99 protein-coding genes, 7 tRNA genes, 1 other RNA gene and 1 riboswitch (2 of these 108 cut by a window edge) are annotated in these 115,343 nt (G+C 56.0%); of the genes, 35 read left to right on the top strand and 72 right to left on the bottom strand.

Going from position 1 to position 115,343, the window contains the following annotated elements:
• Positions 1-662 carry the start of a phosphoenolpyruvate carboxykinase (GTP) gene (locus HMPREF1631_RS04565; RefSeq protein ID WP_034232967.1) on the bottom strand. It extends 1,198 nt beyond the left edge of the window, so the window shows 662 of its 1,860 coding nt (coding positions 1-662); it begins with the start codon at positions 660-662; its stop codon lies beyond the left edge, outside the window.
• A gap of 315 nt (positions 663-977) precedes the next feature.
• Between HMPREF1631_RS04565 and HMPREF1631_RS04570 the strand changes: the two genes are divergently transcribed.
• Positions 978-1,808, top strand: a complete 831-nt coding sequence (locus HMPREF1631_RS04570) for a hypothetical protein (RefSeq protein WP_034232968.1) — start codon at positions 978-980, stop codon at positions 1,806-1,808.
• A 25-nt stretch (positions 1,809-1,833) separates the two neighbouring features.
• On the opposite strand, the gene HMPREF1631_RS04575 is transcribed toward HMPREF1631_RS04570, so the two are convergent.
• Both HMPREF1631_RS04575 and fbaA read right to left on the bottom strand, forming a co-directional pair.
• A complete protein-coding gene (locus HMPREF1631_RS04575) occupies positions 1,834-3,114 on the bottom strand; it encodes an adenylosuccinate synthase (RefSeq protein ID WP_034233301.1) in 1,281 nt (426 codons plus the stop codon).
• A 368-nt stretch (positions 3,115-3,482) separates the two neighbouring features.
• Positions 3,483-4,508 carry a class II fructose-bisphosphate aldolase gene (fbaA, locus tag HMPREF1631_RS04580; RefSeq protein ID WP_034232970.1) on the bottom strand — a complete coding sequence of 342 codons (1,026 nt, stop codon included), beginning with the start codon at positions 4,506-4,508 and terminating at the stop codon, positions 3,483-3,485.
• A gap of 395 nt (positions 4,509-4,903) precedes the next feature.
• Here fbaA and HMPREF1631_RS04585 point away from each other — a divergent pair, with 395 nt between their 5' ends.
• The 6 genes from HMPREF1631_RS04585 (at position 4,904) to HMPREF1631_RS04610 (ending at position 10,610) form a co-directional block, all read left to right on the top strand.
• Positions 4,904-6,229, top strand: a complete 1,326-nt coding sequence (locus HMPREF1631_RS04585; RefSeq protein WP_034232972.1) for an ABC transporter substrate-binding protein — start codon at positions 4,904-4,906, stop codon at positions 6,227-6,229.
• A gap of 84 nt (positions 6,230-6,313) precedes the next feature.
• Positions 6,314-7,159: a carbohydrate ABC transporter permease gene (locus tag HMPREF1631_RS04590; protein ID WP_034232974.1), complete on the top strand. Its 846-nt coding sequence runs from the start codon at positions 6,314-6,316 to the stop codon at positions 7,157-7,159.
• 59 nt (positions 7,160-7,218) lie between these two features.
• The gene (locus HMPREF1631_RS04595) at positions 7,219-8,031 is read left to right on the top strand and encodes a carbohydrate ABC transporter permease (RefSeq protein ID WP_369794735.1); all 813 of its coding nucleotides are present in this window, start codon (positions 7,219-7,221) and stop codon (positions 8,029-8,031) included.
• Positions 8,032-8,191: 160 nt separating this feature from the next.
• On the top strand, positions 8,192-8,827 hold the full coding sequence (locus HMPREF1631_RS04600) for a YesL family protein (RefSeq protein WP_034232975.1): 636 nt from the start codon (positions 8,192-8,194) through the stop codon (positions 8,825-8,827).
• Positions 8,828-8,886: 59 nt separating this feature from the next.
• Positions 8,887-10,224 carry an FAD-dependent oxidoreductase gene (locus HMPREF1631_RS04605; protein ID WP_232215431.1) on the top strand — a complete coding sequence of 446 codons (1,338 nt, stop codon included), beginning with the start codon at positions 8,887-8,889 and terminating at the stop codon, positions 10,222-10,224.
• Positions 10,221-10,610, top strand: a complete 390-nt coding sequence (locus HMPREF1631_RS04610; protein WP_232215432.1) for a ferredoxin family protein — start codon at positions 10,221-10,223, stop codon at positions 10,608-10,610. Before HMPREF1631_RS04605 ends, HMPREF1631_RS04610 begins: the two co-directional genes overlap by 4 nt.
• A 13-nt stretch (positions 10,611-10,623) precedes the next feature.
• Here the strand turns inward: HMPREF1631_RS04610 and HMPREF1631_RS04615 are convergent, their stop codons facing one another.
• A complete protein-coding gene (locus HMPREF1631_RS04615) occupies positions 10,624-11,292 on the bottom strand; it encodes a TrmH family RNA methyltransferase (protein WP_084707451.1) in 669 nt (222 codons plus the stop codon).
• A complete protein-coding gene (locus tag HMPREF1631_RS04620) occupies positions 11,292-12,062 on the bottom strand; it encodes an SDR family oxidoreductase (RefSeq protein ID WP_034233309.1) in 771 nt (256 codons plus the stop codon). The genes HMPREF1631_RS04615 and HMPREF1631_RS04620 overlap by 1 nt, the downstream gene beginning before the upstream one ends.
• A gap of 101 nt (positions 12,063-12,163) precedes the next feature.
• Here HMPREF1631_RS04620 and HMPREF1631_RS04625 point away from each other — a divergent pair, with 101 nt between their 5' ends.
• Entirely contained in the window at positions 12,164-12,970 is an 807-nt protein-coding gene (locus tag HMPREF1631_RS04625; protein WP_034232977.1) for an exodeoxyribonuclease III, read from the top strand.
• A gap of 81 nt (positions 12,971-13,051) precedes the next feature.
• Here HMPREF1631_RS04625 and HMPREF1631_RS04630 read toward each other — a convergent pair whose 3' ends face one another.
• From HMPREF1631_RS04630 to HMPREF1631_RS04650, 4 genes are all read right to left on the bottom strand, one after another.
• On the bottom strand, positions 13,052-13,855 hold the full coding sequence (locus tag HMPREF1631_RS04630; RefSeq protein ID WP_034232979.1) for a serine hydrolase: 804 nt from the start codon (positions 13,853-13,855) through the stop codon (positions 13,052-13,054).
• 503 nt (positions 13,856-14,358) lie between these two features.
• On the bottom strand, positions 14,359-16,998 hold the full coding sequence (clpB, locus tag HMPREF1631_RS04640; RefSeq protein WP_084707453.1) for an ATP-dependent chaperone ClpB: 2,640 nt from the start codon (positions 16,996-16,998) through the stop codon (positions 14,359-14,361).
• 124 nt (positions 16,999-17,122) lie between these two features.
• Complete coding sequence (gene gluQRS, locus HMPREF1631_RS04645) at positions 17,123-18,100, bottom strand: tRNA glutamyl-Q(34) synthetase GluQRS (RefSeq protein ID WP_084707455.1); 978 nt, start codon at positions 18,098-18,100, stop codon at positions 17,123-17,125.
• Positions 18,076-18,552, bottom strand: a complete 477-nt coding sequence (locus tag HMPREF1631_RS04650; RefSeq protein ID WP_034232983.1) for a hypothetical protein — start codon at positions 18,550-18,552, stop codon at positions 18,076-18,078. Before HMPREF1631_RS04650 ends, gluQRS begins: the two co-directional genes overlap by 25 nt.
• Positions 18,553-18,630: 78 nt before the next feature.
• Between HMPREF1631_RS04650 and ybaK the strand changes: the two genes are divergently transcribed.
• Positions 18,631-19,137 carry a Cys-tRNA(Pro) deacylase gene (gene ybaK / locus HMPREF1631_RS04655; RefSeq protein ID WP_034232984.1) on the top strand — a complete coding sequence of 169 codons (507 nt, stop codon included), beginning with the start codon at positions 18,631-18,633 and terminating at the stop codon, positions 19,135-19,137.
• Here the strand turns inward: ybaK and HMPREF1631_RS04660 are convergent.
• The 10 genes from HMPREF1631_RS04660 to HMPREF1631_RS04710 form a co-directional block, all read right to left on the bottom strand.
• On the bottom strand, positions 19,115-19,615 hold the full coding sequence (locus HMPREF1631_RS04660) for a heat shock protein transcriptional repressor HspR (RefSeq protein ID WP_034232986.1): 501 nt from the start codon (positions 19,613-19,615) through the stop codon (positions 19,115-19,117). The genes ybaK and HMPREF1631_RS04660 overlap by 23 nt on opposite strands.
• A 1-nt stretch (position 19,616) precedes the next feature.
• A complete protein-coding gene (locus tag HMPREF1631_RS04665) occupies positions 19,617-20,597 on the bottom strand; it encodes a DnaJ C-terminal domain-containing protein (RefSeq protein WP_034232988.1) in 981 nt (326 codons plus the stop codon).
• A 76-nt stretch (positions 20,598-20,673) separates the two neighbouring features.
• Positions 20,674-21,267, bottom strand: coding sequence for a nucleotide exchange factor GrpE (locus HMPREF1631_RS06830; RefSeq protein WP_198017374.1), 594 nt, complete (start codon positions 21,265-21,267; stop codon positions 20,674-20,676).
• 141 nt (positions 21,268-21,408) lie between these two features.
• Positions 21,409-23,271: a molecular chaperone DnaK gene (gene dnaK / locus HMPREF1631_RS04675; RefSeq protein ID WP_034232990.1), complete on the bottom strand. Its 1,863-nt coding sequence runs from the start codon at positions 23,269-23,271 to the stop codon at positions 21,409-21,411.
• A 404-nt stretch (positions 23,272-23,675) separates the two neighbouring features.
• On the bottom strand, positions 23,676-25,355 hold the full coding sequence (locus HMPREF1631_RS04685; protein WP_156956234.1) for a CTP synthase: 1,680 nt from the start codon (positions 25,353-25,355) through the stop codon (positions 23,676-23,678).
• Between the two features lie 307 nt (positions 25,356-25,662).
• On the bottom strand, positions 25,663-25,875 hold the full coding sequence (locus HMPREF1631_RS04690) for a FeoA family protein (protein WP_034232996.1): 213 nt from the start codon (positions 25,873-25,875) through the stop codon (positions 25,663-25,665).
• Positions 25,876-25,882: 7 nt separating this feature from the next.
• Entirely contained in the window at positions 25,883-26,173 is a 291-nt protein-coding gene (locus HMPREF1631_RS04695) for a hypothetical protein (RefSeq protein WP_034232997.1), read from the bottom strand.
• A gap of 2 nt (positions 26,174-26,175) precedes the next feature.
• A complete protein-coding gene (locus HMPREF1631_RS04700; protein ID WP_034232999.1) occupies positions 26,176-28,197 on the bottom strand; it encodes a ferrous iron transporter B in 2,022 nt (673 codons plus the stop codon).
• A 411-nt stretch (positions 28,198-28,608) separates the two neighbouring features.
• Complete coding sequence (locus HMPREF1631_RS04705) at positions 28,609-29,037, bottom strand: cupin domain-containing protein (protein WP_034233001.1); 429 nt, start codon at positions 29,035-29,037, stop codon at positions 28,609-28,611.
• 301 nt (positions 29,038-29,338) lie between these two features.
• A complete protein-coding gene (locus tag HMPREF1631_RS04710) occupies positions 29,339-30,616 on the bottom strand; it encodes an MFS transporter (RefSeq protein WP_156956235.1) in 1,278 nt (425 codons plus the stop codon).
• Between the two features lie 156 nt (positions 30,617-30,772).
• On the opposite strand from HMPREF1631_RS04710, the gene HMPREF1631_RS04715 reads away from it, so the two are divergent.
• Complete coding sequence (locus HMPREF1631_RS04715; RefSeq protein WP_034233004.1) at positions 30,773-32,101, top strand: DUF4921 family protein; 1,329 nt, start codon at positions 30,773-30,775, stop codon at positions 32,099-32,101.
• Between the two features lie 27 nt (positions 32,102-32,128).
• On the opposite strand, the gene HMPREF1631_RS04720 is transcribed toward HMPREF1631_RS04715, so the two are convergent.
• From HMPREF1631_RS04720 to dcd, 5 genes are all read right to left on the bottom strand, one after another.
• Entirely contained in the window at positions 32,129-32,785 is a 657-nt protein-coding gene (locus HMPREF1631_RS04720; RefSeq protein WP_034233013.1) for an ABC transporter ATP-binding protein, read from the bottom strand.
• Entirely contained in the window at positions 32,782-34,431 is a 1,650-nt protein-coding gene (locus tag HMPREF1631_RS04725; RefSeq protein WP_198017375.1) for an iron ABC transporter permease, read from the bottom strand. The genes HMPREF1631_RS04720 and HMPREF1631_RS04725 overlap by 4 nt, the downstream gene beginning before the upstream one ends.
• Positions 34,432-34,473: 42 nt before the next feature.
• Positions 34,474-35,502: a thiamine ABC transporter substrate binding subunit gene (locus tag HMPREF1631_RS04730; RefSeq protein WP_052047107.1), complete on the bottom strand. Its 1,029-nt coding sequence runs from the start codon at positions 35,500-35,502 to the stop codon at positions 34,474-34,476.
• Between the two features lie 86 nt (positions 35,503-35,588).
• Positions 35,589-35,688: riboswitch (TPP riboswitch) on the bottom strand.
• Between the two features lie 103 nt (positions 35,689-35,791).
• Positions 35,792-36,091: a hypothetical protein gene (locus HMPREF1631_RS04735; RefSeq protein WP_156956236.1), complete on the bottom strand. Its 300-nt coding sequence runs from the start codon at positions 36,089-36,091 to the stop codon at positions 35,792-35,794.
• A gap of 70 nt (positions 36,092-36,161) precedes the next feature.
• Positions 36,162-36,749 (bottom strand): dCTP deaminase, encoded by a 588-nt coding sequence (gene dcd, locus HMPREF1631_RS04740; protein ID WP_034233017.1) that lies wholly within the window; start codon positions 36,747-36,749, stop codon positions 36,162-36,164.
• 235 nt (positions 36,750-36,984) lie between these two features.
• Between dcd and HMPREF1631_RS04750 the strand changes: the two genes are divergently transcribed.
• Positions 36,985-37,055 (top strand) — tRNA-Gly (locus tag HMPREF1631_RS04750).
• A gap of 91 nt (positions 37,056-37,146) precedes the next feature.
• On the opposite strand, the gene HMPREF1631_RS04755 is transcribed toward HMPREF1631_RS04750, so the two are convergent.
• The 9 genes from HMPREF1631_RS04755 to HMPREF1631_RS06835 all read right to left on the bottom strand — a co-directional run bounded on the left by HMPREF1631_RS04755 (position 37,147) and on the right by HMPREF1631_RS06835 (position 43,815).
• A complete protein-coding gene (locus HMPREF1631_RS04755; RefSeq protein WP_034233021.1) occupies positions 37,147-37,926 on the bottom strand; it encodes a hypothetical protein in 780 nt (259 codons plus the stop codon).
• Complete coding sequence (locus HMPREF1631_RS04760; protein ID WP_034233023.1) at positions 37,923-38,756, bottom strand: ABC transporter ATP-binding protein; 834 nt, start codon at positions 38,754-38,756, stop codon at positions 37,923-37,925. Before HMPREF1631_RS04760 ends, HMPREF1631_RS04755 begins: the two co-directional genes overlap by 4 nt.
• Positions 38,757-38,758: 2 nt before the next feature.
• Complete coding sequence (locus HMPREF1631_RS04765) at positions 38,759-39,085, bottom strand: PLD nuclease N-terminal domain-containing protein (RefSeq protein WP_034233025.1); 327 nt, start codon at positions 39,083-39,085, stop codon at positions 38,759-38,761.
• Entirely contained in the window at positions 39,085-39,777 is a 693-nt protein-coding gene (locus HMPREF1631_RS04770; RefSeq protein ID WP_034233027.1) for a DUF5808 domain-containing protein, read from the bottom strand. Before HMPREF1631_RS04770 ends, HMPREF1631_RS04765 begins: the two co-directional genes overlap by 1 nt.
• Positions 39,777-40,124, bottom strand: a complete 348-nt coding sequence (locus HMPREF1631_RS04775) for a PadR family transcriptional regulator (RefSeq protein WP_232215434.1) — start codon at positions 40,122-40,124, stop codon at positions 39,777-39,779. The genes HMPREF1631_RS04770 and HMPREF1631_RS04775 overlap by 1 nt, the downstream gene beginning before the upstream one ends.
• A 390-nt stretch (positions 40,125-40,514) precedes the next feature.
• Positions 40,515-40,940: a hypothetical protein gene (locus HMPREF1631_RS04780; protein ID WP_034233029.1), complete on the bottom strand. Its 426-nt coding sequence runs from the start codon at positions 40,938-40,940 to the stop codon at positions 40,515-40,517.
• Positions 40,941-41,154: 214 nt separating this feature from the next.
• Positions 41,155-41,227: transfer RNA gene (locus HMPREF1631_RS04785), tRNA-Thr, on the bottom strand.
• A 139-nt stretch (positions 41,228-41,366) separates the two neighbouring features.
• Positions 41,367-42,176: a thioredoxin domain-containing protein gene (locus tag HMPREF1631_RS04790; protein ID WP_034233031.1), complete on the bottom strand. Its 810-nt coding sequence runs from the start codon at positions 42,174-42,176 to the stop codon at positions 41,367-41,369.
• 19 nt (positions 42,177-42,195) lie between these two features.
• The gene (locus tag HMPREF1631_RS06835) at positions 42,196-43,815 is read right to left on the bottom strand and encodes a serine/threonine-protein kinase (protein ID WP_052047109.1); all 1,620 of its coding nucleotides are present in this window, start codon (positions 43,813-43,815) and stop codon (positions 42,196-42,198) included.
• Positions 43,816-44,045: 230 nt separating this feature from the next.
• Between HMPREF1631_RS06835 and HMPREF1631_RS04800 the strand changes: the two genes are divergently transcribed.
• Both HMPREF1631_RS04800 and HMPREF1631_RS04805 read left to right on the top strand, forming a co-directional pair.
• Positions 44,046-45,164 (top strand): ABC transporter ATP-binding protein, encoded by a 1,119-nt coding sequence (locus tag HMPREF1631_RS04800; RefSeq protein ID WP_034233039.1) that lies wholly within the window; start codon positions 44,046-44,048, stop codon positions 45,162-45,164.
• A 127-nt stretch (positions 45,165-45,291) separates the two neighbouring features.
• A complete protein-coding gene (locus HMPREF1631_RS04805) occupies positions 45,292-46,560 on the top strand; it encodes a DUF4032 domain-containing protein (RefSeq protein WP_052047168.1) in 1,269 nt (422 codons plus the stop codon).
• A gap of 88 nt (positions 46,561-46,648) precedes the next feature.
• Here HMPREF1631_RS04805 and recR read toward each other — a convergent pair whose 3' ends face one another.
• From recR to ffs, 4 genes are all read right to left on the bottom strand, one after another.
• Complete coding sequence (gene recR / locus HMPREF1631_RS04810; protein ID WP_232215435.1) at positions 46,649-47,263, bottom strand: recombination mediator RecR; 615 nt, start codon at positions 47,261-47,263, stop codon at positions 46,649-46,651.
• A complete protein-coding gene (locus HMPREF1631_RS04815; protein ID WP_034233325.1) occupies positions 47,263-49,413 on the bottom strand; it encodes a DNA polymerase III subunit gamma and tau in 2,151 nt (716 codons plus the stop codon). The genes recR and HMPREF1631_RS04815 overlap by 1 nt, the downstream gene beginning before the upstream one ends.
• Positions 49,414-49,515: 102 nt before the next feature.
• Positions 49,516-50,559 carry a tRNA (adenosine(37)-N6)-threonylcarbamoyltransferase complex transferase subunit TsaD gene (tsaD, locus tag HMPREF1631_RS04820; RefSeq protein WP_034233041.1) on the bottom strand — a complete coding sequence of 348 codons (1,044 nt, stop codon included), beginning with the start codon at positions 50,557-50,559 and terminating at the stop codon, positions 49,516-49,518.
• Positions 50,560-50,659: 100 nt separating this feature from the next.
• Positions 50,660-50,755, bottom strand: an RNA gene (gene ffs, locus HMPREF1631_RS06995) — signal recognition particle sRNA small type.
• A gap of 151 nt (positions 50,756-50,906) precedes the next feature.
• On the opposite strand from ffs, the gene HMPREF1631_RS04825 reads away from it, so the two are divergent.
• Positions 50,907-50,991, top strand: a tRNA-Ser gene (locus tag HMPREF1631_RS04825).
• A gap of 63 nt (positions 50,992-51,054) precedes the next feature.
• Here HMPREF1631_RS04825 and HMPREF1631_RS04830 read toward each other — a convergent pair.
• Positions 51,055-52,209 (bottom strand): YafY family protein, encoded by a 1,155-nt coding sequence (locus HMPREF1631_RS04830; protein WP_034233043.1) that lies wholly within the window; start codon positions 52,207-52,209, stop codon positions 51,055-51,057.
• A 93-nt stretch (positions 52,210-52,302) separates the two neighbouring features.
• Between HMPREF1631_RS04830 and HMPREF1631_RS06840 the strand changes: the two genes are divergently transcribed.
• Both HMPREF1631_RS06840 and HMPREF1631_RS04840 read left to right on the top strand, forming a co-directional pair.
• Positions 52,303-55,188 carry an AAA family ATPase gene (locus HMPREF1631_RS06840; protein WP_084707461.1) on the top strand — a complete coding sequence of 962 codons (2,886 nt, stop codon included), beginning with the start codon at positions 52,303-52,305 and terminating at the stop codon, positions 55,186-55,188.
• A 57-nt stretch (positions 55,189-55,245) separates the two neighbouring features.
• Entirely contained in the window at positions 55,246-56,118 is an 873-nt protein-coding gene (locus tag HMPREF1631_RS04840; RefSeq protein ID WP_034233045.1) for a hypothetical protein, read from the top strand.
• A 69-nt stretch (positions 56,119-56,187) separates the two neighbouring features.
• On the opposite strand, the gene HMPREF1631_RS04845 is transcribed toward HMPREF1631_RS04840, so the two are convergent.
• The 12 genes from HMPREF1631_RS04845 to HMPREF1631_RS06845 form a co-directional block, all read right to left on the bottom strand.
• A tRNA-Thr gene (locus HMPREF1631_RS04845) sits at positions 56,188-56,260 on the bottom strand.
• A gap of 190 nt (positions 56,261-56,450) precedes the next feature.
• The gene (locus tag HMPREF1631_RS04850) at positions 56,451-57,986 is read right to left on the bottom strand and encodes an alpha/beta hydrolase (RefSeq protein ID WP_052047115.1); all 1,536 of its coding nucleotides are present in this window, start codon (positions 57,984-57,986) and stop codon (positions 56,451-56,453) included.
• 57 nt (positions 57,987-58,043) lie between these two features.
• Positions 58,044-59,258 (bottom strand): DNA polymerase III subunit delta', encoded by a 1,215-nt coding sequence (locus tag HMPREF1631_RS04855; RefSeq protein WP_052047119.1) that lies wholly within the window; start codon positions 59,256-59,258, stop codon positions 58,044-58,046.
• Positions 59,259-59,303: 45 nt separating this feature from the next.
• Positions 59,304-59,930: a dTMP kinase gene (gene tmk, locus HMPREF1631_RS04860; protein WP_034233337.1), complete on the bottom strand. Its 627-nt coding sequence runs from the start codon at positions 59,928-59,930 to the stop codon at positions 59,304-59,306.
• A gap of 71 nt (positions 59,931-60,001) precedes the next feature.
• Positions 60,002-62,686 carry a type I DNA topoisomerase gene (topA, locus tag HMPREF1631_RS04865; protein ID WP_034233047.1) on the bottom strand — a complete coding sequence of 895 codons (2,685 nt, stop codon included), beginning with the start codon at positions 62,684-62,686 and terminating at the stop codon, positions 60,002-60,004.
• 101 nt (positions 62,687-62,787) lie between these two features.
• Positions 62,788-63,150 (bottom strand): hypothetical protein, encoded by a 363-nt coding sequence (locus tag HMPREF1631_RS04870; RefSeq protein ID WP_034233048.1) that lies wholly within the window; start codon positions 63,148-63,150, stop codon positions 62,788-62,790.
• Entirely contained in the window at positions 63,147-63,515 is a 369-nt protein-coding gene (locus HMPREF1631_RS04875; RefSeq protein WP_034233050.1) for a TadE family protein, read from the bottom strand. The genes HMPREF1631_RS04870 and HMPREF1631_RS04875 overlap by 4 nt, the downstream gene beginning before the upstream one ends.
• A 72-nt stretch (positions 63,516-63,587) precedes the next feature.
• The gene (locus tag HMPREF1631_RS04880) at positions 63,588-63,776 is read right to left on the bottom strand and encodes a DUF4244 domain-containing protein (RefSeq protein ID WP_052047169.1); all 189 of its coding nucleotides are present in this window, start codon (positions 63,774-63,776) and stop codon (positions 63,588-63,590) included.
• A 236-nt stretch (positions 63,777-64,012) separates the two neighbouring features.
• Positions 64,013-64,546, bottom strand: a complete 534-nt coding sequence (locus HMPREF1631_RS04885; protein ID WP_052047120.1) for a type II secretion system F family protein — start codon at positions 64,544-64,546, stop codon at positions 64,013-64,015.
• 2 nt (positions 64,547-64,548) lie between these two features.
• Complete coding sequence (locus tag HMPREF1631_RS04890) at positions 64,549-65,226, bottom strand: type II secretion system F family protein (RefSeq protein WP_034233052.1); 678 nt, start codon at positions 65,224-65,226, stop codon at positions 64,549-64,551.
• Positions 65,227-65,233: 7 nt separating this feature from the next.
• A complete protein-coding gene (locus tag HMPREF1631_RS04895) occupies positions 65,234-66,457 on the bottom strand; it encodes a TadA family conjugal transfer-associated ATPase (protein ID WP_052047122.1) in 1,224 nt (407 codons plus the stop codon).
• The gene (locus HMPREF1631_RS06845) at positions 66,458-67,474 is read right to left on the bottom strand and encodes a hypothetical protein (RefSeq protein WP_156956237.1); all 1,017 of its coding nucleotides are present in this window, start codon (positions 67,472-67,474) and stop codon (positions 66,458-66,460) included.
• A 185-nt stretch (positions 67,475-67,659) separates the two neighbouring features.
• Here HMPREF1631_RS06845 and HMPREF1631_RS04905 point away from each other — a divergent pair, with 185 nt between their 5' ends.
• Both HMPREF1631_RS04905 and HMPREF1631_RS04910 read left to right on the top strand, forming a co-directional pair.
• Positions 67,660-69,120, top strand: coding sequence for a hypothetical protein (locus HMPREF1631_RS04905; protein WP_034233054.1), 1,461 nt, complete (start codon positions 67,660-67,662; stop codon positions 69,118-69,120).
• Positions 69,121-69,122: 2 nt separating this feature from the next.
• Complete coding sequence (locus HMPREF1631_RS04910) at positions 69,123-70,031, top strand: alpha/beta fold hydrolase (protein ID WP_034233055.1); 909 nt, start codon at positions 69,123-69,125, stop codon at positions 70,029-70,031.
• Between the two features lie 4 nt (positions 70,032-70,035).
• On the opposite strand, the gene nth is transcribed toward HMPREF1631_RS04910, so the two are convergent.
• Positions 70,036-70,734 (bottom strand): endonuclease III, encoded by a 699-nt coding sequence (gene nth / locus HMPREF1631_RS04915; RefSeq protein ID WP_034233058.1) that lies wholly within the window; start codon positions 70,732-70,734, stop codon positions 70,036-70,038.
• Between the two features lie 166 nt (positions 70,735-70,900).
• Here nth and HMPREF1631_RS04920 point away from each other — a divergent pair, with 166 nt between their 5' ends.
• Positions 70,901-71,578, top strand: coding sequence for a Crp/Fnr family transcriptional regulator (locus tag HMPREF1631_RS04920; protein WP_034233060.1), 678 nt, complete (start codon positions 70,901-70,903; stop codon positions 71,576-71,578).
• Positions 71,579-71,691: 113 nt separating this feature from the next.
• On the opposite strand, the gene HMPREF1631_RS04925 is transcribed toward HMPREF1631_RS04920, so the two are convergent.
• The 3 genes from HMPREF1631_RS04925 to HMPREF1631_RS04930 form a co-directional block, all read right to left on the bottom strand.
• Positions 71,692-75,075, bottom strand: coding sequence for a hypothetical protein (locus HMPREF1631_RS04925; protein ID WP_052047125.1), 3,384 nt, complete (start codon positions 75,073-75,075; stop codon positions 71,692-71,694).
• 116 nt (positions 75,076-75,191) lie between these two features.
• The gene (locus HMPREF1631_RS07105; RefSeq protein ID WP_156956238.1) at positions 75,192-75,350 is read right to left on the bottom strand and encodes a DUF4177 domain-containing protein; all 159 of its coding nucleotides are present in this window, start codon (positions 75,348-75,350) and stop codon (positions 75,192-75,194) included.
• Positions 75,351-75,487: 137 nt separating this feature from the next.
• Positions 75,488-75,805, bottom strand: a complete 318-nt coding sequence (locus HMPREF1631_RS04930; RefSeq protein WP_034233062.1) for a WhiB family transcriptional regulator — start codon at positions 75,803-75,805, stop codon at positions 75,488-75,490.
• 199 nt (positions 75,806-76,004) lie between these two features.
• Between HMPREF1631_RS04930 and HMPREF1631_RS04935 the strand changes: the two genes are divergently transcribed.
• The 5 genes from HMPREF1631_RS04935 to HMPREF1631_RS04955 all read left to right on the top strand — a co-directional run bounded on the left by HMPREF1631_RS04935 (position 76,005) and on the right by HMPREF1631_RS04955 (position 81,454).
• Positions 76,005-78,413: a transglycosylase domain-containing protein gene (locus tag HMPREF1631_RS04935; RefSeq protein WP_198017377.1), complete on the top strand. Its 2,409-nt coding sequence runs from the start codon at positions 76,005-76,007 to the stop codon at positions 78,411-78,413.
• 25 nt (positions 78,414-78,438) lie between these two features.
• Positions 78,439-79,464, top strand: coding sequence for a metallophosphoesterase (locus HMPREF1631_RS04940; RefSeq protein ID WP_034233064.1), 1,026 nt, complete (start codon positions 78,439-78,441; stop codon positions 79,462-79,464).
• 138 nt (positions 79,465-79,602) lie between these two features.
• Positions 79,603-79,679: transfer RNA gene (locus tag HMPREF1631_RS04945), tRNA-Pro, on the top strand.
• A 78-nt stretch (positions 79,680-79,757) separates the two neighbouring features.
• Complete coding sequence (locus tag HMPREF1631_RS04950) at positions 79,758-80,585, top strand: hypothetical protein (RefSeq protein WP_084707465.1); 828 nt, start codon at positions 79,758-79,760, stop codon at positions 80,583-80,585.
• Entirely contained in the window at positions 80,582-81,454 is an 873-nt protein-coding gene (locus tag HMPREF1631_RS04955; protein ID WP_052047128.1) for an electron transfer flavoprotein subunit alpha/FixB family protein, read from the top strand. Before HMPREF1631_RS04950 ends, HMPREF1631_RS04955 begins: the two co-directional genes overlap by 4 nt.
• A 340-nt stretch (positions 81,455-81,794) precedes the next feature.
• On the opposite strand, the gene HMPREF1631_RS04960 is transcribed toward HMPREF1631_RS04955, so the two are convergent.
• Together HMPREF1631_RS04960 and HMPREF1631_RS04965 are read right to left on the bottom strand one after the other, a co-directional pair.
• Complete coding sequence (locus HMPREF1631_RS04960) at positions 81,795-84,230, bottom strand: HAD-IC family P-type ATPase (protein WP_084707517.1); 2,436 nt, start codon at positions 84,228-84,230, stop codon at positions 81,795-81,797.
• A 193-nt stretch (positions 84,231-84,423) separates the two neighbouring features.
• Positions 84,424-84,511 (bottom strand) — tRNA-Ser (locus tag HMPREF1631_RS04965).
• 143 nt (positions 84,512-84,654) lie between these two features.
• Between HMPREF1631_RS04965 and HMPREF1631_RS04970 the strand changes: the two genes are divergently transcribed.
• Entirely contained in the window at positions 84,655-86,970 is a 2,316-nt protein-coding gene (locus HMPREF1631_RS04970; RefSeq protein ID WP_034233068.1) for a hypothetical protein, read from the top strand.
• On the opposite strand, the gene HMPREF1631_RS04975 is transcribed toward HMPREF1631_RS04970, so the two are convergent.
• Both HMPREF1631_RS04975 and serS read right to left on the bottom strand, forming a co-directional pair.
• Complete coding sequence (locus tag HMPREF1631_RS04975; RefSeq protein WP_052047130.1) at positions 86,947-87,843, bottom strand: HAD family hydrolase; 897 nt, start codon at positions 87,841-87,843, stop codon at positions 86,947-86,949. The genes HMPREF1631_RS04970 and HMPREF1631_RS04975 overlap by 24 nt on opposite strands.
• A gap of 8 nt (positions 87,844-87,851) precedes the next feature.
• Positions 87,852-89,135, bottom strand: coding sequence for a serine--tRNA ligase (gene serS, locus HMPREF1631_RS04980; protein WP_034233355.1), 1,284 nt, complete (start codon positions 89,133-89,135; stop codon positions 87,852-87,854).
• A gap of 98 nt (positions 89,136-89,233) precedes the next feature.
• Here serS and HMPREF1631_RS04985 point away from each other — a divergent pair, with 98 nt between their 5' ends.
• Both HMPREF1631_RS04985 and HMPREF1631_RS04990 read left to right on the top strand, forming a co-directional pair.
• A complete protein-coding gene (locus tag HMPREF1631_RS04985) occupies positions 89,234-90,379 on the top strand; it encodes a diacylglycerol kinase family protein (RefSeq protein ID WP_052047131.1) in 1,146 nt (381 codons plus the stop codon).
• Between the two features lie 96 nt (positions 90,380-90,475).
• Positions 90,476-92,770 carry a hypothetical protein gene (locus HMPREF1631_RS04990; protein ID WP_034233070.1) on the top strand — a complete coding sequence of 765 codons (2,295 nt, stop codon included), beginning with the start codon at positions 90,476-90,478 and terminating at the stop codon, positions 92,768-92,770.
• On the opposite strand, the gene HMPREF1631_RS04995 is transcribed toward HMPREF1631_RS04990, so the two are convergent.
• The 3 genes from HMPREF1631_RS04995 to upp all read right to left on the bottom strand — a co-directional run bounded on the left by HMPREF1631_RS04995 (position 92,771) and on the right by upp (position 95,155).
• Positions 92,771-93,547, bottom strand: coding sequence for a glycosyltransferase family 2 protein (locus tag HMPREF1631_RS04995; RefSeq protein WP_034233072.1), 777 nt, complete (start codon positions 93,545-93,547; stop codon positions 92,771-92,773). It abuts the gene before it with no gap.
• A gap of 49 nt (positions 93,548-93,596) precedes the next feature.
• A complete protein-coding gene (locus HMPREF1631_RS05000; RefSeq protein WP_034233074.1) occupies positions 93,597-94,448 on the bottom strand; it encodes a DUF5926 family protein in 852 nt (283 codons plus the stop codon).
• Between the two features lie 68 nt (positions 94,449-94,516).
• The gene (upp, locus tag HMPREF1631_RS05005; protein WP_034233076.1) at positions 94,517-95,155 is read right to left on the bottom strand and encodes a uracil phosphoribosyltransferase; all 639 of its coding nucleotides are present in this window, start codon (positions 95,153-95,155) and stop codon (positions 94,517-94,519) included.
• An 85-nt stretch (positions 95,156-95,240) separates the two neighbouring features.
• On the opposite strand from upp, the gene HMPREF1631_RS05010 reads away from it, so the two are divergent.
• Positions 95,241-95,753, top strand: coding sequence for a nucleoside deaminase (locus HMPREF1631_RS05010; RefSeq protein ID WP_232215436.1), 513 nt, complete (start codon positions 95,241-95,243; stop codon positions 95,751-95,753).
• A 19-nt stretch (positions 95,754-95,772) separates the two neighbouring features.
• Positions 95,773-95,858, top strand: a tRNA-Ser gene (locus HMPREF1631_RS05015).
• Between the two features lie 314 nt (positions 95,859-96,172).
• Here the strand turns inward: HMPREF1631_RS05015 and HMPREF1631_RS05020 are convergent.
• Positions 96,173-96,841: an adenylate cyclase gene (locus HMPREF1631_RS05020; protein ID WP_034233078.1), complete on the bottom strand. Its 669-nt coding sequence runs from the start codon at positions 96,839-96,841 to the stop codon at positions 96,173-96,175.
• Positions 96,842-96,914: 73 nt separating this feature from the next.
• Between HMPREF1631_RS05020 and HMPREF1631_RS05025 the strand changes: the two genes are divergently transcribed.
• From HMPREF1631_RS05025 to HMPREF1631_RS06850, 5 genes are all read left to right on the top strand, one after another.
• Positions 96,915-97,712, top strand: a complete 798-nt coding sequence (locus HMPREF1631_RS05025; protein ID WP_052047134.1) for a thioredoxin domain-containing protein — start codon at positions 96,915-96,917, stop codon at positions 97,710-97,712.
• An 85-nt stretch (positions 97,713-97,797) separates the two neighbouring features.
• Complete coding sequence (locus HMPREF1631_RS05030; protein WP_034233080.1) at positions 97,798-98,409, top strand: 1-acyl-sn-glycerol-3-phosphate acyltransferase; 612 nt, start codon at positions 97,798-97,800, stop codon at positions 98,407-98,409.
• Positions 98,410-98,414: 5 nt separating this feature from the next.
• The gene (locus tag HMPREF1631_RS05035; protein ID WP_052047136.1) at positions 98,415-99,806 is read left to right on the top strand and encodes an alpha/beta fold hydrolase; all 1,392 of its coding nucleotides are present in this window, start codon (positions 98,415-98,417) and stop codon (positions 99,804-99,806) included.
• A 178-nt stretch (positions 99,807-99,984) separates the two neighbouring features.
• Positions 99,985-100,821, top strand: coding sequence for a bifunctional hydroxymethylpyrimidine kinase/phosphomethylpyrimidine kinase (gene thiD, locus HMPREF1631_RS05040; protein WP_034233082.1), 837 nt, complete (start codon positions 99,985-99,987; stop codon positions 100,819-100,821).
• A gap of 7 nt (positions 100,822-100,828) precedes the next feature.
• Positions 100,829-101,524 carry an HD domain-containing protein gene (locus tag HMPREF1631_RS06850; protein ID WP_052047137.1) on the top strand — a complete coding sequence of 232 codons (696 nt, stop codon included), beginning with the start codon at positions 100,829-100,831 and terminating at the stop codon, positions 101,522-101,524.
• A 101-nt stretch (positions 101,525-101,625) separates the two neighbouring features.
• Here HMPREF1631_RS06850 and dnaB read toward each other — a convergent pair whose 3' ends face one another.
• Entirely contained in the window at positions 101,626-102,987 is a 1,362-nt protein-coding gene (dnaB, locus tag HMPREF1631_RS05050) for a replicative DNA helicase (protein WP_034233083.1), read from the bottom strand.
• A gap of 398 nt (positions 102,988-103,385) precedes the next feature.
• Between dnaB and HMPREF1631_RS05060 the strand changes: the two genes are divergently transcribed.
• Complete coding sequence (locus HMPREF1631_RS05060) at positions 103,386-104,732, top strand: MATE family efflux transporter (RefSeq protein WP_034233087.1); 1,347 nt, start codon at positions 103,386-103,388, stop codon at positions 104,730-104,732.
• Between the two features lie 16 nt (positions 104,733-104,748).
• Here HMPREF1631_RS05060 and HMPREF1631_RS05065 read toward each other — a convergent pair whose 3' ends face one another.
• The 9 genes from HMPREF1631_RS05065 to HMPREF1631_RS05105 all read right to left on the bottom strand — a co-directional run.
• Positions 104,749-107,373, bottom strand: coding sequence for a choice-of-anchor M domain-containing protein (locus tag HMPREF1631_RS05065; protein ID WP_034233089.1), 2,625 nt, complete (start codon positions 107,371-107,373; stop codon positions 104,749-104,751).
• Positions 107,374-107,552: 179 nt separating this feature from the next.
• Complete coding sequence (gene rplI, locus HMPREF1631_RS05070) at positions 107,553-108,002, bottom strand: 50S ribosomal protein L9 (protein ID WP_034233091.1); 450 nt, start codon at positions 108,000-108,002, stop codon at positions 107,553-107,555.
• Between the two features lie 14 nt (positions 108,003-108,016).
• Positions 108,017-108,253, bottom strand: coding sequence for a 30S ribosomal protein S18 (gene rpsR / locus HMPREF1631_RS05075; RefSeq protein ID WP_034233093.1), 237 nt, complete (start codon positions 108,251-108,253; stop codon positions 108,017-108,019).
• A 67-nt stretch (positions 108,254-108,320) separates the two neighbouring features.
• Positions 108,321-108,833 (bottom strand): single-stranded DNA-binding protein, encoded by a 513-nt coding sequence (locus HMPREF1631_RS05080; protein WP_034233094.1) that lies wholly within the window; start codon positions 108,831-108,833, stop codon positions 108,321-108,323.
• Positions 108,834-108,851: 18 nt separating this feature from the next.
• Complete coding sequence (rpsF, locus tag HMPREF1631_RS05085; protein ID WP_034233096.1) at positions 108,852-109,160, bottom strand: 30S ribosomal protein S6; 309 nt, start codon at positions 109,158-109,160, stop codon at positions 108,852-108,854.
• A gap of 163 nt (positions 109,161-109,323) precedes the next feature.
• Positions 109,324-111,444, bottom strand: coding sequence for a transglycosylase domain-containing protein (locus HMPREF1631_RS05090; RefSeq protein WP_052047139.1), 2,121 nt, complete (start codon positions 111,442-111,444; stop codon positions 109,324-109,326).
• 44 nt (positions 111,445-111,488) lie between these two features.
• Positions 111,489-112,799, bottom strand: a complete 1,311-nt coding sequence (locus tag HMPREF1631_RS05095) for an AI-2E family transporter (protein WP_052047140.1) — start codon at positions 112,797-112,799, stop codon at positions 111,489-111,491.
• A 33-nt stretch (positions 112,800-112,832) separates the two neighbouring features.
• Positions 112,833-114,146 (bottom strand): MFS transporter, encoded by a 1,314-nt coding sequence (locus HMPREF1631_RS05100; RefSeq protein WP_052047141.1) that lies wholly within the window; start codon positions 114,144-114,146, stop codon positions 112,833-112,835.
• On the bottom strand, positions 114,139-115,343 hold the 3' portion of the coding sequence (locus HMPREF1631_RS05105; protein WP_052047142.1) for a CCA tRNA nucleotidyltransferase. 292 nt of this gene lie beyond the right edge of the window; 1,205 of the gene's 1,497 nt are visible here — the last part of the coding sequence; its start codon lies beyond the right edge, outside the window — the gene reads right to left on this strand; the stop codon is at positions 114,139-114,141. Before HMPREF1631_RS05105 ends, HMPREF1631_RS05100 begins: the two co-directional genes overlap by 8 nt.

The following is a 115,343-nucleotide window of genomic DNA, read 5'->3' on the forward strand; positions in this document are numbered from 1 at the left end:
CAGATTTCGTTCGTCTCGGGGAAGTGGGTAATGTACTTTTCGTCGTTGCAAGGCCACGCAACGTCTTTCTCGCCGTCGGCAAGCGGAGCGCCCACGGAGTGAACGGCGGGAACCCAAGGCTTGCCTGCCGCAATCAGCTTCAGTGCGCCTTCGCCCATGCGGGTCATAATGCGCATATTCAGCACAACATAGGGAGAATCGGTCAGCTCAATGCCCAGCTGGGAAATCGGGCCGCCCAGCGGACCCATGGAGAAGGGCACCACATACATTGTGCGGCCGCGCATTGCCCCGCGGAAGACGCCCTTTTCGCCAATCAGCGTTTCTTTCATTTCCTTCGGATCCGCCCAGTGGTTTGTCGGGCCGGCGTCCTCTTCCTTCTCGGAGCAGATGAAAGTACGCGATTCCACACGTGCCACGTCGGAGGGAAGCGAGCGGGCGAGGAACGAATTCGGACGCTTTTCCGGATTCAGACGGATCAGCGTGCCCGCCTTCACCATTTCTTCCGAAAGGCGGTCCCATTCTTCCTTGGAACCGTCTGCCCACTGAATATCTTTCGGCGTGGTCAGGTTAGCGATCTTCGTAACCCATTCCACCAGTTCCGCAGGGGCGGATGCCGGAGCTCCCGCACGTACTTCTTCGACTGTATATGTCTTTTCGGTCATCGCATTTCCTCCTAGAAAGTAGGCGATGTTTAAGATGGATGTTTTCCATTTACATTATCTACCGCAACACCCTTTTAATGCTGGGACTATCGGCTGTAGGACTTCTGGCTCCACTCCTCGGCCACGGCAGGAAATCCCCGCAAGTGCTTACGTTTCCATTATTCCACGGACCCGGGGAAAATACAGTCCGAAAAGAAAATCCCCGCTGTTTTCCGCTGTGGATTTTTACTGTGGATTTTCCGCAATACGGTTTAAACTGAAAAGGCAGCGGCAGACATTTCAGTCCTGCCGCCGGCGGAAAAATTGGAGAATTTTATGAAACATACCCGCAAACTTGCATTGCTCGCCGTTGTGCCTCTTGCACTCACGCTCTCGGCGTGCAAATCGCAAAACACGGTTGCAATCGGCACCGACGGATCAATGACGGTGACTATGGACATCAGAGACGACAAAGGCCTGCTGAAAATGGGCGGTGTTGACTCGTGCGACGTTTTCGGACAAAAAATAGACGAGTCGGTAGGGTCCCTGAAGCAGCGGCAGACAGACACGAAAATCGAAGACCTGAGCAAAAACGGGGTGATGGAGTGCCGGTTCACCGCCTACCGAAATGCCGCCGCGGACGGGAAAGTGCTCACGGAAACCGCAAACAGCTATATTTTCCGGGTCAGCCCCGGGCAGAGCGGGACAGCCACGGCACAGAGTGCGCAGACACTGAAAAACCTCGGTCTGGATTTCACGCTTACGGTACAGATGCCGGGAAAGATACTGCGCGCGCAGGGAGCGGAAATCAAAGGCAACACCGCCACTTTTAATTCTCTTGATATTTTCACCAAAAAGACCGTGGTAGAAGGAGAAAAGAAACCGACCGGCGGGGAAAAAGCCGTCCCCGCGCAGAAAAAGGCGGACGCGGGGGAAACCTCTCCCGGGCATAACGCGGCGTATATGTGGCTGACCGGCGGGATAGCGGTTCTTGCCGTTTTCCTGGCAGCCGTCTTCTTCTTTGGCCGGAAAAAGAAAAACAGAATGCAGGACTACCGCGCTTTCTCCCGTCCGCAGGCAGGGGAAAATGCACAGCCGGCCGACTTCTTCGACAGCTTTTCGCCGCAAAATGCCGATACGCGGCGCGCAGGGGAAGAAACCGAATAAATGAAATCGGCCGGCGGAGCGGGTCTCAGACCAAAGGCGTACGCACTATTGTCTGCTCCCGCTCCGGTCCGACGCCGACTGCGGAAATGCGGCAGCCGGAGAGTTCTTCCAGGGCGAGAATATAGTTTTGTGCGTTCCGGGGCAGATCCGTGAAATTCCGGCACCCGGAGATATCTTCTTCCCATCCGGGCAAATACTCGTAAACCGGCCGGACGCGGTGCATTTCGGACTGCAGGGCAGGCATATCTTCCATTCTTTTCCCGTCCGCTTCGTAAGCCGTGCATACGGGAATTCTGTCTTTGCCCGTGAGCACGTCCAGCTTCGTAATTACCATGTCCGTCAGAGAATTCACCATCGTCGCGTAACGCGCCACAACAGCGTCGTACCAGCCGCAGCGTCTGGGACGCCCGGTCGTCACGCCGTATTCCCTGCCCGCTTCGCGCAGCCAATCCCCTTCGCCGTCCGTCAGTTCCGTGGGGAAAGGTCCTTCTCCCACGCGCGTCAGATACGCTTTTGACACTCCGACCACGCGGTCGATCCGGCGCGGGCCCACGCCGGAACCGGTGCACGCTCCTGCCGCCGAACAGGACGATGAAGTCACGAACGGATAAGTGCCGTGGTCAATGTCGAGCATTACTGCCTGCCCGGCCTCAAATACGACCGTTTTCCCGCAGTCGAGGGCATGATTGAGCTCCGCGGTTGTGTTCATCAGCATCGGACGCAGGCGGTCGGCGAAAGACAGCAGTTCCTCGGCGGATTCGGCAGGATCGCAGGTCTGCCCGGTGAAGCGTTCCAAAATCGGATTTTTCCTCGCAAGCGCGGCTTCCGTTTTCTGCCGCAGCGTAGGCGGATCAAACAGATCCTGCACCCGGATGCCGATTCTGTCCATTTTGTCGGCGTATGTCGGACCGATTCCGCGCCCGGTTGTGCCGATTTTGTTTTTTCCGAGCATCCGTTCATTTGCCGCATCCATTTTCCGGTTGTAGTCGGTAATTATGTGTGCGTTGGGAGAAATGCGCAGTTTTGACGTGTCAATTCCGCGGGCGGTGAGGTCTTCGATCTCCGCAAAAAGAACCTGCGGATCCACAACCACGCCGTTACCGATAACGGGCGTGCAGTTTGGGGTGAGAATCCCGGCGGGCAGCAGGTGAAGGGCGAATTTTTCGCCGTTTACCACGACTGTGTGTCCCGCATTGTTCCCGCCGTTGAATTTTACGACGTAATCAACTTTTGTTCCGAGCTGATCTGTTGCTTTTCCTTTACCTTCATCGCCCCACTGTGCGCCCACGACAATTATTGCCGGCATACCATTCACGCCCTCTGCATTAAGCTTTCCGTCTGCGGAAAATTTTTGTGTTTCTGTTATTCGGTAAAACGGACGCAGCCGCCGTGTCTGTGCGGGCCGCACGTGACGCCTTACTTCGTAAGCGTACTGTGATTCCGCACATCAGGCAATAACATCCGTATTATAAGAGAATTTTTTCCAATATACGGACAGGCGAATTGTCTGAGAGCGCGGACAGCCATGCAAACGCAGACAAAGCGGAAACAGGCAGACGGGGACGCCGGGGCGGGAGGCGCGGAATACAGACCGCGGCGAAGAGAAAGGAAAAGTAAAGCGGCCCCGGACATAACACCGTCCGAAGCCGCCCATATCTGCGGAAAAGCAGAAATTTACTTCATCTTCGTTCCCACGGAACCGAGACGCTCGCACGCCTCCACCACGCGGGCAGCCATGCCGGCTTCGGCGGCCTTGCCCCACGAACGCGGATCGTACTGCTTCTTCACGCCCACTTCGCCGTCAACCTTCAGCACACCGTCATAATTACGGAGCATCCAGTCCGCAACCGGACGGGTGAAAGCATACTGGGTATCGGTGTCCACATTCATCTTAATTACACCGTTGGCCACGGCAGTTGCGATTTCTTCCGCGGTTGATCCCGATCCGCCGTGCATTACCAGATCAAACGGACGGTTGCCCGCATTGAACTTGGCGCCTACCGCCTCCTGGATCTCGCCCAAAATCTCCGGACGCAGCTTCACTGCCCCGGGCTTGTATGATCCGTGCACATTACCGAAAGTCAGCGCGGTGATGTAGCGGCCCTTTTCTCCGAGTCCGAGGGCTTCGGCCGTCTTAATTCCGTCTGCCGGTGTGGTGAACAGCTTCTCGTTGATTTCGGCGCGCACACCGTCTTCTTCGCCGCCGACAACGCCGATCTCAATTTCCAAAATGGTATTCGACTTCTGGGACAGAGCCAGAAGCTCCTGTGCGATCACAAGATTTTCGTCGAGCGGAACGGCCGAGCCGTCCCACATATGCGACTGGAAGAAGGGGTCGCGGCCTGCCCGGACTTCCTCCGCTTCCAATTCCATCAGCGGACGGATCCAGGAATCGATGTTCTGCTTTGCGCAGTGGTCGGTGTGCAAGGCCACGGTCACGGGGTAGTTCTTTGCCACCTCGCGGGCGTAAGCCGCCATTGCCAGAGAGCCGGCCACACGGTCTTTCACCGTCGAGCCTGCCCAGTATTCGGCACCGCCGACGGAAACCTGAATGATACCGTCGGATTCGGCCTCCGCAAAACCCTGCAGGGCCGCGGTAAGCGTCTGGGATGAAGTTACATTGATTGCGGGATATGCAAACTTGCCGTCTTTCGCACGGTCAAGCATATGGGCATAAACTTCCGGTGTTGCAATAGCCACGAAATACTCCTTCTTTCGAGATTGACACTTTCATTATCGCACTAATTCCGTATTTGCTCTAGGTAAATGGACCCGCAAATTATTTCAGCGCAACGGGCTCCGTGAAACATTTCCCAAGACGTCCGGAAATACGTCACCCGTAAATCATTTCTCCCCGGACACCCAAAATATCTCCGGACGCTGGGACAATATAAAAATACGGACACCCGGGCACACATAAGTTGTCAATTAACGTGGCATTAGACACATAAAAATGTAATAATTAGACCACCGGCAGCAGACGAAGGCGGCGCAAATCCCGCCGTACGGACGCTGCCAACTACCACGTGCAACGGATTTTCACTGCTTGCACTTACATTGGGGAAAGAAATTGACCCGACATTCAAGGAGGAATAATGTCGAAGTTTAAGCGCTTCGCAGGGCTCACGCTCGCTGCCGCACTCACAATGGGCACAGTTGCTGCTTGCGGCAGTTCAGACTCCGCCAAAGGCGGCAAAGGAAAAGTTTACTATCTGAACTTTAAGCCCGAACAGGAAGAGGCATGGAAGAAGGTAGCCCAGGCCTACGAAAAGGAGAAGGGCACAAAGGTCAAGATCGTTACGGCCGCGTCCGGCACATACGAAAAGACTCTGAAGACCGAAATTGAAAAGGAAGACGCCCCCACGCTCTTCAACATTAACGGTCCGGTCGGCTACCAGAACTGGAAGAAGTACACCGCGGATCTGAAGGATTCAAAGATTTACAAGGAGCTCTCCGACCAGTCTCTCGCCGTGAAAGACGGTGACGGCGTGTTCGGCGTTCCTTTCGTGGTTGAAGGCTACGGCATCATCTACAACGACGCCATTTTGCAGAAGTATTTCGCACTGCCCGGCGCAAAGGCAAAGTCCGTAAAGGAAATCAACAATTTCGACAAGCTCAAGGCAGTTGCCGAAGATATGCAGGCGCAGAAAGACAAGCTCGGCATCAAGGGCGCATTTGCCTCCACTTCGTTTGCCCCCGGCGAAGACTGGCGCTGGCAGACCCACCTTGCAAACTACCCCGTCTACTACGAGCTGAAAGACAAGAAAGTGTCCGACAGCAAGAAGCTCGACTTCAAGTATGACAAGGAATACAAGAACATTCTTGACCTCTACACCAAGAATTCCACCGTCGACCCCGCGCAGACTTCCGCAAAGACCGTAACCGACTCCCTCGCGGAGTTCGCTCTCGGCCAGGCGGCGTTCATCCAGAACGGAAACTGGGCATGGGGCCAGATTTCCGGCGTTGACGGCAACACCGTTAAGGAAGGCGACATCCACTTTATGCCGATCTACACGGGCGTAAAGGGTGAGGAAAAGAACGGTCTGGCAATCGGTACCGAAAACTTCATGTCGGTAAACGCCAAGGCTTCCGAAGCCGACCAGAAGGCATCCCTTGATTTCCTTGAGTGGCTCTTCACCTCCGACAACGGCAAGAAGATGGTGGCCGAAGACCTCGGCTTCATCGCTCCGTTTAAGTCCTTCGGCGAAAAGGAAACCCCGAAGGATCCCCTCGGCAAGGAAGTTGCGAAGTACCTGAACGACAAGGATCTCACCACGATTCCATGGGTCTTCACAATCTTCCCCTCCCAGGAATTCAAAGACGGCCTCGGCCAGCAGCTCGGACAGTATGTTGCGGGCAAGAACAGCTGGGACAACGTGAAGAAGTATTTCGTAACCGAATGGGCCGCACAGAAGAAGTAATCGCCGTTTCGGCAATTAACTCTTAAGAGTCAGAGTGGGTGACGCAGCACGGCTGCGTCACCCACTGTGAAGGGGGGAGGAATTATGACTCAAACACTGAAAAAATACTTCCCGGTGTTTGCCGGACCGACGCTTATCGCATTTCTGATTGCGTTTTTGGCGCCGTTCTTTATCGGCCTGTATCTTTCATTTACGGAATTTACCGCAATTTCCGATGCGACATGGGTTGGATTTGCGAATTATCTTGAAGTATTCACCGCACGTCAGGGTTTCATCACCGCTCTTCTGTTTACGGCACTGGTTTCGGTAGTTTCGATCATTACCGTAAACGTGGGCGCTTTTGCTCTGGCATACCTGCTCACGCGCAAGCTGAGGGGCACGAACTTTTTCCGCACGATTTTCTTCATGCCAAATCTGATTGGCGGAATCGTACTGGGCTACACCTGGCAGGTAATGCTGAATTCAATCCTTTCCAAATGGGGACTGACTCTCCTTGTGGACTGGAAATTCGGTTTCATCGGTCTGATTTTGCTTACCAACTGGCAGCTCATGGGGTACATGATGATTATTTATATTGCCGGTCTGCAAAATGTACCTCCCGAACTGACCGAGGCGGCTACCATCGACGGTGCCGGCAAAGGGCAGATTTTACGTCACGTAACGTTGCCGATGGTTGCTCCCTCCATCACTATCTGCCTTTTCCTTACGCTCGCCAATACATTCAAGATCTACGACCAGAACCTGGCACTCACTGCCGGTAATCCGCTGGGGCAAACCGAAATGGCCGCCCTGAACATTGTGAAAACAATGTACGACAAGTTCAATCAGCAGGGTATCGGGCAGGCGAAAGCCGTTGTGTTCTTCCTGATTGTGGGTCTGATTGCATTCATTCAGCTACGCTTTACCCGCTCCAAGGAGGTCGACCGGTGAGCAACGACATCGCAAAAGTTAAGAACACCGAAAATACAGGGCGAAAAGTCGGCAGAGGGATTCTGTTTATTCTGCTCACCGTTTTGGCAATACTTTTCCTGGTGCCGATCATCTTTATTTTCATCAATTCCTTCAAAGGAAAGTTCTACATCTCCGACTCCCCGTTCTCGATTCCGATGGGGAAGAATTTCACGGGACTTGAGAATTTCCGGACAGGTCTGGAATTGTCCGGATTTTCCTCCGCGATCTTCTGGTCTTTCTTCATCACCATTCTTTCGGTGGTGGCAATCGTGTTCTTTACGGCAATGACCGCCTACTACATAACCCGCGTCAAAAACAGGTGGACTTCGGCAATCTACTATATGTTTGCCTTCTCCATGATCGTGCCGTTCCAGATGGTGATGTTCCCAACCGTGAAGCTCGCGGATATGCTCTCGCTGAACAGCCCCTGGGGAATGGTTGTGCTGTATCTGGGATTCGGCGCCGGTTTGGCAGTATTCCTTTACTCGGGATTCGTAAAGTCCATTCCGCTGGAAATCGAAGAAGCCGCACTGATCGACGGCTGCTCGCCGCTGAAGAACTACTTCAAAGTAGTTTTCCCGCTGCTGAAACCGACTGCGATCACCGTGGCGATTCTGGAAGCAATGTGGGTCTGGAACGACTACCTGCTTCCCTATCTGGTGATCGGCGTATCCACCAAATACAAGACGATTCCCGTCGTGATTCAGATGCTCGTCGGATCCAACGGAAACCGCGACATGGGCGCGCTGATGGCAATGCTCGTGCTGGCAATTTTCCCGATTATCATCTTCTATCTTCTCTCGCAGAAATACATCATCGAAGGTGTGGCTGCCGGTGCGGTAAAGGGATAATCGCGTAAAAGAACAGTCGGCAGACGGGCACCGGCGCAGATACCGCGCAAACACGATTCCTGTTTTGCCGCGATACACCAAAACAAACGGTAAAGGGGTGGGATGAACCGAATTCCCGGTTCATCCCACCCCTTTACCGTGCCTAAGTTATAATCAGAACATGGCAGGTTTGCTCTCTCCCGATTCCCGTGTGTATCAAAGCTGGTCACTCGCCGCAGATCTCGTGATTCTGAACTGGCTCACCATCATCGGCAGTATTCCCCTCTTCACCGCAGGGGCGTCCCTCGCGGCAACAACGCGCGTTACGGCGGAAATGGTACGCGAAGAGGAAACATACGTTGTGCGCTCGTGGTGGAAATACTACAGAGAAAACTTTCGCCAGGCGGAAACGGTCTGGATTCCCGCCTTTGTGCTTTACCTCGGATTCTGGCTGGAACAAAGATACCTGAAAGACATCCCGGCCGTAAAAGCCGCTTCCGCACTGACCGGGCTGGTCTTCGCCGGCGCTCTTTTACTCACCGCGTTTTTAATCTGGTATTTTCCGCTGATTACACATTTTTCCAACACTATACCCAACCACTGCGCAAATGCCGCGCGGCTTGCGTTTCTCTGCCTGCCCCGAACTGCGGCCGCGCTGCTGATTTTCATTTTGCCGTTTGCGCTGCCGGTTTTTTTCCCCGGTATGGTCAATGCGGTAGGGTGTTTCATGGTGGCAGTGGGGATCTCATTTTTCATCTACCTGACCGCACTGCTGCAAAAATCCGTGCTTGCAAAACTCGGTAAAAACAAAGCCTAAGCCGGCAAAACACGAACCGGCCGCGCGAAATGCGCCCGGAAGAAACAGAAGGAAGTATTTTGAACACAGTTTCCGCTTCAGATACGGCCAAACCGTCTGCCGTGGATTTTGACGTGATTATCGTCGGCGCGGGTGTAGCCGGCTGCGTAGCCGCCATCGAACTGGCAAGAGCCGGAAAAGATGTGGCCGTGATCGAACGCGGCGTCCAGCCCGGGGCAAAAAATCTTTCGGGCGGAATCTTTTATTCGCGCATAATGGAAGAAATACTGCCCAATTTCCTTTCCGAGGCACCGGTGGAACGCAAAATAACACGCAATGTGCTCTCTTTTCTCAACGAAAATTCACATGTAAACATCGACTACTGGGACCGGCGTCTGGCATCCCCGGTAAACGCCGTATCGGTGCTGCGCGGAAAACTTGACCTGTGGCTTTCCGAGCAGGCAGAAGAAGCCGGGGCGATGATTATGCCGGGAGTGATGGCAGACCGTCTGCTGCGCGGGGAAAACGGAAACATATTCGGAATCGGTGCCGGGGACGAGCAGATCACCGCCCATCTCGTGCTTGCCGCGGACGGAGTAAATTCCTTCCTCGCCCGGGACGCCGGGATCAGGAAAAAAGCTCCCAACAAACAGCTTGCCGTGGGAATAAAAACGGTAATCGCTCTGCCCCGAAACACCATAGAACAGCGCTTTGGCCTCAACAGAGACGAAAACGACGGCTGCGCGTTTGCGATGGTTGGAGATGCCACACAGGGCGTTGCCGGAGGCGGGTTTCTCTACACAAATACCGATTCGGTCTCTGCCGGCGTTGTTCTGCGCCTGGACGACCTGCAGCGCAGCGGACTTTCCGCGGCCGGGATCCACGACCGTTTTCTTGCGCATCCCGCAGTCGCTCCCTATCTGGCAGACGGAAAAGTGCTTGAATACGGCTGCCATCTGACCATTGAAGACGGTCCGGCGCTTTCCCGACAGCCTCTGACGGCACCGGGATTAATGCTGATCGGAGACGCGGCGGGCTTCACTCTCAACACGGGAATGACGATCCGCGGAATGGATTTGGCTGCCGAATCGGCACGTCTGGCTGCCCGGACAGCCGTCGAAGCCCTTGCCGCAGAGGATTTCTCGGAAGAATTTCTTTCCTCGTATCCCCAAAAAATCAATGCCTCCCCGATGGGAAAAGACCTGCGGCTGTATTCGCGGACCCCGGCGTTTTTGGACAGTCCGCGGCTGTATGGGAAATACGGAAACATGGCTGCGGATATATTCTATGAGCTTTACAATATCGACCTGCGTCCGCGGAAAAAACTTTCTAAAATTGTTATGCGGGCGCTGCGGCGCAGCGGGATCGGAATTACGGAGGGAATCCGCGATGCATACAATGCACTTCGGGCACTGTGAACCGAACGGCACCCCCGGCCTTTCGCCCGCTCTTCTTTTCGCCGCCGGCGGCGGGCACGGGCAGCGGGAAGATGGCAGATACGCTGACGGCAGGCGGGAAAGTTACGGCACGAACAATGTATGAACGACTTGCACACACACATTTTGAAACAGACGATGTCTGCCATATAACGATAGATGCAGAGCGGATCCGCGAAGCGGGGATTGCCGCCACACTGGTCAAAATCTGCCCGGCGCAGGTATATTCGCAAAACGAGGCAGGCGATCTGGAAGCGGAATTTGCCGCCTGCCTGGAATGCGGAACATGCCGGCAGATAGCGCCGCAAAACGCTTTGCAGTGGCATTACCCGCGCGGAGGATTCGGCGTGGAATACCGGCAGGGCTAGCCTGCGTAAACTGTTACATCTGATGCCGGTATGCCCACCAGTGGATGGCAATCGCCGCCGCAGCCGCCACATTCATGGAACGCGTCGAGCCAAACTGCGGGATATACACCGCTTTTTCACACCGGGCCAGCAGACCGGGAGAAATCCCTTTCGACTCCTGGCCAAATACCAGCACACACTTTTCCGGCAGCTGTGTATGCTCCATCTGCACGGAACCGTCCATGTTGTCCACAGCTACGGGCGTATAGCCGTTTTCATGTGCCCAACGCACAAAATCCTCGGGCCCGGGATGATGGTACACGTGCATATAACGGTCCGTGACCATCGCTCCGCGCCGATTCCATTTATGACGCCCCACAATGTGCGCGCCGCCCACATTAAAGGCATTTCCCGTGCGCACAATAGACCCGATATTCAGATCGTGTTCCAGATTCTCGATTGCGATATGCAGCGCGGAGCGGCTCAGATCCAAATCCGCTTTAATCGCCTCCACCGTCCAATAGCGGTATTTGTCTACCACGTTGCGCCTGTCTCCCTCACGCAGCAACTGCCGGTCGTAACGCGCGTCCCGGGGAAGTTCGCCCTCCCACGGACCGACTCCGGGAGACTGTGTGCGGTAATCCGGATCGTTTTGATCCAATATCCGCTTCTTTCCGTTTTCGGCTTCTGCCCCGAATTCCATTACCGCCCCCGTCCGGACATTTTCGGCCCGGCTATTTTTCGCACGAGCACCCGGGGCGAAAACTTCAGCGCCCCGTAAGCAACTTTATATATCGGCGAGGGAACGGCAAGCACCCTGCCCCGCCGCGCGGCGTTAAGGGCACTTTCCGCAACCCGGCGCAAATCCAGAAACATCCATTCTTTCCACTGTGTGGCGTCCACTTTTGCCCGTCGGTGAAAATCGGTATGCATCAGCCCGGGCAGCACTGCGGTAACTCTCACGCCCGTTCCTTTCAGATCCGCCGCAAGCCCCTCGGTGAATACTTTTACCCATGCTTTATGCGCCGAATAGGTACCCTGCACCGTCATGGAGCTGATCGAAGCCACGTTGATAATGCTTCCCCTGCCCCGTTTCACCATCTCGTTCACAGCCGCATGCGTCAGCACAAGTACAGCCGTAACCATCACGTTCAGCGCCTCGGTTTCCCGCCGGCGCGAACCGCCGACGAAATCCTGCCCAAGTCCCATTCCCGCATTGTTGATCAGCAGCGTAACCGGGTTTTCCCGGGAGCGCAGGCGGCGCACAACCCGTTCTCTGTCATCCGGTTTCGTCAAATCTGCAGGCAGGACTTCCACTCTTACGTTGTCTGCCTTCTGTGTTTCGCGGGCAATCGCGTTCAGGCGCTCTTCGTTGCGCGCCACAAGCACCAAATTGTTTCCTTCGGCAGCCAAAATCCGGGCAAATTCTTTTCCCAAGCCGGATCCCGCACCCGTAATTAACGCTGTTCCCATAGGTTTAGGGTAACGCCGCACCGCGGAAATGTACATTTGCGCCCCCACTTCCTCCATTCTCTCTGTTGCCCGGGCGGCACGCGGCGGGTAGGCTGGTGGCGATGAAACTTGCAACATGGAATATCAACTCCGCGCGCGCCCGCTTCGAAAGAATTTTGGATGTGCTTAAACGCCACGATTTGGATATTTTGGCACTGCAGGAAACAAAATGCAGCGCTGCGCAGTTTCCGCGCGCACAGTTCACACAAGCGGGATATTACGTGACCGCGCACGGCTTCGACCAATGGAACGGAGTCGCCGTCATTTCGCGTTATCCGCAGACGAATATCCGTTTTTCTTTTCCCGGGCAGCCCGGTTTCACAAAAGGCGAGGCCCGCGCGGGCGGGTTTCTGCCCGGAGAGCCGGAGGCACGGGCCCTGGGCGTGAACGTCGGGGGAATCGACGTATGGAGTCTGTATGTGCCAAACGGCAGAGCCGTAACGGATCCGCACTATTTTTACAAACTGGCTTTTTTGCAGGCACTGCATGGATATATGGAAGAGCGGCTGGGCGAAGATCCGAAAGAGCAGATTGCGCTTGCCGGAGACTGGAACATTATTCCCGGGGACGACGACGTGTGGGATCCGTGGGAGATGCCCGACGGTTTATATCTGACCGCGCAGGAACGCGATGCGTTTTTCTCTTTCCAAGATCTCGGCTTTTCCGAAGTGAGCAGAGGATTCGTAACGGGTTACACCTACTGGGATTATCAGCGGCTACGGTTTGCAAAGAATCACGGAATGCGTATCGATTACGTCTATGCTTCCCCGTCTCTGGCAAAGAAAGCAATAGGCGCGGAAATTGACCGCGACGAGCGGAAAGGAAAAGGAGCCTCCGACCATGTGCCGGTAATCGTGGATTTTGCCTGAAATCCGTCCGCGGTGCTTTGGGATTCTTTTTTCTGTACGCCCGGATGCACTTTCGGTGCCGCGGCCAAAATACAGTGCCGCTCAGCCCGAACGCATCATGTTTGTCAGCGCAGGCCAGAAAGCGATATGCTCCCGGGAAAAATTCCGCGCCCCCAGAAACACTCCTGCCCGCTTCACCTGCGGATCCACCCAGATAAACGAGCCGGAACGGCCAAAATGCCCAAATGTATCCGCGCTGAAAAGGCTTCCGAGCCAATGCGGATGTTTCGTGCCGCGAATCGAAAAACCCAGACCCCACGCATTGTCTTTCTGTTTTCCGTACCCCGGGAGAATCCCCGAAATTCCCGCAAACTGCACCGAAGCCGCAGCTTTGAGCGCGGCGGGCGGGATCAGTGTGGGAGAAAGAAGTTCGGCGGCAAAACGCATCAGAGAATCGAGGGTGGCGTAGCCGCCGAAAGCGGCAGAGCCGCGAATCGTGCAGGTGTCCATTTTCAGCGGAAGAAAAAGGTTCTTTTCAATATACGCGGCGGCGGGCATACCGCTTTTTTCCGCGATATACTCCGCTATCAGGTCGTATCCGAAATTGGAATAAATACGCCTGGTGCCGGGGGCGGCGAGCGCGCCGCCCCGTTCGGGAGGCAGACCCGAAGCATGCGCAAGCAGATGGCGCAATGTGGATCCCGGCGGGCCGGCGGTATCTTCCGCGCGAAAAATACCGCGTTCGATGCCGATCAGAACGGCATAGGCCACAAGCGGTTTCGTCACCGAAGCGAGCGGAAAAACGACGTCTGGATCTCCCGCAAGAAGCCTGATTCCCGCCCTATCGAGGACGGCATAGGCGTGCGGAAAAGAAAATCCGTCTGCGCTCGGGGAAGAAAAATCCATATCCCAAGAGTATCCGCATTTTCCGGATTATCACACGTTAAAGACGCAAAATCCGCCGATATTGATGTGAAATAGGTTTCTTTTCATTTTTAGGGTAAACTAAGTGATATGGAATACAATTTTTCAGCGTCGCAAAATTCGATATTTACATCGGCACCCGATCCGCTGCTCGATCTGCACACAAAGCCGTGTGCGCCGGATCTCTATGCCCCGCAGACATTTCACAGGTCGGCGGGCAATGCGGGCAGACCGTGCCGGGAGTGCATCTATGCCGCCAACCCCGCATTTCAGTCATCATGGAATGCGCATCCCTCGCAACTCTCCCGTCGGGGGGCCGGGCAGGTTCCCTCCTCCGCGTACACACCGGAAGACAGTGGCGAAAAAAATATTCTCAATACCATTTTCGACACATTGTTTAGGTGGTAAACGCCTACATTCGAAATTTGCGCAAAAACGGGTGGGCGTGAAAACTCTTTCACGCCCACCCGTTGCCTTACGCACAGTTATTTCACAGTGATCCGCAGACGGCAGCCCGCCGGCGCATCCGGATCGCTTTCTGTGCTGCCGGCCGGTCCGTCTTCCGGGCCCGCGGCATCCACGCTCAGCGTATCGCCGTCATGCACTTTCCCTGCAAGCAGCATCTTTGCCAGCCGATCCCCGATTTCTCTTTGAATCAGCCGTTTCAGCGGACGCGCTCCGTACACCGGATCATATCCGTCCACCGTAAGCACATCCTTCGCCGCCTCGGTCAGTTCCAGCGTAATCCGCCTGTCTGCCAGACGCTTCAGGATCTGCGCAACCTGCAAATCCACAATCTTCGCCATCTGTTCCATCGTCAGCGGCTCAAACATGATAATGTCGTCCAGACGGTTGAGGAACTCCGGCTTAAAGTGCGCACGCACGGCCGCCATTACGCCCTCATTCTTTTCCTTCGCGTCCAGCTGCGGATTGCTCAGGAACTGCGAGCCGAGATTGGACGTAAGAATCAGAATCGTATTGCGGAAATCAACCGTCCGTCCCTGACCGTCCGTCAGACGCCCGTCGTCAAGCACCTGCAGCAGAATGTCAAATACTTCCGGGTGTGCCTTTTCCACTTCGTCCAGCAGAACCACACCGTAGGGGCGCCGGCGCACGGCTTCCGTAAGCTGTCCGCCCTCTTCGTAGCCCACATACCCCGGAGGCGCTCCGACCAGCCGCGAAACGGAATGTTTCTCCGAATACTCCGACATATCGATCCGCACCATTGCCCGCTCGTCGTCAAAGAGAAAATCGGCAAGCGTTTTCGCCAGTTCCGTCTTTCCCACTCCCGTAGGCCCGAGGAAAAGGAACGAGCCGGTTGGGCGGTTCGGATCGGAAATCCCTGCGCGGGAACGGCGGACCGCATCCGATACGGAACGCACGGCACGCTCCTGCCCGATCAGACGCTTTCCGAGACAGCTTTCCATCTCAAGCAGTTTCTCGGTTTCACCCTGCATCAGACGTCCCATGGGAACGCCCGTCCAGGAAGAAACCACCTCGGCAATTTCGTCCGCATCTACCTTTTCGGCAATCATCGGAGCGGTTTCGCTCTGTTTGCCCTCGGCAGCCTCACTCTTGGCAATCTGCGCTTCCACCTGCGGAATATCGCCGTTTTGAATCCTGCCGGCATCCTCATAGCGTCCCTCGCGAATTGCTTTCTCCAACTGTGTGCGCAGCTCGTCCAGACGCACGCGCAGATCACCGACTTTGTTCCGGCCTGCTTTTTCCGCTTCCCAGCGGGCATTTAAAGCACTCAGCTCCTCGCTTTTGTCCGCAAGTTCGGCTTCCAGCTTCTCTCTGCGGTCTGCCGCGGCAGGATCGTCGCTGCCCGTCTCCTCCAAATAGGCTTTCTCCATTTTCAGCCTATTCACCTGGCGCGTAAGCACATCGATTTCCTCCGGCGAAGAATCCAGTTCCATGCGCAGACGCGAAGCGGCTTCATCGACCAGATCAATTGCCTTGTCGGGAAGCTGCCGGCCCGAAATGTAACGGTCGGAAAGAGTGGCTGCCGCCACCAGTGCACCGTCGGAAATCGTTACCTTATGGTGTGCCTCGTATTTTGGCGCGATCCCGCGCAGAATGGCGATTGTGTCCTCAACGGACGGCTCGCCTACGTAGACCTGCTGAAAACGGCGTTCGAGGGCCGGATCTTTCTCCACATATTCACGGTATTCGTCAAGCGTGGTCGCCCCCACAAGCCGCAGTTCGCCGCGGGCAAGCATGGGCTTGAGCATATTGCCGGCATCCATAGAACCGTCGCTTCCTCCGCCCGCGCCCACAACCGTGTGCAATTCGTCGATGAACGTTACGACTTCGCCGTTTGAATCCTTGATTTCACGCAGCACCGCCTTCAGCCGCTCTTCAAATTCGCCGCGGTATTTCGCTCCCGCAACCATCGCGGAAATGTCGAGCGCAATCAGTCTCTTTCCGCGCAGGGACTGCGGCACGTCGCCGTCCACGATCCGCTGGGCGAGCCCCTCGACCACTGCGGTTTTTCCCACACCGGGTTCGCCGATCAGCACGGGGTTGTTCTTCGTCCTTCGGGAAAGGACCTGCACCACGCGGCGAATTTCCGCATCGCGCCCGATCACCGGATCCAGTTTTCCGTCTCTTGCTTCCTGCGTCAGATCCGTACCGTACTTTTCCAGCGCCTTAAACGTTCCCTCCGGATCGGGGGAAGTGACTTTTGCCGAACCGCGCACGTTTGGCAGAGCGGCAAGAAGGGCTTCGCGCGTGGCACCTGCGGCGCGCAGAATCTCCCCTGCCGAATGCCGGCTCCCGGCCAGGGCAAGCAGCAGATGTTCGGTGGAAATATATGCGTCCCCGAGAGCGGTTGCCTCCTTGCCCGCTGTCTGCAGCGCAAGCGAAAAATTGCGCGAGGGCGAGGGCTGCGCCACATTTTCCCCGCTTGCACCGGGAAGTGCGGCAAGGGAAGCGGATGTACGCGAAGCCACGTCGTTTATCTGTACGCCCACTGCCTGCAGCAGCGCAGCGGCAATTCCCTCAGGCCGGGCAAGCAGAGCGGCCAGCAGATGCGTCGGCTCGAGATGCGGATTACCCGCACTCACCGCCATATCCAGGGCAGCCGAAAGAGCCTCCTGGGATTTAGTAGTCAGTTTGTCCATTGTTCCTCCAAAATCGGGGATACAGGCACATGCCGCATCCCGTAAGTCTTTTCACTATCTGTAACGCACAAAAACTTGAGTCTATTCCACTCAAGTTTATTTTGCGGCACCCTGCGCCGGCGGCTCACAGAAACATATCGGCGGAAAACATCCACGGGCGCAGCACGGCCTGCTCCGGGGAAAACACCGACAGAAATTCTTCGGCACTGCCCACGGGCGGAAACCCGAGGGAAACAGACATTTTCTCCAGCAAATCGGGCACACCGACGCCCAAATCCCGCAGACGGCCCAGCGTTACCGCACCGTCACGCTTTGCCAGACGGACCCCGCGCGAATTGAGCACCAGCGGCACATGGGCATATTCCGGCTGCCCATAGCCCAAAATCCGCTGCAGATAAATCTGCCTGGGCGTGGAGGGCAGCAAATCGTCTCCGCGCACAATCTGCGTTATTCCCATCAGGGCATCGTCGACAATGGCCGTAAAATTATAGGAAAACACGCCGTCACCGCGGCACAGCACAAGGTCGTCCACCGCCCCCGTATAATCTCCGCAAAAACGGTCGTGCAGCGAAATCGCCGGTGTATCGGTTTTCAGCCGCAACGCGGGCCCTCTGTGCTCCAGTTTCGCCAAACGCACTGCGCGTTCTTCCGCGGTTAAATTTCGGCACGTCCCCGGATATGAGCCCGGCGGACGGTGCGGCGCGGAAGCAACCTGTGCCAAATCCCGGCGCGTGCAGTAACATTCATAAAGCAGACCCCGCCTGCGCAGTCCGTCGAGAATGCCGGTGTATATATCAAGACGCCGGGACTGCCGGATAATTTCCCCGTCCCAGTCAATGCCCAGCAGCTCCAGATCACGCAGCTGCACGGCCTCGTAAGCAGCACGGGAACGCTCATCAAGATCTTCAATCCGCAGCCGAAATTCCAGACCGTCGTGACGGGCGAGCGCCCACGCCAGCAAAGCGGTACGCAGATTTCCCACATGCAGTTCACCGGAAGGAGACGGAGCGTAGCGTCCCGCTCCGCGTTTCGCTTCTCCCGGGGACGCAGAGTGCCCGGGCTGTGATTTTCCGGCCGTCACCTGATCCGGATTTCCATACATTCTTCTTCCCCCAGACCGCGTTTTTCATTTTCGCACCGCGGGGGAAAAGACGCACCGGCGCAGAGAGAAAAACCCAGAGCGTCCAATGCTTCCCCGATCTGCCGCGCAAAACCAGTCCGCGGAGAGAAACAGGCCAGCGCGGGCATATCTCCCAGAGAACGGCGCAGAAGTATTCGCAGCACCTGCGCGGCATCGAAACCGCTTTCCCGCAGATCGGACAGCGCAATCCATTCCGCTCCGATCAGGCGCACGGCCCCCGCACCGAGAGCTCTTGCACGCAGACAGCCCAAAATTTTGCCGTCCTTCTCCGCCAGCCAATACGTGCAGTCCCGGGAAAAGGAAATTTCCTCCGCCAGCCGGGCTCCCGATCCTTTGAAATAGGCATCCGTCAGAGGCAGCATCGCCTGCGCATCCGATGCCAAAGCCTGCCGAACCGTAAACTTAAACGCCATAACACCATTTTATGCATGTAACGGCAAAAACGGGAAACGCGGGTTTCCCATTTTCCGCGCGCGTACTATCCTAAAAACATGGCGAAAAAACATCGGCAAGCAGGCACGCCCGTACTCCGGGCCCTGCAGGCGGCAGGCATAAAATACAGGCTTTACGAATACGAACATTCTTCCGTGATGGAACACGGATACGCTCTCGACACCGCCGACGTACTCGGATTGGATCCCGCCCTTATTTACAAAACGCTCCTGATAGAGGACGAAAAAGAAAATCCCGCCGTGGCCGTCGTGCCCGCCACACAGAAGCTGAGTCTGAAACTGATGGCAAAAGCCCTCGGCGTTAAAAGCGTAAAAATGCCCGAGCCTGCCAAAGCCGAACGGATCACCGGATACGTAACGGGGGGAATCTCGCCGATAGGGCAAAAACGGGCACTGCGCACCGTAATCGACTCCGATGCCGAAAAACTTCCGCAGATGCTGGTCTCCGGCGGGAAGCGTTCACTGTCTGTCGGAATTTCCCCCGCGGATCTGATTCGGCTCACAGGGGCAAAAGTTGCCCCGATTACCGCCAATAAGGATGGATAAGATCGCGCGGCTGCCACAGCACCATGTCGCGGGAGTCGCGTTCCTCACGCAGAATTTTGCGCAGGGTACCCAAACGGTCGGCCATCGTCACGCTCCCGATGGAATCGGCGGCAAAAACACGTTTTTCGCGTTCTGTGCGCCGCAGCAGCTCATTGTGCAGAAATTCGGCTGCGGCCGTCACTTTTTCCAGTTTTGCGGAAAGCTTCTCCCCGCGTTCGCGAAGTTTGGCCACCTCATCCATCAGTTCCATGATTCGGGCGATACCTGCCAGATTCACTCCCCCGTCCTGCGAAAGATGCTGAATCTCCAGCAGTTTGTCTACGTCGTTGAGTGAATAGCGGCGTCCGCCGCCGCGCGTCCTGTGCGCCACAACGAGCCCCAGACGGTCGTACTGACGCACAGTCTGCGGATGCATTCCCGCCAGTTCGGCGGCTACGGACACCGTAAGCAGCGGCGCGGAACGGGATATCTGTGCCATCTCACACCTGCGCCATCTTCATGAACTCGGCGCGCGGATCGGCGTCCTGCGTAGATTTGCGGAAAGCCTCAACCGCCGCACGGGTTTCGTCGGACATCTTCTTGGGCACAACCACCTTCAGCCGTGCATACAGATCGCCCGCTTTCCCCTGCGCGCCGGAAATTCCCTGTCCGCGCACACGCAGCAGTTTGTCGGAAGAAGACCCCGCGGGGATCTTCACTTTCACCGTCGATCCGTTCAGAGTCGGAATCTCCGCCTCTGCGCCCAAGGCCGCCTCGGCAAACGACACCGGCACATTCACATATACATCTCTGCCTTTCAGCTCGTACACGGGATGCGGTTCAACGTTTACCTCAAGCAGGATGTCTCCCGGGGCGCCGCCGTTTCTTCCCGGGGCGCCTTTCCCGGCAATCCTTACTTTCCGGCCGTTGCCGATTCCTGCCGGAATACGCGCGGCAATGCTGCGGCCCTCCACGGAGATATGCAGTGTCGTCCCCTTTGCCGCTTCACGCAGCGGAATGGAAACCTTGGCCCGCACATCCTCTCCGCGCTGCGGACGCCGGGCAAACCCTCCGAAACCGCCGAAACTGCTGCCGCGTGCGCCCCGGGAGCCGAACATTCCCGAAAGAACATCCTCAAACCCTGCCGAACCGCCTTTGGTCTGAAAACGGACGTTGCCGCCGTTAAACATCGAATACACGTCTTCGAAACCGCCGTTGCCGCCGGGAGCAAAACGCGCACCGCCGCCGCCCATGGCGCGCAAAGCGTCGTACTGCCTGCGGTCCTGCTCATTGGACAGCACCTGATAGGCTTCGGAAATCTGCTTGAATTTCTCTTCGGCCGCCTTGTCTCCCGGATTCTGATCCGGGTGGTACCTGCGCGCCAGCTTTCGGTAAGCCTTTTTCACCTGCTCAGCCGTTGCCGTTTTTTCCACTCCAAGAACTTTGTAAAAATCTTTTTGCATCCAATCCTGGCTTGCCATCACGCATCACCTCCGATTTTGTTCCATATATCCGCGATAGGCATTTTGTTGTTTTTTCCGGGCATTAATTCAGACATCATTGCGGGGAGACCACGCCGACCCGCGCCGGACGCAGAATCTTCTCCCCCTGCCTGTATCCCAGCTGAATCAGCTGTGCCACCTGTTCCGATTCCACATCGGAAGATGTTTGGTGCATCAGTGCCTCATGCAGCTGCGGATCAAATTTATCTCCGACGGCCCCGAAACGCTCCAAATTAAAATTCGTGCGCAGAGTCTGCTCCAGCTCATCTACGACTTTGCCCGCACCGCCGGTCAGATCTCCGTGTTCGCGGGCCAAATGCGCATTGTCCAGCACGCCCAAAAGCGCTTCCAGAACCCTGCCGATACCCTGCTCGCGGGCGTTCGTCTGCTCCTGCTTTGCCCGCTTCACGTAATTGCCGTATTCTTGGCGCAGGTTGTAAAGATCGGCATTGCACCGCGCAAGACTGTCTTCCAGCTCGGTAATTTTCAGCAAAGCCTTATCCAGGGGCGAAAGCTCTTCGGCTGCGGCGTCCGTTCCGCTTTCCGTCTCCCGGTCCTCACCGTGCGGCTCCGGTTTCTCCTGCGACGGACCGCCGTGAATACCCGAAACTTCGTCTTCCTGCGGTGTCGGCTTCTCTTCGTTGTTCAATTCTTCCCCCTTTGGCTGTCTGTCTTTTCGCTGCGGCAGAGTGTCCGACAGACCTGCCGGACAAAATCCGCAGCCCGAAATCCTCGTATTTTCGGGTGGGCGCCCGCAGGCGCCCACCCGAAGAATGGGAACATTTAACGGTTACTTCTGCTCCCCGTCGTCGTCCACAATCTCCGCATCCACAACATCATCGGCATTCGGAGTTTCCGCTGCGGCGTCTCCGGCCGCATTCTGCGTTCCCTCCGCCTGCGTCTGCGCATACAGAGCCTCGCCGATCTTCTGCGACTTCTCGTTCAGCGTTTCCTGTGCCTTCTTGATGGCCTCGGTATCCTCGCCTTCCAGAGCCTTACGCAAGGCGTCGTTCGCTTCCTTAACTTCCGTCACCACAGAGTCGTCCAGCTTTTCCGCATTGTCTTTCAGCAGCTTGTCAATCGCATACACCTGCTGCTCCGCCGCGTTGCGCACATCGGCTTCTTCCCTGCGCTTTTCGTCTTCGGCAGCATGCTCTTCGGCTTCCTTCACCATCCGGTCGATGTCTTCTTTCGACAGTGCCGAACCGCCGGTAATCGTAACCGACTGCTCCTTGCCCGTGCCACGGTCTTTTGCCGAAACATGGACGATACCGTTGGCGTCGATGTCGAAAGTAACTTCGATCTGCGGCATTCCGCGCGGAGCCGGGGCAATCCCGGTCAGCTCGAAGGTGCCGAGGAGCTTGTTGTCACGGGCAAACGAACGCTCGCCCTGGTAGACCTGAATCAGCACGGAAGGCTGATTGTCTTCCGCAGTGGAGAACACTTCGCTGCGCTTGGTCGGAATAGCGGTGTTGCGCTCGATGAGCTTGGTCATCACGCCGCCCTTGGTTTCAATGCCGAGAGAAAGCGGAGTGACATCGATCAGCAGTACATCCGTACGGTCTCCCGAAATCACACCTGCCTGCAGAGCGGCACCCACGGCAACTACCTCATCGGGGTTTACGCCCTTGTTCGGTTCGCGCCCGCCGGTCAGCTCCTTCACAACCTCGGTTACCGCCGGCATTCTTGTGGAACCGCCGACGAGAACCACATGGTCGATCTGCGACAGCTTGATTCCTGCGTCCTCAATCACCTTCCTGAACGGTACCTTCGTCCGCTCCAGCAGATCTTTCGTCATCTCTTCAAACTTTGCCCGGGTGAGCTTTTCATCCAAATGGATCGGCCCGTTCTCCGTCATCGAAAGATACTGCAGAGTGATATTGGTGGACGTGGCGGAAGAAAGCTCCTTCTTTGCCTGCTCCGCCGCTTCCTTCAGACGCTGCAGTGCGATCTTGTCTTTCGACAGGTCGGCTCCGTAATTCGTCTTTACCCGGTCTACCAGCCAGTCAACAATCCGCTGATCCCAGTCGTCGCCGCCGAGACGGTTGTCGCCGGAAGTTGCGCGGACCTGAATAGTGGAGAAATCGTCGTCGTCCTTACCGACTTCCAGCAGGGACACATCGAACGTTCCGCCGCCCAGGTCGAACACAAGAATCAGTTCGTCTTCCTTCCCCTTTTCCAGGCCATAGGCCAAAGCGGCCGCAGTAGGTTCGTTTACGATTCGCTTTACATTCAGACCGGCAATCTGACCTGCGTCCTTGGTTGCCTGACGCTGCGCGTCGTTAAAGTATGCCGGGACGGTGATCACCGCGTCGGTCACGCTTTCGCCAAGGTAGGCCTCGGCGTCCTTCTTCAGTTTTTGCAGAATAAAAGCCGAAATCTGCTGCGGAGTATAGGTCTTGCCGTCTATTTCAACCTTCCAGCTGTTGTCGCCCATATGACGCTTCACGGAAGAAATTGTGCGGTCCACGTTTGTAACCGCCTGACGTTTTGCGATTTCACCCACAAGGATCTCTCCCGTCTTGGAGAATCCTACTACAGACGGGGTTGTGCGCTGCCCTTCCGCATTTGCAATGACGGTCGGCTCGCCGCCTTCCAGTACGGTAACTACCGAATTTGTGGTTCCAAGATCAATGCCTACTGCACGGGCCATAATTATCGTCTCCTTTTAAGTTTCAACGGCTTTGGCCGGCTCTGCGCCGCCCGCCGCCTTTACAGCTAATGGATCAAGTTTGCCCAAGTGAGCTGACTTTCGTCAAACCCACTTAATCATTCTTGAGTCTACTATACTCAACTTCAAAAGATCCAATTTTATTCCCGTGTTGTGAAATAAGATATTTCCGCCGCTTTCGACCCGCAGTTTTACCGCGCCGCCCGGCCGTCCTCTATCACCCCTGCAAAACTGCCGTCTTCGCGCACAGACCCGGCCGGGCGGAAACATTTCGGGCAATGCAGCGGGCAGATGTTCTCCCATAGGAGGGTATCTGCCCGCTGCATTGCCCGAAATAGACACAAATCCGTTTTCCCCGCCGCACGGCGGGGAAAACGGGCAGTCGGTCACACGCCGCGGCGCCTGATCGCCGCACCAATAAGGGCGGCAAACAGCGGATGCGGGCGGGTAGGACGGGATTTAAATTCAGGATGTGCCTGGCACCCCACATAGAAGGGATGCAGATCCCGGTCCAACTCCACATATTCCGCCAAAGCTCCGTCCGGCGAAACACCGCTCACGTGCAGACCGGCCTCGTCCAGCACATCACGGTAAGCGGCATTGAACTCATAGCGGTGGCGGTGGCGTTCCTGCACCTCCGACTCCCCGTAGGCTTCCTCCACAACCGATCCCGGCGAAAGAAATGCGCGGTAACTGCCCAGACGCATGCTTCCGCCCATATCGCCGTCGCCGTACAAAATTGCGTGCTGTTCTTCCATTGTGGAAATAACAGGATTTGGCGTATCGCGGTCAAATTCGGTTGACGAGGCATCCAGACCGAGAATGTTTCGTGCCGCCTCAATCACCATTGCCTGCATTCCCAGGCAGATTCCCAGTGTCGGCACTTTGTGTTCGCGGGCATAGCGCAGAGCTTCCAGCTTTCCTTCGATACCGCGGATACCAAACCCTCCGGGCACCAAAATCGCGTCCACGTTCCTCAGACGCGATTCCGTCTGCTCCGGATTGGCACACTCATCGGAACCGACCCAGTCTATTTCCACTTTCACCTGATGGTAAAAACCACCCGCGCGAAGAGCTTCCGCCACCGAAAGATAGGCGTCGTGAAGATCTATATATTTGCCTACCAGGGCCACGCGGATTTCTTCTTTCGGATGGTGCACGCGCTCCAGCAGACTGTCCCACGCGCTCCAGTCCACCTTGTGGGCCACCAGACGCAGACGGTTTATCGCCAGCTCGTCCAGACCCTGGTTATGGAGCACTTTCGGAATTTCATAGATGGAGGAACGGTCTTCGCACTGAATCACGCCCCTGCGCTCAATGCCGCACATCAGTGCCACTTTGTTTTTCACTTCATCGGGCAGGTCCCGGTCGCAGCGTAAAACAACGGCATCCGGCATAATTCCGATCGCCCGCAGCTGCGCCACGGAATGCTGGGTTGGCTTTGTTTTCAGTTCACCGCCGGCGGCAAGATAGGGAATCAGCGAAACGTGAATAAAAAACACGTTTTCCCGTCCGAGTTTCTGCGCAATCTGCCGCGCCGCTTCCAAAAACGGCTGCGACTCGATATCACCCACAGTGCCGCCGATCTCGGTAATTACCACATCGGGGACGCTGCCGTCCGCATCCGGGGCGGTCTGAGCCCTCATCCGGTCCATGATTTCCCCCGTGATGTGCGGAATCACCTGCACACATTCACCCAGGTACTCCCCTGCGCGTTCGCGCGCAAGAACGGTCGAATATACCTGGCCGGTCGTACTGTTGGCATCCCCTGTCAGGTTTTTGTCCAGGAAACGTTCATAGTGACCGATATCCAAATCGGTCTCCGCTCCGTCTTCCGTCACAAACACTTCACCGTGCTGGAAGGGGTTCATCGTACCCGGATCAACATTGATATACGGATCGAGTTTCTGCATTACCACCCGCAGACCGCGCTCAGTGAGCAGGCGGCCGAGAGATGAGGCTGTAAGTCCCTTTCCCAGGGAAGAGGCAACACCGCCGGTAACAAAAATCTGGCGGGTCGGCTGCGGAACGGAAGCGTGATTCTGCGATTCTGAGTTATCGCCCATGTTTTCTATCATGGAACTTCATTCTAGCAACGATCGTCGATTCTTGGCGGGAAAAACGCTGCGCAATGAAAGACGCCACACTGTTGGCGCTCCACGGAGGGACGCGCCGAATTTCCCCACAAAATCCCGGCTGATTTCCCACCCGGTTTCCCGGTCGAAAGCCGCAGGGAAACGCCCGCTAAATATCCCGAAAACTCCCTCCGGGGCAGGAGGCGGATCTGCGGACAATACGGATTTGGGGCCGCAGGGCACGCGCCCCCACAGCCCCAAACCGCCCGCAACTGAGAGCAGAGCTAATAAAACAACACTAAATGATAATCGATTCCGCGATTAAGCTGTCGATTCCGTACCGCGCGTTTTTGATCACGACGATACAGCTCTTCCGCTTCTTGGACATCAACGTAATCGGCTCACCGGCGTAAGCCCCCAGATGGAAAAGAAACGAATTCATTTCCTCGTCTTCCGTATCAATCCTTTTAATCTCGTAGGTTTTTCCAACCTCGGCATCAAGTAGAGTCATTTTCCCCTCAGTTACAGTGGCAGCGGCACGGTTTTTCTCCGTTTACCGCTTTGCTTTTGGACGAAGCACCGGAACGGACGCCGTTTCCTCCAACGGGCATGAGGGGGAAAGACGTGCGTGAGGCACAGTCGGACGCCAACCCCGGCCGCACTGTCCCGTTCTGCCGCAAAGCGCAGCTTTCTTCCACAGGGCAGCCGATACATTTCGCACCGGAACGGCGCTGGCGCACAATGTAGCGGATCGCGAAAAATGCTGCACCTACGGTAAACAGGGCGGCCAGCAGTGTGGGAATATCCATTGTTACCGCGCTCCCACAGTTCCCGCCTGCAGATGCAGGGCATACTTCTTCGCAAATCCCGCACGGATCTTAAACGAAATTGCGGTAATCACGGCCGCCATCACGATAATCGCGATCAGCCCCGGCAGGAACGCCTGCCCGAGATGTCCTTCGAAAATCAGCGTACCGATCTGGTAGGTAAAGAACGCAACCGTATACCCGGTGGAGAACTGCAGTCCGATTGCGCACCACAGCCATCCTTTGCTCTGCAATTCCGAATTCATGGCTCCGATGGCCGCAAAGCACGGAGGCGTGTACAGATTAAAGAAGAGATATGCCAGCGCCGTAACGGAAGTAAGGCCCATGGTAGCGGCGATATGGTTTGAACCGCCCACAATTGCCAGTTCGTCGGGATCGATGAACTTCGTCAGCGCGTACACCGAAGCAAGCGTACCGACCACATTTTCTTTCGCGATGAACCCCGTTACCGCGGCGGCGGCCAGCTGCCATGCACCGAATCCCAGAGGAATCATCAGCACGGCGAACGGCGAGGCAATGGAAGCAAGAATCGAAGTGTTTTCCATCCCCTCTTCCACTTCTTCAAAGTGCCAGTTGTAAGACTGCATCAGAGTGACCACCAGGTTGCAGACCAAAATAATCGTTGCGGCCTTGATAATATAGGCTTTTGCCCGCTCCAGCATCGACATTACCGCGCCCAACACGTTGGGCACCTTGTAATGCGGAAGTTCCATAATGAAGAAAGACTTGCGGAATTTATATCCCGTCACCGTTTTCACCAGCAGTGCGCCGAAGAAGATCAGCACCAGGCCAAGGAAATAGCACACCCAGCTTACCCAGCCCGAACCGGAGAAAAATGCTCCCGTAAAGAGCGCGATCACCGGGATCTTTGCGCCACAGGGGACGAAAGACGAAAGCATGGCCGTGGCTCTGCGCTCGCGTTCGTTACGGATTGTACGCGCGCTCATAATGCCGGGGATTGCGCAGCCTGTTGAAATTACGATCGGAATCACCGATTTTCCGGAGAGGCCGACGCGCTTGAAAATCGGATCCATGACCGCACTGACACGTGCCATGTAGCCGCAGTCTTCCAGCAGCGCAAGCAGGAAGTACATCACCATTACCAGGGGAAGGAAGCCGATCACGGCACCGACGCCGCCGATAATTCCATCGCAGACCACGGTGGTGAGCACAGCCGGACTGTTCTCCATTTTTCCGTTTACCCATTCCTGGAAATTATCGATCTGGCCGGTAAGCCAGTCGGCAATCGTCGGGCCGAGATATGTTTGCGCAATTGTGAAAATCGCCCACATCACAGCGGCGAAAATCGCGATTCCCGCGAATTTGTTCGTCACAACCAGGTCCAGCCTGTCCTGCCAGGTGACTTTGTGGGAATGCACTTCGCGCACTTCCACTTCGGAGACGATACCGTTTACGAAATCAAATCTCCTGCGGTCTTCGGCGTCCACTTCCTCTTTGTTCTGCAAATCAATTTCTGCCTGCAGATAAGGGGCTTTCTGTCCACCGCCGGCATTCTTCAGCGCCGCGGCAACAACTTCCCGCAGATCGCTGTGGTCCGAGTCGATGGAAACGGTCTTAATCACCGGGCAGTTCAGTTTTGCACCGAGCTTTTCGGCGTCGATTCCCGTATGCTCCCTGGCGTTTATATCGCTCTTGTTTAATGCCACAACTACGGGAATCCCCAGCTCCAGCAGCTGCGTGGTAAAAAACAGACTGCGCGAAAGATTGGTGGCGTCAATGATATTTACGATCACATCGGGCTGCGCTTTGCGCACATATTCGCTGGTGATACCTTCTTCGGGCGTGAACGGGGACATAGAATATGCCCCGGGCAGATCAACGGCGGTCACATCCGTGTCTGCGTGCGTGAACTCTTCTTTTAACGTGCCTTCTTTTCTTCCTACGGTAACGCCGCCCCAGTTCCCGACTTTTCCGCTGAGACCTGTGAGTGCGTTAAACATAGTGGTTTTTCCACTGTTAGGATTTCCGGCGAATGCAATCCTCATATTTCAATCCTTATTAATAACTGTCTCCTCCGCGGAGTTGGAGCATCCCGCGAAGGAGCGGACAACACTTTTGTTATAGGTTATGCTTGCCTTAAACATAGGGTCTCCATTATCTTGCCCGGCAAAAATGTTTTTTGGCAACACTATATTGATTCTCAGTTGCTATACCGCCGTTTTGCGCGGGTATTACACTCAGGCGCAATCTCGGTTCAAACCGCCCTTATTTTCGTTTTTACGAAAATTTATGTGCAGGGGCACGAATTATAAAATTGAAAAAAGTGTGATGTAAATCAAATAAAAATGTGTGTCGGAGATAATATAATATGCGGATACAGCGGCGGGTCCCGGCCTGAATAAAACCGGGACCCGCCGCTGTATCCGCATCGGAATGCCGTATTTTCCGAAATTCGGTTACTCCTCGTTCGGATCCAATTCCGCGTCTTTTGCCGTCGGATGCACCGTGCCCGCCACGTGATCCGGATCGGCGTAAAGCGTGTACAGTCTGAGCGGCACATCGCCGATATTCTTTACGTTGTGCCATTTGTCTGCCGGCACGAGAATCGCGTCGTCGTCCTTCACTTCTTTTTCAAACGTCAGGCTGTCTGCGGCGTCTCCCATCTGGCACAGACCTTTACCCTGCTCAATGCGCAGGAACTGATCGATTCCGTGATGCTGTTCAAGACCGATTTCCCCGCCTACGGGAATCGACATTACCGTCAGCTGGAGTTTCTTTCCCGTCCAGAGCGTGGTGCGGAAATTGGAGTTTTCCAAAGTTGTCTTTTCAATATCGACAACCCAGGGCTGCCGGCCTTTGTCGTCATACTGATGTGCGTATTCCATTTTGTTCTCCGTCTCTTCTTTTCGCCCAAATCCCGGCAGGCGCGCACCGCGCAGCCGGATATATTTTGGAACTGTTCAATTTACATTTTTATTATCCGTCTTTTTCGGGCGTTTGTCACCCATGGTTACCCTAAGAAGAAATTTGAATCAAGCCAAAAAAGCCTTTATTTACCTTGTATTTAGCCAAATGAAGCTCTCAGCGAAAAGAATGTATCTGCTATTTCACAAAGCAGTTCGGTATATACGGGATAAATAACGACGCCGTTTCGGCATAGATTTTCCCTTTTATCGCACAAGCGGGTCAGGAACGCCGTCTGCGGCGGTCACACAGAAGCCAGATCAAAGCGACAGCCAGCAGAATACCGGCCGAAGCATCATACGTGACCGCAAAACCGCCGTGGTCGATCAGCAGACCGGCCACCACCGGACCCAAAATCTGCCCGAAATCCCCCGCCTGCTGAAAAGTGGACACAACGGTTTCGCCCGCTCTGCCCCCGATGATATCCGCCACCGCGCCCTGCTGCGCAGGCTGAAGCAAACCGGTGCCGTAACCGGCGGCCAGACTCATTCCGAGCAAAATCCACGAATTGGTAACATTGCCCATTCCGACGGTAAAAATACCCGAAATAAACAGACCCCAGAGAATCAGTGGCCGCCTGCCGTAAATATCGGACCATTTCCCGCAGATCAGAAGCGCAATCCCGTTGCCGACCGCAAATGTGGCCAGCAGACCGCCCGCAAGCCACCCCGGAGCGTTTACGATCGAAGCCGCCAGCAGCGGGGCAACGGCCACGCGCACACCCATATTCGTCCAGCCGTGCGCAAAAGACACGATCAGAATCAGGCGGAAATAAAGCATCCGCAGCGCCTCGCGCACGGTGAAAATTTCACGCCCGGCAGCGGAAGATTCTTTTTCGCCCGCCCGGTGCGGCTTTTCGGACTTCTCCGCCCCGGCCGGCGGCGCATCCTCCGTATGGGAATCCGAATCCCGCGCCTCCCCCGATTTTTCAAAATCCGGGTGGCGGGGAATATTAAATTTCACGATAGACGCCGCACACAGCAAAAACACCCCGTATATCGCAAACGGCGGACGGAATCCCAAAGGAGCCAAAAACGCGCCGATTACCGGACCGATAATATGGCCGAGCAGAAAACCCGATCCGTACACCGCAGAGGCACGGCCGCGCGCGCCGGCAGGTGCCCAGCGGAAAATCAGCGACATCGCCGCCACCGAAAACGTGACCGAACCGATCCCGCCCATACCGCGGTAAACAAGAAGATGATAATAGTCGGTGGCAAAAAACGAAGAAAAGGAAGAAAGCGAAACAAGCAGAATACCGGTCATAAACATATTGCGTTCGCCGAACCGGCGCGACATCCATCCGGAAACCGGCGCAAAACTGAGACGCATAAACGCAAAAGCAGACACCACCAGCGTGGCGGCAAAATTTGAAACATCGAAGCTCTTTGCGAACTGCGGAATTACGGGAGCGACGATTCCGTATCCCAGCGCGATCGAAAACGCGGCACAGACCATCACCCAAATTTCACGGGGAAGCGACTCAGAATTCTTCTTCACAGATAATTTTTATCAGGATAAGCAGGCAAGAGAAAGGCAGTCTCAGAGAATAGGGCGAAAAGTAACCAATCAGACTGCCGGGGCGTACGCTGCGGGGAACAAAACCCGGCAGCACGAATACTATGGTGATGCGCGTTACAGAGATATAATGTGTACATGAGCATTCTTTACCGCGCCCCGCTCACCAGAATGGCGGACGGCACGCTGAAACAGATCAATCCGTTCTCCGACACCGAAGTCTGGACCGTCCCCGGACGGGCAAACCGCCCCCTGGAAGTGGACATCCCCAATCCCCGGCCCATAGATCCGCACGATTTGGGGCATCACTGCCCGTTTTGCACACAGCGCGTGCTGGAAACCCCGCCGGAAAAATCCCGGATCGTAAAGAAACACGACCGCGACGACGCGGTCATATACCATTCAACCGGTGTCGATATGCTCACCCGGGAATGGGAATTCCGCAGAATCCCGAATCTGTTTGAAATCGTTTCCTTTGAATACTGGGAAAAAAACTACGGATACACACTTTCCCGCGAGGCGCGCGCCCGAATGGACTCCTATCTCGCAGACCCGGCGGGCAAGGCGCACGTGTGGGGTGTGCTCTGCCAAAAATTCAAATCGTCCATGAGCCCCGGGCAGTGGGACGCACTTGGGGACGGCGAACGCGCCCGTCTGGCCCCCGGCCTGTTCGGATCGGGGCATGATCTGATCGTGGCCCGACGCCATTTCACAGACGGCGCGCAGGACACCTCACAGCTGGCATCTTCCGGCACACTCACGCCCCAGGAGCACGAATGGTATATCCGCCTCACGGTAGAGGCAATGCGCGACCTTTACCAAACCAACAGATACGCAAAATATGTGCAGGTGTTTCAAAACTGGCTCAAACCGGCAGGAGCCTCCTTTGACCATCTGCACAAACAGCTTGTGGCAATCGACCAGCGCTCGGTAGGCGGCAGACTGGAAGTAAAAAAGGTCCGTGAAAACCCGAATCTGTATAACGAAGCGGGAGTGGACTACGCCGGCTTCCACAATCTGACGGTAGCGGAAAACAAATACGCCGTGGCGATCGCCGGTTTTGGGCACCGGTATCCCACGCTCGAAGTCTGGTCGCGCTCGGCACACTGCCAGCCCTGGGAGCATACCCCGGAAGAGCTGCGGGGAATGTCGGACCTGGTTCACGCCATGCACGCCGCCACGGGTCCGCTCGTACCGTGCAACGAGGAATGGTACTGCAAACCGATCGACGCCGACGTCAATATGCCCTGGAAAGTCCTGCTCAAATGGCGCGTCTCCACACTTGCCGGATTCGAGGGGGGCACAAAGATATATGTGAACACCATCGACCCCTGGATGCTGCGCGACAGAGTAGTCCCCAAGCTTCTGGAGCTGCGCGCTGAGGGACGCATCGCCCAAAATATCAACATCGCCACGGAATGCTCGTGCAAAGTCAATTCGCTGAAATACAACCGCGCCCTGCAGTAGATGCGCGCCGCGGCAGGCAGGCGGCACTCACAGCGGCGAAATGACGCCGTTTTTCATCGTTACCGTTCTGTCGGCGACGGTATGCGCCTCTTCTTCGTCGTGCGTTACAAAAATCGCGGTGGTATGCGTGTTTTTAATAATTTTCCGCAGATCGACGGCGAGCGTTTCGCGCAGCCTGCGGTCCAGCGCCGAAAGCGGCTCGTCCAGCAGCAGAATCTGCGGCTCGGGAGCCAAAGAACGCGCAAGGGCAACCCGCTGCGCCTGACCGCCGGAAAGCGTGGATGGGGAGCGGTCGGCATAGTCCCCCAACTGCACCAATTCCAGGAGAGACAGCACCCGTGCGCGTATTTCGGCGCGCGGCATATGCCGCATTTCCAGGCCGTAGCTTACGTTGCGAAACACATTCCGGTGGGGAAAGAGCTGTCCGTCCTGAAAAACCATACCGATATTGCGCTTATGCACGGGCACATCCGTAACGTCTTTTCCCGAAACAAGGATTACACCCGCCGTAACACGCTCCAGGCCCGCAACAGCACGCAGCAGCGTAGATTTTCCGCACCCGGAAGGACCGAGAAGAGCCACCGTTTCGCCCGTACGCACCTTCAGGCAGGCGCCGCGCACGGCACGGAATCCGTTCGGATAAGTGACATCGACATTGTTTACTTCCAGCTTTAATTCCGTCATCGGCTTCTCTTTTCTTTTGCGTCACGCGCCGAGCACATTTCGGCAAGCATCATCGTTCCCGCCGTCACAACGGCAAGCACCACCGCGCCTGCCAAAGCCATTCCGTAGTTGTGTTTTCCCGGATGCGCCAGCAGTTTTACGATTGTAACCGGAAGTGTCTGATACGCCGGATTTGCCAGGAACGACGTGGCGCCGAATTCGCCGAGCGAAACCGCAAAGGCGAAACCCGTTGCCAGGCCCAGGCCGCGAAACATGAACGGCAGATCCACCGTGCGGACAATCTGTCCGGAAGAGGCCCCCAAAGTGGCGGCCGCTTCGCGCATCCGCGGATCAATGGCACGCAGCAGGGGAACCAGGGCACGGATAAACAGCGGCAGCGCCACAACCGACTGGGCGAGCGGAACAAACATCGGAGAGTCCCCCACGGCCGTGCCCGCGAAAGTAAGCAGAAAACCAAAGCCCACAGTCACGGTGGACACACCGGCCGGAAGAAGAACCAATCCGTCGAGAATCTTTTGACAGCGCGCCAAAACACCCGTAACCCGATGCGAAAGAACCAAAGTGAGAGGCACTCCCACCAGCAGTGTTACGCAGGTGGCATCGAGGGCGATCTTCACCGAATGGACGAGGGCTTCCGCCACCGGAGTACCGGCCACAAAATCTTTGGTTGTCTGACCCAAAGAACGGTAATAATACAGACTCCACTGCCCGTTTTCCCGCAGCGAGCGCAAAACAAGCGTGGCGAGCGGAAGAGCCACAAAAACCACAGTGAGCAGGGTGAGAAACATGGCCGGGCAGTCCTGCCTGCGCACGCTGCGGTAGGGACGGCGGCGCACCTTCAGCGCCGTCTCGGTCCGCTCCGAAAGGGAAGTGGTCACAACCAGTGTGCAAAACACCAGCACGAACTGCAGCAGACTGAAAATTGCCGCCCGGTCCAAATTAAAATATGCCACCGTCTGCGTATAGATTTCGGTTTCCAGTGTGCCGTACCCGGGATTTCCCAGAGTGGTCACAATTCCGTAGGCTGTGGAACAGTAAAGAAAAACAAGACCCGCGCCGGCTGCGGCAGCCGGCATGAGCTGTGGCAGCGTCACCGTGAAAAAAGCGCGCGCGGGCGAAGCGCCGAGAGTGCGGGCGGCAAGAGACGGACGCGGATCCAGATTTGCCCACATTGTGCCGACCGTGCGGGCAATCACGGAAAAGTTAAAAAACACCATTGCGACCACAATCGCCCGGGTGGTTCCGGCCAGACCGAGGAAAGCAAAGGGTCCGTCAAAAAGAGCACGGAAAGCGATGCCGACCACCACAGTGGGAAGCACAAACGGAACGGTGATAATTCCCCGCAAAAGCTGCCTTCCCGGAAAATCCAGGCAATAAAGCGTGTATGCCCCGGGAATACCGAGAATCACGGAGAAAACCGTTCCGGCCAGGGCCATTCGCAGCGTCTGCAGAATAATCTGCCATGTGTTTTTATCGCCCAGCACATCGGCCACGCCGCCGAGAAAGGAATCTTCGGAAGCGCCTACGCCGGTGACCGTAATTCCCTTAACAAGCATCGAGCCGATCGGAAAAAGAAAAAAATACGCAAGGAAGGCCAGGGGCAGCGCAACCGCCGCACCCCAGCCTACCCTGTGTATGATTTTCACTGCTTTGATTCTTGACCCTGTAAACGCACTGTCTTAATACGTTTACTTTGCCGCGCCCTTATAGATTTCGGACCACGCCTTCAGCCACGCTTCGCGGTTTTCGGCGGCTTTCTTCATGTCTACGGGGACTGTCTTTTCCGGAAGAGGCGCATATTTCGCCCAATCCTCGGGGAGCTTTACGTCCTTCAGGATCGGATAGACATACATCTGGTCCGGAATGGTTTTCTGCACATCTTTGGACACAAGGAAGTCAATAAACTTCTTCGCGCCTTCGGCGTTCTTCGCACCCTTCACCACACCGGCGTATTCAATCTGCGTTACACAGGTAGAATTGACGGAGTTGGTTGCGCCTTTCGCGTAAGCCGGCGAAGAGGAATAGCTCAGCACAACCGGATATGCCCCTTTTCCGTCTCCAGCGGAGAAATCCACATTATAGGCATTTTCCCAGCCGTCATCGACTTTTGCGCCGTTGGCAAGGAGATCCTTCCAGTATTTCTGCCAGCCGTCGTCGCCGAATTTAGCCACCGTGGCAGCCAGGAAAGCGAAGCCCGGGGTAGACGTTTTCGGATCGGTGAGCACGGTGGTACCTTTGTACTCGGGCTTCAGGAGATCCTCAAACCCGGCCGGTTCGGCAAGCCCTTTCTTCTTAAACCATGCTTTGTCGGTGTTCAGGCAGACATCGCCGCGGTCAATCGGTGTGAGCTTTTTGTCTACGATAAATTCGGACTCAAACCCGGCAGGCACATATTCGGATGCCAGATTTTCTTTGATAACGTCCGCCGCCTGGAAAGAATCAATTCCGAAGAAAGCGTCTGCCGTGGGGTGATCCTTGTTCAGACGCAGATTGTTGATTACCGTTCCGTCGCCGGCCGGCACGGTTTTCACTTTAAGACCGGTTTTTTCGGTAAAACGCTTCAGATCGGCTTTGTCCACGTGGAACGAGTCATGCGTGACGACGGTAACGGTGCCGCCCGCAGCCGAATCGGCTTTCTTCTGATCTGCCGCCGAGCAGCCGGCCAGCAGCAGTGCAGCCACGGATGCGACGGCAAGTGTCTTGTGCAAAATTTTCACAATACCTCCAAGTTGAAATGTTTGGAGGGGGTGTACACAGTATTGTGTGGCAAATACTGCCTGTATCTGCCACACAATAACAGCACACGGAGAGAAACTCGACTCCCTTCGCCGGCATTGTCCGGAGCAGGTTCGAGGGTCTGCGTAATGCACTCTCAGCGCCGAAGCGCTCCCCTGTCGGTACTCAAATTATACACATCACACGGTCCGTTTTAACAAATCTGTTTGCTACTGGTGGTTGCATATATTTTCACACCTGTTTTCCGAAAGGAAATATTTTCCGCAGAACTTATTTTCCGCAGGTCTTCCCGCACCCCAAAGACTTCCCGCGCCGGCGTCCTCCGGCGGGCGCGAACCGGGAAAAAGCCGCTTTTCGCTGCACACATCCGGATACCGCGCCGTTGAGCAGAACTGTCAGGACGCCGAAAACAACCGTCCGGAGAACACGGCTCTGCCCGCCCTCTGCGGCGCGCACCGCAGATTTTCCGCTGCCCGGAAACGCACGGCAAAACAGTTCGGTGAGCTGCCGCGCTGCCAGTCCCACGGCCGCGCTGAGCATAAGCCTGCCAATCTTTCGAAACAGAAACATTTTCCCTCCCGTCCGTATGCGCGGACACAGATTTTAATTCCGCCTTATCTGCCGCGGCGAAGCGCAGACGTCAGAGTTTGCGCGAAGTGTCCACGCGGTGAAAATTCAGATGCGAACGCGATGCGGTAGGCCCGCGCTGCCCCTGATAACGCGAATGTGTTGCCCCTTTGCCGTACGGACGCTCCGCAGGCGAGGAAAGCCCGAAGAAACAGAACTGCCCCACTTTCATTCCCGCATAGAGTTTAATCGGCAGTGTGGACGTGTTCGACAGCTCCAACGTGACGTGCCCGGAAAAACCGGGGTCGATAAACCCGGCCGTGGAGTGCGTCAGCAGACCCAAACGCCCCAGTGAGCTCTTGCCTTCCAGCCGGGCGGCAACATCGTCGCCCAGAGTAATCAGCTCGAACGTGGAACCCAGTACAAACTCCCCCGGGTGCAGCACAAACGCGCCGTCCGCCGGGATTTCCGTCAGCACGGTGAGATCATCCTGCGCGAGCGCGGGGTCAATAACTTCATATTTATGATTATTGAACAGACGAAAATAACGGTCGAGATGAATATCCACCGAGGAAGGCTGGACCATCTGCGGATCCCACGGATCGATCCGGATCTTTCCCGCAGCAACAAATTCGCAAATATCGCGGTCTGAAAGTAACACGCTATTATTCTTTCACGTTTTCCGCCCGCTGCCAATTTTACGCAGATGCCCGGATCCCCGTGTGCCGATTTCCGCAAATGCGTAGGCGGCAGCCGGATGCGCCTGCGGCGGACGGCAAAGCGGGACGCGGCAAATGAGTGCAGCGGCCCGTGTGTTTGGCGAAACGAAAAATAATGCGTACAATAGGAGTCTGTAAAGCCGGTTGCGGCGTGTGCCGCGCTGCCGGCGCAGCCCTGCGGGTGTAGTTCATCGGTAGAATGGCAGCTTCCCAAGCTGCAGAGGCGGGTTCGACTCCCGTCACCCGCTCCGCTTAGACTTCGATTTGATAAGTACCCTTTTGCGTTAGCGAGTATCGCTTAGGGGCGTGAAAAATAGTTTGCGTTAACGGGTTTGGGTTTTAGTCAAGTTCTACTCTGTTGTATACGTAGGTGGCGGTGAAAAGCAGCGTAATGATTAGCAATAGGCTGCTGGTGATTGGCCAGACCCAAGGCGCCTCGAGTGTGTCTTGAGCGAGGTTGTTGATTATGGGGGAGAGGCCAAGGGGAGTTTTGTTGCCCTCCTGGATAAATATCGCTGACATCGTTATTAGTAGGTAGGCTCCGAATCCAGCCGCAAGGGGCATGCCGATGCCTGGTTTAAAAGTGGCTGCGACCGTTTGTATAGCGTGAATGAGAATGATTTGTAGCGCCCATACCAAACTAGCCAATATTATCGGGGCGGGATTAGCGCCTGGGAATAACAGTGATGTTCCAGCCCAAGCCAGGGCAGCGCTGAAGACGGCAAGGAATAGGGTAGATAGCCAGCTGCTGACAGCAAAGCTGATGAGGTAGTGTGAGCGCTGCACGCTACCAGGGAAAATAAAAGGAATGTCACCATTGCCGGTAAGCACGCTGCAACGAAAAGAGTTCATTGCAACAAGGATTACGGTAAGAATTTGGGTAAGGTTCTTTATCCATCCCGCGTAGGCTTGCTGCCAGGAAGGTTCCGGTAGTGACTGTATTAGCGTGGTTACTTCTGATCCGGCCAGAAATCTGATGATTCGCGGCGTGTATTGGGTAAACAATCCTTGGGTGAGAGCAAGGATAACGAATACCCCGCCTATAATCCATGTGCCATAGGAGCGTAGGAGCCAGACAGCTTGATAGCGCCAGATCAATCTGAAACTCGAGGTATTCACGATTTTTTACCGCCGTCCTTAGTTAGTTTGGTGAAAAGTTCATCTAAGCCGCTAAAGGTGGGGTGAATCTTTGCGGCAGAATCGAGGCTATAGATAGCCTTAGCCACGGCGGTGGCAACGTCTGCACGCACCGTGACATCAAGGGTAACGTGTTTAGTTTGCTGATTGACCAGCTCGCCTAACTGTCCTTGAGCTAGCAGGCTACCGCGATGCAAGATCCCCACGTGGGTAGAGACTTTAGCGACATCGCTGAGGATGTGGGAGGAAAATACTATCGTTACCTGCCCGGTTAACTCGCGTAGTAGCGCCAGAACATCTGCTCGCCCGATCGGGTCAAGAGCGCTGGTTGGTTCGTCTATCAGTAGTAGTTTCGGGGCAGTAACGAGTGCTGCTGCTATTCCCATCCGTTGCTTCATGCCTCTAGAAAAGGAGCCGATTCTTCCGGGGGCTTTGTCGAGGTTAACCAGATTGAGTAGTTCGTCGCTTCTTTCGGCTGCCAGGTCTGGGGAGATTCCACCAAGGCGGGCGAGAGTGATGAGCGCATCCTTGGCTCTAAGCCAGGGGCTAATCTGGGGGACATCAGTCAGGTAAGACACGCCAGGGATCGGTTTGACCGGAAGTTTGCCCCGGCTAACTCCCAGCACGGTGGCGCTGCCACTACTGGCTCCGGCCAGTCCTGCAAGGATCCTCATGGTGGTGGTTTTGCCAGCTCCGTTCGCTCCCACAAACCCATAACAGGAGCCGGTAGGAACTCGAAGGTTTATGTTGGTTAGTACTTGGTGTTTACCGAAGGTTTTGGATAAATCTTTAGTGCAGACTGCTAAATCCATGTTCATTCCTTCGGATATAGCTTGCTTACCACTGAACTCGCATCAACCCGGTGATGCTTGGCTGTAGCTTTCTGTTCATATTCACGCTGTACCTTAAACTGTCTTTGTTCGTTAAAGTACATAACCAAAAAGACGATTGGCCCAATCACTTGGCCAAAGAGGATAACCAAGAGCCACACTAGGCGATTTAAACCGGCAATGTGAGTTCGCTTATCGCGCAGCAAGCAAATCAAAGACCAGACCACCGCTATCAGTTGCACTCCTATAAGGATGCAAACTCCTATTAATGCCGGGGTCGGCAAATCCAACAGTTTATCTATAGGGTTCATTACTTGTCTCCTGAATTGTGTAGCCGGGTTTTTACCCTGGCTAACGCGGTTTTCACATAAGCGAGTTGGCAAGCGCCAGCAACGAGGGGCCATAAAGCAACAATGGGCACCATCAACCGGCGGTTCATTTCCTGCTTGTCGCCAGCCCGGCGCATTGCTGCAAGCCAGGCTATGGACATGGCTTCAACGCCCATCAGATCCGCCTGATTGGCCAAACGCACGGCATCTTCGGATTCTGGGTCATCGCGTCGAAAGACCTGTGGCGCTAGTGCGGCAACGGTCGTTAAAACCACTGGAGCTAGCGCAGCCTGTCTGCCGGTAATAAATCTTTGGGATCCTCCGCGTGTTGAGCGCTGGAGGAGAACCTGCTCCTTGCGGCTGAGCAGTACCGCCAAGAACGCAACCCCAATCCCACCGGCGATAGTGGTGAGCTTAATGCCGCGCTTTAGACGCGTGGGGACATAGCTAGCCAAGTCCGGTAGAGAATCATCGGGCCGAATTAGCCCTAAACGCACACCAACAGCACCCAGATTAATGTCCCAACCCAGTCCGTATTTTCGAGGAATGAACAAGCGCGGATTCTCTGGTTCAAAACCATCCAACGCAGCATCAGAGCGCCCCAACCACAGCCCGGAGACAGGTATCCCCAAAACTCGCGCCTGCCCCTCTGCGTCCTTACCGAACCACTTCATTACCGTATTCCTTTCTGTGTTGTTCGCTTCACAGCACAATCAAGCGCCTCCCACTCGCGGCGCATCTGCAATAAGCGATTCTTCCCAGGGTTTGCGAGCTTATAAATCTTCCTCGGTGGCCCTACCGGAGACTCCTGCCAAGCCGTAACTACCAACCCTGATTTACGTAGTCGCGCGAGCAGCGGATATAACGTACCCGTAGAAATCTCCAATCCCGCTTCCTCGCGAAAACGCTCTACAAGCTGCCCCCCGTAAGAAGGACGAGACGAAAGTAATCCAAGGACAATCAGTTCAACCGCACCCTTGCGTAACTGTGACTCAGACACAACCCCTCCTTGCTTAACCATGTTCCTTGCATAACATACTACCGCGTACCCAAAGATCAAGCAACTACTATTTGCTAGGATGTCAGGTCTGATAAGTACCCTTTTGAGCCGGCGGTATCGCTTAGGGGTGTGAAAAATAGTTTGCGTTAGCGGTGCCGGTTTAAGTCCGGTGTTCAGGGCGTTCCATCGGCAGGCCCGGAAGTGTTCGGGAGTTTGCCAACCCGGTTGGGAGTATGAACAACTTTACCTTTCGTGATTTTCCGGAAAACCTTGTTGCCCCCGGACCGTAAGGCATGTGACACACCTGAGACACTATATGGCGCCGTGTTTCAATACTGTTCAGATATGCCATAAAAACGGTATACTCCCCTTTTTAAAACACAATCCGATAAATTCGTTTGCTTTGTCGTATCAGCTTTGCCGGCGTGAGTACTGCCATAGTGTGATTCCCATACACAAAACTATAGACAGGATACTAAGTGCGAAATTGATTTCCCGTCCCGGCCAAAACAGGTAGCTAACCATCACAATGCCGAGAAAATCCGCCGCAATCGTTTCTCCGAAGAATGCAAATGACAACGCCGTAACAGACATCAACAGGCAACACGGGAAAACCAAAGCCCGCTGCTTAAGTCCGACCTTCCTCATAAGCGTGAAAGCCATGACTATCAGGGGAAGCACTCCGCCGTAAAGCAACAGCAGAATCGCTAATATGCCGGGATCGGACTGTTTAGACCGGCCATATGCAAGAGCAATAATTCCTGAGACACTTAACGTGGCGATGATCCACAGTTGGATTTTGGGCAAGCGGCACGCAATGCCATTATCTCCGCGCACGATAACTCTCCTTTCCCTTATCGCCGGAATCCGGCCAACCTACGCCTATTTTTTATCGATGCTGCCATTACTGTTCCCGGAAGAATATTTCCCTATTGCCGGATGTCCATAAGCACACCTGAGCACAGAGTGCCCCCATTTTACACTATCGAACCAAAATCACACGACATAAAAACAGGACGCCCACTTTGCATCAAAATGAGCGTCCCACCGGAGCCCCCTGTCAGACTCGAACTGACGACCTTCGCTTTACAAGAGCGGCGCTCTACCAACTGAGCTAAGGAGGCATTGCCTGCCGGTAACGGCCGAAACTGCTATCGGCGAGTTCAATCATGCCGGATAAGCGACTGCACGGCAAATTTTTGCGATACCGCGAAAATCAGGCACGTGTGCTTCGTCTTCACGGCCGCCTACCGGGAGAGCCGCTTACTTTGCCTTAGCCGCCAATTCATCCAGATACCCGGAGAATCCGTTTTTTCCGTAATCTTTTACTTCTTTTCCGTTCAGAGTCACTGTGGGCGTACCCTCGAAGCCCGCGGCCGTAAAACTGTCGGTGGCTTTCTTCACCACGTCCGCCCACTGCCCGGAGCCGACCGAAGCCGGCAGATCGTTTACCACATCCTGCGGCACACCGGCTTCTTTTGCGATTTTCGCAATATCGGCGGCTGTCGGGGGCCTGCCTGTTCTGTCTTCCAGGAACTGCTTCGTTTTCGCAAACAGCCCCTGCTGGAATTTTTGATACTGTTTCGGCGCATACGTGGCCACATAGAACGAAGCCGCGGCACCCATAATCGAGCTTTCGTGGCCCATAATTGCCACGGGGTAGTTGATAAACTGCACTGTGCCCTCATGCGTATGACGGACGATGGCGTCCTTCGACGAATTCTCGAGCTCCGCACAGTGAATACACATATAATCCGTGTACATCGCAAGCTGCGGAATATTCTCGCGCACCGAAGCGGTCGCCGCGCCCTGCGCGTCTACCGCAATACCGTATTTCGGGGAAACGTTTTGCAGCCGTGCACTGCGCACACTTCCTCCGGATGCGCCCTGCTTTCCCGCAGACGAAGAAAGCGTCACAAACAGTGCAAACCCGGCTACGGCCAGCACGAACAGCACACATACGGCAATCAGAATTTTATTTCGGCGTGCCCGTCTCTCCTGCTCTTTACGCAGCATTCTTGCTTTCTCGCGCACTGCCTCGCGATGGCTTTTCCCACTCTGTTTCCCGTTCATGCTTTCCTTCCGCCGTCCTCTAATAATTTAGCACGCCGATATTAAAATTTCCCGCATTCAGTGCCCGGATGCCCACCGCGCACACACCGGTCAGCACAAGCGCCCACAGCAGTCTGTACCGGATTCCGGGGGCAAGCGTACGGATCAGCACGCGCACGCCGGTACGCATCTTTTTGGCAAAAGGACTTCCCCACTGGACGGACACAAAAACAAGTGCCCCCAAAAGAGCCGCCTGCCGCGATTCGAAACCGGCCATATCCCGAAAACGCAGGCGCGTCTCCGGAAGAGAAAGTGCGTAAAGAGCCGCATACCCGCAACACAGGGCAAAAACTGAATTGACTGCGGTCCGGAGCACGGAGCCGAGAAAAATATAAGGGGATTTCAGGAGCGAAAACACCGCACCGAGGCGGCCCTGATTTCCGCCGCGCAGCCGGCGCACCTGCATATCCAGCCACAGAGATCCCAGAAAATCAAAAAACAGTGCCACGGCCGCACACAGACCGATACCGGCCGCAAAATTTGTCTTTCCGCCCAGAACGCAGGCAAAAACCGCCAAAGTAAGCGCACAGAGAAAAATGAGCACGGGAAAACGGCGGAGCGTCTTTATCTCCCGTTCCCCTGCCGGGAAATCGGATGCGGGCAAATCCGCTGCCGGAAAATCGCCGGCATCGGACAAATCGGCGGCGGCATTTTCCGGCCACGAAGACTGCGGCCACGAAGTTTCTGCCGCATCGGATCCCCGCGCCGGATCGCCGCGAAACGGAACCGGCTGCGTGAATTCGGGCAGTATCTGCGTCCTTTCCCCGGAAACGGGAATTATCCGCGTCGCGGGAATCTCCGGATTGCGGATTATCTCCGTAAGGGCGGCGAAAGACAGCCGTTCTTCCAACCGGGGAGAAAGAGCGCGCCTGAATGCTTCGTCCAAAGTGCTGTTTCCCGTTTCCCCCTGCACCAAACCGGCAAGCACCCGATTCAGCACAACCTGCGGATCGCCTGTGCCGAAAGGCGGCGAACCCGTTGCGGCATACGCCAAAACGGCCGTCAGCGCCCACCTGTCGGCCGCCTCGTCGGGGGCAGCGCCGCGAATCACGCGCGGATCGCAGTAACCCGGAGTCTGCGCCACAAACCCGGTGCGGGTCAGTCTGGAATCATCTCCCAACTGCGCAATTCCAAAATCAATCAGCACGGGACGGTTATTGCGCATCATCACGTTTGCCGGTTTCAGATCGCGGTGCAGCACGCCGGCGCGGTGAATGGATCTCAGAGCCGCATCCAGCTGCCCGCCCAGAGAAGCGAGATCTTCCTCGGTGAAACGCCCGTTTTCGCGTACATCCTGTTCCAGGGTGATCCCCTCGATCAGCTCCGTCACCAGAAAAATCTCATCCGCATCGAATTCCGCATCGATGATTTCGGCCGCGTATTCACTTTTAATCCGCTGCATTGCCGCCACTTCGCGGCGCAGTCTGGCACGCGCTTGCCCGTCTGCGGAAACACCCGGGTGAAGGAGTTTCAGCGCCACATGCACGCCGGCGCCGTCCACGGCTTCATAAACCGCGGACATTCCTCCCGCACCGATTCTGCGCAAAAGCGTATATCCGCCTATTTCTTTCCGCAAAAGACCCTCACACTGCCGGGGCACAGTCCGATATGCCCGTTTAGCAACATTTTACACACACACTCTCCCCGTTTTGCACGCCCCGCTTTCTGCTGCGAAAAGTAATCCCACTCACATTAAAATCGGCACTGGAAAAATACCGGATAATCATGTGATAATTATTTTCAGTGGTACACCGACGTGCCACCGTGCTTTATATAAGCACCTTTCACAACGGATCGTCCGACACGTACCTGTCGGTGAAGGGAAGAGTAATGGCTACCGTTACTTTTGACGGCGCTACCCGCGTCTATCCGGGCTCGGAAAAGCCTGCTGTTGATTCATTAAATCTGGAAATCCGGGACGGAGAGTTTCTCGTTCTCGTCGGCCCCTCCGGCTGCGGCAAATCGACATCGCTGCGAATGCTCGCCGGCCTTGAGGATGTAAACAGCGGACGAATTCTAATCGGAGACCGCGACGTCACCAACGTCACTCCGAAAGAACGCGATATCGCCATGGTGTTCCAGAACTACGCACTCTATCCGCATATGACCGTAGCGGACAATATGGGCTTCGCCCTGAAAATCGCAGGCGTGGACAAGGCGGAAATCCGCAGGCGCGTGGAAGAGGCCGCGCGTATTTTGGATCTGACCCAGTATCTCGACCGGAAACCGAAAGCACTTTCCGGCGGACAGCGTCAGCGTGTGGCGATGGGCCGCGCGATTGTGCGCAAGCCGCAGGTGTTCCTGATGGACGAACCGCTTTCCAATCTGGACGCAAAGCTCCGTGTGCAGACCCGCACACAGATCGCCTCTCTGCAGCGCGAACTCGGCGTAACCACCGTTTATGTGACGCACGACCAGACCGAGGCCCTGACGATGGGCGACAGGATCGCCGTCCTGAAAGACGGAATTCTGCAGCAGGTGGCTTCGCCGGATGAGATGTTCTCCAGGCCGGCAAACGCCTTCGTGGCAGGATTCATCGGCTCGCCGGCAATGAATCTCGGCGACTGGCGCGTTGAGGGCGACAGCGCCAAGTTTGGCGAAGCAACCGTAATGCTGCCCGAATCCGTGAAGAGCGCGATCGGATCGGAAGATAAAGTTACGATCGGCATCCGTCCGGAAGGGTTTGAGATTGCCGAACCGGGTATCGACACGATCCCGCTGAAAGTTACTTTCGTCGAACATCTCGGTTCAGATTCCTATGTGTACGGCACAATCGCCGGAGAGGAAAACGAAGAATCCCGTTTCGGCTCGGGAGACAACTCCGAAACGATGGTTGTTCGCGTACCCCCGGAGCGGAAAGTCGCGCAGGACCAGGTGATTAATCTGCGTCCGCGCCCCGGACACATCCACTTCTTCTCTGCCGTTTCCGGAAAGCGTCTGGGAGACTGACATTCCGTATTGCGCAGAGAAATAACCCGTGATGCGGGAGGAACTGCAGTGTGCAGTTCCTCCCGCGTTTTTCATGCCACACCCAAAAGCCGCAAAAACAGAAAATCTTTCCTTTAGAATGGAAAATATGAACCACATTCTCAACATTACCGCCGCCGACGTTGAACCGCGTCTGCTGGATCTGCCGTGGAATCTGCCGCTGCGCGAATGGCCGGACGACGTGATCATCGCCCTGCCGCGCGGTATTTCCCGCCACGTAGTGCGTTTTGCCAATCTGAACGGGAAAACGGTGGCGGTAAAGGAAATCAGCGAAGACCTCGCCCGCCACGAATATTCCACCCTGCGCAGCCTCTACCGCCTCTCGGGCTCGTGCGTAGAACCCGTGGCAATCGTAAACAACCGTTTTACCGCCGACGGACAGCCGCTGAATGCCGCGCTGGTCACCCGGCACCTGCCGTTTTCCCTTCCCTACCGTGCGGTATTCGGCCAGTCGGGAATGCGCGGGGAAACGGTCAACAGACTGATGGACGCACTGAGCGTGCTGATCGTCCGGCTGCACCTGATCGGTTTTTACTGGGGAGACATTTCGCTGTCAAACACACTTTTCCGCCGCGACGCCGGGGAATACGCCGCATATCTGGTAGATGCGGAAACCGGGGAGCTCTTCCCGCACATTTCGGACGGAAAACGCGAATACGATGTGGAAACGGCGCATCTGAACATTATCGGGGAATTGATGGATTTGCAGGCGGGCGGAATCCTGATGCAGGAATACGACGCCATTGAAATCGGAAACCGTTTTCTGGACCGCTACCACAAACTCTGGGACGAACTGACCGGCGAGGAATCTTTCTCAATTAACGACAAATGGCGTGTGGACCAGCGAATTCAGCGCCTTAACGAACTGGGCTTCGACGTCGCGGAGCTGAAGATGACTGCCGACATTAACGGCACAACCATGTCGATCCGCCCCCGGGTGGTGGACGCCGGACATTATTCGAGACGGCTCATGCGCCTGACCGGCCTGGATGTGGAAGAAGCGCAGGCCCGCAGAATGATAAACGATATGAAACAGTATCGTGTGCTCAGCGGAAACCAGGATACAAATTTGGCGATTGTGGCCCACGAATGGATGCAGAATGTATATGAGCCGACTATCCGTGCGATCCCCCGGGAACTGCGCGGAAAACTGGAACCGGCACAGATTTTCCATGAGGTCCTCGAACACCGCTGGTATATTTCGGAAAAAGCAGGCCACGACGTAAGCATGCAGGAAGCGATAGACTCATATATTAATCAGATTCTGAAAAACAGACCGGATGAGGCGGCGCTGCTCGGGCAAAGCGTGGGCGAAAAACCCGAACCGGACGAAGACTGGTCCGGATATCTTGCCTAAACCGAATCCCTGCCAAGGCCCCAAACTGCCGGCCGGCAAAACCGCCGGCCCCGCATTTGCCGAAACCTGATCCGGTTTCGGGTAGATCCTACTCCGATGTGCTGATTCGCCGGCGGCCCTCCAGAGCGCGCGAAAGAGTAATTTCGTCTGCGTATTCCAAATCCCCGCCGACGGGAAGCCCGGAAGCCAGACGCGATACGTCCACTCCCATGCCGGAAAGATTCACCGCCAAATAGGTGGCTGTTGCCTCTCCTTCCACGTTGGGGTTCATTGCCAGAATCACTTCCTGCACTTTTCCGTCTGCCAGACGCGCATACAGTTCGCGAATCCGCAGCTGCTGCGGTCCGATTCCCCCAATCGGGTCTATCGCCCCGCCAAGCACATGGTATTTTCCGCGGTATTCCCGGGTGCGTTCGATAGCCACAATATCGCGCGATTCTTCAACCACGCAAAGCACGGAATCCAGGCGACGCGGATCGGAACATATTTTGCATATCTCCTCTTCCGTAACGCTTCCGCACACGCTGCAGAAACGAACTCTCGTTTTCACCGCTTCCAGAGCCGCAATAAGCGCTTTTACTTCCGCATCTTCCGCTTCCAGGAGATGAAAGGCAATTCTTTGCGCGCTCTTCGGACCCACACCGGGAAGCCGTCCAAGTTCGTCGATCAGTTCCTGTACTGCGCCGTCATATATTCCTGCCACTATTCACCCTCTTTGTTTGGTATTTCCTCAATCACCGTGCCGTCCAGCTCTTTGAGCACCACATTCACCCCTGCATACTCGGAGCGCGAAATACTCGGATCGTCCGGGGAAACCTCTTCCCATTCGGATTCCGTTTCCTCTTCCCGGTTGGGTTGCACACCCGTTTCTCCGTTGTACTGCCCGGGATCTTCGCCCGGCGAAACCACGCCGGGATTCAGGGGCATCCGCGACGGGGGAAAATTTCGCGGCTGTTCTTTGGCAGTTTCCGGCGAAGATGCAGAACCCGTGGAGGCGGAAGGCTCAAAATGAACGGTGGGCAGATCGGGAATGTCGGTGAAGAAGAACGTATCTTCTTCCGGCGGAGGAGTAAATTTAAAATTGTTTTCCGGCTGCGGAGCCTGCGAAGCCGGCTGCGAATTATCCCGCTGCCGGCCCGGCACTTTTGGGTGCTGCCCACCGATCTGCGCCCCGGGTGGGGTTTGCCCGGCGGGAAAATCCGGTCCGGCGGGAGAATCCTGCGCAGCCGAAGATACCTGCACGGCCTGCACTCTGGTCTTCAGCCCGGTAATTTCATAAACCGTAAATGCCACCGTGTCCAATACGGGAATTGTGCGGTTAAATGTTTTCACCCAATGCGCATTACCGAAAGCAACGCTCAGTATGCCGTTTTCATATTTTGCCACGCCCTGCGCATTTTTCAGCAGTCCGGCCGCGGCGGCGGATTTTTTGCCCGCGACTTCCAAGATCTTCTCCCAGCTGCCGCTAATCAGGGAATAATCTCCGTTCTGCGCTGCCGATCGGGACTGCCCCTGCCGCGCAGATTCTTCTTTCTCCGCCGCCGGGTGGGTGTGCGCAGCGGCGGGACGCTCAGGACGCGGGGATAGGGAAGAGGCAGATTCTTCGGCAGAAACAGAGTTTTGCGTTGCCGCTTTTGCCGCCGTTAAAGCAGCCGCGGCACCTGCGGAATTTTTAGCCGCATTCTCCACCGGCGTATTAAAGGAACCTCCCGCCGAAGGGAAAGCAGAGCGGAGGCCTGCAGCTCCCTGCTCCCGGCTAAGCATAATTAGCCGCGCGCACAGCAATTCGAGCTGCAGACGCGGAGCGGTGGCTCCGGCCATCGTGCCCAACGCCTCATTTACCAAATCGGCCGCACCCGAAGCCAGTTTTGCCCCCACGGCCTGCGACTGTGCGGTCATGATCCGATACCTGTCTTCCGGCACGGAGACGAACACATTACGCACACTTTCGTCCGCCAGAGCAATAATCACCAAATCCCGCAAACGCCGCAGCAAATCTTCCGCAAAACGCCGCGGATCGTGCCCGGAGTTCACAATTTTTTCCACAACCCCGAAAACGGCAGCGCCGTCACTGCGGGCCAATGCATCCACCGCTTCGTCGAGAAGATCTGCCGATGTGTATCCGAGCAGGGCAACGGCACGGTTATAATCCAGGGTATTTCCCTCGCTCCCGCCAATAATCTGATCGAGAACGGAAAGAGTGTCGCGCACGGAACCCGTTCCGGCCCGAACCACAAGGGAAAGCACTTCGTTTGGTGCGGTGATTCCCTCTTTTTCGCATACGCTGCGCAGATAATCCGTCAGAATCTGCGGCGGCACAAGGCGAAATGGGTAATGATGCGTGCGGGAGCGGATTGTTCCGATCACTTTTTCGGGTTCTGTGGTGGCAAAAATAAACTTCACGTGCGGCGGAGGTTCTTCCACCAATTTCAGCAAAGCGTTGAACCCCTGATTCGTCACCATATGCGCTTCGTCGATAATGAAAATTTTAAACCGATCCCGAACCGGGGCAAATCCTGCCTGTTCACGCAGTTCACGCGCGTCGTCAACTCCCCCGTGCGAAGCGGCGTCCAGCTCTGCGACGTCCAGCGAACCGGATCCGCCGCGCGAGAGTTCCACACAGGACTCGCATTTGCCGCACGGTACGGCCGTCGGATATTCCGCACAGTTCAGACAGCGCGCCAAAATCCGCGCAGAAGTGGTTTTTCCGCAGCCGCGCGGACCGGAAAACAGGTAAGCATGGGTGGTCCGCCCCGCTTCGAGCGCAGCCGTCAAAGGCTTGGTCACGTGCTCCTGACCGATCACTTCTTCAAAATTTTCAGGCCGGTAACGGCGATACAACGCAATGCTCACAACGTGTATTTTACAGAACTTTACGCCAAGCACTCCACCCGGCCGGCTGATTGTGGATAACCTCCCGGGAGAATTTCCGCGCAAAACGCGCAGACGCCCAAATTAACGCAAAATTACGGTGTCACGCGCCATCGAGGTATCCACGGAAATACCCAGACCCGAAGGCTCCACTCCGTTGCGCACCATCTCCCAACCCAAAGTCGCAATCATCGCGCCGTTGTCGGTGCAGTAACGGATCGGGGGAATCCTCACGTTCAGTCCGCTGCGCCGGGCCTCTTCCTGTGCCAGTTCACGCAGCCGCGAATTGGCGGAGAAACCGCCCCCGACCACCAGTGTGTCACAGCCGTTTGCACGGACCGCGGCAATGGCTTTTTCCACCAGTGCCCCGGATACAGCTTCCTGGAATCCGGCGGCAATATCGGCTTTCGGAATCTCTTCCCCGCGTTCCCGCAGCCCCTCGATATGCCGTGCAACCGCGGTTTTCAGTCCCGAAAACGAATAATCGTATTTATGCAGCTCCAGGTTCTTTCCCGACTGCAGCGCGCGCGGAAAACGAATCTTTGTCGCATCTCCCTCCCGCGCCAGCCTGTCTACGTGCGGACCGCCGGGATACGGCAAACCGAGCAAACGTCCCACTTTGTCGAAAGCCTCTCCGGCCGCATCATCCAAAGTGCCGCCCAGTTCAACTACGTCCGTGGCTATATTGCGCACAAGCATCAAATGCGAATGTCCGCCGCTGACTGCCAGACCGACAAATTTTTCGGGAAAATCCCCGTGAACCAGACGGTCCACCGCAAGATGCGCAATAATGTGGTTTACGCCGTAAAACGGTTTTCCCAATGCCAGAGCCAGCGCTTTCGCCGCCGAAACACCCACTATCAGCGAACCGATCAGTCCGGGGCCGGCGGTGGCCGCCACGGCGTCAACTTCGTCAAGCGTAACACCCGCCTTCTCCAGGGCAGCGTGCAGCGTCGGCACAAAAGATTCCAGATGCGCACGCGAAGCAATTTCGGGGATGATTCCGCCAAAACGCGCATATTCGTCCATGGATGTGGCCGTTACGTCGGCAAGCAGTTCCCCGTCGCGCACGAGAGCCACTCCGGTTTCGTCACAGGAGGTTTCAACCCCAAGAATCAGTTCACTCATACTGTCAATTGTAATGCCCGGGAGACGCTTTACGCAGTTCCGGCGAAGACTGTAAGCGAATATATAAGAAATTCAGCGCAACGGCTTTATGTATGCCAAAATAAAGGACTTCCCACGCACCCGCCGGAGCTCCCGTGCCCTTGCTGCGATCAGGCCCTGGGGGATTCCGGAAGACGGCGCCGCGTGGGAAGTCGGGTTTATTTTACCAATTTCAAAAAAGAACGGCAAAAGAGGGCAGATGAGATGAAAAACACCCCGCAGACATATATTTCGTTTTGTATTCGGGCCTATGGGATATAGAATTAATCTTTGTTGAGACGTGTTTTGTTCTGCGTCCCGACAGATCCGGAGGTATCGCCTAGCGGCCTATGGCGCACGCTTGGAAAGCGTGTTGGGTGCAAGCCCTCGGGGGTTCGAATCCCCCTACCTCCGCAACTGCCCGCGCCCGGCGCGGGTTTTCCCTTATTTTAGGCACTTTTACCTGTGGGGACGGTCTTACCCGCGGGGAGGGCCGGCCTTTCGGGCAACTTTCGAATTTTCGCCGGATATTTTTGCGTATCTGCGGGCGGCAGTGTCGATAACGGTTTTAACTTTCCGCACAAGTTCCGGAGGTCTGCGAACCGCCATTGAGTCCGAGTACTGCAAAATCCACCAGGTCATAGCAGTCAGTTCCGCACGCACCCGCACCAGATAGATGTCTTTTTCTTTCTTCGGTATGCGCACGGCCCGGGCATTGGGAAAGGTGCTGAAGACGCTGTCCAGATGCCCTTCCGTAATGAACTCGACATCCTTTGCCTCACCGCTGTGCATATAGGGCCGTTCCAAAGAGTATTTCATAAAGTCGAAGCCGCTGCCGCTTCCGGAAATTTCATCTTCGGGAACTTCGCCGATACGGATATTTGAAATGCGTTCGACAACCAGACTCAGTATGTTCTTTTCCGTGGCCCGGGGTTTGCTGTTTGTCAGAAAATAGTAAATTCCTTTTTTAAAAATAAGCCCATGCGGATACATATTCGTGTAGGACTGCACGTTATCCCAGTCGTAACCGCCTCTGACGTTGAAGTGGCTGTAATCAAAACTAACGGTTTTATGCTCCGCAATAGCCTGCTCCAGAATTTCCACGGTTCGGCGCACACCGGGAAGCAGACGGTCCTCTATGTGATTCACATAGCCCCGGGAAAATCTTTTCGGATCCGTATTTGCCATTAACGCCAGATTGGCGCGAACTTCTTCCAGATCCTCGGGGTTCACCCGGGTTGCCGACAGTGCATCTGCCAGGAAACGCATATCCCCGGCAGTGAGAGGCATTTGCGCAAACCATTTGGTATCTTTCACCCCTTCGGGACGCAATTCCTTTTCCAGATCTCCAAATTGTCTGACAGTCACCCCAAAAGGAAGGGAATTTCCCAGACTGCGTAAAATACGCAGATGCGCCAGAGCGGTTTTTTCGGTCAGTTTCCGCGGCTTCAGCCAGTCTATCCCGTATCTCCAAGGTTCGCGGAACGCAGATCCGACATCTTTCGCGCTTACCCCGCAATCGGTGCCGGTATTTTCCAGCAGGTAGCGAAAGATAAGGAAACCTATACCGCGTCGGGGTCCGGCCGTGTCCCGGAGAGTACGGCGGCCGGAAGTTGTTTTATTTTCACTCATGATATTTCTCTTCGCCGACAGTAGTTTTCTACTGTATTATTTTAGGCTTTTTTACAATTTAATTTGTTTTCAGACAAACCAAAAGGGAGAACGATGAGATACTTCAAAATCTGCTGCGCCGGCCTGTCACTGCGGGACGAGTCTCCATGGAAGCCTGTCGGATCAGATTGGCCTGTAATGCTGAGTGTTTCGGAATATCCCGCCCGGTTCATTTTAAACGGCGAGATGAAAAGCGGGGGTATTCTCGGCGCTTTTGTCAGGGATCATCGGCTTACACCCGCGGATATAGAGAATTACGTCCGGGAATTCATGCGGGAAAGAATGGGGGAAAAGTTCGTTGAAGACATTCCGCAGAACTGCCCCCTCAGTGTGGAGGAAGTTTCGGCGGAAAATCTCCTTCGCCATATATACGTGCGCAGAGATGCGCACCGGGCAAACCTTTCGGAGATGTACAACCTGTTTTTTCCGGCTGTGGGAAAAAACACCCTGCTTTTTTGTGATTTGGCAACTGAGAATCCGCGGGATTGGGACGTTTTGGGCAAAGAAGCAGAGAAAACTCCCTACAGCCTGGATTTGGGTGGGGAAATATCACGCATAAAAGCGTCGCAAAACAGACAGGGAACAGAAAGCGGCTTTCCCGACACCACCGAAAAAGGCGAAAACTGGCAGGCGGCGTTTGAATATGCCATTGAAGTCGAATCCATCGCCGAGGCGAACTCCGCCGGGGATCTGCTTTTGGAAGCACTGAACCGGGCGGGACGCCTCGGCAACCGCAATGTTTTTACTTTGGATCTTTACGGACAGCCGGAAGACTTTACCGAATACGAAAAAATCTCTGATGAAATTAACGCAAACCTGTTTCGCAGCCTTGAAAAATCAACTCTGGTAATTGACTATTCGCGGCAGAAAGAAGGCACCGACAGCGAGCTGCGCGCCGCGGCGGTGCTGCGGAAAATTCTTGACTGTGCCAATAAATATCCGCGCCGGATACAGCTGATTTTCCTTATCGGAGCCGCAGAACGCAATATCGCCGCACGTTTGGAGCATACCCTGAACGTGCCGTTGGTTACTTTGCGCCGCAACCCGGCACAAAAGTTTGCCGTAACCGAACTCCGCCGGGCACGGGCGCAGACGGCACATCGTTTACGCAGATGCGGCTTCGTTATGGATAAGCGCGCCATGCGGAGTTTGGACGCGGTGATTGAAGCGGCTGCGGCGGACAAATCTTCCCGGAAAGACCCGCAGACTCTTGCCAACCGGTGGATCACAAAACACAATCTGGAAACGGACTTTGCCGAATACAGGGCAGTGGTCGGCGAACCCGGCGGCATGAGGGACAAAACCGACGCGATGGAAGAACTGAATAAGCTCATTGGGCTGGAAGAAGTAAAAAAGGAAATTCGGATGGTGCTGGATTCGTTTCGGATAGGACAAATCGCCCGCCGGGCGGGACTTGCGGATTCCGACATAGCATTGCACTCTGTATTTGCAGGTTCTCCGGGGACGGGGAAAACGGAGGTGGCGCAGCTGTACGGCCGGATCCTGAAGGAAATGGGCGTACTGAGTGAGGGCCGCGTATTCCGTGTGTCGGGGACACATCTGGGTACCGGCACTCCGGGAGAAACCAACAGAATCGACAGGCTCTTCGCCCACGCCAAAGGCTCGGTTATCTTTATTGACGAAGCCTACACGCTGTCCGGCCGCAGCGATACGGTTGCCGAACTAATCGCGCAGATGGAAAATCACCGACGGGACACGGTAGTTATTTTTGCCGGCTATCAAAAGGCGATGGAACAGCTCCTGAACACCAACCCGGGATTCCGCTCACGTATCGGCTCGATTATTAAATTCCCGGATTACACACCCGAAGAACTCGGTAAAATTTTCGATTTTATGCTGGAAAAGCAGGGCCTGAAAATAACTCAGTGCGCGCGCAGAGCTGTCCGTGACCGGCTGGCGGCAGCGGGTATGAAACCGGAGCAGGGCAACGCCCGTTTTGTGCGTAACCTGGTGGCAGACATTCAGCGAAACCAGCGGGTGCGCCTGGCACAGGGGGAAAATGACAGTGCGCTGACGAAAACACAGCTCACAACCTTAATAAAGAAGGATGTGCCGCACTGCGAATCGGACACTCTGCCGTCGGGGACGCTACGTCTGTCGCGCTTAATCGGATTGAAATCGGTAAAGAACGAAGTGATGAGACAGCTGTATTTTGCGCAAAACCGGAAAATGCGGCATGATGCGGGGCTAAGCACCCATTTTGTGCCGATGCACATGGTCTTTGCCGGCAATCCGGGTACCGGCAAAACCGAGGTGGCGCGCCTGGTGGGGCAAATCGCGCGCGAGCGCGAACTTTTGGCAATCGGAAATTTTTTCGAGGTATCGCGCCGGGATCTGATCGGAAATCCGATGGTTTCCACTGCCGCTTTGGTGGAGTCCGTGTTTCAAAAGGCCCGCGGATCGGTGCTGTTTATTGACGAAGCCTACACTCTCAACGATGACGGCGAAGGCCGCGTCGCCATTGACGCGATGGTGAAACACATGGAAGACATGCGTGAGGAAATAATCGTTATTATGGCAGGTTACACCGCGGAAATGAAACTGATGCTGCAGGCCAACCCAGGTTTTGCATCACGGGTACGGACGACTGTAGATTTTCCGGATTATTCCCGCTTCGAGCTGTTTGAGATCCTGATGAGCCACGCCAAGGCAAAGAAATACCGCTTCACCGACGCGGCACGGCGTAAAGCACGGGAACTGTTGGAAAAAGCGGAAATCGGGCCGAACTCGGGTAACGGCCGTTTAGCACGGCAAATGCTGGAAGAGTGCATCCTGGAACAGGCCGTACGCCTGCAAAAACGCGCCGCACACGGTTTAAAACCAACAGTTCGCGAGCTGGAAACCCTGCGTCCGGCCGACGTTGTCCTGAACACCGGACATTTGGGGTTACCGCCCCGGATTGGCTTTCGGGTAGATTAAACGAAACGAAACCAAACACGCATCGTCCGCAACAACCGCAAAAGGAGAAACAGAACCATGGGAGACATAAATTCAACAAATGCCGTTTTGGAAGCTGTCTTTGACACTTTTCGCAGAGAAAAGACCTCCGGGGGAGAAGAAGGATATACGCCCCGGATTAACGGCAATAATCCGGTGCTGAACCTGATGCACTATTTTCTGGTGTATAAGCATATGGAACTTATCGATAAAAATAATGACAGAAGACGGCTGAAATACGACGGCGACTCGCGGGCATTTCGGCTGCGCGAATACGGCGACAGAGAAGTGTGGCGCGAGCCGGGAAAATCCGGGAAAGACAAAGACCGTCTTTTGCACGCGGATGTCACGGTAAGTTTTTGGACACCGTTCAAAGAACTGGCCAATAGGGAATATGCCAATTCCGTCAGAGTAAAATCCGGAGAAGAACTCGGGTTTATAATCAGTGTTTTGGAGCCCGGTCCCGATTCGCTGCCGAGTGACGGAAAAGAATATAAAACAGAAAATGACCGCAAAGCCGCAGCCGTAAGAAAAGTGGCGCAGTTCGAAGAGGTGCGCCAACTTGCCGAACTGTATCTTACACGCGGGAATCTGTGGATTTTGCCAAAAAGAAAGATGAATAATAAGCGTTATCAACTTTGCTCCGACATAGTCGGCCGAACACTGAAAGAGTGTTTTCCGGGCGGCAGGCTGAACTGTTTTTTCACCGATATTACCCCGGAAAAATGGATGGAAGGCGAAAATCTTGCATCGTGCTTCAAAGGAGGAATCATCCGGCGCGATAATCTCGGTATCCTGCAGCCGGGTAACGATAACCTGTTTGGGGAAAGCGGGGAGATTCGCGATTATTTGCGTAAAGTATGCGAACTTATCAAAATCCGCAACGGGGATTTTAAGAAATATGCCCGGTAAAACCGTCCGTGCTCTCTGCCAAACCTTCCGGCTGCCGCAGCCGCACGGAAAGCGGAGGACATCGACCGGAGCCGCCTGTGGGAATCGAACCCACGACCTTCTCATTACGAGTGAGACGCTCTGCCGACTGAGCTAAGGCGGCACGTGCAGAAGATTTTGTGCCAAACGCGGCGCAAATAAAATCTGCGACTATTCAATGTAACCGGTATTGACGTGATTTTTCAAATAAATTCATGGCGAAAGATGTCACAAAGTTTCCCTGCCTGTTTTTTGTCCGATTTTGCGCCGGGGCGCAGCGGGCCCGCGGCACGCATTGCCTGCCCGAAACACCGCTATTTTGCCGGGCAGATCAGATTTTTCGGCACGGTTCCCTCCAACAGATATTTATCGATCGGCTTGCGCACGCATTCCGTGGAACGTCCGTATGCGGTATGCCCCTGCCCTTCCCAGGTGATAAGAACGGAATTTGACAGATCGGCGGCAAACTCTTTTGCCCACTGATACGGCGTGGCCGGATCGCCTGTTGTGCCCACCACCACAACCGGAGCGGACAGCGAAACGTGATATTTTTCCTGCCGCTGTTTCGCACGGTAAGGCCAATTTGCGCAGATTTCCTCATCATAACCCTGAATCTCCCCAAACACCGGGGAGATCTTCGCCAGCTGCGCCGATTTTTCTTTCCAGTCGCGGGCATCCCCGCCCGCCGGAGTATCGGCACAGGTGATTGCCCAATTGGCCTCCATGGAATTATTTTTAAATCCGTCTGCCCCGCGTCCCGTGTATGCGTCAAACAAAAACATCATCGCGTCGGCTCCCTTATTTTTCAGCACGGAATCAAAAGCCTGGCTCAGCAGCGGCCACAGTTTATTGTCGTACAGAGCGGTAATGATCCCATACATCAACGCGGACTGCGTGGCAGGGCGGTTTGGGTCGGAAGTGGGAATCGGAGTGCGCAGGGCGGATTTGAGGATATATTTTATTTTTTGGCGCGCCTGCTCCACGCTTCCCTTGAACGGACACAGTTTCGGCGCACTCAGACAGTCTTTTAGATATGCGTCCAGAGAATTCTCGAAACCTTTCAGCTGCGCGGAATTTTTTTCAAACTCCGTTGCCGAAGGGGAAACGGCACCGTCCAAAACCATTCTTCCCACATTTTCGGGGAAAAGACGGGCATACGTTCCTCCCAGGGACGTGCCGTAGGAGTAACCCACGTAATAAAGACGCGGATCCCCGGCCGTATGTCGGATCACATCCATGTCGCGGGCAGCGTTTTCCGTTCCCACAAAACCGAGCAGGGCACCGGATTTTTCTTTGCACCCTGCCGCAATCTTTTTCACATCGGCTGTTTTCTGCGCTTCCCCGGCCTCATCCTGCGGATAGGAAGCCTCCAGAATTTTTCCCAAATCCCGGTCCGAAAGGCAGTCCACCGGGGAAGACTGCCCCACACCGCGCGGATCAAAACCGAGCACATCAAAAGAATGCAAAATACTGTCGGAGAAGTATTCTTTTGCCCCGGCAGCCATTTCCTGCCCGCTGCCGCCCGGGCCCCCGGGATTGACAAGCAGCGAGCCGATGGCTTTCCCGGCCGCCAAACGCTTTTTCACGGCAATTTTAATCGTCTGACCTGCGGGATTACGGTAATCGAGAGGAACCGTCACTTTCGCGCATTTCAGGTTTTCGCCGCAGTCTTTCCAACGTATGCTCTGCGTATAAAACTTTTCCAGTCCCGCGGGAATCTTCGGCATAGGCGCACTTACGGAATGCGGACGGATACCGTCTGCCGCACCAAAGCGCGCACACCCGGCTGCCGACATCCCCACTGCCGTCAGCAGAAGAAGGAGTATTCCCGCATTTCTCTTTCCGGACACGATATTATTCCTCCGTTCGCTCTTTTTCCGTACCCTGCGCGGCCGCGCCCAAAACCGTCAAAACAGATTTACATCTGCCGTCACCGCGCCCAGTGCCGCCGCAAACACCGTCGCAGGCGCACCGTTTTGCGCAAGACGTGCCCGCGCCTGCTCCAGTTCGTCCAAAATTTTAATCGCCGCGCCTATCTGCGTATTCTCCGCACGCCGGCGGATGCTCTGCTCAAAATCGGGATTAATAAGCTGCACGGAAGAACCAAGCCGGCATACCAAAACATCGCGGAAGTATGATTCCAGATAGATGAGTTCGCGGTCATAAAGATCGCGCTTTGCCCGCGTCTCCCGTCTTTTTACGAGAGCGGAATCAACATTAATCTGATTTCGCAGCGCAGCCGGAATCTTTCCCGCCGCGTCCAAACCGAGAGCTTCCATTTTCTTTGTTTTTTCCGCAGAAACTTTCTCGGCAAGGGAAGTTTTCGTTTTCCCCTTTTTCCCGTACATCATATAGTCGGTATTGGTCAGTGCCTCCGCGGCAATAACGGCATCCCCGATCCCCCTGACCGAGACCAGTATTTCCAGCGTTCTTTTTCGTATGCCCGAGGCCTGCGCATCGGTGGCGAGCGCGCGCGCCACCCCGATATGCGACTGTGCCGCCTGTGCGCAGACGGCAGCGGTTTGCGGATCCGTGCCGTCGCGTTCCGTAAGCAGTTTGGCCACTTCCCCAACGGAAGGCGTAACCAGATTTATGTTTCGGCAGCGGGAACGGATAGTGGGAAGCACATCGGCAACGGCAGCCGTGCAGAGAATCCAGACCGTGCGCGGACCGGGTTCTTCGATCGCTTTCAGCAGCACGTTTGTGGTACGCCGCAGCATCCTGTCCGCATCCTCAATAATAAACACACGCCAGTTTCCGCAGGCGGGTGCCAAATATGACTGTGCCACAAATTCCCGGACCTCAGTGGCGCAAATCGTAACGAGATCGGTGCTGACGATTTTCACATCCGGATGGCTTCCCGCAAAAACCGCCTTACATTCCCTGCACTGTCCGCAGCCGGGTATTTCCGCACTGCACTGCAAAGCAGCGGCGAACGCGCGGGCAGCGAGCGAACGCCCGGATCCCGGAGGTCCGGTAAACAGCCAGGCGTGCGTCATTGCGGACGTGTTTCCCGTGTCGTTGCGGATTATTCTTCCGGCTGCCTGTGCGGCACGGCGGATTTCGTCCACTGCCGCCTTTTGCCCTACGAGGTCACCGAAGACGGAACTGTCTGCCACCATTTTTCACCTCCCCGGCCAAACACGGATCCGATCCGCATTTGCCCCTCACAGCAGCGGCTCCGCTATTGCCCGAATTTGGGAAGCAATTTCGCCGATCGGCAGTGTTCCGTCCAGCACGCGGAAACGCTGCGGATTTTCCTTTGCCAGAGCCAAAAATTCGCTGCGCACCTTTCTGTGAAATTCCATGCCTGCGGATTCCAGACGGTCGCGGACCGCGCCCACGCGCGCGCCACCCTTTTCCGCCGGAACGTCGAGCAGCAGCGTCAGCCGGGGCAGGAGACCCTGCACCGCCCACATTGACAGTTCGTATATCTGCCGCGGATCCAGCATCCGCGCAGCCCCCTGATAGGCGAGAGAGGAGTCAAGATAGCGGTCGCTGATCACAACCGCTCCCCTTTCCAGTGCGGGACGGACCAGCGTATCCACATGATGCGCTCTGTCTGCCGCGTACAGCAGGGCTTCCGCGCGGGAAGACACGTCTTCTCCGTGCAGCAGAATTTTTCTTATTTCACACCCCAAATCCGTGCCGCCCGGCTCACGGGTAACCACCACTTCCCGGCCGCAGCCCTCCAGCCACGTTTTCAGTAAATCCACCTGCGTCGATTTCCCCGCACCGTCACCGCCCTCAAAACTGATAAACAGCCCGCGGGCGGATGTTTCGTTTTCTGCCATCTGCGTCTGAACTCTTTCCGTATTGTTCGGGCTGCGGCTCTTCATTTTGCCGTTCGCGCCCGGGAAATATGCTACTTCTTCCGTTTTGTCCCCGTGGAACGTTTTGCACCCGTGGAGCGTTTCGTTGCCCGACGTTTTTTCACCCCGCCGTTTTCGGCAATTTTTTGCCGGCGGGCCGCGAGAAGTTCCAGGGCGCGCTGTGTGGTCAGCCGGTTGATGTCCTCGCTTCGGGGCACCGAGGCATTCGTTTCCCCGTCGGTGACGTAGGGACCGAAACGGCCGTCTTTGAGCACAACGTTCTTACCGGAAACAGGATCCGTGCCAAATTCGGCCAGAGGCGGCCTCGCTGCGGCACGCCCGCGCACCCGGGGCTGTTTGAGCAGTTCCCGGGCTTCTTCTTTTGTGATTGTGAAGATCTGTTCCTCCGATTCGAGCGAGCGCGATTCTTTTCCGCATTTCAGATAAGGTCCGTACCTGCCGTTTTGCACCGTAATCTGTTCCCCGTCGGATTCTCCCAGACTGCGCGGCAAAGACAGAAGCTTCAGGGCATCTTCCAACGTGACGGTCTGCGGATTCATCGTTTTAAAAAGCGAAGCCGTGCGGGGTTTCGGTTTCGTTTTTGATACCTTCCCCGTCGGAGTGAGCTGTACCGCGTCATCCGGAATAACTTCGGACACATACGGTCCGAAACGTCCGTCTTTCACCGCAATATCGTATCCGTGAACGGGTTCTTTGCCCAAAATACGGTCTTCCTGCAGCGCGGCAGTCAGAATTTCTTCCGCTTTTTCGCCCGTGAGTTCGTCCGGGGCGATGTCTCCGGGAACAGACGCCCTGCGGTTTTCCTCCCCGGCCGCATTTATCTCTTCCAGATACGGTCCGTATCTGCCAACGCGCACATTTATGCGCGGAGTAATCTCGATTGTGTTTACGGCACGCGCGTCAATATCTCCCAGCTGCGCGACCTGCCCTTCCAGGCCTTTGCGCCCTTTCGAGCCGTGATAAAAATTCTCCAGATATTCGCTGCGGTTTTCCTCCCCGGCCGCGATCCGGTCCAGTTCATGCTCCATATCCGCAGTAAAATCATAATCTACCAGTTCGGGAAGATTCTCTTCCAAAAGACGCGTGACGGCAAAAGCGAGCCAGGTAGGCACCAGCGCCTGTCCCCGGCGGTAAACATATCCGCGGTCCGTGATTGTGGAAATAGTGGAGGCATAGGTGGAAGGGCGTCCGATTCCTTTTTCCTCCAGCGTTTTCACCAGCGAAGCTTCGGTGTAGCGCGGAGGCGGAGCTGTTTCATGCCCTTCGCCGGTGCTGCCCTTCACGGTTAAGATTTCCCCTCTGTCGAGTTCGGGCAGATGCGACTGCGCTTTTTCTTCATAGCGCCTGTTGTCCCGGCCTTCTTCGTATGCGCAGATAAATCCGGGAAAAGAAATAACCGTGCCCGCCGCACTGAAAACCGCTTCCGAAACCGAATCGGCCCCCTGCGGGCAAACCGTGATTTTCACCGATACGGTGTCTCCCCGGGCGTCTTCCATCTGGGATGCAACCGTACGCTTCCAAATCAGTTCATAGAGCGCAAACTCTCCCGCCTGCAGTTTCGCTTTTACTTCCCCGGGCGTGCGGAAATGGTCTCCCGCGGGACGGATTGCCTCATGCGCTTCCTGCGCGCCTTTTGATTTGGTGACGTAGACACGGGGTTTCGCGGGCAGAAATTCGCTGCCGTACATTTCTTTTATCTGCGTCCTGGCTGCGGAAACGGCCTGCTGCGAAAGATTTACCGAGTCGGTGCGCATATAGGTGATATAGCCGTTTTCGTAAAGCGCCTGCGCGATTCTCATTGTTTCGCGCGAACTCAGCCTAAGTTTGCGCGAAGCTTCCTGCTGCAGAGTGGATGTTGTAAACGGAGGCGCGGGACGGCGGCGGTAAGGTTTTCTTTCGAGCGCGGTAACCGTGCCCGTGCCGCCCTCCAAAGAGGCCGCCAGCTGCGCCGCATCTGTTTTGCCGAGCACGCGCACCCCCTCGCGGAGTGCCTTGTCGCCGAGTCGGCCGGTATCGGCAAAATCTTTCCCGACCGCAACGCGCGCTTTATCCACGGATGTCAGTCTGGCTTTGAATTCCGTCTCCGATTTGGCAAAAACAGCCGTCACATCCCAATAGGACACCGGAACAAACGCCATCCGTTCCCGTTCCCGTTCCACAACCAGACGGGTGGTTACCGACTGTACGCGGCCGGCGGAAAGAGACGGAGCTACTTTTCGCCACAGCAGGGGAGACACCTCGTAGCCCACAAGACGGTCGAGAATTCTCCGCGATTCCTGCGCATCGACCAACTGCCGGTTCAGCTCCCGGGTTGCGCCCAGTGCACGGTTGATGGCTTCTTTCGTGATCTCGTGAAACACCATTCTTTTTACGGGAACCTTCGGTTTCAGAGCCGCGAGAAGATGCCAGGCGATGGCTTCCCCTTCGCGGTCCTCATCGGTTGCGAGATAGAGTTCGTCCGCGTTTTTCAGCAGTTTTTTCAGTTCGGCTACTTTTTTCTTCTTGTCCGGCGAAACCACGTAATAGGGTTCGAATCCGTGCCCGACGTCCACGGAGAATTTGGCAAACGGGCCTTTTTTCATGTCGGCGGGCAGGTCGGAAGGCTTGGGCAGATCACGGATATGACCGATGCTCGCCTCCACCCGGTATTCTTTCCCCAGGTATCCCGAGATTGTGCGGGCCTTCGCCGGAGACTCCACGATAACAAGTTTCGACACTTTTCTCTCCCAGTTTGTCCATATAATAAGGAATCCTAGAACGACCCCGTCCGATTGTAAAGATACATTGTTTTTCCGGTGAAAAAAAAGTTTCCGTAAAATTATTCCGGTCCGGCAAGCGCCGTGACCTTTGTCTGCCCTGTGAAAACCGTGCCCGGGCCTGCCCGGTATGCCGTTATGCGAATGTTTTCCCCTTCGGCCGCGCAGCGGATCATTCCCACCCCGGGCATGCTGCCGCGCAGCAGTTCTTTGGCCCGGGTACACGCCGCCGACGGTGTTTCTCCGTTTTCCGCCAGCAGGGCCGCGGAAACGGCAGTTAAATCCACCGCATTGCGCAGCCTTGCCGAATAGAGGGCAATCCGGGCGTATCCGCCAAGCAGAAGCGTGAAAGAAACCATTGCCGCAATAATCAGTGCCGCGTTCAGTGTGGCCGAACCGCGCTCGGTTACACGCAAATATCTCATTTACCCGCTCCCGGTTCCACAGCCACTTTATGCATGGCGGAAAAATTCTGTCCGAGAAGAGAGAAAACTCCCCGCCCCGCTTTTTCTATTTCTACCGTCGCTATGCCGTGCGCAATGCGCACCGTGCATTTTTTCACGGGAGCGGAATTTTTCGTTTCCGCCAGCGTGCATGCCGTGCGCCTGTCTTTTCCCAAAGCCACGGCACGTGCCACTTCGCGGGCACTGTTATCCGTATCCAATGCCGTGGCAAACTGCAGCAGGGCACTGAAACAAAACAGAGCCGCCAGCACAAAAAGCGGAATCACCAGCGCAAATTCCACAGTCACCATTCCCGGTTCACCGATTTTCGTTTTTAATGCTTTCACTTCACAACACTTTCGTTCCGAATGTGGCAGGCACCCGTGCGGCTGCCTGCCACAAAACCGACGCGGCGGATTTTAAATTCCGAGAAGCGAACGGAATATATTGGCAATCAGTTCACGCAGCCAATCCTGTTTCGAGAGCCAGATCAGAATTCCGGCGATTCCCGTACTGGCCACGGTGCCTAATGCGTATTCGGCGGAAACCATGCCCGATTCCGTGCGCTGCGAGACCCTGCGTACCTTTTTAAACAGGCGTTGAATCATTTTCTTCTCCTTCTGTGTTTCGGAAAGTGTTTTACTTTCCGTACCGTTGTTTTTCGCCATCTGCCGATGACTGTTTAATTTTCCGATTTTCCCCGGGATGCACGCGGAGAAAAAATTTTTCTGTGGAACGCGGCAGACTTTTGCGCAGATGTGCACAACTGCCGGAAAAAACAGTTCTTCCGCGCAAAACGATGCCAACCGTGCGCTCTGCCGAAAAGTGGGGATGCGGGATTGGGTCAGAAAATTTTTCCTGCCGAAGAAGCAATAACCGGAATCACGCCCACGCACAGAAAAGCGGGCAAAAAACACGCCACCAGCGGCACGGCCAGTTTCGCCCCCAATTCTGCGGCCGCTGTTTTCAGCCTTCTGCCGTGCATAAGCCGAAAAGCTTTTATGCTTCTTTCCAAAAGGGGGACCGGGGCGGCACCGTCTTCCCAGGCGGGGGCGAGAGCATTTTTCAGAATCAGGAATTCCGCCGGGATATCTTCCCATGCTTCTTCCCACTGCGCACCCAACAGCAGAGAATTGGAAACTTCACGCAGCGTTCTTCCTTTTCTTCCGCCCCCGTCGGGCAGCGACATATGCACCGCGCGCAGCGCACGGGGAACGGAAGCCCCCGATTCCAGAGCGGCAATTGCCAACGCCGCCAACATTCCCCCGTCAACGGCGGACCGGCGCGGATTAAACCACATTTTCAGATGCCGCGCGGCGAAAACCGGAGAAGGGGAAAAAAGCAGTACGGCCAAAACAGAAGCCGGCACGAAAAACATTTCTATTCCCCTTTCAGTGCCCGATGCACAAGAATCCGCACGGAAATGAGCCCCGCGGCTTCAAACAGCAGCGCAAATACCAGGCATATTTTCCCCGGCAGCGTACAGAGCAGAAAACGAAACGGATCGGCAGACAGAGCCACGCCGGTCAGCAGACCGAAGATGGGCAATATGCCCAGCAGCCGCGCGGAAGCCATGGGACCGCTCAGCGCAATCTGCCGGGCCGCCTTTGCCTCTGCCGCAAGTGTGATTTCCAAAGCGCACGAATCCAAAGTGTCTGCCATCGGCGCACCCGTGCGTGCCGCCAGTGTGCAGACCGCGAAAGTGGCGGGAAGAGCGTCTTCCACGGATTTGGGAATCCGACGCAGACGCCTGCGCAGCGGATTCAGTTTCGAAATTTCTTCCAGACAGCGCGGAATACCCTCTTCCGTAAGCACGGGCATTTCGGGTACGGGCACGAATCCGTGTCTGAGAAGACTCTGCGCCCATGCTTTTTCCGCAGAGGCACCCGCGCGCAGCCGCGTTGCCACCTCCGTAATCAGCATTCCCATATCCGTTTCCTCTTTTTTTGCCCCGCGTCTTTTCCGTCTGCGGAAAAACCGCCGTGTGCGGGAAAGCCTTCCCGGATATTCCCCGCCGATAACCGCAACGGCAAACACACCCGCCAGCAGCACCCACATCGCGATTTCACTCCATATCCAGCCGCGCCAGCAGCTCTCCCGCCGGGGAAAAAGTTTCCAGTTTTCCGCTTCCGTCCACCTGAAAAGCTTTCTGCCCGCGCAGTTCCCTGTGTTCCCGTTCCAATACGGATATTTGGGCCACAAACCGTTTTCCGCCCCGGCGGCGCAAATGCACAACCGCATCCAATCCCGCTGCCGCCTGGGCCGCCACCGTTTCTTCTCTCATCCCGGCAAGTGCGCCCAGCGCCACAAGACGCGCGGGAACGTCCTGCGCGGAATTTGCGTGAATCGTTGCCCATCCTCCTTCGTGCCCTGTGTTCAGCGCACCCAGCACGTCGCGCACCTCCGGTCCGCGGCATTCTCCCAAAATAATCCGATCCGGACGCATCCGCATTGCCGCGCGCACCAAATCGCTCATCGTGATTTCTCCTTTCCCCTGCACATTCGGATTTCGCGACTGCAGATGCACGGTATGGGGATGGGAAGGATATAGTTCAGCAGATTCTTCAATAACCAAAATCCGTTCCGTGTGCGGCACGAGCCCGAGCAGTGCCGCCAGCACAGTTGTTTTTCCGCTTCCGGTAGCTCCCGAAATAAGCACGTTTGCGCGTTTTTCCACCATTTTTTCGATCACTTCCGCCAGTTCGGGGTGAATTGCCCCTAAGCGCACCAAATCGGAAAAACTCAGTTTTCGGCGGCGCTGTGTGCGCAGTGAAATAAGCGTTCCTTCCGCACACAGGGGAGGAAGTACCGCATGCAGACGCATTCCCGAGGAAAATGTTCCGTCCGCAATCGGCGCCGCGTCGTCCAAACGCTGCCCGCAGCCGGCCGCCAAACGAACCGCCAGAGCCCTCACTCCGGCTTCGCTTTCCAGCCGGGGATCGGATATTTTTACCGGCTCGAGTCCGTTTCCCCGGTCCACCCATACCCGATTTGGCCCGTTCACCAGCACATCTGTGGTTGCGGGATCGTTCAGAAGAGGGGTGATTGTACTGCCCGCACCCTGCAGATCCTCCTGTACCGTCTCCGAGACATCGGCCAATTCCGAGGTAAAGACCAACGGGATTTCCGAAATTGCGGAACTCATGTCTTCCCCGGCGGCAAGTTTCTTTCTGATTTCGGCAAGTTTGCGGGAATTATGCAGAGCCTCACGCATATTCTGCCCTGTGCGGGATAAACGTTTCGCAGCGGGGGCGGCGTTTTCGGAAAAAATCCCGTTTTCGGAAAACATTTACGCCACGCCCAGAAACGAGGCGCAAAACCGCTTCAGATCCTGCGCCGTCGCGGATTTCTTTCTGTCTCCGGGAGCCAGGCCGTGGGCGATGTCTCCGTCCATTGTGCGCGTGTAACGCACGGGAAACACTTCCGCCAGAGACAGTTTTTCGCGCGCATCGGCTTTTCTGCCGCCCGATTTTCCGTTCATCAGCAGTACGGAAACACTCTTTCCCGCGGGTATCTTTTCCAGGAGCATTTTTGTTTTCAGCAGGGACATGATGTCCGTCCCGCACAGGACCGCAATCAGATCACACCATTCCACCCATGCCGCGCCCGGCGAACCGGGGGCAAAAGCCTGTCGCTGCAGATCGAGCACCGTCCAGTCGTTTACCTGCGACAGGGCACTGATTGCAAGACTGCCCGAATCGTCGTCGGTACGCACGGCGCCGCGTTCGTCCGCGCTCAGCATCCGCACGCCTTTCCACAGCGGAAGCGATTCATTTAATCTTCCCGCCAGCAGCGCACCGCTCCCGCTCAGATCAGCCCACCGTTTCCCGGCACAGCCCACTTCGCTGACGAGCGCATCAAGACCTGCGGAAACGGGATCAAGATCAATTACCGCCGTCCGCTGTGCGCATGTTTTGAGAATCCTCGCCAGCCATAGGGAAGTGAGGGAAGTTCCCAGACCTCCCCGGGCGCCCACCACACCTAAAATTTTGCCCCGCACGGCACTGCCCACCGCCGCCATCAGTTCCAAAATTTCCGCAGTTTCGCGCAGGTAATTCAGTTTCACCCGGCCTTTTGCGAAATACGGGGCAAACAGCCTGTGAAAAGACGCATTAACCTCATTTTCCCCGCAGTTTTGGGAAGTAAACTGCAAGATCCCCTCATCTCTTCCGTTTGGGGGCACACGTACGGTTTCCCGCCCGACCAGCTGAGCCAGTCTGTTTAATTCACGAAACGCGGTTTCGTCCGTCCCGCAGTAAACAATTGAATATAATTCCGTCTGCGGCTGCAATGATACATGATTCATAAAAAATACAATGCCCCGGCCGGCGCATACCGAAAGCGGAAAATAAAAATCTGTGGATAAAAATCTTTTCCACAGGCAATCCGGCGGAACAAAGCGCATTTCCCGCCACGCCGCACGAAATAATCATTTTCCCCCGCATTTGCCAGTAGCGTTTTGTACAGGAACAGTTACGAGGAGAAGAAACAGTGTCTACACCAACCGATCCGTATAATTCAGCAGAAAACCGTCCGTTTTCGGATGACGACGGGCTTCTCGCCCCGATCCCGGAGGAAACGGAAACAGGCTCTGCCAATGCCGACCCTGCGGCAGAGGGAGATTTTCCTCTGCCCGAAGCCGACCCGTTGGTTTGGGACCGTGTTTTTACCGCCGAGAGCGCCGCTTCTGCCGAAGAACCGGCCGAAGAAGGAATAGGCGGGCGTTATCTGGTCAATCCCGCGGAAAACGGAGAAACGCACGCCGCAGCGGACACAGATACTTTCGGCACTCTTCCCCCGGTTCCGCCGGAAGCATCCGTTTCTGCCGAACCGCCGGCGCCGCAGCATAATTTTTCAGCGCCCGAGCCTACACCTGCGCCTGCACCGCAGGCGCCCGCGCCTTTCGCACCCGCCCCGGTCTTCACACCCGCGGAAGAAAACACACAGTCTGCGAAAGGGCACTCCGGCGAAGATACATACCTTTCTCTTCCCGAGGAACATTCCCTCCCGGAAGAACACGGACTTTTCTCCGCCCGGCCGACTGAAGCCGCTCCTGCGCCGGAGGCGCCCGCGCCTTTCGCACCCGCCCCGGTCTTCACACCTGCGGAAAATCCGTCTGAAGACGCCGACCCCGGCAGGGCCAATGCCACATTGGGCGATATAGTCGGCACATACACTGCTCCCGCCGCCGGGGAAAGCCCGTCCGCCGGATTTTCCGCACAGCCGGTATCCGATCCCTATTCGGCGCCGGCGCATTCCGATATGAACGTACCTGCCGAACCGCAGGAACCCGTCTCGCCCTTTGCGGTTCCCCCGACTCCGGGATTTGCCGATACATTCGGCGTGAACGCGCCTTCTGCCGCAGAAGGAAGCGCACCGCAGGCAGCCGAAGACGCTGCGGAAGACATCGAACCGCTTCCCGCCCGGCCCAAAGGACGCGGAGCCGCCCACACGGGAATTTTCTTCCTCACGCTGATTCTGATCCCCGTTGCCTGGTATCTGATATCCGACGCCGGTATCCGGCTCTCCCTTGTGGAAAACAACCCGTGGGAAACGGGATCGGTAAAGATAACTTACCTGCTTGAGCTGGTTGCGGGAATTATTGTGGCAGGATTTGTCATCTTCAATGCCCGTATTTCCACTCTTGGCGGCCAGCTGTGGGGAGCGGTTCTGGGAATAGCCGGTCTTGTGGCACTGTTTATACCCAAAACGGCAAAACATCTGATTGACGGACTTGACCGGGCCATCGGTTCGCACAGTGCCTTCACGGCAAATATTGTGCATCACCTGAATCTGGATCTCGGCTCGGGAAGAATCGCCGTCTTCGGCTTCGCCGTTTTCATTGCCGCGTTTGCGGCCCACTGCGCGCGCAGACGCGGGGCGGAACGCGCGCAGGCAGTCACGAAACGCGAATTTCTCCTCGCCTCCTACGACAGCGAAAACACAAAGTAGCCGTGCCCGCCGACAACTCCTGCATCACACTTCCCGGACCCTGGGAACATCGTCTGATACAGGCAAACGGGGCCCAATTCCATTTCGCGGAAGCCGGATCCTTCCGTGCCGACTCGCCGGTGATACTGCTCGTCCACGGATTCCCCGAATACTGGTGGGCGTGGCGCAATCAGATCAAATCCCTTGCGGAAGCGGGATATTACGTGGCGGCAGTGGATTTACGCGGATTCGGGGGATCGGACAAAACACCCCACTGCGCAGACGCCTCTATCCTGACCGATGATCTTGCGTGCATTATCCGCTCTCTGGGAGCAAAAAAGGCGGTTCTTGCGGGACACGGCAGAGGAGGGGCATTGTGCTGGTCTGCCGTAAGCGCATATCCGCAGCTGTGCGCGGGACTGATCACCGTTTCCACACCTCACCCGCGGACCCTGCACAGAATCGGCACGCACCTCACCCTGCGCACATGGCGGCAGACACTGAAAGCGCTCTTCACCGATTTTTCGCAAAGAAGTCTGCGCGATCCGCAGAAAATGAGAAAAATGCTGGAGCAGTGGTCCGCGCCCGGCAACCTCGGGGCAGCGGCGCATTATGATATTTATACGCAGGCAATGCGTCTGCCCGGCGGCGCAAAACAGCCTCTGGACCAGCTGCACTGGATTCTGTTTTCACAGCATACCGCGGGAGGACGGCGTTATCTGAAAGAATCGGCAAATCCCGTGCGGCTTCCCGTACTCGCCATTCGCGGTGTTCTCGACCCGCTTCTGCCGGCGCGCGCCTGGCACAGGGATCTGGAATTTGCCCGCGGAACCTACCGGTTTGCGGAGATACCCCACGCCGGGCATTTTGCGCACGAAGAACAGCCGGAAGCCGTCACGCGCGAAATCATCGATTTTCTCGGCAGACTGTAATGTTTCAGGCCGTCTGCGCAGCCGTCCCGGACAGCAGCGGATACGAGGGGCATAAATCGGAAAAAGGGCAGATACCGCATTTGGGATTCCGCGCATGGCAGATCGCTCTGCCGTGGGCAATGATCCGATGGCAGGAAACCGTCCACATCTTTGGCGGCAGCAGTCTGTTTAATTCCATTTCCGCTTTCACGGGATCCGTCTGCCGCGTCCACCCCCACCGGCGGGCAATTCTTCCCACGTGCGTGTCGACGGTTATTCCGGGCACCGAAAACGCATTCCCCAATACCACGTTTGCCGTTTTCCTCCCGACTCCGCGCAGCTGTACCAATTCCTCCAGGGTATGGGGAACGGTTCCGCCGTATTTTTCCAAAAGCGTCTGCGCCAGCGTTTTCACACAGTGCGCTTTCGTGCGGAAGAAACCTATCGGACGGAGAATTTCCCGCAGTGTGTTTTCCTCGGCCGCCGCCATTGATTCGGCGTCGGGAAAAAGAGAAAACAGCTGCGGCGTAACCGAATTTACCCTCTCGTCCGTGGTTTGCGCAGATAAGACGGTCGCCACCAAAAGTTCAAAGGCATTGCGGTGATTCAGGGAACAGCGCGCATCGGGATAAACCTCCCCCAGGCGCAGCAGAATCCGCAGTGCACGTTCCCTGCGCGCCTTAAACGAACGCTCCCGCGGGGGAAATTTTTCTTTTCCTGCCATGAAGCTCCTTAAAACATTTCTACATAAGCATAATTCAAAAAACGGTTTTTATATGCTGATAAATTCTTCGTAACGTGGCAAAATGGGACTTGATATGACCTCTCACACAAGTTTATGCTAGAAATTAGACTTTTATTTTAGTGAAAATGATAGGAAAGGAAATCGCATGGATGCCAATTTTCTGAGCCGGGTAGAGCTCTTTAAGGGGCTGACCGAGGAAGATTGCCGGGCCCTTGCCGCATTAATGTCGGAAACTTCGTTAAAACGCGGGGAATCGCTGTTTCAGGAGGGTGACGACGGCGATCGCCTTTATCTGATCGCGGAGGGAAAAGTCAAACTTTCGCATATGGCAAACGACGGCCGCGAAAATCTGATTGCCGTGCTCGGCCCGGGCGAAATTATCGGTGAGCTCTCCCTGTTCGATCTGGAACCGCGTTCTTCCACGGTAACGGCCATTGCCCCCACGCGTCTGTATGTGCTTTCCCACCGCGAGATGCATACCTATATCGAAGAGCACCCCACATTGGCCATTTCCATGCTGCGCCAGCTTGCCCTGCGTCTGCGGAACACGAACCAGCAGATGGCCGATCTCGTATTTTCCGACGTTCCCGGCCGCGTGGCAAAAGCACTCCTGGATCTGGCGGAGCGTTTCGGTGAACGCACCCCGGAGGGAATTTACGTTGCCCACGATTTAACGCAGGAAGAACTTGCGCATCTTGTGGGCGCTTCGCGCGAAACCGTAAACAAGTCTCTGGCGGATTTCACTTCCCGCGGCTGGATCCGGCTCGAAGGCCGTGCGGTACTGCTGATCCAGGTGGCACGTCTCCAGCGCCGCGCGCACTGAAATACCGGCATTTCCCGAATTTCTTTCCTGAAATACGCATAAATCCGGCTTTCCGGACACCAAATCAATTGGCATCCGAAAAGCCGGATTACTGTATTTGGGAAACCGTTATTTCACTGTTCCCGTTCCTTTTGACGCAGTCTGAGGGCAGCGATGCCGCCGAGTATCAAAACAAGCGCAGTCACGCCGATCCCCGCCACGGCCGCACCGGTGCGTTCCAGCTTTGTCAGCGCAGATGGTTTTGCGGCTCCTAAGTGTGCGGCCGCAAAACCGCCTCTGCCCGCTGCCGGACCCTTGCCCGCTGCAGGAGACGTTCCCGCAGTTCCCGTTCCGGCTGTTCCGCCCGAAGTTCCTCCGGGATTGGTTTCCCCGGACGGTTCTCCGCTTGGATTGGTGCCGGAGCCCGATCCCGAGCCGCCGGTTCCGCCTCCTTCACCCGTTCCGTCGTCTTTCGGCGTCACGGACTGCACCGCAACAGCCAGAATGTGCGCCGAGTGGGCATAACCCTGCTCTCCGCTCGTGGCATTGTCGATCACGGCGTCCCCGCCGACTGCCAGGGTCGGTTTTCCGAGCACATCACCGACGAAAGCAACCGAACGGCCGAAACGCGACTTCTGCCCGGAATCGGCAATCACGGTTACTTTCTTTCCCAGTTTGTCTACCGCGCTCACGCCCGCGGGAATGTCACGCAGACGAAGAACATAGGCGCTGCCGTTTTCGCCCTGCGCGTACGCACCGACCGCAGCCAGCGCATCGGGATTGTCTTTCGACGCCGGAAGCACGTCGACGGCATAGCCGAATCCGCTTTCCTTGGATACGCCTGTCAGGAAAGCCGTGTTTTTGTCGCTCTTGGAAATATCTGCCGGATCAAGATGCCGCACTTTCGTGCCTGCCTCTTTGCTCCCGTGAACCAGGGCAATTCCGCCGCCGTTCTGGTTGGAAACCACCCCGCCGTCAAAGCCGATCACAAAATCGCCCACGCCGTCGCCGTTCACATCCCCGGCAGGCGCAATGGAATTCCCCGCTCCCAGACGATAGGAAGCATCATCGGACATCTCCAGGGTATAGCCGGAAAATGCCTTCCCCAGATCCACCTGTTTAAGGCTCTTGTCCCCGTATACAACCCATGCCATTCCCGGCACTGTCTTCTTCTTGGCAACGAAATAGTTGAAATCGGCCAGCGCATAATCCGTCACGCCGTCGCCGTTCACATCCCCGATCGGGCTAAAAGCACTCAGCGTATGGCCCTGCGGCGTACGCACCTGCCATATCACATCCCGATTCGCTTTCTCGGGTGCCGTCAGGTCAACGCTATGCCCGTCTTTGTTTCCCTTCACAACGAAAGCCGTGCCGTACTGCCCCGGCGTATCCGCAGCCAATGCGGTATTTGCCAGCACAAAGCCGACGTCGGCAAGACCGTCGCCGTCCAGGTCTCCCACCCGGGTCACCTGGAAGCCGGCCGCACCTTTATTCGGGGGCATATTGACGGCAAATCCGCGCTGCGGAGTCAGATTGTTCAGATCGGTGAGCGCCAGATCCTTTCCGCCGTAAATCACCCAGACTTTGCCCATACCGCCGGAGGAGGCAATGATATCGCCCACGCCGTCGCCGTTCACATCCCCGGCGCACGCAACAGTCAGTCCGAGTGTTGCATCCACCGCCGGATCGGGTGTTTCGCGCGGTCCGTTGATGCTGATAATGCCGTCTGTGCTCCATGTTTTCCCGCCGGGCGTGCCTCCCGGGATGATCTGCAGCTGACCCGTAACGTTAAACACCCAGCCGTGGGTCGGCGTGCTGCTTTCGTAATACGGATCGAATTTATATTCGGAACGAACCGCGTTTCCCGAAACGATATCGGGCTTTCCGTCACCGGTCACGTCGCAGCGTCCTCTTGCCAGGGCTCCGCCCAGGCCTGCGGTAAACTCTCCCAGCCACGATTTTCGGTCCGTTTCGTTGACGGGTTTGTACGCTTCTGCCGCGGAGGGCGCGGGCGGCTGCGGATACTGCGGCTTTACCGGCGGCGTAGTCTTATTCTGCCGGCGCATATCAACCGTCCACACATCCACTTTGCCTTTTGTGTCTGCGGTATAAACGCCCGGCAGCCGGTTGTCGCTGTCGGAAGCGGGAACCGTGCCCACATAATATCCGCCGTCGCCGGCCCCGCCTTCCTCACTGGCAAGGAATGCGATCCTGTTTTGCGGGATTTCGTCCAGACCGCGCTTCGTATTCCAATTTTTGTTCAGAACTTTTTCACTTACAATCACGGCTCCGGGATGTTCCTCGTGCACCGGGCGGGAAATTACGAGCGCACCCGGATTATCCGGGTCATACTGCTGAATATATGCCAAAGATGTTCCGATTTTTCCCATGTTTACCTGGCGTATCAGAGTTCCCGCCGCTTTTCCGCCGCGAAGCACGGGCTTGTCGTCGGCGGAATCCACTTTCACCGTGATGTCTCCGACGATGCGCGGACTGCCGTAGATGATCGCCACCGCGCCGGCATTTCCGTTTGCCTCCGGGGCGCCAACCGCATAATCGTCCACGCCGTCGCCGTTCACATCCCCGATTCCCACAAGGGCAGTGCCGAAAGCACCGCTTTGCGCTTTAACGACCGTGCCCGCGTTGGCAGCAGATTCCCGGTCTTCGGCATCAGTGGAAATCACATACACCAGATTTTTTCCGGGAATTCCCACACCGACCGGATAGCCGTCTTCCTCATCGCCAAAAACGCCGCCCAGCGGGGTGAGGGTAACCGGTTCTTTTTCTTCCGCGCCCAGAGGCCACCTTTTGTCTACCGTCAGATTGCCGTTTACCGTTTCCCCGTTCTTCTTCAGTTTGGAGAACATATACAGAGTGCCGTTGGTCACGGCAAGCATACCCACTTCCCCGACATCGGGAGTCATGGGAGCCACTGCCTGCACTTCGTGTTTGAAAGTATAGGTGGCCGAAGGGGTAAATCTGCCCGTTGCCAAAGCTTCGGACGTGCTCAGATAGATTTTGGTTCCGTTTGCCACGGCCAATACGGCCTTTTTCCCGCGCTCCTGTTTTACGCAGGCGAGTCTGTATTCCCCGGTTCCCTCGGGAAGATCGATATGCAGCGCACCGGGCTGTTGGCTTATTTTGCGCGTCACTTCCTTTTCGTCCGAGCCGTAGGGAATATAGGGCACAACATGAATTTTTTTGTTTTTCGTATCGAGAAAAATCATGTCGTTGTCCGTATCTCCGGTTACGTCGCAGGAAACCGGGGGAATACTTCCCGCGTCGGGATAGGTGATGCGAAACGTTTTGCGGATGCTGTCCTGGTAACGTTTACCGTCTATTCCCGCCCATTTGCGGGCGTTTGAATCATCCGGTCCCGCATGCTTTTCCGGCTGTGCCGACGGGGAAGAGACATCCGCCTGCGCGAGCGGGGCAAACCCCATGGAAAACGCCGCCAGAAACGCAAAGCAGGCTGCCCCGCGCCGTCCGGAGATGGATATTTTATGATTAAAGTGCATCTAAACTCCGATAATAGAAAAAGTTAGGATGCCCTTATTGTGGCAGTATTTCCCGGCTCCGCGCAAGATTTGGATAAAATCCAAAAACGCGGATAAAACAGAACCGGGACGCGATTTTACTCGCTTTTCTCGCGTTTCAGATAAGCTACGGGGTTGTTTCCCTCCGGGCCCGTGATCACAGTCACCAGCTCCCAGCCGTCTTCACCCCAATTGTCCAAAATAGCCTTCGTCGAATGAATCAAAAGCGGAACCGTGGCATATTCCCATTTAGTCATATTTCAAGGGTATGGCACGGAAAAGAGAAGAACAAGCGGACGGGCGCTTTCCGGTGCGTAAAACCGGAGGAAAAGCTTTGCGCAATGCGTCTCCCGCACACCGCACGGGACAGGGAGGCGCCCGTGTATGCGGAAGCTCACAGACGCGGCATTTTTCCCGCCCGCAAATCTTCGGCAAGCGGTTCCTTGGAAGTTTTCAGACGCTCATACCATCTTTTTTCGTTGGGATAGCGGCGCAAAATGGCACGCCGCTCTTTTTCCGTCAGGCCGCCCCAAACACCAAACAGCGCATTGGAACTCAAAGCGTCCGCCAGACATTCAATCCGCACCGGGCACGAAAAACACACACGCCGCGCCTGCCGCTGCGCCGAACCGCGCACGAAAAGCGAATCGGGATCCGTGCCCGCGCACGCCGCATGGGACACCCACGCCTGACTGTCGTACATCAACACCATCGCCGTTCTCCCCCTCAACGACCGTTGCCGACACATTTCAGTGACTGACATCACCATATAATACATGGATTTGCAGTAAAAATCACATTTGTCCTACTCTCCGGGACGCGCACCTGCGCTGTGGGTGAATTTAATGCCATTTGCGGAAAACAGACAAAAATATAGGCAACCGCACTCCATACACAGTATCCTTGTACACATGGGAAATACTTCAAACTATCGGACCATGACGGTCAGGCAGCTGCTGTTTACAGTCGGTTCGCTGATCGGTCTGTGTTTCGGCGGAGGCCTGGTACTCGCCGCAGCCGCCGTCCCGCTGGTCGCCTCCACGGGAACGGCAAGCAACGCGCTTGTAAAAATTTTTGACGACGTGCCCACAAACATCGACTTCACGCAGCCTTCGCAGCAGTCTATTATCCGCACCTCGGAAGGAAAAGAGATTGCCCGTTTCTACGCCGAAAACAGAATCGTGGTCGCCTCGAAGGATATTTCCCGGTATATAAAGAACGCCGCCGTTTCCATCGAAGACGAGCGTTTTTACAAACACAAGGGAATAGACGTCCAGGGAATCTTGGGCGCAACCCTGAAAAACATCACCGGCGGAAACCTTGCCGGCGGATCGTCAATCACACAGCAGTATGTAAAAAACGCACTGATCGAAGAGGGGCGGATCAGCAACGACGAAGAGAAAATCAGCGCGGCAACGGAACGCAGCCTGACCAGAAAACTGAACGAGGCCCGCTACGCGATTGCCCTTGAGCGCAAACGGAGCAAAGACGAGATTCTCACCGCCTATCTGAATATCGCGCAGTTCGGCCCCTCACAGTGGGGCGTGGAGGCGGCCTCCCGGTATTTCTATTCCGTTTCGGCAAAAGACGTCACCCTGGAGCAGGCGGCAATGCTTGCCGGCAGCACGCAGTCGCCAAACCAGTGGAATCCGATCACGAACCCCAAACAGGCAAAATCGCGGCGCGATGTCGTTCTCAGCCAGATGTACAGGCTGGGATACATCACAAAAGAACAGCGCGATAAGGCAATCGCGGTACCGATCGAAAAAATGCTGAAAGTTTCCCACTCGCTAAACGGCTGCGAATCGGCGGGCGCATCGGCATTCTTCTGCGAAACGGTGGTCGACGATCTTCTTTCTTCCAAATCGTGGGGCAAAGACCGTAACGACCGCGTAAACAAGCTTTACCGCGGCGGTCTCGACATCACTACCACACTCAACGACAGGGCGCAGAGCGAAGCATACAATTCGCTCACCAAAAACGTGCCCGTAGACGATCCGTCCCATGTGGACGGAGCAGTTACCTCGGTGGAGCCGGGAAGCGGAAAAATCGTCGCGATGGTGCAAAACCGCAGCTACGGCAGACAAACCAAAGACAGGCCGCATTACACGCAGCTGAACCTGAGCGTCGGCAGGGATCAGGGAGGCGGAGAAGGATTCCAGCCCGGATCAACATTTAAGATGTTTACTCTCGTGGAGTGGCTGAAACAGGGACATTCCCCGATGGACAGAGTCAATACCACGCCCAGGCCGTTTACGAAAAAGGATTTCACCGCTTCCTGCGGAGATCAGTACAATCTTCCCCCGGGTCAGATGTGGAAACCGAAGAATTCCGAGGGCAGCGGCGGCGGACTGCGCACGGTCACCGAAACCACAAAGAACTCCTACAACGTGGGATATGTGGAAATGGCCTCGAAGCTGGATCTGTGCGAAATCGCAAAGACGGCGCGCGCCCTGGGCGCACGCGGAGGAGATCTGGCCTCGGAAAAAGACGTGCGGAATCTGCCGAATCTCGATGTCAAGCCCGGGCAGCCCATGCCTTTTATCCCCAAACCGGCCATGGTTTTGGGTACAACAAACGTAACTCCGCTGTCTATGGCAAATGCCGCAGCCACGCTCGCGGCAAACGGAAAACAGTGCAAACCGATCAGTTTTACCCTGATAAAAGACGTAAAGGGTAAAGTTCTGGCAAAGCAGGAGCCGCAGTGCACCCAGGCATTGGATGCCGAAATCGCCAAGAAGGCAAACAACACCCTCCAGCAGGTAGTGATTTCCGGCAGCGGCGTTGCCGCCAATCTCGGCAGACCCACCGCGGGAAAGACCGGAACCACAAACAACGCGGCAAATTCCTGGTTCGTGGGCTACACTCCGGATTTCGCCTCTGCCGTCTGGCTCGGACATATGGGTTCCACAAAACCCATGCTGCACATTCGGATTAACGGCAGGTATTTTGAGACCGTTTACGGCTCCACTTTGCCGGCACAGATTTTCGGGGCATACGGGCGGGCATATCTGCAGGGCACACAGCCCAGACCGTTTGATCTGCCTACAACCGGGCCCGCACAGAATACCGGCAAAAACGAAAGCGACGCCGAAGAGGGCGCGGGGCAGAACCCGGACGCGGGAGAGGCACAGAACGTGATCGGCATGGATTTCCGCTCTGCCGCGAACCACCTTTACACAGCGGGATTCCGGGAAGTTTACAGGCAGTATGCGCCTTCGGACACGGTTGCGAAGAACAGGGTAATTTCCGCGGAGCCGTATAAAAACGGAATTCTGCTCACCGTTTCGAGCGGCAGCGCCGCGCCGCCGCCGCAGTAACCGAATCGGATTTTCGGAAAATACCATGCGAAAAAAAGGAATTCCCGCGAAAACTTTGGGCATGCTCCTGTGCGGCGGAAGCGCGGTTTTGGGAAAAGCGTTTTTAAACACGGAAAACTACCGCGTGCCCCGGCGCACGGTTCTTCTGGGAGAACGCACACAGCCCCACCGCCGCCCCGAGACCCTGCGGACGGTGCATATCTCAGATACACACCTTTTGCCGTGCAACACACGCAGGCTCACTTTTCTGCGCTCACTGGCGGATGTGAATCCGGATCTGGTGATAATAACCGGAGATTTAATCTCCCGGGCGCAGGCAATTAAACCGCTGCTGCACGCGCTGGAGGTTTTCCGGGGCACAGCGGGCGTATTTGTTTTCGGATCCAACGACTACCATGCGCCGACGCCGAAGAATCCGCTGCGGTATCTGGTGATGAATTCCAATGAGGGGAAAAAATCCTCCGCGCCGAAACTCCTGCCCACCGCCGAGCTGGCGGCAGGTCTGGAAGATCTGGGATGGATTAATCTGAACAATAAACGTGCCGCGATACGGGTAAAACAATGGCATCTGGAGCTGATCGGCGTGGACGACCCGCACATCGGACGGGACAGTTTCCCCCCGGTTTCTCCACAGACTGATCCGCAGACGGAAAAAAGCCGGCTTTCGGAAGCGGAGAAACCAAACAGGATTACGCTCGGCGTCACACACGCGCCGTACACGCGGATTTTGGAGCGGATGTACGGAGCAGGATGCGCCGTTGTGTTTGCGGGCCATACCCACGGCGGGCAGGTCTGTCTGCCGGGAAACAGGGCGCTCGTGACCAACTGCGATTTACCCGCGTCACACTGCTCGGGCCTGTTTCCCTATCCTCTGCGTTCCTCCCGCCCGCTGCACGGCGGGGGAACGGTCTGCGGTGCACAGTATCCCGGAAAGGATACGGAAACGGAGATGTTTGTGCAGGTTTCCGCGGGTCTGGGAACTTCACCCTACACACCTGTGCGCACATTCTGCCCGCCGGAAGCACCCGTCACGGATTTGGTTCGCTTTTAATTTCTCTGCGATAATTTCTTTCGAAAACCGGGCAGAAACAAAAAATGTGAGAAACATTGACTGTTTTCATTTCGCAACCGGCCCCTTCCCGATGTAAGATATTTACGCTACTCATGAAGGAGTGCCGGCATGAGTCGGCGGGGTGTGGCGCAGTTTGGTAGCGCGCTTCGTTCGGGACGAAGAGGTCGTGGGTTCAAATCCCGTCACCCCGACCAAGAGCGGCGCGGACGGTTACGTCCGCGCCGTTTTCGTATCGAAAAACATCCTCCGGTTCAGGCAGTTCTTTTGGGTGTATGATGGGCATGCCGAACAACGGCAGATTACACCACACAACCGACCGAGGGACGTCATCCATGAAAATAGTCGTCATCTATAAATGGGCACCGGATCCGCAGTATGCCACCGTTGCCGATACCGGCGAAATTAATTGGGGCACAAAACGCGCAGTTTCCGAATATGATCCCGTGGCAATTCATTTGGGACGTCTCACGGCGGACGCAGCCGGTGCGGAACTGATCGGAATCACGGCGGGAGACTCCACGGCGGCAACGCCGAAAGCAACGCAGGCGGCTGCCGCAAGAGGTTTGGACCGTCTGACTGTTCTTGCCGACGACGCCTTAAAAGACGCCTGTGCGGATACTTACGCACGCGCACTGAGTGCCGTAATCAAAAATTTGGGGGACGATGTTGCCCTTATTCTGGCAGGTGAGGCATCTGCGGATGTAGGCGGAAAGGCCGTCCCCGGACTGGTTGCCGGATTCCTTGAAATACCGTCCCTCGCGGGAGTGGAGAAAATCAGCGCGGGCGAAAACGGATTTACCGTTGTCCGCACTTCCGCCGGCCGGTCACAGACACTGGAACTGACCGGACCCGCCGTGCTCAGCCTGACCACCGATGCCGTTTCCGTTCCTCTGATCGGAATGAAAGATATGATGGCCGCGCGGAAAAAACCGGTGGAAAAACTGACATTGGCCGACGTTTCCCTTCCTCCGGCCGCAGGAAAAGCGCATGTCGTCTCTGTGGAGAGACCCGAGATAAAACCGCGCAAACAGATTATATTTGATTCGGAAAACGCCGCAGCCGAGTTGGTGGCTGCATTACGCGAAGAAGGTGTGCTGTGACCAATACCTGGATTATTGCCGCAACGGGAGCCGGCATTGCGCAGATCGCGGAGTCTGCCGGCGAAGACGCCAATCTGCTTGTTGTGGGCGGCGGTGATTTGGCCCGGAATCTGCGGAGCGCAAAAGTTGCCCGCCTGGTGCACGTCCCCTGCGAAACCCTGCCCGAACTGACGGCCGCCCGGACGGCGTCTTTCCTGGCCGAAGAGGGTGCGGATACCATACTGGCGGCAGACCTGCCCGCCGAACGGGCATTGGCCACTGCGGCGGCGGCAAAAATCGGAGCCGTATGGATTTCCGGGGCGGTTGCCTGGGATGCCCAAACACGCACGGTGAAGCGTTCCGTGGCAGGTCTTTCCGTGGAAACGATTGCGACACAGGGGCCCGTTGCCTGTGTGCTGCCGGTATCCGAAGTGCCTGCGGGAGGAGAGGCGCAGACCGAGACGCTTTGTCTCTCCGCTTCCGATTCCGTGCGGGTTACGGAAGACAAACCGGTTTCCGCACAAATCGTCGACGTCAGCAAGGCGCAGCGGGTGATCGGCGTGGGCAGGGGAATTGCCAGAAAAGAAGATCTGGAGATGATTTACGCACTGGCGGACGCCATTGGGGCCAAAGTCGGGGCCACCCGTCCGGTTGCGGAAGGATACGGATGGTTTGATTCCTATATCGGGCTTACCGGTCAGCAGCTGACGGCAGATCTGTATTTTGCCGTTGGTATTTCGGGTCAGATTCACCATATGGGCGGTGTGCGCAGGGCAAAAGTCATTGTGGCCGTAAACGAGGATCCCCAGGCGCCGATTTTCGCCGAATCGGATTACGGAATTATCGGCGATCTGTATGAAATAATTCCCGCGGTAAAATCCGCTCTTTAAAACTTATCGCCTGCGGCGGCGGTTTTGTGAAACCGCGTTCCCGAATACAAAGGGAAGGGGCAGCCATCCACGCATTTGGCTGCCCCTTCAGGGAATGCAGTCCGCAGACCGGAGGCACTAATTCCGACTTCGAACCGCCTTATTCACTTTGCACTCATACACGTTACAACTAAGAGAAAATAACCTAGGAGTAAATTTCTTATCCTTCGTTGTGTTTTCAGTATGGGAAAGAAACCTTAGATAACCTGGAATCTATTCTGTGAATTTCCTGAGAATTTTGAAACTGCCCGGTAAAACGGCTTGATTCCGCCGAAAAAACAATATTTTCAAAAAATGTGATCTACATTACCTTTGGTTCCTGTGTATCCTTCTCCCGCGAAATACGCCACAGGATTTCCACCAGACAGGCACCGGCCAACCCCACGGCAAGCCCGGAAAGCATCATCCGCGGATCCGAAGAATCGAGCACAAAAATCCTCTGCGTGAATTCCATGGTGAAAATGAGCGCATACCCAAGCGCGGGAAGGAAAATCAGAAGAATTTTCCACCGGTTCCACGGCCTGGCAACAACCGCCAGCACCCACACGGAAGGAACAATCAGCGCAAGCAGAGCCGCCGTGGATTCGCGCACATGGGACTGCGGCACATGACCGCCGGAAACAAGCAGATAGGCGGTAAAAGCGGAAACGCCCACAATCACCCCGGCAGGAAAGGCAAAGCGCAGTACCCGGCGCGTAAAACCGCCGCGCGCACGTCGGTAATTGGGCGGAAGGGAAAGAATAAAAGCCGGCACCCCGATGGTGAACCACCCGGTAATCGTCACGTGAATCGGCAGAAACGGAAACGGAACCGCCGAGAGAATCACCAGTATGGCCAAAATGGCGGAATAGATGGTTTTCGTCAGAAAAAGATTTGCCACCCGTTCGATGTTGGCGATCACCCGCCGTCCCTCGGCCACAACATAAGGCAGAGTGGCAAATCTGTTGTCCAGCAGCACGATTTTTGCCACCGCGCGCGATGCGGCGGCACCCGAGCCCATCGCCACTCCGATATCCGCGTCTTTCAGGGCAAGAACGTCGTTCACGCCGTCGCCCGTCATCGCCACATTATATCCGCAGCTCTGCAGGGACTTCACCATCTCCTGCTTCTGATCCGGGCGCACACGGCCAAAGATCACTCCCTCACGCACACTCTGCGTAAAGTTATCCGCGTTAAGAGTGCGTGCATCCACAGGATCGCCCGTTTCCAGACCGAGACGGCGGCTCACTGCCGCCACCGCGCGGGCATTGTCGCCGGAAATTATTTTTACCGCCACACCCTGCTTTTTGAAAAAATCGAGCGTGTCTGCCGCGTCCTCCCGCACTGTCTGTTCAAATACCAGCAGTGCCAGGGGTTCGGGACCGCCCTCCACTCTGCCCGCCCGGGACACAATATCCCCTACCGGCAGCGCGGAACGCGCCAAAAGCAGAACACGCAGGCCCAGATCCCCTACTCTGTCTGCCGTATCCAGCCACCGTGAATCCGCACTGAGCACATCGGGAGCGCCCAGAATATAATGTCCGTTTCCGGCAAAATCCATGCCCGACCATTTTTCTGCCGAGCTGAAAGGGCGGATTTTATCCGGTTTCCACAGCTGCTGCGGTCGCGCAAGCGCATCGCGCACCGCGCACACCGTCAGGTTCGGATCTTTGTCGTTCCAGGCCAGCTGCGCCGCAATCAGAGACGCTTCCCCGATTTTCCCCTCCTCCGGCGGTGTTTTGTTTACCGCACCGTCCTGCGCGATCAGCACTTCGTCCCCGGGAAAAGCAAAACAGGCAAAACGCAGTCTGTTTTCTGTCAGCGTGCCCGTTTTGTCGGCACACACCACGTCAACACGGGCCAGACCCTCAATTGCGGGAAGCTCGTTTACCAGACATTTCCGTTTTCCCAGACGAATCACGCCCAGCGCAAAGGCGGTGGAGGTAATCAGCACCAGACCCTCCGGAACCATCGGCACGAGTGCGCCGCAGATTGCCAGAATCAGAGAACGCCACGTGTGGTCGGGATTTGAATACTGCGTAAATACGGTCAGCACGGCCACGGGAACCAGCACCCATACGATGTATTTCAAAATAGTGTCGATCCCCGCCTGTAGCTGCGACTTATGCAGGGAATACTTCGCCGCGCGGGCAGTTATTTTCGCCGCATGGCAATCCGCGCCCACATTCGTCACGCGGTATTTGCCCGTACCCACGGTCACAAAAGAGCCGGAGAGAATCCGGTCTCCGAAACGTTTCGGCACGGCATCCGATTCGCCTGTGAGCATTGATTCGTCGACGGCCAGTTCCTCGGCTTCGAGCACCTCGCCGTCAACCGTGATCTCCGTTCCCGCACGCAGGCAGATTACGTCGTCGACCACCAGCTCTTCCTGCGCAATGCGCACACATTTCCCCCCGCGCATCACCTGCGGATGTTCTTCTCCGACTAAACTGAGCTTCTCCAAAGTGCTTCGGGCACGCAGCTCCTGCACAATTCCAATCGCCGAATTGAGCACAATCAGAACTCCAAAAGCACTGTTGATCCACGAGCCCGTGACGGCAACCAGCACAAAGAGCACTCCCAGCATCGCGTTAATGCGGGTAAAAACATTGGAACGGACAATATCGGCAACTGTTTTTCCGCAACGGGGAGGAAGCACGTTCACTTTCCCGGCTTCCACGCGGCGGCGTACCTGAGCGTCGCTCAGCCCGCAGACAGCGGATTTTATATCGGAATGTTCGGTGTTTTCGCTACTCACTCTTATAACTCTATCGGGAAAGAGCAAAGCGCACACCTTAACGTGCTGCGCAAAGAAAAGAAAAATTTTTACGCGTCCGAAACGGCCGGGCGCAGGGGGGGTACAGATTATGGAAACAAAGGGTACATCCAGGCAAAACCGCAGGTAAAACGGCTTAAAACAAGGGAAAACCCACACCCGGCGCGGATGGCCGCGGAGAGTGGGGGATTCGAACCCCCGATGCGGGATCGCCGCATACCGGTTTTCAAGACCGGCTCATTCGGCCGCTCTGACAACTCTCCTACGCCCGAAGCGTACCATAAGATTTTAGTTTAATTTTACGGAAAAAGAAAATAGGGGAAAACAAAAATTATCCGCTGCCGACTTTCGCTATACTGGTAGATAATGCGGCGCCGGCCGGTTAAAAAGAAAGAAAAGGAAAGGCATGGCTGTGAAAAAACGCGGTTTGACAGCGATAAAAACGACGTTTTTTGCCGTGCTGTGCCTTCTTTTTTCAGCCGTTTTCCCTCTTTCCTCTTTTGCCGCACCGGCCTCGGCACGTATTTCTCTCCCCCCGGCACAGGCAGACACACAAAATGCCGCAGCCGAAAAAACGGACGGCCGGGAACTGACTTTCCGGCGTGAACCGGTTCTGTTTATCGGAATGGGCGGCATACATCCGAATGATATTTTTACGGGAGATCCCGAGCTGCACGCGCTTCTTTCCGGATACTCCTTTGCCGCGCTTACACCACGCACTTTCTCCCCACTGACATGCCCCACCGAAGGGTGGATGTCTTTACGCACTTTCGCGGATGTACAGGATAAATACAATCGGGGCAATTTCCTCGTTTTTGGAAAAGACGACTGCCCGAGCGTGAAAATCTCCTCATCTTCCCCCGCTTCCGTTCCCTCCCGGGCGCAGATCAAAAATTTTCCGGCGCACATAGGCGGCACAAAATGGACGGAAAATAAAACTTTTCTCCCCTCTGCCGCCGCCATCGGAGACAACGCCGCAATTCCTCTCGCAGATACCGGCGGGCACCTGAGATATTGGATGCCTTATCCCAAAACAGGCAGCTCTTCCGCCCGGCAGGAAGTTTTGCGCGCAGTCTTTAACGACCGCCCGCAGCGGGACGTACTCGTGGATGTGGGCAGCGTGCGCAGCGGAAACAGATACCTGGAAGCACTACCGCAGTCCGGAGAAATCCAGAAAAGATTAAAGAATGTGCTGAAAGCCAATCTTTCTTCCGCGCATCCGAGAAAGACGGTAATTGCTTCGCTTGCCGACCGGTGGGAACGCCCCCACCTGCATTTTTTCGCCACAGATATGCCTCTGCCTTCCTCCGGGAGCGGAAAACACGCTCTGATTACCGCAAAGACAACGCGCAGCGCGGGGCTGATCACGATTTCCGATGTCCGTGCTCTTCTCATGGGCACCCCGGGGCGGCTGAGCACGCTGCCCGCAACCGTCGAAGAAGCGGAAGAAACGATTTTTGAACTGGAAATGCATTCCTACATGGGGCGTAATGCCACGGGAATGTGGTATCAGATATTTAATGCGGGCGGCGTGGCCGGTATTTTCTTCTTTATCGGTCTGCTCCTGCTGCGCCCGGGGAAACCGGGTACCCGTTGGGGAACAAAAGACCGCACATGGAAAGCGTGCGCACTGCTGAACACATACATATTTGCCTTTGTTCCCTCGGCTCTGCTGCTGAACTTCATTCCGTGGTGGAGAATAACGGAATCAAGTACGCAGGCACGCGCGGTGAGCATCGCCGCCACTTTGGTGCTTGCCGGAGTGCTGACTGCGTGCGCGCGCAAAATCTCTTTCCTTCTCACCGCAGGGAAAAAAGAGACAGACAGCTGCGGAAAAGTTTGGTACGGCGGCGAACAGAGCGTCCCGCTTCTTGCCCTGCTCACTTTTCTGCTGCTGAGTTTGGACGTGATCTTCGGTTCCGCACACCAAAAAAACGGTTTCATGGGTTCGCCGGTGCTTACCTCGCGCCGCTACTACGGAATATCAAACCGTACGTATCTGATTTTGGTTATTGCGGGCGCATTGGCCGTACTGGTATTTTTTGCTCTGTGGCGAAGGAAAAAGATTCGCCTGCTGTGCGTATCGGCCGTGGGTCTTACGGCGCTGGCGGTGGACGCGGTTCCCCAATGGGGTGCCGATTTTGGCGGTCCGCCGGGAATCATCGCCGCTTTCGGTCTGTTTTTCCTGTTTACGGCAAAGATAAAACTTCGTTTCCGGCACTTCCTTATCTGGCTGGCCGCCAGCGCGGCAACGATGGGCATTGTCGGGTTCGCCGACGCAAAAGGAAACAGCGAATCACATATCGGAAAGTTCTGGTCCACTTTGGGAACGGCGGAGAATATGCAGCTGATCAGCGGAAAACTGCGTGATGTGCTGCGTTCGCTGGTCGGGCGGCCCGATCTGCCCGTAATTATGCTGATTGCCCTGATCCTGGCCGGCGGTACATACGCCGCATTGCGAAAGCTCAACAGGAAAAGCGGAATTCACGCGGCGGCTTTCTCCCGCTCGGTATCCGCCCCGGGGTTTGTCTGCGTAGCGGCGGCAGTCGCAGCGGGAATTCTGATTGCCGTGCCGATCAACGATTCGGGGATGATTATGGTAAAAGAAGGGGGATATATTGCCATTCCCGCGCTGCTGGCAATGATGGCGGAGCGTCTGAGCGCCATCCGCCCGAGTCCGGCGCAGGAAAGCGCCTCGTCACAGCAGAGCTTCGAGGACTAACGCCGCGCCGTCTTCGTATACGCTTTCCGTCACCGTATCCGCGCACTGCGCCACATAATCGGGCGCATTGCCCATCGCCACACCCAGATGTGCCCACTGCAGCATCTGGCAGTCGTTGCCCGAATCTCCGACAGCCACCGTGTTGCGGTGCGGAAGATGAAGCAGATTCAGCACATCCTGCAGCCCGGTTGCCTTGGTGACTTCATTCGGGGATACGTCCATCCAGGCAGACCAGCCGATTGCGTATTCCACGCCGTTCAGACCCAGTTTATTTACGGTGTCCAGAAGTTCGTCCGCCGTCATTTCCGGGGCGCGCACGGTCAGCCGGCTCGCGCAGGGATGCGACAGCTCGGACAGCGGAACAACCACGGATTTGCCCGTCAGCTCCCCTTCGGGAAACGGTGCCGTCAGCCGGCGCGTATCGGTAAGCGACTCCACTGCCAGCAGCGCATGGGGAAGAGCTTTGGCAAGAATTTCAATCTCTTTTTCCGGGTTGAAGGTATGGGCGGAGATCAGGCGCACATCCGGTGTTTCTTCGCGCACGGCGGCAGGCAGTTCGGTGGTGGGAAGAGCGGAGGCGGTATCGCCCACGGCAAGAATCACCGCTCCGTTGGAACATACCGTATAGCCGGTATCTATCCCCAAATGCTGCATTGCTATCTGTGCGCCGCTCACTCCCCGCCCGGTACACAGAATTAAATTCGTGCCGGCCTCAAGATGTGCGCGGATTGCGGAAACAACGCGCCCGGAAACGGACAGATTGTGATGCACAAGCGTGCCGTCAATGTCCACCGCAACAAACAGCTCCCGCCCGGCGGAAGGAAGACGGGCGGCCTCTATGGCGGCCGGCAGAGAATCGTGCGCCTGAGTCAAAAGAATCCTTACCTGTGCCCTGCCGCAACCGGCTCAATCACTTCACGTCCGCCCATGTACGGACGCAGCGCCTTGGGGATATACAGTGATCCGTCCGGCTGCTGGTGGTTTTCGAACATTGCCACGAGCCAACGGGTGGTGGCAAGCGTGCCGTTCAGCGTGGCTGCCGGGGTGGTGCCGTTTTCGGTGCGGAAACGGATATTGAGCCGGCGTGCCTGGAAGGTGGTGCAGTTGGAAGTGGAGGTGATCTCCATGTAACGGTTCTGCGTGGGCAGCCAGGCTTCACAGTCATACTTTTTCGCAGCCGAAGAGCCCAAATCGCCGGCAGCGGTGCAGATCACGCGATAGGGAAGCTCAACACGGGCGATCATTTCCTCTTCCCAGGCAAGGAATCTTTCATGTTCCTCCCGGGCCTGCGCCGGATCGCAGTAAGAAAACATTTCCGCTTTGTTGAACTGGTGAACACGGATAATTCCGCGTGTGTCTTTCCCGTACGAACCGGCTTCCCGCCGATAGCAGGTGGACCACCCCATATAACGCTTTGGACCTGCGGAAAGATCAAGGATCTCATCCTTATGGTACCCGGCCAGCGCCACTTCGGATGTGCCCGTAAGATATAGGTCGTCGGTAGGCAGATAATAGATTTCGTCGGAATGCGCGCCGAGAAAACCCGTTCCGCCCATAATATCGGGATTGACCAGAGTCGGCGTGGTCAGCATCGTAAACCCGGCATCCTGCGCCTGATCGGCGGCGGCGGTCAGAAGAGCCAGTTCGAGCCGTGCGCCAAGACCTTTCAGATAGTAGAAACGGGAGCCGGAGACTTTCGTGCCCCGCGCCATGTCGACAGCGTCAATTCCTTCCGCCACATCCAGGTGGTCTTTGGGTTCGAATCCTTCCGCGGCGAAATCCCGCAGCGTGCCCACTTTTTTCACTACCGTATAGTCGTCCTCCCCGCCTTCGGGAACGCCTTCCTCGATGGGGTTGGGCAGACGGTACATTGCCTTCATAAATTCTTCGTTGGCTGCAGCCGAGGCAGCTTCCAGCGTTTTTACCCGGGTGGAAAGCTGCTTTGCGCGCTCGAGAACGGACTTCCGCTCCTCCGGGGAAACTTTTCCGACAGTGCGCGAGAGTGCTTTCTGTTCGGCGCGGGCATCTTCAAACTCCTGCAGTGCCCGGCGGCGTTTTTCGTCTGTGGCAAGAATCAGGTCGACGAGAGTTTCGTCGTCCCGGCGTGCCCTCTGGGAAGCCTTTATCAGTTCCGGATTTTCACGGATAGTACGAATGTCAATCATATCTACAGAATACGCCCACATTCGCCGCGCTTTCCAATTTCCCGCAAATTTTTGCCCATTGCGCGTTATCGCACATCCGCTTTGCTAAAATCGTAGTCATGAACCTCAATTTTCTGCTCAGCCTGGCCGCTCTGGTCTGTGCGCTCTGCGCCCTTTTTCTCGGGCTGCGTCAGAGAAACGCAATGACCCGGCTGGCCAGGGATCTGCGGATTAACCGGGGGAAAAAGACCGTACGCCGGGAATTGAACGGACAGGAGGATTTCGGCCCGCCGGTTGTGGTTTACAACCCCACAAAATCGGTGGACTGGGCGCAGCTGCGCTCTCTTCTGCGTGCGGCCGCACGGGATGTTTCTCTGCCCGAACCTGTCTGGCTGGAAACCACGGCGGAAGACGCCGGCAGGGAAATTACGCGAAAGGCACTGGAAACCTACCGTCCGGAAGTGGTGATTGCCGCCGGGGGAGACGGAACCGTGCGTTCCGTTGCGGAGGCTTTGGCAGGCACGGAAGTTCCCCTGGGCGTGTTTCCCCTGGGAACGGGAAATCTGCTTGCCCGAAATCTGAATCTGCCCCTCAGCTCCAAAAAAGACATGGTCAGAACGGTTCTCACCGGCGTTACCCGCACGATAGACTTCGCCTGGCTGGAAATTTTGGAACCGCCGGGGCCTGTGCCTCCCGACGCGGAAAAAATGGCCGGGCCCGGAAAATACGGATTTCTCGTGATCGGCGGCGTAGGCTTCGATGCGGAAATTATGAGTTCCACGAACCCCGTGCTGAAAGAAAAAATCGGCTGGCTCGCATACGTAAAAGGTGCCCTGACGAATCTCTTCTCGGAAAAAATGACGGTCCGGATCCGTCCGGGAAATGCGGCGCAGGAAATTGAAACCGAAGCCCGTTCGGTAATGTTTATGAACTGCGGGGAGCTGCCCGGGGGAATCGTGATGGAACGCAACGCGGATCCGGCAAACTCATGGCTCGAACTTGCCGTGTTGGACGTAAACGGGGGAATTATCGGCTGGGCAAATCTGGTGCAGAAAATGGCATTGAAAGGTGCGGGAATAGAGCCGAAGAATCTTCCCCGGGGAGAAGCGTTTTCCGGCGACATCACCACCCACCGGATACGCACATGCGAGGTAACCCTGACAGAACCCAGACAGGTGCAGACAGACGGAGACGTGTTGGGCAAGGCAATGCGGATCCGGGCGGGGATTGATCCCGGTGCGCTTCGGGTGCGCGTCTGTCACTAGTATTTTTTACTTTCAACCCGGGTATAATAAAAAAGAAATTTTCGGGAAGGACCGCGGGTTTTCGCGTACCCGAAAGAATATGCAAACGTTAAGAATGTGGATTTGTTTATGCGCGGACAGGGAAAACCGGCCGCCGTACAGGCAGCTGTTTTGCTGTGTACGGTCCTTTTGCTGGCCGGAGTGTGTTTCACGGCCTGGCTGCGCTCCGCCGCATACTACAGAGCGTGCCCGGATTCCGTTTCCGGCTCCCGCGGCGCCGCTTCCGTATCAGGCAAATACGGCTCCTGCGGTTTCCCCGCGGGAACGCACAAAAATCCGAAGATTTTTCTGATTGGTTTTTCCGGCCTGGACTGGTCTGCGGTAAACCGGCAGCGCACTCCGAACATATGGAAATATCTCGGGACGGGTGCCGGCGCGAACCTGGTGGTAAAAACGGAAGGCGAAACCACGTGCCCCGACGGCGGATGGCTGAGTCTAAACACGGGCGCACGCACGCTCGGCGCCGGGGGTACGGGCGGTGTATGTGCCCCGCTGCCAAACGACGGCAGGATTTCAGGGTGGAAAACACTGGCGGATGTCAACTCCCGCACCGGCTATGACCCCAAATTCGGCAGACTGAACGATATTTTTGCACGGAAAAACATGCGGGTGGCGGCAATAGGCGGCGGTGCGCGGCTGGCGGCGGCGGATTCCCGGGGTAATTTTTCCGGCACATTTATCCCCACGGACACTCCTTCCGCCGGCGGAACGGTAAGCGAAGCGGGACTGAAAACCGCGCTGCGGCAGCTGAAAAACGAACAGGCGGTAATTGTTGATTTGGGTGCGCTGCGCGCACGGGAAGCGAAACTGGGCACGTACTCCCCTTCCGGTTCCCCGCTCCGTTCGGCTTTTATCCCCCCGGACACGGCAGATTCTTCGCTGTTGGCACAGGTACGGGAGCTTGATAGAAGAATAGGCCGGACCCTGGCCGAAATTCCGCGCGGATCGGCGGTGCTGATGTTTTCGGTGGCCGAAGCGGATACAAAGAGTGCCCGCCCGCAGTTTTTCGCGATGCGCACGGCAGAGGGAAAACAGGGCACGGCGCACACGAATTCCACCCGGCAGACGGGCGTCGTGCAGCTGACGGATATTCTTCCCACAGTTTCCGAGCTGCTTGGCGGGGAAAAACTTTCCGGGGTGAACGGCGCCCCGGTCCGGGTTCATCCCCGCTACGCACCGCCTGCCCGGCAGACGGAAATCCTGCGCGGCGATCTGCGCCGGGCACTTGCCGTGCGCAGCTGTGTGGGGATCTTCTATATTTCTTTTGCCGTTCTTTCCATCCTCGGATCCGCATTTGCCGGTCTGTGCCTGTATCGCGGGCGGTCACGGCGTGCGCTCGCGATATTTTTGCCCGGGGTGGCCGCATTGCCGGCGGCCTCGTTTTTGGTTAATCTTTTTCCCTGGTGGAATTGCACCGCGCCCGTGGAAATGTTTTTCTTTTCGGTGTTTTTCCTTTCGCTTCTCCTCGGTATTCTGAGCTTCGCGGCGCGTTCCCCCCTGCCGGTGGCGTGTCTTGGTTTTGCCGTGCCCGGAATAGACGCGCTGTTCGGCTCCGGCCTGCATTTTTCCTCCGTTTTGGGAGACCAGCCGCAGTCGGGGGGAAGATTTTACGGACTGAGCAACGTGCCTTTTGCGGTTTTCGGCGTTTCGGCGGTTATGCTCGCCGGTTACGGACTGTATCTTCTGCGTAAAAATAATGCTTCGGTTTTTACGCGGGGTCTGTTTTGCGCCACATTTTTGGCACTGTGTCTGTTTGTGGACGGTTCGCCGCAGGTTGGAGCGGATTTTGGCGGTCCGCCCACACTCACGGTCGCATTTTTGCTTCTGTTTTTCATTCATTGGGGAAAGAAACTGAACCTGTTTTCGGTTTTGTCTTTCGCGGCGTGCGCATTGGCGGTAATGTTTCTGACATCGTTTCCGGACTGGCTCCGCCCGGTGCAGATGCAGTCCCATCTGGGAAAGTTTTTCGGATCCGTCCTGGCCGGCAACGCTCTGCCCGTTATCCTGCGCAAAGCGCGGTTTGTGTTTGAAATGCCCTTAATTGCCTGGATCGCTTTGGCCGCGGGTCTGTGCGTGATTGCTTTCGCGTGGTGGAAAAACAGAGAGCGTCTGCACCGGATTTTATCCGAAGACACCGGGCAGATTGCTGCGGGCACTCTTCCCCGGGAAACCGTCCAGGCCGGTTTGGCTGTGTTCGCCCTTCTCTTTTCGGCGGCGGCAATCAACGATTCAGGGATAACGATCGTGTTTTTCGGGCTGATTTACGCAATTCCGCTGTGGGGAATGCCGCTTTTGCGCGGAATTTCGCCACGGCACGCGCCCGGCGGAAAAACGGTAACGGAGAAGAAATAATCAGGATCCGTAGGCATTAAACGGCATCCCCGGTTCGGGCGGTGTTCCGTTCCTTTTTCCGCGCGGAACGGATACGCGGTGCAGGCGGCGGGAATAGGCCGCAAGCCAGACGTCCTTATACTGGTTCGCCCGATGAAGCTGTCCCTTAAAATCGTTTGCCGTTGCACGGTGATGAAGGTCGCACGGAATTTCCTGCACCGTATATCCCGCAACGAGCAGATCAATCGTCATTCCCACTTCCACACCCCATCCGGGGGCAAGCGGCTGCACGGCATCAAAAGCCTCGCGGGTGATACAGCGCTGGCCTGAAAGCGGCTGGCGTGCCACCCATCCCGTGGCGCGTTTAATCGCTTTCCGTCCCAAACCGGTAACGAATCCGTGCCCGCCGGCTCCCTGCTGCGGGGGAAGAAAAGCGATCGTGCAGTCCACTTTTCCGCTGAGCACGGGTTCAACAAGCGGCATACAGGAAAGGGCGGAATCACCCAAATCGGCATCCAAAAAGAGCATCAGACGCGGATTTGATTCATCCGTTTCGCGCATTTGGGCCACGCGGGCGCCGGTTTCCATCGCCGAAGCCTTTCCGCGGTTTACGGAATGGCGTACGGTCGCCGCACCTGCCGCGCGGGCAATTTTCTGCGTGTCGTCCTCGGATCCGTCATCTACCACGATCACCAGATCCACGTGCGGAATAGAGCGGGCGGCACGAATCGTTGCCCCGATCCGCCGCGCCTCGTCCTTGGCGGGAATAATGACCGCAACACGCTGCTTCTCCTGCACGGCAATCCACTTCCTTAAGATCGGCTTTTAATTCTCCGCTACCGACACTCTACCGCAAAGTTACCTGCCGGGAAATGATTCCCGCTTTTGCCCGGCGTTCTTCCGGCGTGAGCGGAGCCGTCGAGGCAATTTCCTGCGCGAAAAGTTGGGCGAAGTCTTTCATTGCGTCGGCGAGCTCCTCGGCTTCCGTGCCCGGCGCGAGTTCAAATACGGGAATCAGAAGTCCCTGCGCGCGAAATGCGCCCACAAACCGGGCATCGTCGAAAGTCAGTGCGCGTCGATGCTGCAGCCGGGAAAGCGCGTTAAGTACGCACTCCCGGTCTTCGGGCCGAACCCAGCGCACAAACTCACGCTGCATCCGCGTCCAAAAAGCCCCCTCAACCCCGGGCACCTGCCGGGTCGGCATGATCTGTTCTTTCGTCTCCGCGAGCGCCGCGGCCACATCGGGATTTTCCGCTTCTTCGGCGGAAATCCAGAAAGAGAAATCATCGTGCAGCGAGAAACGGGATGCGGCGGACAAATCGAGCACGTCCTGCAGACGCAGCTCGGATTCGGGCTGCCCGGTTTGGGTAAATGTTTCCCCGTTTTTCAGCTTCAGCCCGGCACACAGACGGTCTGCCACATCCAAAGACAGATCTCCGGAATTCATCACCGTCTGCAGAGCTACCAGCAGCACACCGTCTTTTCTTCTCAATGCCCCTGCCATTTGCGGAAGCATCGTCACCAGCAAAACATCTTCGCTTCCGTATGCGGGAGCGGTACGCACGGCCAACGTGGCTGCGGGAAGAATCTCCCGCATTGCCACCAGTTCAGGCTCAAACGGAATTCCCGCGAACGGACGTTCCGCAAATCTGATCCGTTTTGTCTTCGCGCTTTTTTCTTTGCGGTTCTTTTTTCCCATGGATTCTCCCTGTGTCCGGCCGATTCAGGCCGCGTTCTGCATACGGGCGGCGATACCCCCGTGCCGTTTCAGTCAACTACGCCGTAGAGACGGTCTCCCGCATCTCCCAGCCCGGGAACGATGTATCCTTTGTCGTTCAGCTTTTCGTCCACCGCAGCCACAATAATTTTTACGTCCCCGCGGGTGCCGATGTGTTCTTCCAGTGTTTTCAGACCTTCGGGCGCGGCAAGAATACAGATCGCCGTAACGTCTTTTGCTCCGCGTTCAAACAGATAGTCGATTGAGGAAATCAATGTATGCCCTGTGGCCAGCATCGGATCGAGAACGAAACACTGCCTGTCGGTAAGATCGTCAGGCAGCCGGTTCGCATAGGTAACGGCTTCCAGCGTTTCCTCGTTGCGTTTCAGACCCAAAAAGCCGACTTCGGCGGTGGGCATAAGGCGCGTCATTCCTTCCAGCATTCCCAGTCCCGCACGGAGAATCGGAACCACGATCGGGCGCGGGGAAGCGATTTTGGCTCCGGTGGTGGGGCATACCGGGGTGTTTATTGCGTGGGGTTTGAGCGCTATTCCGCGCGTGGATTCGTATGCCAGAAGCATAATGAGTTCTTCGACCAATTGGCGGAAGACCGGGGAAGGGGTGTTTTCGTCACGTAAAACCGTGAGTTTATGGGTTACCAGGGGGTGATCAATTACGGTCAGTCTCATGGTTTCAATTTTACACATTCGCCGCCGAAAATGGGAATGCGCAGGCAGCGGGAGAGATACGGAATATGGGATATACAATGGTTGCGTGTGGGAAAAAGAAGAACTGCTTATGCGCCGGGCACTGGTTCTGGCTGAAAAGGCCGTGCCCGGCAGAGACGTGCCTGTGGGTGCGCTGGTTGCCGACGCTTCGGGAAGGATTGTCGGCGAGGGGTTCAACACCCGTGAACGCGACGCCGATCCCGCAGGTCACGCCGAAATAAATGCGCTGCGCGCGGCGGCGCGGACCCTCGGCGGCAAAAATCTGAGCGGATGCACCCTGGTGGTGACGCTCGAACCGTGCACAATGTGTGCGGGCGCAATTCTCGGCGCGCATATTTCACGTGTTGTTTTCGGCGCATGGGACGAAAAAGCCGGGGCCGCCGGATCCGTACGCGACGTTCTCCGTGACGCACGGCTTGCCCAGCCGGCGGAAGTGATCGGCGGAATACTGGAACGGGAAACGGGAGACGCCCTGCGCGGATGGTTCGCCCGCCACAGGCAGAAAACCTGTGAAATCCCTTGCAGAGAAGAGGGCGACTTGGCAGTCGGAGACAAATGAAGATAATATAACAATTCGAGGTGACGTGTCCGAGCGGCCGAAGGTGCAGCACTCGAAATGCTGTGTAGTTAATAGCTACCGTGGGTTCAAATCCCACCGTCACCGCCGCAGTCCCCGGCAAATCGCTGATTTGGCGGGGATTTCGCTTATATAGCAACGTTTTAAGCAATGCGCTACCTTATCAGCATTAGTCAATATATACTCTAAATGTCGGGAATTTCCGACATTATCCCAACATTTTGAAACCCACACAGAAAAGAAAACCCGCCTGCCGCGAAAAATAAAACTTCCCGGAGGGATAACGCAATTTTAAGCCGTTTTACCTGCGGTTACGATTTAATTGCCCAATGTGCCCCGGCCGGACGGCGAGGGAGGCGCGCCGGGACGAAGCGTATTTTTTTGCGATACCGTGCGCCGCCTTATTTTTCAAAATACGGTCCGCAGGCGGAAAGCTGCGCATAAAACTGTGTGTCCCACTGACTCCACGGCTCTCTCGCCAGTCTGTCGTTCGTGAAACGCACGTCGTCCGTCACTTCCGTGATGCAGAAATCCGGGATCCGCAAATCCGTCACGGGGCCCATCCGCTCGCATTCGGCTACCGCCAAACCCTGATTTTGCCCCGCAAACACATCAAATTCCCATCCGTCTTCCCCGATCCACAGCGAATAACGCTGTTTGACGATCAAATGCGCCGAATGCTGAATAATCTGCACGGCAACGTCAAAATCCAAAGGTGTTTCCAGTTCGTAGCGTTCTCCGCTCACAGACGGCGATTTCACCGTAATTGTCGCCTGCGCTCCGTTTTCCTCCCCGTCCTGTCCGTCTGTGTGCGGAGTTTCCTGCGCCCGGTCAAGAAGAAGGGCGAGCACGCGGCGTTCATAACCTCCCATATGGTCCACACGTTCGTCATACCGCGGCAGAGACGTACACGGCCCCGGAAAAGCAATCCGCACCCGAATTGCATACCCCGCCTGCGCAAACACATATGCCTGCACAATCGTCTGCGCCGCGCCGTGTTTCAGCGCTTCGTCGGGCACCTTCCGCACGAAGAATTTTCGTTCAAATTCAAAGGGAAGTTCTTCACTCATACTTTAAGAATATAAATAATGTTCTACAATGTTCAAAGACAGGCACAGACAACCGGAAAGTTGGAAACAGTAAATGGGTACGCAGGCGCCGTCCGCGGGAAAACAGAATCAGAGAAAAAAAATCATTATTGCCGCAGTTGCATTTTTTACTCTGCTGATAATAGTTGTCGCAACGCTGTTTCTGGCGCGCAGTCAGCGCCCGGGGCAGACCGGGGAGCAGGCGCAGACGTCTTCCGCGTCCGCAGGGCAGACAGACGCCGCGCGCCCGGACGGGGAAAAACAGGCTGCGCCGCCCGTTTCGCAGGATCAGAAACGCGTTATTGATTCCCTGGCGCGCAAAGATCCGCACGATCCGCACACCAAAGGCAAAATAGACGCAAAAATCGTGGTTAAGGTGTATGCCGATTTCCGCTGTATTCACTGCGCGGTGTATACCCTCAACACGGAGCCGCAGCTTAAAGCACGGATCGACAACGGAGACATCCGCTACGAATTTGAAAACTTCCCGGTGCTCGGGCAGGAGTCCGTGCTCGCCGCGCAGGGCGCGGAAGCCGCGGCTTTGCAGAATAAATTCTGGGAATACCACGATGCGCTGTTTAACGGGCTGCAGACAAAATCAATTACCTACACGCCGGAGGGGCTGACGCAGCTTGCGGAAAAAGTCGGTATCCCCGATACGGCAAAATTCCGGGCGGATCTGACCTCCCCCGCAGTCACGGAGGCAGTGCGCAAATCCGCGCAGACGGCACAGAAAATCGGCCTGCAGGGTACGCCCGGATTTATTATCGGATATTACGGCATTAATGCGGGAATCGAAATTTCGGAGATGAACCGGATTATTGACGCCCAGATAGCGGCAAAGGCTAAGTAGTTTCCCGGCCGGTTTTCAGGCATATGAAGATCGCGACAGATACTCCCGGCCACTTCCGCCGGGCGGCACAGGATAAGGAAAAAACATGAGATGCGCAAAATTTCTTTCCTTTGTGGGGCATATATTTTCCCCCTACACACTGAACGAAGGGGAAAAGCTGCCGCCGAAGGCAATTATTGTCGGCGCTCCCCACACTTCATACTGGGACGCGGTTCTGATGGCCATCGGGCTGTGGAAAGTCGGGCGGCACTTTAATTTCTTTGTGAAAGATTCCGCCGTAAACTCACCTTTCGGCCCGATTATCAAAGCAGTCGGCGGGCTTGCCGTAGACCGTTCCCGCTCTCACGGTCTCGTAGATTACGCCGTGGCCCGGGCACGTGAAAATTCCGATTTCCTGCTCGTGATCACACCGAAAGGCACGCGCGGGAAGCGCGAATTCTGGAAATCCGGCTTTTACCATATTGCGATGCAGGCCGACCTGCCCGTAGTTCTCGGATATATCACGCGCACGCCGAGGAAAACCTACGGATGGGGAAAAACCATCCGCCTGAGCGGAGATATGCGGGCGGACATGGAAAAAATCCGCGCTTTTTATGCCGACAAAACGGGAATCCGCCCCGAACTGCGTTCCGAACCGCGTCTGCGCGGCGAAGACGGCACTGCGGACGCGCCTAATTCCCCCGCACGGAAGGACTGACTGCAATGGGTATTTCCCGCCGGACACATTATTCGCTGCCCGAATACGGCACGGAAGAGATTTCTTTGCGCGTTCCGCTGGACCGCGGGGGAGTGTATGCCAAAAGATTCCGTCTCACGGACGCGGAAAAAGCCGCCCTTCCTGCGGAGATTTCCGTATTTGCCAGAGAGTTTCGCGCACCCGGCGGTGAAAATCTTCCCCGGCTGGTTTATTTTCAGGGCGGACCGGGATCTGCCGCTCCCCGTCCGGAAATTTTAGGCGGATGGCTGAAACCTCTTTTGCGCAGGTACCGTGTCGTAATGCTTGACGAGCGGGGTACCGGCCTGTCGTCGCCGATCGACGGCAATGTGCTGAACGGTTTTCCCTCTCCCCGGGTTCAGGCCGCCTATCTGGCCTGTTTCCGCGCCGATTCAATTACGGACGATGCCGAGGAACTGCGCAGGGAGCTTCAGGCAGACGAGCCCTGGGCGGCTCTCGGACAGTCTTTCGGCGGTTTTTGCATCACGGCATATCTTTCCCGTGCGCCGCATGGGCTGGCGCGGGCCTTTATCACCGGAGGTCTTCCTTCGCTCACCGATCCCGCGGATGAGGTGTATATCCGCACGTGGGCGGACTGCGAAAAAAGAAACCGGGAATTCTTTGCCCGCTATCCGAAAGACGAAGACACCTGCTGGGATATCGTTTCCCATCTTGCGGACACACCGGAAACACTGCCCACGGGCGAGCGTCTTTCGCCACGCAGATTCCGGATGATCGGAATCAATCTGGGATGGTCCTACGGCTTTGAAAAGCTGCATTATATGCTGGAAAATCCGTTCGTTTGGATAAACGGCAGAAAACGTCTCTCGGGAAGATTTCTCAATTCCGTGGGAAATGCGCTGAGTTTTGCGGGAAATCCCCTGTACTGGGCTTTGCACGAAAGTATTTACGCACAGGATTTCACGGGCGCCACAAGATGGGCGGCACACCGGATCCGCCGGACTCTCGCGCAGTTTGCGCTGCCCGATCCCGCGCACGCAGGGGAAGGCGAGGAGCGTCTGCGGCGGGAACTGCGGGAAAAAGGATACGGGTTCCGTTTTTCCGCCGAGCACGTTTTCCCCTGGCAGGGAGAAGAAGACCCGGCTTTGCGGGCAATGGCGCAGGCAGCCGGAATTTTGGCCGGTTTTACCGATTTTCCCGCTCTGTACGATGTGGACACGCTGGGAAAAAACACTGTCCCAACAGCCGCTTTTATCTATGAAAACGATCTGTTTGTGCCCGCAGAACTTTCTTTGCGCACAGCCGGGAAAATATCCGCGCTGAAACCGCTATACAGCCGTTCGTATTTTCACGACGCGCTGCGCACGGATTCCGCCGCCGTTATCGGCCGGCTGCTGCAGGCTGCGGAGGAAGATTAATTTTCGTATCTTTCGTTTTCTTTTCCTTCCTTCCGCGGCGCGCGTGAAACATTCTTCGGTTTCGCCTGCGGGAAAACTGCACCGCGTGTGTTTTCCGGCGTAAACTTGTTGTGAATCAGCTATAAACGGAAGCCGCTTCACACACGGAAGCCGCTTCACGAATGAGAGGAAGCAGTTAATGGTTTCTTTTGCCTACACTATTGCCGGTTCGGAGGCCACGGGCGGCGCCGGTTTTCAGGTTGATCTGAAAACTTTTCACGAACTGGGCTGTTACGGAATGGGTGCGCTGACGTGTATCGTTTCTTTCGATCCGAAAAATAACTGGGGACACCGTTTTGTGCCGGTTGCTCCCGAAGTTATCCGCGATCAGATTGAAGCGGCCACCGCGGCACAGAATCTGGATACGGTAAAAATCGGTATGCTCGGCACGCCGGCGACCATCGAAACCGTTGCGCAGGCACTGAAAAAGCAGTCATGGAAAAACATTTTGGTGGATCCGGTGCTGATCTGCAAAGGCCAGGAACCCGGTCAGGCGTTGGACACCGATACCGCGCTGCGGGAAAAAATACTGCCCCTTGCCACTGTGACAACGCCGAATTACTTTGAGGCATGCACCCTTTCGGGAATGGAAAACCTGCAGACCGTGGAGGATCTGGCACTCGCGGCGAAGAAAATTTCCGCTCTCGGCCCCAAATATGTGCTGGTAAAAGGGGGAACGGAATTCCCCGGCCCCAAAGCTGCGGATGTGCTCTGGGACGGAGAAAAGGCAACCGTGTACGAAACCGATAAAATCGGTGAGGAACGGGTTTCCGGCGCGGGCTGCACCCTGGCTGCGGCAATCACCGCGGAATTGGCAAAGGGCAGCGATATCCATAAAGCCGTGCAGGTGGCAAAGGATTTGGTTACCTGCGGAATAAAGGCGCGCGTGAGCGGCAACACTCCGTTTGACACGGTATGGCAGGGCGCCTATTCCGCTTCCGAAACGGCCGGGGTCTGCCACACCCGCATACTGTGAACGCGGAATGAAAAACTACGGTAAATTTGCCGATTTTGCGCGGCTGCGGGATTTTCTCACAGCCGCGCTGCGGCAGCATCTTTACAATGCCGCGGGCCGCAGCGAAGAAGAAAAACGCTACCGCTTCGAGCACTGTCTGCGTGTGGCGCAAATCGGACGGCGGGTGGCGGAGAAAGAGAATCTTGATCCGCAGGCTCTGGAACTGGGTTGTCTGCTGCACGATATCGGAAAATGGGATGCCAAAATTCCCGTCGACCACGGCCGCAGCGGTGCTCTGACGGCGGCAAAACTGTTTGCCCAAGCGGATCTGCCTGCCGATCTGTGCGAAGAACTGGCACAGGGGATCGCGATGCACGTGGACGGCAGATACAATCCGCGCACGGACTGTGCGGAAAACGAAGAAAACACCGCCGGGGAAAAGTACCGCTTTTTCCCCAAGCCGCCTACTGCCTGCGCGGTTTTAATCGGCGAATGCGACGACATAGACCGCTTCGGCACCTACAGGATCTGCGACACGCTGCGTTACTGGAATTTTCTCTCGCTTTCCACTGCGAAACAGATTCTCCAAATTGACTCCTATCTCGCCCGGCTGGAGCAAATGCGCGGAAAAACACGGCACAGCGAAACCACACGGCAGCTCTGGAGAGAAAACATAGACTACCAAATCGGATTTTTCTCCCGGCTGCGCGGGGAAATCGGCTGATATCCCGAAGACGGCGGATAAATCCCTGATCCGCTGCTCTTTGCCGGATTTATGCGGCCGTGGCAAAGGGCGCGCAGACGCCCGCCGCGGCAGGGCAAAGATCAGTAATCCGGCTGCGGCTGCGTGGAAAGACCGGCGAAGCGGGAACGGTTTCCCTGGAACATCAATTCTATTTCCCCCGTGGGACCGGCGCGGTGTTTGCCGATAATAATTTTTGACGGCGGCGCATCCGGCGAAGTATCTGCCGTATCGCGGTGGATAAGCAAAATAACGTCGGCGTCCTGCTCCAGCGAACCCGATTCGCGCAAATCGGCCACCTGCGGTTTCTTGTCCTGCCTGGCTTCCGGATTTCTGTTCAGCTGTGCGACGGCGATAATCGGAATATCAAGCTCTTTTGCCAGCAGCTTGATCGAACGGGAAAACTCCGAGACTTCCTGCTGCCTGGATTCAACGAGCTTCGCCCCGGAAGTGAGCAGCTGCAGATAATCAATCACAATCATTTCGATATTCTGCTGCTGGCGCAGGCGGCGCGCTTTGGCGCGGATCTCGGTCATTGTCAGATTCGGCGAATCGTCGATAAAAAACGGTGCCCGGGAAATTTTCTCCACGGTAGTCGCTATTTTCTGCCATTCATCCTCACTGCATTCTCCCCTGATCAGCTTCGAAAGCATAACATTGGATTCCGCGGCGAGCGCCCTCATCACCAGTTCGTTGCGGTTCATTTCCAGAGAGAAAAAGGCAACGGGCTTATTTTGCCTTATCGCAATGTTTCGGCAGAAATCCATTGCGAGAGTGGATTTTCCCATTCCCGGACGCGCCGCAACAATAATCATCTGCCCGGGACGCAGTCCCAAAAGAACCGAATCCAGATCCCCGAAACCGGTGGGAAGTCCGACCATGTCTCCGTCGCGGGCGGAATTTGCCATGATTTCGCCAACCACGTCGGGCAGAATTTCGTTCAGTCCGGCGTAGTCGTTCACCACATGGGATTCGGCCACGGCAAACATCTCCGCCTGTGCTTTGTCCAGAAGTGTTTCCACGTCATTTCCGTCGGCGGAATATCCCAGACGCGTGATCCGCATACCGACATTGACCAAAGCACGCAGCTTGGACATATCCTGCACAATTTTTGCATAATATGCCACATTTGCGGTTGTGGGAACATTCAGCACAAGATCGGAAAGATATTCGTCGCCGCCGACCGTGGCCAGTTCCCCGCTGCGTTCCAGCTCCGCGGCAACCGTAATTACGTCGGCCGAGCCCTGGTTGGAAAAGATTTTTATTATTGTTTCGAAGATAAGAGCGTTTTTCGGGGTATAAAAATCGGTAGCACGTACGAGTGAAACCACATCGGAAATTGCGTCCTTGTTGATCATCATACTTCCCAAAACCGCACCCTCCGCTTCCGTGTTGTGCGGCGGTACGCGGCTGAATCCCGGGTTTGCCGTTTCGCTGTCTGCCATCTTTCCTCCTACTAGCTAAGTATGCCTTAACATACGCTTTTTCCCCAAGGGAACCGGATGTTGGTTCGCCTTGCGCTTTCGGGTGAGACAATGGGCACAAAAGTTTTTGTGGATTCTTTAAGTATTTTTGTGGAAACACGCCATATAGAAAGTGGAAAACTTAAAAAATTATTTCCGTTTTCCACACAGCGACTTTCAAAGTTTTCCACAGTTGTGGATCTTCTAGGGAAAACCGCCAATTTGAGGGGTTTGAAAATTTTTTACTGTGGAAAAAATTATCCGTTAAAAACTCCCGACACATAAAAAAGTTAAAGTTAAACACGCCCATGTACGTCACGGACGATATAATCTTTCTGTACATCCGAAATCAGACAGATCTTCGAAACGACAGCAAACCCATGCACCGCAAAAATTCCGAACTGCGCCGGATAGACCGCACAATTTCCTCTCTTGCACTGCCCTCGCTTGCCACTTTGCTCGCCGAACCGCTGCTGATCATGGTCGATTCGGCTATGGTCGGCAGACTGGGCACTTCCTCACTCGCGGGCCTGTCTCTCTCCTCCACAATTCTCACCGCCATCGTGGGAATCTGTATCTTTCTCACCTACGCCACCACCGCGGAAACGGCCCGGTTTGTGGGAGCGGGAAACCACAGGGCGGCAATCCGCAGAGGAATAGACGGAATCTGGCTGGGAGGAATGATCGGCGTAATTTTTGCGTGCGTATTCCATTTCGGCGCGCAGAGCATCCTGCGCCTTTTCGGCCCACAGCCGCAAACACTTGAACAGGCAGTGGCCTATGCGCAAAGCTCCGCGTTCGGGCTGCCGGGAATGCTGGTTACGCTTGCGGCAACGGGTACTCTGCGCGGTTTTTCCGACGCAAAATCACCTCTGTATGCTTCTGTCGCCGGATCTTTGCTGAACATTCCCCTCAATTTTTTCCTGATCTACCCCTGCGCCCTGAAAATCTCCGGTGCGGGATACGGAACGGCTGCGGCGCAGCTGTTTATGGCTTTTTTCCTCTGTATGCGGGTGCGGAAAATCGGACGCAGATACGGTGTGCCTCCCTTTCCGAAAGGAGCAGGCGTTCTGCTTTCGCTGCGCAGCGCGATTCCGCTGATAATTCGGACGCTGTGCCTGAGAGGCGCCATTTTGCTGCAGATCACCGCCGCGGCAGGCCTGGGAACTGTTGCCCTGGCAGGCAACCAAATCGCAATGACCATGTGGAATTTTGCCTCTTACGGCCTGGATTCCCTGGCCACGGCCGCTCAGATAATGATCGGACAGAGTCTGGGAAGGGGAAATGTTTCCGAAATCCGAACAATCCTGCGCAGATGCATCAACAGATCTGTTGTGACCGGAATAATTCTTGCCCTGTTCTTCGCCGTTCTGTCTTTTGCCGTTCCGTCTCTGATCACCGCAGACAGTGACGTGCGCACGCTGTCGGTATATATCTGCCTGATAATATCTCTTTCCGTTCCCGTTTCCGCACTCGCCTACCTCCTCGACGGAGTGCTGATCGGCGCCGGCGACACCCGTAAACTGGCCAAATATATGCTGATCTCTTTCTTTTCCTTTACTCCCGTGGCACTGGCTGTTCTGTTCCTGCCTATGGGAAGCCCCACTTTCGCGATGCTTTTTCTCTGGGCGGGATACGCGCTCGTGTTTATGACGGCACGCAGTGCCACGGCCTATTGCCGCGTACGCGGAGCCGGGTGGATGCACCTGCACCAACCCGGCGATTAACCGCACGCGGATAAATTCACGCTTTGGCGTTCAGTGCCGCTTTTCGCCGCTGCATAATCCCCACACCGGAGAAAACCGCATTCACCAGCAGCAGCGCAGCCACTGCGCCGAGCAGTATATGCTGCGTAAACAAAGACGCGTTTCCGTCGCCTGAATTCGCCTTCGGGTTTTTCAGTGCTTTCACCGAATCCGACATCCCCGCGGGCTGTGCGTCTGCCCCATCCGCCGCAGCCGCAGCGGAAGTGGCGGATTTGCCTGCACCCATGCCCGACATTCCTGCCGCACGCAGCTCCGCAGCGCTCGGAACGCATGGTTTGCCGTCGTCGGTAAGCCATTTCTGCGTACTTCCCGCAGCTGCCACAAGCGCACCCAGATCGAAGTGTCCGTGCGTCACTCCCGCTCCCGCACCGACATTAAACGTGAGTACGGTATCGGCAAAAACCGCGCCGGAAGCGCGCATAGCCGTCCGCAGCCGCAGCCCTACCCGATACGTGCCGGGAGACGAAAACACCCAATTTGGATGTGCATGCGTATTGGGAGGCAGACTAATCGTTCCCGCTCCGGAAGAACCGGCGCCCCAAAGCCAGCGTTTGCCGACTGTCTTTCCGAAATTGCCGGATTGGAACACCTCCATCATTCCCGGTCCGGAGAAAGATGTCAGACTCATTGACAGCGATCCGTTTGTTTTTTCCAGCAGACTCGGAGCCTGCGTATTTACGCCCACCCAGGGCACATTTGCCACCTGGCTCGCAGAAATCATCCACACCCGGGTATTTGCGGGGATGTTTCCCGTGGTTTCGGTGGTAACGGCTTTTCCCGCCGCTCCGACGGCAAAGGTCAGACTGCTCGGATCAACCCAATGCGCCGGCACAAAACGGTCGTCTTTAATGCGGGGCAGCAGCGCGGCCCCACCCGTTCCGCCTACCGAACGCAGCCGGCAGACGGTATGTTTTGCACGCCGCGGCCCAAAGCCGTTTCCGTGTGCTCCGGCAGCACCGGAATTCCCGTTTCCGCCTGCCGAAGGATCCTGTCCGGAAGCGGAATCGTGTGTTTGGTGCGGAATCTGCCGCGCACCGCCATGCCCGCCGGGTTTGCCGATAAGGCCGTCTCCGACCGCCCAGGTGTAGGTAAATACCCGCGAGCTCTGCGCGTCCCGATTCGCATCAAGCGCGGCCGCCGCACGGTCGGAAAGACCGTTTAGGAACGAAGAGGAGGCGCTGAGCGCGGCTTTCGACGAGACGCGCACTTTCATCGTATAAATTCCGCGTTTTTCGAAAATCCAGTTTCCGTGCACGTGCCGCGGCTCGGGCTGCCAAATTTTTTCTCCCGAAACCAACTCCGTGTTTCCCGATTCAAACAGAGAGGCACTGCCGCGGTACGAAGGACTGCCGAAGAAAAACACTTTCCCGGGTCCTTTTACTTCAAGAAACTCATATTCCAAAGGATGTGCCGATTTTGGCACAGACATGGAATCCCATCCGGGGAAAGGTATTTCGCTTTGCCGATCCCCGTTTATTCCCAGAAAATAGCCGGAAGGCACAAATTTTCGGGCAAAATTTTCCGGAAATTCCGTATATGCTTTCTGCGGCACATTCATAATCACCGATTCGGCTTCGCGCAGCACAGACGGGGAAACGGAATCGTCTTTTACGGTCAGCGCCGGGCGTCCGTTTCGCATAACGGCATTAAATACGTCTATATGCCCGTGATCCAGCACTGTTTTCCCCTCGGAACTGAGAATCTGCGCGCTTCCGGCGCTGTTTTCTCCGGGTCGGGGAGAAGGATTCACGGGCGCGGGCCCGTGATCCGTGCCCGCAGGGCCGGGTGAGGGCCGCGGTCCGGGAGCCGGCGGCAGGGGCGAGGGATTCTCTCCCGGAACTTCCGGCGTGGGCGCCGGATCCGTGCCCGCGGAGGTATCGCGTGTATCCGCAGGGTTTTTAATTACCCGAAAAACAACGGTAAAAATTTTGGACTCTTCTTTTTTCCCGTCGCTCTTTTCGGCCACGGCTTTTGCGGTCAGTGTGTAAAGCCCGGCTTTTTCAAAAAACCAGTGCCCGTGGTAATGCCCGGGAACCGGAAGCACCGAACCGTCTTCAACATAGTAACTGCCGTCTTTCAAAACGGGTTTGAAAAGATTCGGATCGTTTTCGTCCACAGCCAGTTCGTTGTTTCCAAATACCGCCAAATTTCCCGGCCCCCGCACTTTCAGGAAATGTATCGAAACGGAAGTAAAACCGTTTTCCTTCACATTTGGGGCACTCCAACCGGGCTCAAACCAAAAATCTCTGTTTCCCGAAGAGTAGTAACCGACTTTTCCCCCGCGCGAAAGCGCGCGGAAATTATAACTGTCCGAATACGTCTGCGGCTGAATCGCAAATACGGTTGAGTTTGGATCGTACAGATCGTCATTAAACCCTGTGCGCACATATACAACCGGTTTTCCGGAATCGGTATTTACATAAAACGCATCCGTATGGTTCTCGCAGATTTCTGTTTTTCCGTCTGCGGTTTTGGCATAATTGTCACAGTGGGAGCCGGCGGCGCCCACTGCACCCGCAGGAGGGATACAGACGGCGAACATCAGTGCCAAAGTCATCAGTCCCGCAAGTAATGCGGCAAAACGGTGTTTTAAAGGTGTCATCGGTTTCTTTCTGTCACTCGGGGATAACTGTATTCAGTATAATGAGAATCGTTATCAATAACAAACGGAGTGCCACAGGTGCCGCCAAATACCGTATTTTCAAAATCCGCATACCGCAGCGGAAAAAGAAAAGGGGGAGAAACGCCGCTGCGTCTCTCCCCTTCTTCGCGTAAATAACTTTACTTTGCCGCTTCCACCAAAATTTTAATGTTTGCGGCGATATCGGCGTGAAGTTTTACCACTCCGGTATATTCGCCGACCGACTTTACCACCGAATCCAGATTGACACAACGGCGGTCAACCGACTTTCCGGTCAGGTCGGACGCAGCCTTCGCCACGTCGGCAACGGTAACCGCACCGAACAGACGCCCGTTCGCCCCGGCCGTCTTCGCAACCACGATAACCTGCGCTTCCAAAATCTCACGCAGTTCACGTGCCGCTTCCAGATCCTCGGTTGCGCGCTTCCGGCGCGAATCGGCAATCTGATCAATCTGCTTCTGCGCACCCTTCGTCCACGCAACGGCGTAGCCCCGGGGAATCAGGTAGTTCCGGCCGTAACCGTCTTTCACGGTCACAACTTCGCCTGCGGAACCCAAGCCCTTTACTTCATGGGTGAGGATAAGTTTCATTACCGTTCCCCTCCTTAGCGGTTTGAACTTGAGTAAGGCAGAAGTGCCATTTCGCGGGCGTTCTTCACCGCACGCGCAATCTGACGCTGCTCCTGCACACTGACACCGGTCACGCGACGGGCGCGGATCTTACCCCGGTCGGAAATGAACTTCCGCAAAGTTGCGGTATCTTTGTAGTCGATGATCTCGACTTTGGCCGACTTCAACGGGTTGGCCTTCTTCTTTGGCTTGCGCAATACTGGCTTTGCCATTTTTCCTCTTTCAATAATTCCCTTACGCTCCCAAACGGTTTACGCTGCGGGAAAGCCTGTGAATCTTTTAGAACGGCGGATTTTTGTCGAATGCGGAATCCTGCGGGGTCTGCGGAGCCGAAGCCCACGGATCATGCAGCGCGCCGCCGGCAGGGGCATCGTAAGTCGGAGAGCCGTTCGCGGCTCCTGCCTGGTTAAATCCGCCCTGGGAGTTTCCGGCTGCTTTGGTAACAGAAGCAGTGGCGTAACGTAATGCCGGACCAACCTCATCTACCTGCATTTCAACGGAAGTTCCCTGCGATCCGTCGTTACGCTGATAAGAGCGCACCGAAAGTCTGCCGGTTACGATCACCCGCATTCCTTTCGTCAGGGATTCCGCTACGTTCTCCGCATACTGATTCCACACCGCACAGCGGATAAACATGGCTTCGCCGTCTACCCACTCATTAGTCTGGCGGTTAAAAGTACGTGGCGTCGATGCAACCGTAAAATTGGCCACCGCGCGCCCGGTGCTTACGTATTTTAATTCAGGATTTGCGGTCAGATTACCAACCACAGTGATTATCGGTTCGCCTGCCATACTGTTTCCTACCGGATTCTATTCTTCGGCACCGACCGGAACCGGTTCGTAACGAAGCAGCTTCGTGCGCAGAATACTTTCGTTCAGGCTCAGCTGACGGTCGAGTTCCTGTGCGGTTTCCGGTTTGGCCGTCATGTACACAACGACGTACACACCTTCAGACTTTTTATTGATATCGTAAGCAAGACGACGCTTCCCCATAATATCAACCTTATCCAAAACTCCGCCTTCGTTTGGTACAACGGCGAGCAGCTTCGTCAAAGTCGACTGTAGGTTGCGCTCATCTACTTCAGGATCGAGAATAATCATCATCTCGTACTGACGCATGTTTCACCCACCTCCTCCGGTCTCTGCGGTCGCGGGATTTCCGCGACAGGAGGGTCATGCAGCATAACATCTTCCCCCGGAAAACATTATGCGAAGTTATTATACAGGAAATTCGGGCACATTTCCCCTTTTGGGCAATTTCACATTATCTTCCGAATCGGTGTTACCCGGCAAGATTGCCTTCTTCCCCGGGCTGCGGGGCGGGACGGGGTTCGGGATGCTCTTCCGGAGCAGGCGCGGGCGCGGGGGCCGGCTGAGGCTCCGGCGCCGGAGTGCCCGGCTGCCCGGTGTTTTCTTTATTCTGTTTTTCTTCGCGCACAGCGTCTTCCTGCTGCCGCCTGCGTTCCTGAATTCTCTTTTCCCTGCGCGACTGGGTGAACTGCATTTTCTCCATCCCCTTCATCGCTTTCGCCGTGTATTTCGTCCACACGTCAAGCGGGAATGTCGATCCGAACACGGTACGCACCCCGGCAAACCCGCTAAGTTTCTGCTCTTCCCCTCCCGGGCCGCTCTGATACATATTCACCGCCGTCACCATCTGCGGCGCAAACCCGATAAACCACGCCGACACCGGACCGCTGGACGTACCTGTCTTTCCGCCTATCTCCCGGTCTATCTTCCGCGCAACCGTCGGAGCCACAGACGGATTCGTAAGCACGGATTTCAGTGCCACGACTGCATCCTGCGCCGCCTGCGCGGAAAGCACGCGTTCGGTCTTCGTCGTTCCCCGGTACAGCACGGAACCGTTTGCCGCATGCACCTCGCGCACCAGATGGGGAACGGCCATCTTCCCCTCATTCGCCACGGCACCGTATGCACGCGCCATCTCCTTCGCCGTCACCGACGCGGAACCGAGAACATTCCCGTAGTTCCCGTTAAGACCGGGCGTTTTCTCCGAAAGACCCATTTTTTCCGCACGTTTAAGGGTGTTTTCCGATCCGACCCGGTCATTTAGGGCAATATACGACGTATTTGCGGAGTATTTCGTCATCCCTATCAGATCAAGCATTCCGTAATCCGCGCCGCCGGAGTTCACAATCTCCGTTTTTGCCTTGGGGAAATACATCCGCGCGGGCGCGGGGAACTTTTCGGACAGCGGAATCCCCTGCTCCAACGCCTCCGTCAGGGCAAACATCTTAAACGTCGAACCGGCCTGGGCACGGGCCTGCGTCGCCGCATTCTGCTGTTCCTTCAGATAATCTTTTCCCCCGTAAAGGGCATAGACCTCTCCGTTGCGCGGATCCATCGAAAACAGTCCCACTTTGTTGTTTGCCGGCCGGCTCTTGGGCAGGGAATCCACCGCCTCCACGGCGGCGTCCTGCATTTTTTTGTCGATCGTGGAAACAATCCTGTAACCGCCCGTGGCGATCTGCGTATCGGAAAAACCGCCGTCGCGCAGCATCTCCCGGCGAACCGTTTCCATCAGATAACCGTTTGTGCCGCTCATATTTTTAATCTGCCGCACGCCGTTGGCATTGGGGAAATTCCGCATTGCGCGGTCTGCGGCCGCCTTGTCAATCCATTTGTCTTCGCTCATCCGCCGCAGCACACGTTCATATCTCTGCTTTGCTTTCTTTGGGCTGACAGCCGGATCCCACGCGGAAGGCGCCGGAATCACCGCCACCAAAAGAGCCGACTGCTCCAAAGACAGATCCTTGGCACCCACACCGAAATATGCTTTCGCCGCTTCTTCCACGCCGTATGCTCCGCGCCCGAAATAGATGGTGTTCAGATAGTTCTCCAAAATCTTTTCTTTGCTTTCGGAGGCGTCCAGTTTCAGAGCCAGCACGGCTTCGTGCAGCTTGCCCAGATAAGATTTCGTATTCCCCAGATAATACCGTTCCGCATACTGCTGCGTCAGCGTCGATCCGCCCTGACGCGGCCTGCCCAGCAGATTATTTATAAACGCGCGGAAAATTGCCGTGGGGGAAACACCGCTGTTTTCATAAAAGGTTTTGTCTTCCGAAGCCACCAGCGCATGCTGCATATTCTCCGGAATTTTATCCAATCCCACAATCGTGCGGTTCACGTCGGAAAGCGATCCAAGTTTTGTTTTTCCGTCCGAATAATATATGGTCGTTGTCTGCGCCAGGGCAAAATCCGCAGGCTGCGGAACTTTCACCGACATATAAAATCCGACCAGTGCCGCCGCGCACACAATACAGAAAATGAAAAAAGAGCCGCAGACCAGACGCCACGAGGGAATCCAGCGCCGAATCCCTTTCCTGCCCGCTCTGGGATAATTGATCAGACGCGGCTTTCCAGCGTTTTTTCTTGCATTCATAACTACTCTGTCTACCTAAGCTGTTTCAGACGCCGGGAAACGTTTTACCGGTGTTCGAGTGAATTATTCTGCTTTTCACTACGACGAAGTTTACGTGACAACTGCCGAATTTTCACATTTCCGCGCAGACGGCGCAGCCCCGGCCTGTTGATTTTTCCGTTCGCCCCCGCCAATTCCGCTTCCGCGGGACGTACGGTGGGCGCGTGCGTCAGATCGTACCACCCGTTTTCATCCCGTTTGCGCGTATCGTTTTCGGAAATGAAGAATACGTCCAGCCAGCGTGTGCGCGGATCGGAATCAATCAGCAGCGCCTTAAAGAAAAGAGTCAGCGGAATTGCCAAAATCGAACCCAGCAGGCCGACGATGCTTGTCCAGACAACGAGGGAAAAAAATGTGACTGTGGGGGAAAGGCCGACCACGTCGCCGGTAAATTTCGGCTGAATAAAGGTTTGGATTACCACGTTGATCACCGAATACACAACGCATACGTAAACCATTGTCTGCCATCCCTGATCAAGCAGACCGATAAGCATCGGGGGAAGAACACCGATAATAAATCCGATATTCGGAATATAATTCGTGATAAAGGCCCACATTCCCCATGTCACGGCGAGCGGAATCCCCATCAGCTGCAGAGCAAAAACGTCAACCACCGCCACGATTATTCCAAACACCGTGGAAATGATCCAGTACGCACGCACCCGCTTTTCAAATCCCGCCAGGGCAATAGACAGGTTTTTGTGCGATATGCGCATTACTTTCCCGCGGGCATTCATCACCATGGTATCAAGACTGATGAAAAACAGCGCGATTACCACCACGGCAAGCAGACCGCCTACCGAAGAAAGAGAGTCGACGAGCGTCCATGCCCAGGAAATAAGCGTGTTGTAATTCAGATCCTCCAACAGCTTATCCAGATTTGTGGTCTGAATACCGTAGTGGTCCAACAGCTGCACGATGGAAGTGACCGTGCTTTCGAATCTGCCGCGGTATGTCAGCAGGGTCTGCGGAACCGGTACAAGCGACCAGGCCACAACCGATACCGTTCCCACAAATACCGTAATCAGCGTCAGGAAATTAACCGCAACGGCGAGCCATCCGGGCACACCCCATCTGATCAGCGCCCGTCCCACGGGACGGAAAGCCAAAACCAGGGTAAGCCCCAGAAACAGCGGCGCAAACACGCCCTGCACATAATGCAGACCCGCCAAGGCCACGGTAAGCAGAGCGCCCACGGCCAAAACGGACATTCCCATCGGGGAACGGCCCTCCGGAAGAGCGTTTTTTCGGGATTCGGATTTCTCCGTTTCCTGTCCGGGGCGCAGACCCGACATATCTTTCTTCACTTTTGCCATAAAACCAATGTTCCCATGTTTCCCTGCGTCATCCTAGTTTATTTGCCTATTGGTACGGAATTTCATCCCACAGTCGGTTTTTGACGCAAACACCGCCACCGCCGCGATCTGCAGACAGAACATTCCTCCGTAAAGATATACGCTGCGGCCCGTCTCGGGCAGAACACACACGGCGGCACACGCGGCACAGACGAAGGAAAAATTGTAGAGCATATCGTAAACGGCAAAGGCCCGCCCGCGAAAGACGTCCCCGATTTCCCGCTGCACAAGCACATCGGTTGCGATTTTTGCACCCTGTACGCCCAGCCCGAGCAGAAACGCACCGGAATAAAGCAGGCACGGCGTGCAGCCGGCGGTGAGCAGAGCCGAAGACAGTGCCGAAAACATTACGCACACGCAGACCCAGCGGGTTAATCCCACCGCCCGCACGCCCGGGGGAGTAAGCACAAGCGCGGCCGCGCCGCCCGCAACACAAACGGCGAACACCGAAACAAATAGGCCCAGTCCCATATCCGCACTTTTCCCGGACACGGCCGGGTTACGCGAAATAAGCACAAAAGAAATCAGATTCAGTGCATACAGAAAGCGGTGTGCGGCCATCATGCACAGACAGTAAGAGGGAAGACGGTGTTTTCGCAGATATTTCACGCCGGAAGTCAGTTCTTTTACGGTATTTTTCACCGACTCAGGCAGGGAAAAACCGTCCGCGCCCCGGAAGATGTGCGCGGCAGAATCCCTGCCTGCAGCCCCGTCAGAGCGCGGACCCAAAGCGTCGGGGGAAAAGAACAGCGCAGACAGACCCGCCGCGCAAAACATCATCGCGGAAAAACTCAGCGCAAGGGCATCATGGACACCTCCGGGGGATGTGAAACGGTTCAGCAGATAACCGATTCCGGCCCCCAGAGCCGTTGCAAATGCACCCAGAGAAGGCACAAACGAATTCCCGCACACCAGCAGCCGCCCGGGGAGAGTGTGCGGAAGCGCGGCAGACAGCGCAGCCAGCAAAAATCTGTTTATCCCCAGACATATCAGCGCCAAGATGCAGACGAAAACGGAGCGCGGGGATGTAAACACGATTCCTGCCAGCGCAAAGGCGAGCGCGGCACGGAAAAGGTTTCCGCCCAAAAGTATCTGCCGTCTGCTGTGACGGTCCAGAAAAGGCCCTACAAACGGAATCAGTACCGTAAAAGGCAAAAGCAGCACGGTAAAGGCAAAAGCAACATCGCGCACGGAGGCAAGATGCGTGGGGTGAAAGAAAAACAGGGAGGCCAAACCCATCTGAAACAGTCCGTCTCCCGTCTGCGAGCACAGACGTATTGCCAGCAGTTTGGCAAACTGTCTATTCACCGCGCCTGTTCCACATTTCCACGAGACGGCGGGCAGCCTCTTCCTTTCCCAAAGGGCCTTCCTCCAAACGCAGATCAAGCAGATATTTACGGGCGATCCCCACTTCCCTGCCCGGTTTCAGACCCAGAAGCCGCATAATTTCCAGGCCGTCCAGATCGGGACGGATCGCATCGATTTCTTCCTGCTCCTTCAGGGCTTTTATGCGCATCTCCAAATCGTCCATCGCCGCGCTTAAAACGGCTGCTTTTCGTCTGTTGCGCGTTGTGCAGTCGGCACGGGTGAGACGGTTCAGACGGGGAAGCAGATCCCCTGCATCGGTCACATACCGGCGAACCGCCGCATCAGTCCATGCGCTGTCGCCGTATCCGTGAAAACGCAGATGCAGTTCCACCAGACGGCACACGTCTTTCGTGGTCTGTTTGTCGAAACGCAGCCGCCGCATCCGTTTCGCCGTGATCCGCGCGCCCACGTAATCGTGACCGTGGAAAGATACCGTATTGTCCGGTTCGAATCTGCGTGTTGCCGGTTTGCCCACGTCGTGCATCAAAGCCGCAAAACGAAGCACGAAATCGGGTCCGGGCACATCGCCGTCGGCATCGGTTTCCAAAGCGATTGCCTGATCCAATACCGTAAGCGTGTGCTCGTAAACGTCTTTATGCCGGCCGTGTTCGTCAACCGTCCGGCGCAGACAGGAAAATTCGGGAAGGACCAAATCCATCACTCCCGTATGCACGAGCAGCTCCAACCCTCTGCGGGGATATCTGCCCACGATAAGCCGCTGCAGTTCGGCACGGATACGCTCCGCGGAAACAATCTCCAGCCGCGGTGCCAGGGACTCCATCGCCTGCATTGCCCGGTATTCCACGTCGAAACCGAGTTGGGCGGAAAAACGGGCGGCACGCATGATCCGCAGCGGATCGTCGCTGAAAGACTGTTCGGGGGAAGCGGGCGTGCGCAGCACACCGGCGATTAAGTCATCCAGCCCCCCGCGCGGATCAACCAGTTCCAGGGAGGGAAGACGCACGGCCATCGCGTTGACCGTGAAATCGCGGCGCGTCAGGTCGCCTTCGAGTTCCGTCCCGTAATGCACTTCGGGTTTTCTGGAGGCCGGATCATATTCTTCGCTGCGGTATGTAGTGACTTCCACCACCAAGCCGTCACGGGCGGCCCCTATTGTGCCGAATTTTTTCCCGATAT

Origin of the sequence: Arcanobacterium sp. S3PF19 (assembly GCF_000758825.1) — a bacterium.
GTDB lineage: Bacteria > Actinomycetota > Actinomycetes > Actinomycetales > Actinomycetaceae > Arcanobacterium_A.

Excerpts from the sequence above, each read along its gene's own strand:
- thiD (WP_034233082.1), top strand. The coding sequence starts at position 99,985 with ATGGTTTCTTTTGCCTACACTATTGCCGGTTCGGAGGCCACGGGCGGC.
- HMPREF1631_RS04585 (WP_034232972.1), top strand. The coding sequence starts at position 4,904 with ATGTCGAAGTTTAAGCGCTTCGCAGGGCTCACGCTCGCTGCCGCACTC.
- HMPREF1631_RS04890 (WP_034233052.1), bottom strand. The coding sequence starts at position 65,226 with ATGTGGGTGCTGCTGGCGGGTGTGTTTGCCGTTGCGGTTATCGGCGGG.
- HMPREF1631_RS04950 (WP_084707465.1), top strand. The coding sequence starts at position 79,758 with ATGATGGGCATGCCGAACAACGGCAGATTACACCACACAACCGACCGA.
- HMPREF1631_RS04720 (WP_034233013.1), bottom strand. The coding sequence starts at position 32,785 with ATGACGGAATTAAAGCTGGAAGTAAACAATGTCGATGTCACTTATCCG.
- HMPREF1631_RS04650 (WP_034232983.1), bottom strand. The coding sequence starts at position 18,552 with ATGGCGTTTAAGTTTACGGTTCGGCAGGCTTTGGCATCGGATGCGCAG.
- HMPREF1631_RS05065 (WP_034233089.1), bottom strand. The coding sequence starts at position 107,373 with ATGACACCTTTAAAACACCGTTTTGCCGCATTACTTGCGGGACTGATG.
- HMPREF1631_RS04695 (WP_034232997.1), bottom strand. The coding sequence starts at position 26,173 with ATGGATATTCCCACACTGCTGGCCGCCCTGTTTACCGTAGGTGCAGCA.
- HMPREF1631_RS05080 (WP_034233094.1), bottom strand. The coding sequence starts at position 108,833 with ATGGCAGGCGAACCGATAATCACTGTGGTTGGTAATCTGACCGCAAAT.
- HMPREF1631_RS04625 (WP_034232977.1), top strand. The coding sequence starts at position 12,164 with ATGAAACTTGCAACATGGAATATCAACTCCGCGCGCGCCCGCTTCGAA.
- HMPREF1631_RS04895 (WP_052047122.1), bottom strand. The coding sequence starts at position 66,457 with ATGTTTTCCGAAAACGGGATTTTTTCCGAAAACGCCGCCCCCGCTGCG.
- HMPREF1631_RS04800 (WP_034233039.1), top strand. The coding sequence starts at position 44,046 with ATGGCTACCGTTACTTTTGACGGCGCTACCCGCGTCTATCCGGGCTCG.
- HMPREF1631_RS07105 (WP_156956238.1), bottom strand. The coding sequence starts at position 75,350 with ATGACTAAATGGGAATATGCCACGGTTCCGCTTTTGATTCATTCGACG.
- tmk (WP_034233337.1), bottom strand. The coding sequence starts at position 59,930 with ATGGCAGAAAACGAAACATCCGCCCGCGGGCTGTTTATCAGTTTTGAG.
- HMPREF1631_RS04590 (WP_034232974.1), top strand. The coding sequence starts at position 6,314 with ATGACTCAAACACTGAAAAAATACTTCCCGGTGTTTGCCGGACCGACG.
- HMPREF1631_RS06845 (WP_156956237.1), bottom strand. The coding sequence starts at position 67,474 with ATGAATCATGTATCATTGCAGCCGCAGACGGAATTATATTCAATTGTT.
- HMPREF1631_RS04885 (WP_052047120.1), bottom strand. The coding sequence starts at position 64,546 with ATGTTTTTCGTGCCGGCTTCTGTTTTGGCCGTACTGCTTTTTTCCCCT.
- HMPREF1631_RS04760 (WP_034233023.1), bottom strand. The coding sequence starts at position 38,756 with ATGGATTTAGCAGTCTGCACTAAAGATTTATCCAAAACCTTCGGTAAA.
- dnaB (WP_034233083.1), bottom strand. The coding sequence starts at position 102,987 with ATGGCAGACAGCGAAACGGCAAACCCGGGATTCAGCCGCGTACCGCCG.
- HMPREF1631_RS04615 (WP_084707451.1), bottom strand. The coding sequence starts at position 11,292 with ATGGAATTCGGGGCAGAAGCCGAAAACGGAAAGAAGCGGATATTGGAT.
- HMPREF1631_RS04790 (WP_034233031.1), bottom strand. The coding sequence starts at position 42,176 with ATGAACGGGAAACAGAGTGGGAAAAGCCATCGCGAGGCAGTGCGCGAG.
- HMPREF1631_RS04630 (WP_034232979.1), bottom strand. The coding sequence starts at position 13,855 with ATGGATTTTTCTTCCCCGAGCGCAGACGGATTTTCTTTTCCGCACGCC.
- HMPREF1631_RS05090 (WP_052047139.1), bottom strand. The coding sequence starts at position 111,444 with ATGAATGCAAGAAAAAACGCTGGAAAGCCGCGTCTGATCAATTATCCC.
- HMPREF1631_RS04830 (WP_034233043.1), bottom strand. The coding sequence starts at position 52,209 with ATGAGTGAAAATAAAACAACTTCCGGCCGCCGTACTCTCCGGGACACG.
- HMPREF1631_RS04880 (WP_052047169.1), bottom strand. The coding sequence starts at position 63,776 with ATGATTCAACGCCTGTTTAAAAAGGTACGCAGGGTCTCGCAGCGCACG.
- rplI (WP_034233091.1), bottom strand. The coding sequence starts at position 108,002 with ATGAAACTTATCCTCACCCATGAAGTAAAGGGCTTGGGTTCCGCAGGC.
- rpsR (WP_034233093.1), bottom strand. The coding sequence starts at position 108,253 with ATGGCAAAGCCAGTATTGCGCAAGCCAAAGAAGAAGGCCAACCCGTTG.
- ybaK (WP_034232984.1), top strand. The coding sequence starts at position 18,631 with ATGGCGAAAAAACATCGGCAAGCAGGCACGCCCGTACTCCGGGCCCTG.
- HMPREF1631_RS06840 (WP_084707461.1), top strand. The coding sequence starts at position 52,303 with ATGAGATACTTCAAAATCTGCTGCGCCGGCCTGTCACTGCGGGACGAG.
- rpsF (WP_034233096.1), bottom strand. The coding sequence starts at position 109,160 with ATGCGTCAGTACGAGATGATGATTATTCTCGATCCTGAAGTAGATGAG.
- tsaD (WP_034233041.1), bottom strand. The coding sequence starts at position 50,559 with ATGAGTGAACTGATTCTTGGGGTTGAAACCTCCTGTGACGAAACCGGA.
- HMPREF1631_RS06850 (WP_052047137.1), top strand. The coding sequence starts at position 100,829 with ATGAAAAACTACGGTAAATTTGCCGATTTTGCGCGGCTGCGGGATTTT.
- HMPREF1631_RS04570 (WP_034232968.1), top strand. The coding sequence starts at position 978 with ATGAAACATACCCGCAAACTTGCATTGCTCGCCGTTGTGCCTCTTGCA.
- HMPREF1631_RS04770 (WP_034233027.1), bottom strand. The coding sequence starts at position 39,777 with ATGAAGTGGTTCGGTAAGGACGCAGAGGGGCAGGCGCGAGTTTTGGGG.
- HMPREF1631_RS05020 (WP_034233078.1), bottom strand. The coding sequence starts at position 96,841 with ATGAGTGAAGAACTTCCCTTTGAATTTGAACGAAAATTCTTCGTGCGG.
- HMPREF1631_RS04805 (WP_052047168.1), top strand. The coding sequence starts at position 45,292 with ATGAACCACATTCTCAACATTACCGCCGCCGACGTTGAACCGCGTCTG.
- HMPREF1631_RS04775 (WP_232215434.1), bottom strand. The coding sequence starts at position 40,124 with ATGGTTAAGCAAGGAGGGGTTGTGTCTGAGTCACAGTTACGCAAGGGT.
- gluQRS (WP_084707455.1), bottom strand. The coding sequence starts at position 18,100 with ATGTATGGAAATCCGGATCAGGTGACGGCCGGAAAATCACAGCCCGGG.
- serS (WP_034233355.1), bottom strand. The coding sequence starts at position 89,135 with ATGATTGACATTCGTACTATCCGTGAAAATCCGGAACTGATAAAGGCT.
- HMPREF1631_RS04930 (WP_034233062.1), bottom strand. The coding sequence starts at position 75,805 with ATGGTGTTGATGTACGACAGTCAGGCGTGGGTGTCCCATGCGGCGTGC.
- HMPREF1631_RS05030 (WP_034233080.1), top strand. The coding sequence starts at position 97,798 with ATGAGATGCGCAAAATTTCTTTCCTTTGTGGGGCATATATTTTCCCCC.
- clpB (WP_084707453.1), bottom strand. The coding sequence starts at position 16,998 with ATGGACAAACTGACTACTAAATCCCAGGAGGCTCTTTCGGCTGCCCTG.
- HMPREF1631_RS05025 (WP_052047134.1), top strand. The coding sequence starts at position 96,915 with ATGGGTACGCAGGCGCCGTCCGCGGGAAAACAGAATCAGAGAAAAAAA.
- HMPREF1631_RS04855 (WP_052047119.1), bottom strand. The coding sequence starts at position 59,258 with ATGGTGGCAGACAGTTCCGTCTTCGGTGACCTCGTAGGGCAAAAGGCG.
- HMPREF1631_RS04705 (WP_034233001.1), bottom strand. The coding sequence starts at position 29,037 with ATGGAATACGCACATCAGTATGACGACAAAGGCCGGCAGCCCTGGGTT.
- nth (WP_034233058.1), bottom strand. The coding sequence starts at position 70,734 with ATGGCAGGAAAAGAAAAATTTCCCCCGCGGGAGCGTTCGTTTAAGGCG.
- HMPREF1631_RS05095 (WP_052047140.1), bottom strand. The coding sequence starts at position 112,799 with ATGGCAAAAGTGAAGAAAGATATGTCGGGTCTGCGCCCCGGACAGGAA.
- HMPREF1631_RS05000 (WP_034233074.1), bottom strand. The coding sequence starts at position 94,448 with ATGGGAAAAAAGAACCGCAAAGAAAAAAGCGCGAAGACAAAACGGATC.
- HMPREF1631_RS04665 (WP_034232988.1), bottom strand. The coding sequence starts at position 20,597 with ATGGCAAGCCAGGATTGGATGCAAAAAGATTTTTACAAAGTTCTTGGA.
- upp (WP_034233076.1), bottom strand. The coding sequence starts at position 95,155 with ATGAGACTGACCGTAATTGATCACCCCCTGGTAACCCATAAACTCACG.
- HMPREF1631_RS04735 (WP_156956236.1), bottom strand. The coding sequence starts at position 36,091 with ATGTTTCTGTTTCGAAAGATTGGCAGGCTTATGCTCAGCGCGGCCGTG.
- HMPREF1631_RS04660 (WP_034232986.1), bottom strand. The coding sequence starts at position 19,615 with ATGGCACAGATATCCCGTTCCGCGCCGCTGCTTACGGTGTCCGTAGCC.
- dnaK (WP_034232990.1), bottom strand. The coding sequence starts at position 23,271 with ATGGCCCGTGCAGTAGGCATTGATCTTGGAACCACAAATTCGGTAGTT.
- HMPREF1631_RS04685 (WP_156956234.1), bottom strand. The coding sequence starts at position 25,355 with ATGGGCGATAACTCAGAATCGCAGAATCACGCTTCCGTTCCGCAGCCG.
- HMPREF1631_RS04870 (WP_034233048.1), bottom strand. The coding sequence starts at position 63,150 with ATGAGATATTTGCGTGTAACCGAGCGCGGTTCGGCCACACTGAACGCG.
- HMPREF1631_RS05060 (WP_034233087.1), top strand. The coding sequence starts at position 103,386 with ATGCACCGCAAAAATTCCGAACTGCGCCGGATAGACCGCACAATTTCC.
- HMPREF1631_RS04940 (WP_034233064.1), top strand. The coding sequence starts at position 78,439 with ATGCGAAAAAAAGGAATTCCCGCGAAAACTTTGGGCATGCTCCTGTGC.
- HMPREF1631_RS04920 (WP_034233060.1), top strand. The coding sequence starts at position 70,901 with ATGGATGCCAATTTTCTGAGCCGGGTAGAGCTCTTTAAGGGGCTGACC.
- HMPREF1631_RS05035 (WP_052047136.1), top strand. The coding sequence starts at position 98,415 with ATGGGTATTTCCCGCCGGACACATTATTCGCTGCCCGAATACGGCACG.
- HMPREF1631_RS04690 (WP_034232996.1), bottom strand. The coding sequence starts at position 25,875 with ATGACTCTACTTGATGCCGAGGTTGGAAAAACCTACGAGATTAAAAGG.
- HMPREF1631_RS04575 (WP_034233301.1), bottom strand. The coding sequence starts at position 3,114 with ATGCCGGCAATAATTGTCGTGGGCGCACAGTGGGGCGATGAAGGTAAA.
- HMPREF1631_RS04600 (WP_034232975.1), top strand. The coding sequence starts at position 8,192 with ATGGCAGGTTTGCTCTCTCCCGATTCCCGTGTGTATCAAAGCTGGTCA.
- HMPREF1631_RS04970 (WP_034233068.1), top strand. The coding sequence starts at position 84,655 with ATGGCTGTGAAAAAACGCGGTTTGACAGCGATAAAAACGACGTTTTTT.
- HMPREF1631_RS04765 (WP_034233025.1), bottom strand. The coding sequence starts at position 39,085 with ATGAACCCTATAGATAAACTGTTGGATTTGCCGACCCCGGCATTAATA.
- HMPREF1631_RS04840 (WP_034233045.1), top strand. The coding sequence starts at position 55,246 with ATGGGAGACATAAATTCAACAAATGCCGTTTTGGAAGCTGTCTTTGAC.
- HMPREF1631_RS04700 (WP_034232999.1), bottom strand. The coding sequence starts at position 28,197 with ATGAGGATTGCATTCGCCGGAAATCCTAACAGTGGAAAAACCACTATG.
- HMPREF1631_RS04925 (WP_052047125.1), bottom strand. The coding sequence starts at position 75,075 with ATGCACTTTAATCATAAAATATCCATCTCCGGACGGCGCGGGGCAGCC.
- HMPREF1631_RS04715 (WP_034233004.1), top strand. The coding sequence starts at position 30,773 with ATGAGCATTCTTTACCGCGCCCCGCTCACCAGAATGGCGGACGGCACG.
- HMPREF1631_RS04620 (WP_034233309.1), bottom strand. The coding sequence starts at position 12,062 with ATGGGAACAGCGTTAATTACGGGTGCGGGATCCGGCTTGGGAAAAGAA.
- HMPREF1631_RS04935 (WP_198017377.1), top strand. The coding sequence starts at position 76,005 with ATGGGAAATACTTCAAACTATCGGACCATGACGGTCAGGCAGCTGCTG.
- HMPREF1631_RS04985 (WP_052047131.1), top strand. The coding sequence starts at position 89,234 with ATGAACCTCAATTTTCTGCTCAGCCTGGCCGCTCTGGTCTGTGCGCTC.